Source organism: Maritalea mediterranea (assembly GCF_021568695.1).
Classification (GTDB): Bacteria; Pseudomonadota; Alphaproteobacteria; order Rhizobiales; family Devosiaceae; genus Maritalea; species Maritalea mediterranea.
Genome location: NZ_JAKGTI010000003.1, coordinates 150,043 through 264,947, shown reverse-complemented (window position 1 = coordinate 264,947; position 114,905 = coordinate 150,043). Strand labels below are relative to the sequence as shown.

Below are 114,905 nucleotides of genomic sequence, written 5' to 3'. Positions count from 1 at the left end.
CCACGCCAAGCGCAGCGGCAAACCCTTTATCGCGATCAACTGCTCCACAATGGACGCCGACGCGTTGGAAGCCCTTTTGTTTGGCGCGCCGGATCAGAAGGAAAAAACTGCCTTCGACAAGGCTCAGGGCGGCACGCTTTATCTCGACGAAATTGGGGCACTATCCATGGAACTGCAGGGCCGCTTGCTGGCACTGTTCACGGGTAAAAAGCTGAGCACATCGCCAAATGATACGGCTCCGTTGGATGTGCGCCTGATCTGCGCCACCTCTAAACGGCTTTTGAACCTCACCAAGCAAAAACAGTTCCGCGAAGATCTTTATTACCGTCTTAATATTTTCCCCATCTATATGCCACCACTGCGCGACCGCGCCGACGATATTGCCGAACTGGTCAGCCATTTCATCACTAAATTCTCGGTCGCTGAGGGACGCCGCATCGAGGGCTGCACGCCGCAAACCATGGAATTGCTGCGCCAATATGAATGGCCGGGCAATGTGCGCCAACTGGAAAACGCCATATACCGCGCTATTCTGCTCGCTGAAGACGGCATATTGACGCCAAACGAGTTCCCGCAAATCCAAACCTCATTGGCTGGGGCCGAACAATTGCGGGCCGCACTGAAATCTATGTCACCACAAGCTGCCCCTAGCCATATTGACGCTGCCCCTCAAGTCACCCCACTGAAATCCAAGACGAAACCGATTAAAGACCGCTTCCTCACCGAAGAGGGCCGCATCAATAATCTGGCGCAGGTGGAAAAAGAACTTATCGAATTTGCCCTTAAGAAACACAATGGCAAGATGAGCGCTGTCGCCCGGACCCTCGGGATAGGCCGCTCGACCCTTTATCGCAAATTGAAGGAATATGGCCTTGAGGACGCCCAATCCAGCGCGGCCTAACAATTATTTGCGCATTTTTGCAACAACAGCAGAAATTTGTAAGGTATTTGTGGTAACAATTTCGCGAAACGCTTGGTGAGCGGGCGATTGTTGGCTATAAACAAGGCGGCTTCGGACTCGTCTCATCGAGTTTGAAAGAGCCTTGCGACGAACTAAAGGGTAAAAAATGCGCGGACTTAAGCTTGGATTTTTGGCGGCAACAGCGTTTGCCTTACTCCCTCTGTCCGCTGCGCAGGCCCAACAAACCGTCCTGATAAATGGCACGGAAGCCACCCGTGTGGTGATCGGGCCGGCGACAACTCCGTTGGCCCAGACCATCAAAGCAGGTTTGAAAGAGAATTACTATAATGCAAGCGCTGGCACCAGCGCTTGGAAATCTGCCCAAAAGCTTTACTATTTTTACGGCGAACGGAACTTCGAACCGCTCTGGCTTGATCGCGACGGCGACAAAATCTCCTTCTCTGATAAGGCGCAAGCCATCATAGAACTGTTTAAAGATGCAGAACTGGAGGGTCTTCGCCCAAGCGATTACCTTACTGATGCACTTGATCTGACCAATATTGAGAATGAGCCGGAACGTTTGGCCGCGCTAGAAACCGAGTTTTCCCAAAGCGCGATACGATATGCCCAACATGCAGCAGGCGGCCGGATCGATCCGCGCAGCGTCTCCCGGTCCATATCCTTGAACCCGACCCGCATCGATGGCGCCAAAATGCTAATCGATCTGGTGCAGTCAAGCGATCCAGCGGCACTGCTCTATAGCCTGCACCCCACCCATCGCGAATTTGCGGCGCTGCGGGCAGAACTGGCGAAAAAACTCGACGGGGTCGAAGAAGAGCAGATCATCATCCCCAACGGCAAGCTGATCAAGTTGGGCTATACCGACAATCGGCTGCCGCTGTTGCGCAAACGACTTGAAGTACCTTCGCTCGATGCTGGCAATGAGTTGGTTTTCGATCAGGCCATGGTGGAGGCCGTTAAAGAGTTTCAGTCCAGTCTCGGGCTAGTGCCTGATGGCATTGTGGGTCCAGCAACCATCGCAGCGCTCAATGGCGCAAATGGGGCCAGCACCGAAGATATTATCGCCAATATGGAGCGTTGGCGTTGGATGCCAAAAGACCTTGGCGACTTTTACGTCTTCGTTAATGTGCCAGAATTCAGGTTGGAAGTGCGCTCGGGCGACACGGTACGCCATGCCACACGTGTGGTGGTGGGCAAGCCCAAACACGCCACCCCCATATTCTCAGACGAAATCGAGCATGTGGTGGTCAACCCCTATTGGAATGTGCCGCTCTCAATCGCTAAAAACGAATTGTTGCCCGCCTCCAATGGCAATCCTGGCTATTTCGCCGCGCGGAACTACGAACTGCTGTCCGGCGGTCGTGTGATCAACGCGTCAAATGTGGACTGGGCCAATGTGAATCCAGCCAATCCCCCGTTCCGTATCCGCCAACGACCAGGCCGTGGCAATGCGCTGGGCCAAATCAAGTTTTTGTTCCCCAACCAGCATGCCGTTTATTTGCATGATACCCCGTCCAAGAGCTTATTTTCCCGGAGCTATCGCGCCTTTTCCCATGGCTGCGTGCGGGTGCATAATCCGCTCGAATTTGCCGATGCCCTCCTGGCCTTTGAGCCAAATTTGAGCCTCGACAAGATCAAATCCATGTTTGGGTCGCGCGAACGCTGGAACAATCTGGAACGCCATGTGCCCGTCCATATCGCCTATTTTACTTTGCGGGTGAGCGGCGATGGCACCATTCGCTCTTATGGTGATGTTTATGGCCACCATCAGCGCCTGATCAGTCTGCTCAACAGCTAGGCGGTGGGGCTGTGTTCATCAGCCAACACTTAATCCTTCGTTTACTACGATGCGAGGTCAGCGACCAAATTGTCGCATAGCATTCGCTATGCCTTTTTCATGCCATTTTGCACCCTATATTAAAGTGAGGGCTGGTTGGCAGGGCAAAATGCACGATTTTGCTGTTGCTTGCTTAACGTTAATAAAGTCTAATTAAATTGGGTCTAATCTGAACCATTGAGTTTAAGTGTGGCTTGAGTATGGATCCGGCTGAAAGACTGATGACGGAAATAGGCATCAAAAACGTGTTGGTTAAAGCGGTTATGGGATGGTCAAAAGCGGTACAACGGCTCGCCGCCGCTATTTTGGTGGCCGCTTTGTTGGCGCCCTCTTTGGTCGTGCCCAGCTATGCTGCAGGCGATCGCACCCTTTACCTTTATTACACCCACACCCGCGAAACGGCCAAAATCACTTTTAAGCGCAATGGCCGCTATGACAAAAAAGGCTTGGCCGAGCTGAATTACTTCCTGCGCGACTGGCGGCGTAACGAACCCACCAAAATGGACCCGCGCCTGTTCGATCTGGTGTGGGAAGTTTACCAGGAAGTGGGGGCAAAAAAGCCCATTCATGTGGTTTCAGCCTACCGCGCGCCCAAAACCAACGCGATGCTGCGTGCCCGTTCTTCCGGTGTTGCGAAAAACTCCAACCACACCAGAGGTCTGGCGCTTGATTTCTATATCCCCGGCGTGCCGGTTTCCAAATTACGTCAGGTCGCGATGAAAAAACATGTGGGCGGCGTTGGCTATTACCCCAGCTCCGGCAGCCCTTTTGTGCATCTGGACACTGGCAGCGTGCGCGCCTGGCCACGCATGACCACAGCACAACTCAAGCGCATTTTCCCAGACGGCAAAACCATGCACATCCCCTCAAATGGCGTGCTGCTGTCCAAAAGTGGCTATGCCGCCGCCAAGTCCGAATGGTCGCGCTGCCGCCAATTGCCGTGCGGTGGAAACACCCGTGTGGCCAGCCGCTCCAGCAGCGATGCACAGGATGATGGCAACAAAACAACATTGATGGACATGCTGTTTGGCGGCGATGACCAGGAAAAGTCGACTTCAAACAGCCCCCGTCAAAACACGGTTAAATCACAACCGATCCGTGTCGCTGCGCTTTCAGGTTTACCTCCAGCACGCCCGAGTTCAGAGCCTGAAACACAAAGCCCAATTGAATTTGTTGAAGCGCCGGTTTCGCCGCCGAAAAAACCTGTTCGACTTGCTGCATTAACAGCGCCATCCCCCTCATCCGGTCAGGATGAGGAAGAAGCTGGCTCGCGTTTCGCTATTGCCGCCGCCAATGAAAGCACGGTCACCCCGCCTGCACCGCGCGCGCTGATGACAGAACCGGGGCGCGACCCGCTCGCCCCACTTAAGGTGGCCGCACTGGGCAACCAGACCACAACAGACGCCCCGCAGAATAGCAATGAGGGTGGACTGTTTACCGCCTATGCGCCATTGCCCGAGCAAACCGAGGACGCCCAAAAAGCGCTCGAAACAATTCTGGCCCGCAAGGCGGAACCACAAAAACCAGAACCCGCGCCTCAAACCACGGCCATCGACAAAACCGAAGATTTGCGCAAGGGCTTGGCTGTTGCCGCCCTCTCGCCCAATCTGGATGAGTTTGGCGCGATCCTGAAAAACGCCCAAAAGCCCAACACCAAGCCCAGTTTTGATCCACTGCGCTATAGCCTGACCCAGCGCCGCGGCGAACTTGTGGCACCTGATCTGGGGCATGTGGTTGAGATGTTTACCGGGCAAACAGAAATCAGCGCCCCGCAATATGCGGTGATGTTTGAACCGGATCAGGCCGATCTGGATCCGAGCGTGGTGATGGGCAACAAAAGCCAACTGGGCTTTGACCAAGACCTGATCCAGCTGGCCAGCTTCAACCAATTCGGCGGCTAATTGCCGCATTAATGCCGCATTACCGAATAAATTGGTCCAAATTCTGCTTGAGGGAGTTGCCTGCAAGCTGAACTCTGATAAACCAGTTTGACGCGCCAGACCTTTGCAGCAACAGCGGCGCGACCCTTGCACGAATTGTAAATGAGGTAGCGGTGACCAAGCGCCCAGAAACGCCCCTGTTAGACAGCATTTCCACCATTGATGACGTGCGCAAAATTCCGCGCAACCAGTTGGCCCAACTGGCCGATGAGGTGCGGGCGGAAATGATTGATGTGGTATCAGAAACCGGTGGTCATTTGGGTGCGGGTCTTGGGGTGGTCGAATTGTCCGTGGCGCTTCACCACGTGTTCAACACGCCTGACGACAAGATCATCTGGGATGTGGGGCACCAGGCCTATCCTCACAAAATTCTCACCGGCCGTCGCGACCAGATGCGCACTTTGCGCAAGGAAAACGGTCTGTCCGGCTTTACAAAGCGCAAGGAAAGTGAATTTGATCCCTTTGGCGCAGGCCATTCTTCCACCTCCATCTCTGCAGGGCTGGGCATGGCCGTGGCCGCCGAACTGAAGGGTGAACGGCGCAACATTATTTCGGTGATTGGCGATGGCGCCATGTCCGCCGGCATGGCCTATGAAGCCATGAACAATGCCGGTGCCATGGATGCGCGCTTGATCGTTATTCTGAACGATAATGACATGTCGATTGCGCCCCCAACCGGTGCCATGAGTGCCTATCTGGCGCGGCTCGTCTCGGGTAAAACTTATCGCTCCATTCGCGAGATTGCCAAGCAATTGTCAGAGCATTTGCCCCGTTTCTTCTCCGAAAAAGCACGGCGCACTGAAGAATATGCCCGCGGCTTCTGGACCGGTGGCACCCTGTTTGAAGAGCTGGGCTTTTTCTATATAGGCCCGGTTGATGGCCACAATCTCGATCATTTGCTGCCTATTCTCGACAATATTCGCGACACGGACACCGGCCCGATCCTGATCCATGCGGTCACCCAAAAAGGCAAGGGATATGGCCCGGCCGAAGACGCTGCTGACAAATATCACGGCGTGTCAAAATTCAATGTGATCACCGGCGCCCAATCCAAGGCCCCGGCCAACGCCCCCTCCTATACCGGCGTGTTCGCCGAAAGCCTGATCCAGGAAGCGCGCAAGGACGACAAGATTGTTGCCGTTACCGCCGCGATGCCGTCGGGCACCGGCCTGGATAAATTCGCCAAGGAATTTGCCGACCGCACCTTTGATGTGGGCATTGCCGAACAGCATGCGGTGACTTTTTGTGCCGGCCTTGCCGCTGAAGGGCTCTCGCCATTCTGCGCGATTTATTCTACCTTCTTGCAGCGCGGTTATGACCAGATTGTCCATGATGTGGCGATCCAAAACCTACCCGTGCGCTTTGCCATTGACCGGGCTGGCTTTGTTGGCGCTGATGGTCCCACACACGCGGGCGCGTTCGACACAGCCTATCTGGGCACCGTGCCCAACATGGTGCTGATGGCCCCGGGCGACGAGGCCGAGCTGCGTCATATGGTGACCACCGCCGCCCAATATGACGAGCACCCCATTGCCCTGCGCTATCCGCGCGGCGAGGGTGTGGGCGTTGATCTGCCTGCTGAAGGGAAAATGCTGGAAATCGGCAAAGGCCGTATCATCCGTGAAGGCAAGTCTGTCGCGTTGCTCTCCTTTGGCGGACGTTTGGCTGAAACCATGGCCGCCGCTGAAATTCTCATCGGGTTTGGCTTCAACCCTACCATTGCCGATGCCCGCTTTGCCAAGCCGATCGACACCGAACTGGTGGAAACGTTAGCGAAAAATCACGAAGTGCTGCTCACCATCGAAGAAGGATCTGTGGGCGGGTTCGGGTCATTTGTTCTGAGCCATTTGGCGCAAAACGGCCTGTTGGATAATGGCTTAAAAGTGCGACCGCTCTTTATTCCTGATCATCATTTTGATCAGGCCAGCCAGACCAATATGTACAAGGCCGCCGGGCTGGACCGCAACGCCATCGCCGCCACGGTGATGCGCGCACTCGGCAATGAAAAAGCCGCCAATCAGGTCATGACTGGCGGCGCATAATTTCAAGCTGATTTTGTTAAAGGGGAAGGGTTAGCCCTGCCCCTCACCCTCATCCGGTCCATCTTCATAATAGTCCGGCGCGGGGATCATGCCCAATGCATGTTTGTAAAGATCAAGAATGGCTTCTTGTTCTTGCCGTTCATGCGCTTCTTGCTTGCGCAATTTAACAACCTGACGCATGACCTTTACGTCATATCCATTGCCCTTGGCCTCGGCATAGACATCACGAATGTCGTCAGAAATCGACTTCTTCTCTTCTTCCAGTCGCTCAATGCGTTCGATATAGGCACGCAATTGTTCGCGGGCGACGCTTGTTTGTCCCATGACTCATTTATCCCGAGCAATTAAATTTGCCCTATGTGACGCAAATCACTGGTCGATGGCAACCGCCAATAAAAAATTTCCACCAATCTGATCGGACGGCTGCCGAACACCGAACCAAATTGTATAAAATTGACCAGCACTTTTGTAAAAACCGCCACAGAACCGTCCAATAGTCGGTATAGCGATTGACACATTTCCTGCAACAGCTACAACTCATGGGGTCGTGAACTTGTTTTTTGAAACCAAAAAAATGCCGGTGCGATTTGCGCTAATCGCTATGATCTGCCTGTCCCTTTTTGCCGTGCTGCCTGTTGGTTCGGCCAAAGCAGATTTGCGCGTTTGCAACCAAACCGACAATCCCGTCGCCATTGCCATCGGCTTTAAAGCCGAAAATGGCTGGCAGTCTGAAGGCTGGTGGATTGCCGAAAAGGAAGCCTGTGCGCTGGTTTTTAACGGCCCCTTGAATGAGCAACCCTCGCAATATTTTTATCTCCACGCGGTGGATGATGTGAGCGGCGGGGTGTGGGGCGGCCGTATTTATATGTGTACCCGTGATAAAGCATTCACAATTTTTGGCGAAAAAGACTGTCTAGCGCGCGGCTATGAACGGACAGGCTTTATGGAAGTCGATACCGAGAACAATACGGATTGGACGGTTCAGCTCACCGAGACTGATCTGCAACCCCTGGAGACACAATGAGACGCCAACGCAAAGTAAAAATTCTGGCCACCCTGGGCCCTGCTTCAAACAATGAAGACACCATCGAACAATTGGCCCGGGCCGGGGCGGATGTTTTTCGCATCAATATGAGCCATGCCAGCCATGACGTGCTGAACGAAACCATGGCCAGTATCCGGGCGGTGGAACACAAGGTGAAGCGCCCAATCGGCGTATTGGTGGACTTGCAGGGGCCAAAATTACGCGTGGGCAAATTTGCCGATGGCGCGGTGGTTCTAAATACCGGCGACATTATCACCTTCGACCGTTCAGACGCGCCGGGCAACAAGGACCGTGTAGAACTGCCTCACCCCGAGATTTTTGAGGCCATCAAGCCCAACCACACATTGTTGTTGGACGATGGCAAGCTCGAACTGGTCGCAAAGAAATGCTCAGCGGACACGATTGAATGCGAAGTGGTGCATGGCGGTAAATTGTCAGACCGCAAAGGCGTCAGCCTGCCCAACACATTGCTGGGCGTTGGCGCGCTCACCGATAAGGACCGGGCCGATCTGGTGGCCGGCCTTGATGCCGGAGCCGATTGGGTCGCCCTATCTTTTGTGCAGCGCCCTGAAGATATTATTGATGTACGCAAAACCGTGCAGGGCCGCGCTGGCGTGCTGGCCAAAATCGAGAAACCACAGGCTATTGAGCGGCTGGAAGAAATCATCAAATTGTCCGACGCCATTATGATCGCCCGGGGCGATCTGGGCGTGGAAATGCCGCTGGAAACGGTGCCCGGCCTGCAAAAGCGCATGATCCGCATGGCACGGCAACAGGGCAAGCCGGTGGTGGTGGCCACCCAGATGCTCGAATCCATGATCAATTCGCCCGTCCCTACACGGGCTGAAGTATCCGACGTGGCCACAGCCGTGTTTGAAGGGGCGGATGCAATCATGCTCTCTGCGGAATCCGCTGCGGGCGACTACCCCATTGAAGCGGTCACCACCATGAACAAGGTGGCGGTCGCCGTTGAGAACGACAATCTTTATCAAGGCATCATCCGCCGGCAAGAAATCACCCCGGATGCCACCGCGGCGGACGCGATTTCCGCCGCCACCCGGCAAGTGGCCGAAACTTTGGATCTGGCCGCCATCGTCTGCTATACCTCATCCGGCTCGACCGGCATTCGCGTATCGCGGGAACGCCCGGAAAAGCCCATCATCGCCCTCTCTCCAAAAGATGCCACTGTGCGCCGCATGTCCCTGATCTGGGGCCTGCATTGCGTACGCACGGAAGATGCGGTGAATTTGGACGATGTGGTGGACCGCGCCTGCTCCATCGCCTATCGCGAAGGCTTTGCCCGTCCGGGCGACCGTGTGGCCATCACCGCTGGTGTACCTTTGGGCACCCCCGGCGCCACCAACATGCTGCGCATTGCCTTTGTGGGCCAGGATGGCATGGGCTCATCCTAAGCGAACGCGCCAAGCAAAAATCAAAATGCCCGCCAAAACATTGGCGGGCATTTTCGTTTGTAGGGCAAGAAGTGTTTAAGCCGCTATAGCGCCTCGTCGCCGGTTTCGCCGGTGCGCACCCGCACCGCCTGTTCCAGATCCAGCACAAAGATCTTGCCGTCACCGATTTTACCTTCGGTTGCCGCGTTGCGAATGGCCTCCATGGCGGGCTCTACCTTGTCCGCCGCCACGGCAATCTCCAATTTTAACTTCGGCACATAGGAGATTTCATATTCTGCGCCGCGATAAATCTCGGTGTGGCCGCGCTGGCGGCCATAGCCACGCACCTCAGTCACGGTCATGCCATGAATGTCCAATGCCCCCATCGCTTCACGTACTTCTTCCAGCTTATGCGGCTTAATCATCGCAATAATATATTTCATAATTCCCCCCTAGTGCCGATATCCGGTTTCGCCATGAACCATCAAATCAAGACCGGATGTTTCTGCATCTTGATCGACCCGCAGACCAACCAGCTTTTTAGTCAACCACACCAATATAAGAGTGACAAGCAGCGACCAGATGGCTGTGGCTGCAACCCCGACAAACTGAACGCCGAGCTGACCAAAGGCGCTTTGCCCTTCAGCGTAGCCAACCGCGCCTGGCCCGAACGCCAGCAACAGCGCCACCAGTAGGGTGCCGGTGGCCCCGCCAATGCCATGCACGGCCAACACGTCCAAAGAATCGTCGATTTTGAACCGGTGTTTGACCAAGTCCACCGCATAAAAACACACGGCACCGCCCACAAAACCCAGCACAATACCGCCAACCGGCCCCACAGAGCCGGAGGCTGGGGTAATGGTTGCAAGGCCCGCAATCGTGCCAGTGACAATGCCGACAATGCTGGGTTTGCCAAAGCGCACCCACTCAATGACCATCCAGACCAATGAAGCGGTGGCGGCGGAAAGGTGCGTGACCAAAATCGCCATGCTGGCATTGCCATCAGCGGCAACAGCACTGCCACCGTTAAAGCCGAACCAGCCAACCCACAGCAGACACGCCCCCACCATCACCATCCATGGTGCATGCGGCGGTCGTACATTTTTGGGAAAGCCATCTCGTGGCCCCAACGCCACGGCAATGACAGCTGCGGAAACACCCGCTGTGACGTGGACCACGATGCCGCCCGCAAAATCAATCACACCCATCTGGGCCAGCCAGCCGCCACCCCAGACCCAATGGGTCACCGGCACATAAACCAGCATCAGCCAGGCGCCGGATATAATCAACACAGCGGAAAATTTGATGCGCTCCACAAAGGCGCCCACCATCAAAGCCGGGGTGATCACCGCAAAGGTCATCTGAAACATGATCCAAAGACTTTCAGGGATGGTGCCGCTGAGGCCATCGCGTTCAAGCCCGGCCAAACCAAAGCGACTGAAGTCGCCCAGCCACGCATTGCCTGGCGTAAAGGCCAGCGAATAGCCCGCCACGACCCACAAAATAGAGGCGACACATGCGATCGCCATACAGTGCATGAGCACCGACAATATGTTTTTTGCCTGCACCAACCCCGCATAAAACAAGGCCAGCCCCGGCAAGGTCATCAACAACACCAGTGCTGATGCCACAAGAATCCAACTCGTATCTGCTGCTACCATCATTCTCCCCCCAATGGCTCCTGCCTAATAATTAGGCAACCAGAGAATAATGCCGTATTCCGCGTAAGATTAAAAGCCTGTTAACTATTTTGCAGTTCGGTTGAAGTCAACTAATCCGGCGCTTTTAGCGCAATTGCCTAAAATATAGGCAAACGAACAACTTCCGCTGCACCCTAATCTAACAAAAAGCCAGCAATGATCGCCGCGACATTGCGGCCCAGATCGCCAACCGCATAGCCACCTTCCATCACAAACAGGGTGGGCCTGTTGGTGCGCAACAGGGCGCCCACCTTGGTCATATCTGGATGGGTCAACTTGAATTGGGAAATCGGGTCACCTTCAAAGAAATCCACGCCCAGCGAGATCACCAAATAGTCAGGATCATATCGATCGATCTCCGTAAGCCCTTGCTGAATTTGGTGCAAAAACGTCGGCGCTTCAGTGCCCAGCGGCAAAGGATAGTTGAAATTAAACCCTTCGCCCATGCCGGTGCCGCGCTCGTCCGCATGGCCGAGGAAATAAGGATACTCCTCAAGCGGGTCAGCATGAACCGAGAGGAATTGCACATCGTTGCGGTGATAAAAGATAGATTGCGTGCCGTTGCCATGGTGATAGTCGACATCAAAAATAGACACGCGCGCGGCGCCCTGATCGCGAAAATATTGCGCCGCGATGGCTGCATTGTTGAAAAAGCAATAGCCACCATAATAATCCTTGCCCGCATGATGACCAGGTGGTCGACACAGTGAAAAGGCCGCACCATCGCCCCTGAGCAGCGCGTCAGCGCCATTCAATGCGCTTTGGGCTGAGGCATAGGCCGCGCCATAGGTTTTGCCTGTGAGCGGTGTGCCCGCATCAAAGCTATAATGCCCCAGCTTACCATCAAGATGATGCGGCACCTTATCGGTGCGAAAGTCACGCCCGGGCCAGACGAAAGGAAACCCCTCGCCCTCCCGTCCCGCTTCAACCCAGAGGTCGCCAAAGGCGTGCAAGAAGTCGATATAGCCTGTGTCATGGACTTGTTCGATCGGTTTACGACCAAAATCCTGCATGTCGGCATGGGTCACCCCGGCAACATCCTTCAATGCCTCGAACACCATTTGGGCGCGCTGGGGCGTTTCAACCGCATCCACCAACTTCCCATCTGAAATTTCTTTTTGCGGATTGTGGGCCATTTGGTCTGGCGAGAAAAACAGCTTCAAGGGGCACTCCATTATCGCTTGGACAAAGAAAAAGGTCGGTGACAAGCACCGACCTTAAACTTTTGCAACATTGTGTAAAGCGCTTAGCCCTGACGAGCTTTGAACCGCTTGTTCACCTTGTTAATGATATAGATGCGACCGCGACGGCGAACGACCTTATTGTCGCGATGCCGGGTGCGCAACGCCTTGATGGAATTTTTGATTTTCATTCCGGTCACCCTTTACATTCATAAAAAGAGGCGCCACCGGCGCCGCATAAGTTGGCTGGAAACTATGAAGAATTTTCCCGCTTGTCAACGCCCAATTGCGCCAAAACACGCAAATCTGGCTCCCAATCTGCGCAAATTCGGCCCAAGCGGCCAAGGGCGCGGTCCACCGCGCCCCGCCATGTTTATACGATCAGCTTATCAAGCTCATCATGTTCGGCCACATAGTGTCCGGGTTTCACCTCATCCAGCCGCGGCACATAGTCGAGCTGATTAGCCTCAATCTTGGAGGGCAAAAAGCGCAGTTTCGCTGTGGGGTCCATAGGCGACGGCAATTCACCCGGCAACTTGATCCGCTCGCGCGCCCGTTCAATTTTCGGGTCGGGAATCGGCACCGCCGAAATCAATTGCTTGGTGTACGGATGGCGCGGATCTTTATAGATCTCGTGCCGGTCCGCCAGCTCCACAATGCGCCCGAGATAAAGCACCATGATCCGGTGCGAAATCTCACGCACCACAGACAAATCGTGGGAGATGAACAGCAAGGACAGATCAAAATCTTCCTGCAAATCCATCAACAACTCAATGATCTGCGCTTGAATGGACACATCCAGCGCCGACACCGCCTCATCACACACCACCAGCTTGGGCTCCATAATCATCGCCCGGGCAATGCCCACACGCTGGTTCTGGCCACCGGAAAGCTCATGCGGATAACGGTTGATCATGTGCTGGGGCAGGCCCACGCGTTCCATCATCTGCGCAACCTTGGCCTTCATGTCTTTACGTGACATGTCGGGGCGGAATGTTTGCAGCGGCTCCATGATGGAATCGGCAATGGTCATGCGCGGATCAAGGCTGGCCAAAGGATCCTGAAACACGATTTGCAAATCTTTGCGCTTCTTGTTCAATTCCTTGCGGTTGAGCCCGGAAAGCGGGCTACCAAGCCAGCTGACTGCCCCGGCGGTCGGCGGAATAAGCTGGAGCACCGCGCGGGCCAAGGTGGATTTACCACACCCGCTCTCGCCCACAATGCCCAGCGTTTCGCCGGGACGCAGGGTGAAGCTAACTCCGTCTACTGCTTTAAGTGGCATACGTTTGGGCCAAAGGCCCTCGTGCACTTTGATGTCGAACTCAACTCGCACATCATCAACTTTCAGGAAGTTCTGATCGCGCCCTTTTTCTTCATATTCTTTGAGCTTGCGATTGGTCGCCTTATCCGGCTGGTCAATGCGCGGCATCGCATCCAGCAGCATTTTTGTATAATCATGTTGCGGATTATAAAAAATGTCGTCGGCTGTGCCTTCTTCCACATAAACCCCGTCCTTCATCACCTGAATACGGTCACACATGCGGGCCACAACCCCCATATCGTGGGTAATCAGCGCGATGGCGGTGTTGCTGTGCTTTTTCAACTCGTCCATCAAGTCGAGGATTTCTGCCTGCACGGTCACGTCGAGGGCCGTGGTCGGCTCATCAGCAATCAGCAACTCAGGCTCACACAGCATGGACATGGCAATCATCACCCGTTGGCGCATGCCACCAGACAATTCATGCGGATATTGGTCCAGCCGCCGTTTGGCATCTGAAATATGCACCCGCTCCAGCCATTCAAGGCTCTTTTTGGTGGCGGCATCGCCGCGCACATCCGTATGCAGCTCCAGCACTTCTTTCATTTGTGCTGCCACCGTCATATGCGGCGTCAGGCTGGTGAGCGGATCCTGAAAGATCATGCTCATATAACGACCACGAATTTTGTTCAGTTGCTGCACCGGCATACCCAAAATGGATTTGCCGTGAAACAGAACATCGCCTGTGGCTTTACCATTATTGGCCAAAAGGCCCATAGCGGTCATAAAGGTTTGGCTTTTGCCAGACCCGGATTCCCCCACAATGCCCAGGCATTCGCCGCGGTTTATGTGCAGATTTACACCGCGCACCGCATCCACCTGACCATCAGGCGTGTCAAAAGACACATTCAGGTCTTTCACCTGCAATACTGTATTTTGATCAGCTTCACTCATGCTGTCATCTCCCGATTGGGCATTGTTTTAGTTTGTTTACTCATGGTGCCACTGCCATTCGAAGGCAGATGACAAAGTTTGAATAATGTCATCACCCCTCCTAGCGGTCTTTTGGGTCAAGCGCGTCGCGCAACCCATCACCAATGAAAAAGAAACAAAACAGACCCACAATGAAGAAACCCAAGGGGAAGGCCAGTTGCCAGATCACCCCATATTGCATGGTTTTTGCGCCCTCATTAATCAGCGCGCCCCAAGAGGTCATCGGTTCTTGAACGCCCAGGCCCAGGAACGAGATAAAGCTTTCGGTCAAAATCAAGGCTGGAACCAACAAGGAAGCATAGACAATCACCACACCCAACAAATTGGGCACAATGTGGCGCATAATGATCGTGAAGCTGCCCACACCGGAAGCAATCGCCGCTTCGATGAATTCCTTATTCTTAATCGACAAGGTCTGGCCACGCACAATACGCGCCATATCCATCCAGGCGAATAGCCCGATCCCCACAAATAGCATTTCCAACGACCGGCCAAACACCACCAACAACAGGATCAACACGAACATGTAAGGCACAGACAACAACAGGTCGACAACCCGCATCATAAAGTTGTCCAGCGCGCCACCGACATAGCCGGAGATCGCGCCGTATAGCGTGCCCACAATCACCGCCACTGCGGCGCCCAGAAAGCCAACCGTCAGTGAGATTTGTGTGCCCTGCATTGTGCGGGCAAAAATATCGCGGCCCAAATCATCCGTGCCGAAATAATGTCCGGTTTCGATGGACGGATAGCCCATTGTCGCCGCATTACCCATGGTCGCCCAGTCAATCGTCTCATAATCCCAGGGCGAAAAGAGCGGCCCGACAAAGGACAAGAGCGTGATAAAGATCAGCACAAATACGCTGGTCACCGCGGCCTTGTTTTTGGAAAAGCGCGCCATCGCATCTTGCCACAGAGAGCGCCCTTTGATCGCCTGTTGCTCCACGATATTTTCCGCCAGAGCATCCATTTTTTCACTTTTTACAATCATGATCTGCTCTCCTATGACAACCGAATGCGTGGGTCGAGCCAGGCATAGATAATGTCAACCAAGGCGTTAAAGGTAATGGTCAGGACACCGATCAAGATGGTGATCCCCATCATCACGGAATAGTCGCGGTTAAAGGCAGAGTTCACGAAATACTGGCCCATACCACCGGTGCTGAAATACAAATCCACAACCACAGAACCGGTCGCCATACCCACAAAGGCAGGCCCAAGATAGGAAATGACCGGCATCAAAGCAGGCTTGAGCGCGTGCTTGAAAATGACTTCCCGCTCAGAAAGCCCCTTGGCTTTCGCCGTGCGAATAAAGTTGGAATTCAAAACTTCCAGCATGGAGGATCGCGCCAGACGCGCAATATTGGCCATATAGCTGGTCGACAGCGCAATCACCGGCATGATGATATATTCAATCTGACCGCCATTCCAGCCGCCGCCGGGCAGGTAATATTGCCCATTGGTCAGTCTGAAGAGCCCTAGTGTAAAGATCAACACCAGGATCGGCGCCATTACAAAGTTGGGCAGCACTTGCGCGCTGATTGAGATACCAACAGCAGTATAGTCAACTGCGGTATTGTGACGGATGGCCGCGACGATACCAAGAGACAAGCCTACGATCACTGCAAAAACAAATGACCAGAACCCGTAAGTCAATGTCACGGGGAACCCCTGCGCAATGATGTCGTTTACGGATTTATCGCGATATTTAAAGGACGGCCCAAAATCAAAATTGGTCACCACATTCCAAATATAATTCCAGATTTGCACTGGCAGCGGATCGTCCAACCCGTAGCGGGCTTGAATGTTTTTCAGCACTTCCGGCGGCAGCGCACGTTCGGTCGTGAACGGCCCGCCAGGCGCGGCGTACATCAACAAAAATGATGCGATAATCAAAATCAACAATGTGGGAATCGCATACCCCACACGTCGGACAATAAAACTGAACATTTTTTGTAAAACCCTGCTTCCCTAAATGTGGGCTCTTGTTGGGCAACTTGACCAATATATACCAAGCAGCGCGAGCCTTCACATCCTAATCTTTAGTCGACCAAAACGCCACATAACCCCCGATATGCAGCCAGCAAACTAAAGAGAAACACCGCGCGAGACTATTGGTCCCGCGCGGTGCGATAATTTGGTTATTCAGCGACCTTGTAAAGGTCACGGCTATACCAGTTTTGCTCAACGTTCTCGAAAGGCCAACCTTTCACGTTGTCTTTGAGCATCATAACGCCAGTATAGTGGTAAACCGGAATCACAGGCATTTCTTCTGCCAAAATCTGCTCCACACGAGTGTAGTTTTCTTGTGGGTTTTCTGCAGTTTTCGCATCAGCCATCAACTGATCGACTTCCTCATTTGAGTACTTGCCGTCATTGTAGCCTGAAGGCGTGGTCAAGAGATCCAGGAATGTGGATGCTTCGTTGTAGTCACCGCACCATGCACCACGGGCCAACTCAAAGTCTTGGTTGCCGCGTGTTTCAAGGAATGTCTTCCATTCCATGTTGCCAAGTGTGGCTTCTACACCCAACTTCTGCTTCCACATTTGCGAGATCGCAACAGCAATCCGCTTGTGGCCTTCAGAAGTGTTGTAAAGCATATCGAACTCGAGTGGATTATCTGGACCATAGCCAGCTTCTGCCAGAAGTTCTTTTGCCTTTTCGTCACGCTCTGCCTGGGTCATACCAGCGAAGTCAACATCAGGCACCTCGAAACCGGCTGTTGCAGCAGGTGTAAAGGTGTAAGCTTGGAACTGGCCACCTTGCAACACTTGGTCGGTGATCACTTTACGGTCAACCGCATAAGAAAGCGCCTTACGTACGCGCACATCTTTAAAGGCTTCCGGGCCGCTATCAGACAAGTTGAAGGTGTAATAGTAGTTACACAGACGTGGGAAAGAGTGAGCCTGATCTGGGAACTCCTCCTTCAATGCAGGATATTGACCTGCTGGAACTTCTGTTTTGTCCAACTCACCCGCACGCCAACGTGTCAACGCCACGTTATCATCGTTGATCACCAAGGTCACAACCTTATCCAAGATGGTCGCGTCGTTGTTCCAGTACATTTCGTTGCGTTCACGTGTGGTCCGCTCGTTCAGCACCCACTCGGTCAACACATATGCACCGTTTGACACCATATTCTCAGGACGGGTCCACGCGTCACCATGCTCTTCAATAGTTGCTTGGTGCGTTGGGAATGTAGTGGCGTGTGTCACCATTGATGGGAAGTATGGCAACGCAGAAGTCAATTTCACACGCAATGTGTGATCATCAACAGCTTCTACACCCAATTCTGATGGGTCTTTTTCGCCAGCAATAACTTCTTTGCCATTTTCAAGTGACATCAATTCCATATACCAAGCATATGGTGAAGCGGTTTCTGGATCTGCAGCGCGGCGCCATGCATAAACGAAATCACCTGCTGTTACAGGATCGCCGTTTGACCATTTGGCATTGTCGCGCAATTTAAATGTATAAACAGTATTGCCTTCGCTTGCTTCCCAGCTTTCAGCAACACCTGGAATCAAATTGCCCTCGGCATCTTGGTTCAACAAACCCTCGAACAAGTCGCGAATAACGTCTGAGCCAGACACGTCTTCGTTCAATTGTGGATCAAGTGTTGGAAGGCCATCGAGCAAACGATAGGTAAATGTTTGATCCGCCGCCAGCTTTTCGCCAGTCTCTGGATGCACATGATCGTCCGCATAGGCACCGCCAGTAAGCGCAGCTACAACTGCCAAGGCTGATGCCGTTTTGAACATTGTGGTAAACTTCATAAAACTACTCTCCCTAGTAGACGTTTCCCTGTCGGTCTTGCTGTTATTAGCTGCCGACTTAAATAAGACAGTTACAAATTGCCACTGTCAGACAATCACCGTAACGCTCTCTTAATCCGTTTGGCAAGGCAAGAATTCCGGCGGATTTAAAAAAAACTGAGGGAAAAACCCCGATTTTATCCAACTCGCCGGTTGCCATACCAATCAAGAATATAACTATGCGATACGATGAATTTTCATTTCATCCCATATTGAGATAAAAATAAACCCCTAATTTCGCTCAACAATCGCTGCGACCCCTTGACCACCTGCTGTACAAACGGAAATCAAGGCTCGCTCTTTCTTTTCCCGCTCCAACAAATTCACCGTGGCCCCCAATATGCGCGCGCCGGTGGCGGCGAAGGGGTGACCATAGGCCACGCTGGAGCCGGTAAGATTAATCTTGCGTTTATCGATCTTGCCCAGCGGCTTGTCCCGGCCAAGAACCTCTTTGTTGTAGGTCTTGTCTGCAAATGCTTTCACCGTGCACAACAGCACGGCGGCAAAGGCTTCGTGAATTTCAAACAGATCAATATCGGCAAAGCTCAACTCTTCCCGTGCCAACATGTCGGAAACCGCAATGGTCGGCGCCATCAGCAGCCCATCACCATGGGCAAAATCATTGGCGCTGACCGAGCCGGTACGCAAATAGCCCAGAATCGGCAAGCCCCGCTCTTTCGCCCACTCTTCGCTGGCCAACAATACGGAGGCGGCACCATCTGTCAGCGGTGTTGAGTTCGCTGCGGTCAAGGTGCCATGCCCGGACTTGCGGTCAAAGCTTGGCTTCAGGCTGGACAATTTTTCCATCGAGCTGTCGGCCCGCACATTATTGTCGCGCACGATGCCCGCGTGGGGCACGATCAGATCATCATGAAAGCCCTCTTCATAGGCTTTCGCCGCTTTGTGGTGCGAGCCAAGCGCCCATTCATCCTGCTCTTCCCGGCTGATCTCCCATTCACGCGCCATCAATTCGCAATGCTGGCCCATGGAGAGGCCCGTACGGGGCTCAGCTGTAGAGGGGGCATTTGGCACCACTTCACCAAAACTGAAGCCTTTAAACACGCCAAGCTTTTGGCCCAGCGTTTTTGCGCGACTTAGCTTGATCATGCGCTTGGAGAATTTCGGCCCGAACACAATCGGGCTGTCGCTCACACTGTCTGCACCGCAAGCAATGCCGCTCTCAATCTCACCGGTGGCGATTTTTGAGGCCACCATCAGCGCCGCCTGCAAGGACGTGCCGCAGGCAATCTGCACCGTGGTGCCCGGCGTGGTTGGGGCCAGCCCGGCATTGAGCGCCGCTTCGCGGGCAATATTAAAGTCGCGGCTATGATTGAGCACAACCCCGCCCATCACCTCGTCAATGTGGGTGTCTTTCAACTTATATTTGTCCACAAGGCCTTTGAGCGCCCCGGTCATCATCGACAAGTTCGTCTCGTCGCGATAGCCCGTATGCGCCCGGCAAAAAGGAATGCGGGCACTGCCAACAATTGCGACACGTTTGAGTGTTTTTGTCATAATCCCTATATCCCTATTTATGCTTTGCCATCACGACGCGCTTTAAGCGGCCCGCCAAGGAACGGCGCAAACCCTGTGCCAAAGATCACACCAATATCAGCCATGTCTTCATCGGCCGCGATGCCCTCTTTCACGCACACTTCGCATTCGTCCACCAAAGGCTGCACGAGATCGCGGCCCAGCCCTTCATAATTGGCGTGCGGCGCTGGTTCACCCTTTTGGGCTTTGCCATTTTCCCATTTGTAAAAGCCCTGACCCGTTTTGCGGCCCAAATGGCCTTGTGAAAGCAGCGTGGCAAACTTGCCCCCCTCTTTCACCTCTTCGCCCAGCTCTTCGGCTACAGACTTGGCCACATCCAGACCCACCACATCCATCAGCTCAATCGGGCCCATGGGCATGCCAAATGCCACCGCGGCCTTGTCAATCTGCTCGGCATTCTCGCCATTCTCGACCCGCATGACGGCTTGCAGCATATAGGGCATCAACACGCGATTGACCAAAAAGCCCTTCTCGCTTTTCACAATCACCGGGCTTTTGCCAATGGCGGTGCAAAAACTTGCGCCCATACGCACCTGCGCATCGGTGTTTTTCGCCTGCTTAATCACTTCCACCAGCGGCAACTGGGCTACCGGGTTAAAGAAATGCAAACCGATCAGCCGCTTGGGCTGCTTCAACGCTGTCGCAATTTCTTCCAGCGGAATAGAAGATGTATTGGTTGCCATAATGGCGTCCTTTTTCATCTTCGGCTCCAAATCCGCAAACAGCTTTTGCTTGATCTCAAGATTCTCAACAATCGCCTCAATCACCACTTCGGCACGGGCCACTCCTTTGCCCTCGGGGTCAGCCACCAGGCGTGACATTGCGGCCTCTACAGCCTGTGGCTTTTTCAAGCGCTTCTGGAACAGTTTTTTCGCCCGTTTCAACGCAGGCTCAATCCGCTCCATATCCAGATCTTGCAAGCTGACTTCCATGCCGCGATAGGCACACCAGGCGGCAATATCGCCCCCCATTACACCAGCGCCCACAACATGAACGCGGCGGAACACAGGCTTTTCGCCCTTCACGCCCTGCGCCTTCAGCCCTTCGGACAGGAAGAACACCCGGCGCAAATTTTCCGCCGTGTCGCTGGCCATCAGTTCAGGAAAATGCTCAATCTCGGACTTGATAAAGGCCTTGGGATCATTGCCGTGCTTTTCATATAAATCGATCAGCTTGTGCGGCGCCGGATAATGCTTGGGGTTGGCCTTCTTTTTGGTTTGCTCCCGCATCTTGTTGGCTGTGTAGCCGCGCAGCGGCCCCATCGCCATGACCCGTTTGGTGAAGGGCGCGGGCTTGGATTGCTGCCGTTGCATCACCGCCTTGCGGCCCGCCCAGCGCAACTGGTCGCGATGGGTCACCAACCGGTCCACCAACCCCATGCCTTTAGCTTGGCTGGCACGATAATTCTTGCCCGTTAACATGGCTGTCATTGCGGCCAAAGGCCCCGCTTGGCGGATCGAACGGCCGGTGCCGCCAAAGCCGGGGAAAATCCCCAGCTTCACTTCCGGGAAGCCCAATTTGGTCGCATCATCATTCACCGCAATGCGATAATGGCAGGCCAGCGCCAGCTCCAGACCGCCGCCAAGACAAAAGCCGTGAATACCCGCCACCATAGGGATCGGCAATTTCTCAATTTTATTGAAAATCGCATGGGTGCGTTCCAGCGCGGCGGGCAGAATGGACGGGTCGCTCATCTCGTCGAACTCGCGCACGTCCGCCCCGGCAATGAAGCCATTGTCCTTGGCAGACAGCAAGACCACACCGGCCAGTTCGTTAGACGCGGCCAGATCTTCAAACCGCAGCACCAGCTTTTCCAGCTCTTCAATGCAATCACGACCTAAAACATTCACCGGCGACTTTGGCGTATCGATGGTGAGCCAGCCAATCTGCTCCACATCGATCTCAAAGTGCCAATATTTCAGCTTTGGCAATTTTGGTTGTGCCACTGTGTTCGCTCCCCTTTAATTATTGTGCAGCAACATTTTTGTCAGCATCCCGGTCGGCGCCCAATTCATCAAAATCGAAATCATCCACCCGGATCACTTTATCTGTTGCCTCATCGGCGGCACGCAAAATGCCTGCCTCATTATCATTCAAAATTCCCTTTTCCACCGCATCGTCGATGGCGTCACGGTCAAGGCGCCGCGCAATCTCGCCCTTTTTCAGAGCACGGATAAAGCGCTTTTCAATCTCTTCTGCTTCTTCGACCTTCTGCAACGTATCTTCCAACACGCCAGTACGGTCTTCGGGATCAAAGCTGACAAAGATGTCACGCGTCAACCGGTCACGCTGTTCTGAGTGACGCAGGATGGCCTTGGCCAAACGATAGTTTTCCCGGTCTGAAGACCCTTTGGCGCGCCGCCCCAGCGGGAACACCAAAAAGCGCATCAACACCCGCAAAACCGGATTTGGGAAATTGTTAAACACCTGATCAAAGCTATGTTCAATGGCGGCAAACCGGTCTTCAGCAATGGCTTGCACAATCGGCAGATCATCAGCGATCGCTCCATCATCTTCCCAACGCTTCAATGTCATCGACATCAAATAAAGGTCGGACAAAATGTCAGCCATACGACCAGAAATCCGCTGTTTTCGTTTCAGGTCTCCGCCAAGGAAGGCCACAACCCAATCGCCCACCAGTGCAAAGTTTTGCGCGTAGCGGTGCAAGCGCTGATAGTAAATCTTGGTCGGCCCGTTGCGAGGCGAGGACGCAAAGCGCGCAAAGGTGACGCTATGCAGAAAGCTCGCCAAAATATTGCGCAGCATAAAGCCGGTATGGCCCGCAAAGGCTTTATCAAAGGCTTTTTGCCCCTCGGCCTTATTCTCATTCTGCGCCGCAGAAATCTCCTTATAAAGGAAAGGGTGCGCCCGCAAAGCGCCCTGCGCAAACGTGATCAAGGTGCGAGTCAAGATGTTGGCCCCTTCCACCGTGATCGCCACGGGCACCGCCTGATAACCGGCAAACAAATAGTTAGATGGCCCGTCGCACACAGCACGCCCGCCATGCACATCCATGGCGTCATTGATGCGCTCACGCATCGCATCGGTGGTGCGATATTTCAGCAGCGCCGAAATCACAGAAGGCTTTTGGCCTTCGTCCACCATGGCGGCGGTTGTCGCTCGCGCGCCTTCAAACATATAAGAATCCTTGACCAAACGCGCCACGGGCTCGGCCACCCCTTCCATCATACCAATGGAGATGCCGAACTGACGACGGATGCGCGCATAGGCAGAGGTCACACGCAAAGCCTGTTTGATGGAAACGGTGCCAATGGCCGGCAATGAAATTGCCCGACCTGTGGACAGACACTCCATCAACATGCGCCAACCCTGGCCACAATATTCGGTGCCGCCAATAATCCAATCAAGCGGGATAAACACATCCTTGCCTGAGTTTGGACCATTCATAAAGGCCGAACGCGCCGGATAGTGGCGGCGACCAATATTCACGCCTTCATGATCCGTGGGGATCAGCGCCAAGGTGATGCCCACATCAGTGCCTTTGCCCAAACGGTTTTCAGGGTCATAAAGATTGAAGGCCAACCCCAACAAGGTCGCTACCGGCCCAAGCGTGATGTAGCGCTTTTCCCAGTTCAGCTTGACACCAAGTACTTTCTTGCCTTCATGCATGCCTTCGCACACCACGCCCACATCGCGCATCCCTGCCGCGTCAGACCCGGCATGGGGCGCGGTCAGGCCAAAGCATGGCACTTCTTTACCAGTGGCCAAGCGCTCCAGATATTTGTCCTTTTGTTCCGGCGTACCATATTTTTCCAGCAGCTCGCCCGGTCCCAAAGAGTTGGGCACCATCACGGTGATCCCGGCGGCAATAGACCGGCCAGCAATTTTCGATACGATCATGGATTGCGCCTGCGCAGAGAAACCCAAGCCGCCATGCTCTTTGGAAATCAACATGCCCAAAAAGCCATTGTCTTTCAGATATTGCCAAACCTCTTCAGGCATGTCCGCACGATTGTGACGCGTGTCCCAATCGTCGATCATTTTACACACCACTTCGGTAGGCCCGTCCAAAAAGGCTTGCTCCTCTTCAGTCAGGTGCGGCTTTTCAATATCCAGCAGCTTGTTCCATTTTGGCCGACCAGAAAACAATTCCGCATCCCAACCCACAGTGCCGGCGTCCAGCGCTTCCTGCTCGGTGCGCGAAACGCGCGGCAGAATCTTTTTCACGGCTTTGTAAATATGATTGGTGAGCACCAGCCGCCGGATCATTGGTACGCTTAACAGCAGGAAAACAACGCCGGGAATAAACGTCAATATAGCCACAATATTCAGCGACAGCGCACCACCAAGGGCCAAGGCAGCTGCTGCATAGACCAGCGCCGCCAGCCCCCAGAATACAAGCTTGGCTTCAGTCACCGCCAACGCAACAAATCCAACAATGAAAATGAGGAACATCATTAAGGTCATTTTACCCTCCCAAACGGGCCATTCGGCATAACAAACAGCCACGCCCTAGCCTGACCACAAGTTTTTGCCTTTTTTGCGACAAGCGCAACCACAATCAAAGGCCATAAGGCCACTTCAACGCAACACTGGCATATATTCACGTTAACGTCAATCAAATGACTTTATCGGAAACATATTGAAAAACGTTGGAAAATCATAAACCTAACGCGCAGGACAAGAAATTGTTCATTTTCCAACCATTTTAACGTCGCTCAATTGACGTTAACGTCAATATCTGAATATACTTCATTTCCCAGCGCATGAGGGGGCGCTCGCGGGAGTGAGGGAGCAAAACATGACCAGCAAGTCCGACAAGACAACCAAGTCTAGCAAGACAAACAAGTCGACCAAGACCAATAAGACCAAACATAAGCCATACCAGCCCTGGATCGACAAATATCCTGAGGGCATCGACTTTTTTGCCGAGATCGACACCACGCCCGTGCCTGAGCGGGTGGACAAAGCGGTAAAAGAACATGCCACACGCGTGGCGATGGACTTTTTGGGCGCGGAAACCACATATGCTGAAATGGGTGACCAGATTGAGCGCATGGCGGGTGCTCTGCAAAAAGAACTCGGCCTTAAAAAGGGCAACCGCGTGGCCCTACTGCTGCCCAACACGCCATTTTTCCCGGTAATTTATTACGCTGCCTTGAAAATTGGCGCGACGATCGTGAACTGCAATCCGCTCTACACCCACTCAGAGCTGATGCATATTTTGAAGAATTCAAACCCCGATATTCTGGTCACAACGGACCTTAAATTGACGCTGGAAAAAGCGGAAAAGCTGATGCAGGAAGGCGTGGCCAAAAAGCTATTGGTCTCCCATTTCCCAAATGCATTGCCCGGCATCAAAAAAGTCCTGTTCAAAATCTTCAAAGCCAAAGATCTTGCCAAGCTCAGTGATGAGAAGGTCAAAGCCAATTATCTGGATTGGCAGGCCCTGCTGGATAACAATCTGCAAGCAGACCCAGTCAAAATCGACAAAGACGACATGGCCGTGCTGCAATTCACCGGTGGCACCACCGGCACGCCAAAAGCGGCGGTTTTGACCCATGGCAATATCGCGGCCAATTTGAGCCAGATCGATTTGTGGGGGGTCGACCTGTTCCGTCCCGGCGCCACCCTTGCGGCAGTGATTCCGTTTTTCCATATTTTTGCGATGACCGTGTGCATGAACACCCCGCTCACCAGTGGCGTGAAAGTGGCGATGTTGCCACGCTATGAGCGCAAATCATTGCTGGAAATGATTCACCGCACCAAAGCGACCATTCTGCCGGCCGTGCCAACACTTTCGCACGCTTTGGCCACGGCTCCGGAGCGCAATAAATATGATCTGTCGAGCCTCAAAATCGGCATTTCCGGTGGGGCGGCGCTGCCCAACGAAACCAAACAGGCCTTTGCCAAGGCCACCGGCGGGCGCATCGCCGAAGGCTATGGCCTGACCGAAACCTCCCCCGTTTTGTGCTGCGCACCGCTTTATGCCCCAAACAAGGACAATTCGATCGGCATGCCTTTGCCCGGCACCGACATACAATTTGTTGATGTGGAAGACCCCACCAAATTTGTTGGCCCAGGCGAACGCGGCGAGCTGGTGGCCAAAGGGCCGCAAGTGATGCCCGGCTATTTGGACAATGACGACGCCAATAAGGAGTCCTTCATCGACGGCTATTTCCGCACGGGCGATGTGGGGTATGTCGATGAAGACGGGCATCTTTATATTGTCGACCGGATTAAGGATATCATCATCTGTTCCGGCTTTAACGTCTATCCCCGCGCCATAGAAGACGCGCTATACCACCATGATGAGGTGGATGAATGCAATGTGATCGGCGTAGAGGATGAATATCGCGGCGAGGCTCCCATAGCGTTTGTAAAGCGGGTTGAGGGGTCCAATCTGGGCGAAGAGGAGCTGCGCGAACACCTCAAGAAATATCTGTCGAAAATCGAAATGCCGCGTGAAATCATCTTCAAAAGCGAATTGCCCAAAACTTTGGTGGGTAAATTGTCCAAAAATGATTTGCGTGAAGAATATGCCAAATTGAAGAAAAGCTGATGGGTGAAAATCGCGAACAACACGAACTCTATGCCATTACCGAACTGGCAAAGGAGTTTGATATATCCACCCGTACAATTCGGTTTTACGAATCCAAGGGATTGTTGAAGCCGGATCGCGTGGGCACGACCCGCGTGTTCCGGCGGCGCGACCGCACGCGTCTCCTGCTGATCCTCAGGGGCAAACGGCTGGGATTTTCGTTAAAAGAGATCTCCGAATATCTGGAACTTTACGACGCGGACCGGACAAAAACCGCGCAAACTCAACATCTGCTCAATCGGGTGAATTCGCGCCTCGAACAGCTCAAGGCGCAAAAGCAGGATCTGGAAAATGCTATCGATGAGCTGGAGGGCATGCGAAAATATGCGCTGGGACAATTGAGCAAGCGCAGCGCATAGCTTAGCTTACTTGCTGCTCAACTTCTTGTAGCATTTTGTTTGTAATCATCTCTCCGTCACCTTCCTCAGCCTCGGCCTCGGCCCGATGTTCATAAATATCCAGCATTTTGACGCCCTTAAATGGGTTCCGCTGAAATAGATAGCGACGATAATCAGCCATCCCAGTGCGCTGTGCTGCGTGTTCACTTTCTCCTTTGGGCACATCATCAAAGGTGCGGCGGCGGTCCGGCCCGAGATAATCTTCCGTCTCAAAATATTTGACGGGTTGAAACATCTGGCGCTTGAGCCGGTCCGTCATAAATTTGAGCGAGCAGGGAAACTGCAAGATATCGTCAATGCCCATGGCGATATATTCGTAAATCTGTTGCCGGGGCAAATCGCGAGACAGCATCACCACCGGTGAGAACCGATGCCGCTCATGCCGATGCTCGCGAATGGCCTGCATTGCGGCACGCACTTCTTTATTGGAGCTGATCTGGGTTAAGAAACAAAATTGCAAAGGGCGCGAAAAGGGCACCACATTTAAGCTTTCCGCTTCAGCAAAGTGTTCGACCTGCGCAAACCCGATTTCTGTAAGAACAGAGTGGAAACTCTTCGCCCAGGCGCTGTCTTTGCAAACTATAAATGCACTTGATCGGTTAAACATCGCAAATTACTTAAATTCTCAAAACATGAAATAATAATACGGAATAATTTATTACCGAATTCCAAAGGCTTGCCGTCAAATGCAAGGAAATCGATATTTAATGAACCCCTACGGGCACTTACCTATTTTTCCAACTGGTCTAGATTTCGATCTGTGTTGAGACGTCATCAGCCGGTTCAGGCTCAAAAACCTGCACATCCATGATCCCCACCCCATGTTCGGGCGAACGGATAAAGGTTCGTCTTTCATAGCCGCGCGTGCCAAAGCGTGGTTTACGCCCGGCCTCCCCTTCAAAAAAGAGCCTCCGGTCGGGCCCGAAATAATTGCTGGTAATGAAGTAGGAGATTGGCGTCATAATTTGCGCGTGCATGCGACGGCGCAACATCCCCTTTGTGCAGGGAAATTGGATGACATCATCAAAACCCAATTCCACCATTTGTCGCAATTGGGTTTCAACGAGTTCGCGCGCCATTAAAATGGCGGGCGAATATTTTACATCGCCGCGCGGATACATGCGCAAAATGCGCAAGGCTTTCATCATATAGGGAAGCCCGACCGCCTGTTGGAAAAAGACATAATTGACCCGGTCGGGGTCAATTGCCCCTTCAAAGTGGTCAATGTTTGCCACCACCTCCACATGCCCAACGCCGAGACCGGTCAAATTGTCCCGAAATGCGTTTGGCCATGCCCCCGATTCAGCGCAAACAATGGCAACAGTCTTGTCCAGCATTTAACAGCCTAGCAAATTGACTGGCTCGAAATTTATTTAACTTTTTATAAAATACAACTTTAAATTAACCCAATCGCGGTTTTTCCTCAAATTCCGGCGCCAGAAAACCATTTGACCAATTTTGCACTTTCGGTCATATTGTCAAAAACCTTACCACCATTCTGGCGAAAGAGCACGCTTCATGACCACGCCGAACGATCTGATGCAACCTGATGTGTCCGAGCGCGAGCAGGATATTTTCGACGCAACGGAACGGCTGTTGGTCAAATTTGGCTATGACAAGACAACCGTGGCCGACATTGCCCGAGAGGCAGGCATCTCCAAAGGGGCGGTCTATCTACACTTCAGTTCAAAGGACGAGCTGATCGAAAAAATGCTTGTACGGGCCATGCTGGGCTTTTCCGCCAACTGGTTTGCAGCAATCGAAAAAGACCCGCAAGGTGGCCTGATCGGCAATATGTATCTCAATATGCTCAAAGTGATCGACCAGACGCCGCTGATGGCCGTGATCATGCGTCAGGATGGGGCCATCCTGGGCAATTACCTCAAGAAAAAAGACAATTTTTTTGCCAAACATCAGCGCCAGGGCATGCGCCATGAATTTGTGATGATGATGCAGCAAGCGGGGGCCATCCGGCCCGACCTTGACCCCAAGGTCGTGGCGCACATCATGGACATGATCAGCTTTGGCATGGTGACCATCGCCGAATTTGTACCCGCTGAACAAATCCCGCCCACCGATGATGTGGTCAAAGGCATCGCCGATTTTATGCACCGGGCGCTGACCCCCGAACAGGGCGCAGACAGCGAAACCGGCAAACGCATTTTGCGTCAGATTTATACCAAGGCCCAAAAAGATTTTGTTGCCGCGCAGCAAACTGATGCCGCGCACAAGGAGAATTGAAATGATCCGCGTTGAAAACCTGCAATTTGCCTATTCTGGCGCCAAAACCGACACGCTGCATGGTCTAGATTTCACCATAGACAAAGGCGAGATTTTTGGTTTTCTGGGCCCCTCAGGCTCGGGCAAGTCCACCACCCAGAAAATTCTGATTGGCTTGCTGAAAAACTATCGCGGCTCTATCGAGTTAATGGGCAAGCAGGTGCGCGATTGGGACAATTCTCTTTATGAACATATCGGCGTGTCTTTTGAATTGCCCAATCATTATCTCAAGCTCACGGCGCGCGAAAATCTGGAGCATTTTGCCGGATTTTATAAACATATCGAATTCTCCCCCGAAACGGTGCTGAAATGGGTGGATCTGCATGAAGATGCGGACAAACTCACCTCCGATTTTTCCAAAGGCATGAAAATCCGCCTCAATGTCGCCCGCGCCTTGATGCACAATCCGCAAATCCTGTTTTTGGACGAGCCGACATCAGGCCTCGACCCGGTGAATGCCAAGCGCATCAAGGATCTGGTGCTCGACTTGCGCTCAAAAGGCACCACCATTTTCACCACCACCCACAATATGAGCCTGGCCGACCAATTGTGCGACCGGGTGGCCTTTATCACCAATGGCAAGATCTCCACGATCGACGCCCCGGAAAAGCTGAAAGCCAAATATGGCAAGCGCAGTGTGCGAGTGGATTATATGGACAATACCCATCTGGCCAATCAGGAGTTTGAGCTGGACGGGTTGGGGCAGAACCAGGATTTTCTCCAACTCATCCAGTCGGACCGGCGGATTAAGCGTATCCACACCCAGGAGACCACCCTCGACAATATCTTTATCGAAGTCACCGGTAAGGAACTGGTGCAATGACCCGCTTCTGGCACGAACTCAAAACCGATGTGCGGGTGCAGTTCCGCAACAAACTATATCACATCGGCATCATCATCTCGCTGCTGGTGGCGATTGTGCTGTCGCAATTGGTCAATATGGAGCAACTCGGCTATGCCTTCCCCGCGCTGGTGGTCCTGATCATTGGCGGCACCACAATGCTCTATGTGGCCGGCATGGTCATTTTTGAAAAAGACGAAGGCACCATCGCGGCCGCTGTGGTCACCCCGCTGCTTGATGTTGAATATCTCGCCGCCAAAGTCGCATCATTGGTGTTGCTGGCCACCTTTGAAACCGTCCTCTCGCTCGCCGGGGCCATGGCGATTCTCGCACTGGGGGAACCCATCATCTGGCCCAACCCGCTCTGGCTGGTGCTCGGTATAATTGCCGTGGGCGTGGTTTATACCCTGATCGGTCTGGCCCTTGTGGTGCGCTATGATTCAATCACCGAGTTTTTGATCCCCATGGCCGTTGTGGCGGTTACATTGCAGTTGCCCTTTCTTTATTTCTTCGGGCTGGTTGAACATTGGAGCCTTCTGGTTATTCCCACCAGCGCCCCGACCATGGTGATCATGGGGGCATATCGCGACCTTGCCCTGTGGGAACAGATCTATGCCCTGAGCTACTCAACGCTACTGTTGCTCGGTCTGGGCATCTGGGCCAAAGCGGCCTTCGACAAACATATTATTGAAAATCTGGGATAGCGCCATGCTCTCGATGACCCATATGAAACAATTGGCCCGCCATGATCTCAAGCTGATCGCCCGAGATCGATTTTTGATGCTGATGTTCAGTTTCTTACTGGTGATCTCACTGGTTATACGGTTTGCGCTGCCTGCACTTGACGCCCATTTCCGCACCATTGGCTTCATGCCCGGCCCTGACATTGCAGAACCTTTATCAACCTATTTTCCTTTGCTGATCGGGTATCTGATCGTCTTTCAAGGTATGCTGCTGGCGGGGGCTGTCTACGGATTTATGCTGCTCGATGAAAAAGGGGACAAGACCCTGGTGGCCATGCAAGTGGTGCCCATCCATATGAGCCAGTTTATCGGGTTTCGTCTGGTGATGCCGGCGCTACTGAGCTTTATTGCTTTTTTTGGCATGATGCTGATTGTCGGCATGCATATGCCGCCCCTTCCCGCAGCGATCGTGATCGCCGCATCGGCCGCACTCACCTCCCCGATCACCGCTTTGTTTTATGCCATTTTTGCCCAAAACAAGCTGCAGGGCTTTGGCATGGCCAAATTTACCTCTGTCGCCGGCTGGGTCATCCTGATCGGCTGGTTCATCCCCCAACCTTTTGATTGGCTTGCCAGCATCTTTCCGCCCTTTTTCATCACCAAAGCCTATTGGATGGTGCTGGATGGTGATCCCTATTGGTGGGTTGCAATCATTCTCGGCGTCATCAGCCAGCTGGCCCTTATCGGGGTCATGCTCGCCATGTTGCGCAAAACCCTGCAGAAATTGGTCTAGGCTCTGAACATAGGGTCAGGACCTAGCTCACGCCATATACAGACAAGGCTTCGGCCACGCGCTTAAACCCAGCAATATTGGCCCCTTCAATATAGTCGGGCCGTTTATCGTCACGCGCACAGGCCACGCAATCCTTGTGAATTTGCTTCATGATCTTGCGTAATTTCTTATCAACCTTGGACGCCGACCAGGATAAATGCATCGCATTTTGGCTGCGCTCCAGCCCGGAAACCGCCACACCGCCGGCATTGGCCGCTTTGGCCGGGCCAATGGCAATGCCGCGCTCACGGGCCTTTTCCCGAGCCGGGGCCTGCAGCGGCATATTTGCTGCTTCGCAAATCATAGACATCTTGCCCGCAAGCATTTTGTCCATATCCGCGCCGCTCACTTCATTTTGCGTGGCCGCGGGAATGGCAATGTCAAAATCTTCACCCCAAGGCTTTTTTCCGTCGTGATAGGTGATCTCATCTGCTTCAAAATCGGCAAGTGCGCCACGCTGATTTTCCTTGAGATCAATGATGCGCTCAATGTCCTCGGCGCTAAAGCCGTCATTCTTGACCACATAGCCCTGACTATCCGAAAGGGTGACCACCTTGGCTTTGCGCTCCACCAGCTTCTTGGCGGTATAAAGCGCCACATTGCCCGCCCCGGACAAAGCGCACCGCTTGCCTTCGATCTCATCGTCCTGATGCGCCAGCATATTCATCAAAAAATAGACACAGCCAAACCCTGTGGCTTCTTTGCGGATACAACTCCCGCCAAAGCCGGGATTTTTGCCGGTCAACACCGCCTCATGCCGCCCGGTGAGTTGCTTATATGCGCCAAACAGAAAGCCGATCTCGCGGTTACCCACGCCAATATCTCCCGCTGGCACGTCGCGATCGGCCCCGATATGGCGATAAAGTTCCTGCATAAAGGCCTGACAAAAGCGCATGATCTCACTTTCACTTCTGCCCTTGGGGTTGAAATCTGACCCGCCTTTACCACCGCCCATCGGCAATCCTGTCAGCGCATTTTTCAAGGTTTGTTCAAAACCTAGAAATTTAAAGGTATCGAGACGAACATCCGGATGAAAGCGCAAGCCGCCCTTATAGGGGCCAAGCACATTGTTATATTGAACGCGCCAGCCGGTATTGATTTGGACATTTTGTTGATCATCCAACCAGTTCACCCGGAACTGAATGACGCGGTCCGGCACCAGCAGCCGCTCGAAAACCTTATTGTCGCGATATTTCTTTTGCTCGTCCAAAACGTGCTCAATATCCCCAGACACCTCGCTCACCGCCTGATAAAATTGCGGCTCTTCCGGCATTTGGTTCTTTAGATTTTTAAAAATGTCTTCAATATGAGCCAAAATGGACCTCCATCGCGTACAACAAGTGAATAGTAAATGTCAGTGATCAGACAACGTTCCACCACCGTATAAAGATCATAATGAACTTAAAGAGGTAGTATGTCCCAGTCGCCCAGCCAAATTGCGTATGACCTTTTGACCGCAGAAGACGACGGACGCGTCTGCCGGGATATCCCGGAGAAGGCCTGCAATGCCAAAGAGGCAAACTTCGCCATCCATGTGGCGTCGCTCAGCATGAGCAAAATGGCCGACGGCTTGGTGGATCCAAAACTGATCTTGAGCTGGCTGCTCACCACGGCCGGGGCGCCCGCCGCCATCATCGGCATGCTGGTGCCGGTGCGTGAGGCTGGGGCCCTGCTGCCGCAATTGTTCACGGCGGGTCACATCCGCAACATGGCACAACGCAAATTTGCCTGGGCCATCGGCGCATTTTTGCAAGGCGCGGCGGCCTCGGGCATGGCCCTCGCCGCATTTACGTTACAGGGTTGGGCTCTGGGCTTCTCCATCATCGCCCTGCTCACCCTTTTGGCCCTCGCGCGCTCCGTCTGCTCGGTGGCCTATAAAGATGTGCTGGGCAAAACCGTGGCCAAATCCGTGCGCGGTACCGCCACTGGCACCGCGTCCTCCATCGGGGCAGGCTTTGTGATCGGCTTTGCGCTTTTGCTCACTTTCGTGGGCGAACATAAACTGATGCTGGTTCAAGTCGGGCTGGCCAGTGCTGGCCTGTTTTGGATTTTTGGCAGTCTCAACTTTTTGCGACTGGCCGAAGAAAAGGGAGCGAATGAAGGCGGCGGCAATCCCTTTACGCTCGCATTGGAAAATGCCTCGGCACTTAAACAGGACAAGCAACTATTCTGGTTTATCCTCACCCGGGCCCTATTGACCGCCACCGCGCTCGCCCCACCCTTTATGATCGCCCTTGGTGGTGCCAATGATGTCAACACCCAAGCCTTTCAGGGCCTTGGGCTATTGCTTTTGGCCTCCGCCGGGGCGGGTCTGATCTCCAGCTATATATGGGGCCGATTGGCTGACCGCTCGAGCCGGAAAACTTTGGCCCTTTCCGGCCTGATGGGTGGGTTGGCATTGGCCCTCAGCGTTGTCGCCGATTTGCTGGGCTGGTTGAACAGCATCTACATGCTGCCCCTGCTGCTTTTCGGTCTTATGATTGCATATCAAGGCGTCCGTCTGGGGCGGTCCACTCATTTGGTGGATATGGCCGACAAAGACGATCGCGCGGTCTACACCGCTTTGAGCAACACCATCATCGGCGTGGTGTTGCTGGCTGGATCGATTTTCGGGGTGGTTGGCACGTTATTTGGCGCGCATAGCGTAATCGGTCTCTTTGCCCTGATGTGTTTTGCGGCCAGCGCCTGCGCCCTGCGCCTCAATGAGGAGCAGCACTAGAGTCTTGATCCTAGGCGACCGCCTCTTGCAGTGGATCGAGATTAAACAGGGTCACAATATCATCCAGCCGCTGCGACTGCCGCGCTGTGTGTTCAATATTTTCATTATTGCGCAACACCAATGCAGAACTTTCGCCGATCATATCGCCCAGGCTGGATATATCCTGACTGAGATAAGTGATGGTTTGGGCTTGCTGGTTGGTCGCTGCCGCCAATTGCGCCAGCGCCTGGTTATTGTCGCGCACCCCATCCACCATATCATTCAACATATGGGTGGATTGTGCCACCAGCTTGGTGCCCTGTGCCACTTCATTGTTGCTTTGCTCGATCAGGCTCTTCACTTCAGAGGACGCGGCGGCCGTGGATTGCGCCAATCGCCGCACCTCAACCGCAACAACGGCAAACCCCTTGCCCGCCTCACCGGCCCGCGCCGCCTCAACCGAAGCATTTAGCGCCAGCAAATTGGTCTGGAAGGCAATATCATCAATCATCCCGATAATGGTGGAAATGCGTGAAGCACTCTGGGTAATCCGTTCCATGGCCTGATTGGCCTCTGCCATAAGTTGCGCATTTTGGGTGGCGATATCGCCTACGGATTCGGATCGGGCCGCCACTGCCCCGGTTTCTGCTGCCGCACCGTTGATCAGTTCTGCAACTTCGTTCATCGCCCGACGGGTCTCTTGCACCAATTGACTTTGTTGCCCATTGCGCTCGGTCAAATTGCGGGCATTCAGATCCATATCATAGCTGGCCGTTTTCAAAGAAGAGGCCGCGCGCTTGAGTTTTGAGACAATATCGGCAAGCGAGCGCGCCACTTTATTGGTGTCGTGCCGCAAATGGGCAAAAGCCCCTTTCGCATCGCCTTTCATACGCGCCGTCAGATCTGCCTGCGCCAGGGCCGATAAAACCCGCGCCGTCTCTGAAACCCCATGATCAACATTTCGAACCAATGTGTTCACCGCCCGCGCCAAATGGGCCAGCTCCAGATCAGGCTGATCTTCGGGCAAACGTTGGGAGAAATCGCCATTGGCCGCGGCCTCCACCACATTTGACATGGTGCTTTGAAAAGCCGCCATCTGCGTTGCGCGACGTTCGCGCTCGGCCAGTCGGTTTTTCTCCTCGGCCGAAAGCGCCGCCACCTTGGCCGCATTTTCGCGAAACACATCCACTGTTGCCCGCATGTCGCCGATCTCATCTCGCCGTTGCATCGTCGGCAACGTCACATCATGCGCCCCATCGGCCAATTTCCGCATGGCACCGGTCAACAAGGCGATCGGCTTGGCAATGGATCGGGCATAGACCAACGCCAAGGTGGTGGACAGCACCATAATCATCGCCCCGACGGCCACCATGATCCACCCCAGCGTTTGCGTCGGGCTTGTCAACTCGTTGCGGCTCTGTGACACATCCATATACCAGTTTGCTTTATCAAACTGGATCGGCTCCACCACATGCGTGCGCAATTGTCCCGCTTGATCCTGCGCATCAAAAACCTGCGGCCCACGGAGCGCAGATATTTCTGTCACCAATGCATCATTTGAAACATCTGGTGAAGGGTTTGAACTGGCCAATAGACGTCCATCACCGTTCAACAAATGACTTTGCCCGCTCGCCCCCAACCCTTCAGCCAGCGACAAGATGGCGTTTAAACTGTCCAACTTGAGTTGAAACCCCATTACACCAAGCGGCTTGCCCGTCTCGTCCATCACCGGCGTGCCCAAGAACGCAACCATCTGCCCGGTTTCACCATAAGGGGCGAAATCCACAAAGGCGGTTTGCCCCTGCTCCAGCTCCACTGCAGTGCGAAACATTTCAGCCAACCCTGCGCCAAATTGCAGGTTTTCCGCCGCAAGCAGATTGGTGGCGAAGTCACCATGTTTGAACACCGAATAGATGACATTACCTTTTTTGTCGATCAGATAGATGTCGCCATAATTGTTGGTCAGCGCCAACTCAACCAATCCTTGATGTCGCCCGGCGTGATAACGATCGTAGGAATCGCCCAGGCTCGACCGGTCCAGCAAATAGCGCTCTTCAGCCGCGTGCGGGTTATTCAAAATGTAAGCATCCTGCAGCAATTTCGTCACATCGCCCATAAAGGCCAGCCCGCCATAGGCGCTCGCCATCAGCTCAATTCCGTCGCGAATATTGCGTTTATTGGCATTGAGCAGCAGTTCATGTTCGATCGCTGTCATTTTGTCGGCAATCAGACGCGATTTCAGCGATGCGATCGACCCCAGCCGAGTCGCACTTTCATGCGCCAATGATTGCGCGGAGAAAAAATAGCCAATTGCAGAGGTACAAATTACAGTGGCCAGCACCAGCCCGGCCAACAGGGCCGACATTTTCGTGGAAAGCTTTAAGTGATTCAGAAATTGAGCAAGGGACATAGCGGACACAACCTATCGTGCAACGGAGATATTTGTGCGCGATAGTGGTCTCGAATTCTCGCCAATTTCCTAACGTTTGATGAAAGTTTTGTGACAATAAATTTCTTATATAACAATAGCTTATGTCAACTCAATCATAGAGACGCTATGTAATTTTAAGGTAGGTGCTTGCGCAAAAATTACCCCATCAGAACAGATATGAAAAAGAAGGGGTAAGAATGGTGGGCGTGACTGGGATTGAACCAGTGACCCCTACGATGTCAACGTAGTGCTCTCCCGCTGAGCTACACGCCCATTCTTGGTGCGGACCGACCAATAAAATCGGTGCGTCGCTGATAGACCATAAAATCCATATGATGGTCAATAGGTCAATTGGTAAATATGACCTAATATCTAGAACTGGACAGACAATTCATAGACTTGCATACTGACGAACAGATGAAGGGTTTGGGTAATTCATGTCTGCCAACCATAGACAATTGGCGCGAGAGATTTTAAAGGCGCATCATGGCAAAGTCGCCTGGCCCACGCTGCTGGTCTCCCTGCTGGTGGTCTCCCTGTTTTTGGCCAATCTGGCCGCCACACTCTTTGGTCCCTGGCCCCTATGGGCCGCCACCCTGGTCAGCTTTTTATGTATTCATGTCAGTTTTGCCCTGGCGCATGAGGCGTCACACAAAACCATATCTGGTGGGGGGCGCCACCAATGGCTGGATCAGATGGTTGGCACGGCCCATTCGCTAATGCTGCTTTATGATTTTCCTACCTTCAAATTTTTGCATTTGCGCCACCACTCCAACACCAATAACCCGGCGCTCGATCCCGATTATTGGATGCAGCGCTTCTCCGTACCCACCGGTTTTTTGCTGGCGCTATTTGTGCCGCTGCATTATTTGCGCCTGTTTATCAAAGCGGCGCGCAATGGTGAACTGCACCCCAATTTCATTATCGGAGCTTATGCCCGGATCAGCGTGCAAATCATGGTGCTGATCAGCCTGCTGATCATTGCACCGGTGGAAACCTTTTTCCTCTGGCTTGGGCCGGCCTCGTTGGCCTCCGCCATTATTTCCACATCTCATCGCCTCTTGCATGATGCAGAACAGAGCCCGGACCGGGCCCGTACCACGCGCATTATCCATGGTGAACGTCTTTGGGAATGGGTCATTTGTCCCTTCTTTTGGATGAACAATCACCACTTCCTGCATCACGAATATCCGCGTCTGCCTTCATTTACCCACGAAACGCTTTTTAATGAGGCCCGTGAAAGCCTCAAGGCTGATGGCGTGAAAATCACCATTATTGATCCGTGGAGCAAAGAGCGATGAACCACCTCGCCAGCGATAAGGCATTGCTCCGACTGGCCGACCCGGCCAAACCGCTGCCGCGCAAATCGGTCTATCGCTCACACAAGGGACGCGCGCGCCTCTGGGCGTTATATCAAAAATCGATCGACGATCTCGCCTTCCCCGTGCGCCACAAAATGGTGCCCACCTCGTTTGGCCAGACCTTTTTGTCTATTGCAGGACACCCGGACGCACCCCCACTCTTTATTTTGCCCGGCATGTCCATTGCCGGACCGATGATGTTGGATTTTTTTGCCAATCTGCAAAAGACCCATTTACTGATCGCGCCCGACCTGATTGGCCAGCCCGGCCATTCTGAAGACCGGCCCTTTCCATCCAGAAGAGGCGCCTATGGCCGATGGGGATTTGAAGTATTGGATCAGTTGGGCATTGACAAAGCGGGCATGGCGTCCGCCAGTTTTGGTGGCTCCATCGCTTTGGAAATGACCGCACTGGCCCCGGAGCGCATTGGCAAGCAAGCACTGGTGGTGCCTGCGGGGTTAACCCCCAACTTGCCCTACCTCAAGCTCTATGTGGGACTGGCCGCCAACTGGCTCACCTATCGCTATTGGCCCTTTCACGATGATCAGCAAATCAGCACGGCATGGCTTAAACACATTGCCAGACCGCTTTCGCGCAGCCTGACGCCAGATAATCTTGACTATTTTGACGCCGTGATCCGCTACACTGAATTTTGGCGCCATCGGCCGGCCGGGCCCTTTAAACCGGGGGACTTTGAGGCAAATGTCACCCCCACTTTTGCCATCTTCGCCCAACAGGATTTTGTGTTTCCTCATAAGCCCACGCTGGCCAACGCCCAACAAGCACTGCCCATGGCCCACACTGAAATACTGGAACAAAGCGCACATATGCCATCAGAGACGGATATGGCCCCGATGCACCAGCGCATCAGCGCCTATTTTGAGGGTAAAATCTAAAGGTCAGGCAGCCAATAGCCGTTCAACTTCGTCGACCAGGTCTTTCAAGTGAAACGGCTTGGACAGCACAGACGCATCTTTCGGCGCTTCGCTGTCCGGGTTCAGCGCGACCGCGGCAAAACCGGTGATAAACATCACTTTCAAATCCGGGTCCAGCTCTGTGGCCCGACGGGCAAGCTCAATGCCGTCCATCTCAGGCATCACAATATCAGAGAGAAGCAGGGTAAAGGGCTCTTCGCGCAGCTTTTCATAAGCTGAACGACCATTGTCGAAAGCCACCACGTCATATCCTGCACTAGAAAGCGCACGCGTCAAAAACTTACGCATGTCATTGTCATCTTCGGCAAGCAAAATGCGACGCATTTGAGTGGTCCCCTAACCCGATTGCACTGATTCGCGATTTTGCCCCGATTTCCAGCCCCTATCAAGGCTTAAAAACAATTATGCCTGTTTCACAAAACGCTGCTATATCGTTTTCTTAAACAATAAGTTGCTCTGGATTTTTCATCTTATTTTGGGCACACTATGCAAACAATGTAACTATATCTGCTCACCTGTGCTGCTGGGCGGAGAAGGTTGATGCCATGAGCAACAAAGATCTGGCTTGTCGCCATGGCGTGTTTGGACATGAAGGGAGAATGGTTTGAACTCAGATTTTGCCGACCGGCCGGCATTTGAAACCATTCGGCCGCGCCTACAACGCATGCCCTTCGTTTTCAATTCGGCCCATTCTGGCCGCGACTATCCGCAACGTTTTTTGGACATGACCCGGCTCGACAATCTATCGATCCGCCAGTCCGAAGATGCTTATGTAGATGAATTATTCGAGCGCGCACCCCATATGGGAGCGCTGATGTTGCGGGCCCACTTTCCCCGCGCTTATCTGGATGTGAATCGGGAACCTTATGAGCTGGACCCGAAAATGTTTCGCGACCCGCTCAAACCCAACTACAACACGGCCTCCCCCCGCGTTGCCGCGGGCCTCGGCACAATCGCCAAAATTGTCGCGGAGCGCAAACCCATCTACCGCGACAAGCTGAGCCATGACGACGCTTTGATGCGCATCGAAGGCATTTACAAACCATATCACAACACGTTGCAGACCCTGTTGACCCAAACCCTGAACCGGTTCGGCATGGCTGTGCTGATCGATTGTCATTCCATGCCCAATCTGGACAAATCCGGCAATGCCAATGCACCAGACATTGTGTTGGGTGATCGCCATGGCAGCGCCTGTCATCCCATTCTGGTGGAATTGACCGACACCTTATTTACCACCGCCGGCTTGAAAGTGGCGCGTAACCGGCCATATGCAGGCGGCTTCATCACCAAAGCTTATGGCCAGCCCCACAACAATGTGCACGCATTACAGATTGAGATCGGCCGACATCTATATATGAACGAAGCCACCTTGGAAAAAACCAGTAATTTTTCGTCTATTCAGGCGATATTACAAAAGTTGATTGCGCTCTATGCGCGCCTTGATCTCACCGAATTGCTTGATCAACAGCTCGCCGCCGAATAAATCCAGCATAGATTCAAGTCTATCTCGAAAAAGGGGGCCGCCCTAAGCGGCCCAAAGTCAAGGGAGGAAACGTCAGCAGCTCGATGCTGTCAGATCAGGTGAGCCGCTAATGCATCATGCACTTACTGGAGTGAACTGAATACCCAGAACTGCAAGCGATCCAACAGGCATTGTTTAGAATACTAGACTAATACAAGTTGTCTCACAATCAAAGCTAAGTTCAAAAAGTGTACAATTTATTAACAATTGTATTTTTCTGAGACACGACCAAATAAAGGGCGATAAATTCTGATGAATTCAGACTGGAAAAATGAAATAAAGACAAGTGAAATCAATGATCTATTACGGGAGGCTGCGGGCGCCGCTGCCACGATCACCACAGCTTTTTTCCGCACCAGCATCGCCATTGAAAATAAACTCAACCAAGGCTTTGACCCCGTCACCGAAGCCGACAAACAGGCAGAGATGGCCATTCGCGCCATCATCAACAAATATTTTCCGAATCACGGCATTTCTGGCGAAGAACTCGCCAATCAGGAAAGCGATAGCCCGTTTAACTGGGTCATCGACCCGATTGACGGCACCCGCGCCTTCATTTCCGGCTTGCCCGTTTGGGGCACCTTGATCGCGCTAACCCACAAACAAGTGCCCATCGCCGGGTTAATGAGCCAGCCCCATATCGGCGAAAATTTTATCGCCATTCGCGGTGAGGGCGCGGTGGTCGAGCGCGGCACAGAATTGGCGGACCTGCAAACCAGCCAGGTGAGCGAATTGGGCGATGCCCGTATGTTCACCACCTCGCCGCGCATCTTTTTGTCTGAAACAACCGGTCAGGCCTATGATAAGCTGGAGGCTGATGTGAAACTGGCCCGTTATGGTCTGGATTGCTACGGCTATGCCATGCTCGCTGCAGGTCACGGTGAGCTGGTGGTGGAAGAAGGTCTGAAAGATGTTGATATCGCGGCCATGATCCCACTGATCGAAGAAGCTGGCGGCATTGTCACCACCTGGTCAGGAAAGTCGGCGGTGTCAGGCGGACAAGTCATCGCCGCCGCCAACAAACAAATTTACGACCAAGCGATCAAATATCTGGCGCCGCATGCCACCGACTAGAGTCGTTCAAACAAGTCGGGATAGTCGCGCACATAACCATTCTCGTCGACGTCAAATGCAGTTTTAAAACCGGTGGTCAGGCTTTCATAATCATAGTGTTGCGGGCCGGTGCAGGCATAGTTTTGCTGCACCATGGTGGGCGTTAGCTCCAAATCAGCTATATAGATCACTTCCGTTTGAGCTTTATCGCCCTCGGCCAGTTTCAGCCGATTGATCGGCAAGCTGTTGGTGAAGGGCGTGGCGAAAATATCAATATCCACCGCGCCATCCAGCGCTGGCATTTTCACCTCATGACCATTCAGCCAATGGCCCGCATCCGAGCGGCGCAGTGAAAGGCTGTGCCCATCAATCAGCCGCAAATCGGCACGCAGCAACTGCCAATCCACATCCAGTTCCAGTGCATAATCCAAGGCGAAATCTCTTTTGTCCGCCGTGCTGATCACCCGCCCGGTCACATCAATTAGCGAGGGGGTAATATCGACCCGCACCAGTTCCAGCCCCTCAGTTTCAAGATTACGCCAACGAATCTGGTGGTGATGGGTGCTCATTATCGTCCCTGTTCTGTTATAAAGGCATCGAAGGCGGCAAAGGCCTGAGCCCGAATGCCATCATTTTCCATAAAGATTTCGTGCCGCGCATTTGGCAACACCGCATGTCGCCCGGTGCGCATGCTCATGCCAAGATGTTCAATGGCCGATGTGGACACCACGCGGTCATCCGCCGCGGCCAACATCAACACGGGCAACTTGACCTTTTGGCCAAACTCAGGGGCCCCTGCCTCCTCCATGGCGGCCAAACTGGCCGCGGTCCACCCGACGGTCGGGGCACCGATCAACAAATCGGGTCTGTGATCCAATGTTTTGACCATGCGCATATAGCGTCCGTGATCTGAGGTCAGTTCGTTGCCAGGAAAGGTTTTTGCGCTTGGCCGCGGAAATTTCCAGGGCTGCATCGGCAAATGCCCGGCGCCCAAAAACTTCATCAATTGCACCAGGTTCTTGCCGGTTGAAATGCTTACCGCCAAATCCAATGCCACCATTGGCGCACTTAGAAACACCCGATCAAACATCAACCGATCGCGGGTGGCGGCGAACAGGGAGGCCAGCCCACCCATCGAATGCCCCACCAGATAATAAGGGGGCGGGCAGTCTGGCAATAAAATGTCGGCGTGAAAGCTGACCAAATCGGTGACAAAGTCATCGAAATCTTCCACATGCCCCAGTTGTGGATCAGTGATCAAACGGTCAGACCCGCCCTGCCCGCGCCAGTCAAATGTGGCCACCGCAAAGCCTCGCTGCTGGAAATCATAAATGGTCTCGAAATATTTCTCGATATATTCCGTGCGCCCCTGCACCAGGCAGATGGTGCCCTTGTTTTTGTTGCCCAGCCGCGGCCAAAGCGCATAGCGCAATTGCACCTTGTCCCGGGTTTTGAAAAAACCGGCCCGCGCGCCCGACGGAATGGGATTGCTTGGGATATTGGCCAGTTCTGGCCCCATCACTTTATTGGGCGCGTTCATCATTTCTCCTCGGCAACGCAGTCAACGGCTTTCTCATTTAGGAAGCATTGGGCACCAGTTGCAAGATGAAAACAATAAAGCCAGCAATTTAAAAAATTGCTGGCTTATTGGGGTGGAACATCATGCGGGGGGCGGATGATGATGTTCCGATTAAGGTTGTTGCAAGCCGTGATCAGACTGTTTAGCGGCTCACAAGTCTCAAGCTAAAGGAACGCAACTGAACCGTCTTATAATCAGGCATTCATTTTCGGTTCATCTTCTAATAATCTGAAAAATATACCAAAATTCATAGCTGGAAATTTTGATTGCCCCTCTTGAAATTCGGAACATCGATCCCAAATTATGAAATGTCAGCAGCCCAAAAGGGGGCTGACGGAAAAGCTAGAAAAGATGCCCATATTGGGATCTTGAACGTTCATATTGCTTCAAAAGGAGAATATGTCATGAACACATTGGATCTATCCCCATTCTATCGCTCAACCGTAGGCTTTGATCGCCTGTTCAACCTGCTTGACGATCTCTCACCACAAGAACCCAACGCTTTCCCGCCGTACAACATTGAGCGGACAGGCGAAGACACATACCGCATTTCCATGGCGGTGGCCGGGTTCTCAAAAGACGATCTGGTGATCGAGACCAAGGAAAATGCGATCATCGTCAAGGGCGCGAAGTCTCAAAGCGAATCTGAGCAGTCACGCGACTTCCTGCATCGCGGCATTGCCGAACGCTCCTTCGAACGTCGGTTTAAACTGGCCGATTATGTAGAGGTGCGCGGCGCCGATCTGGAAAACGGCCTGTTGCACATTGAACTGGCGCGCGAACTGCCAGAGAGCAAGCGTCCGCGCAAAATCGCCATTGGAACCGATAGCGGAACCGAACAAAAGAAAATTGAGGGCGAGTTGAAAAACTAGTCGTCAATTCGTCAATAAATTGACAGACAGCCGGGGCGCAACCACAACATGTTGTGCCCCGCTTTTATTTAACCTCAACTTGTGCTGCTCCTGCGACAAAAAAACTTTGTCGCCCCCCTTGCCCCTCCCCGCGATATCGAATAATCTCCGCCCAAAAATAGGACAGCAATACTGTCCATACCATATGACCGGAATGCCGAAGTTGCTTTTAATGCAACAGGCTTATATTTTTGTGTCATAAGCTGTGTATAGCACTCTGGGGGAGAGCCGAAACAAGGCTCGATTGGGCGCGACGACAAGATCAAAAAGATCGCGATCGCCCATTTTAGGAAAAATTGCGCTTGTCGCGGACGGCGCGTTGTGAATGCGGTTCATAACGCACGGCATATGTAAACCTGACCCAAATTTCGCTCCCACGGCGCGGAATGGCAGTGACTATTATGGAGGGGCTTATGGCCAAAAAGAATGACCAAGCTTTGCATGACGTGCAGGTAGCACCTGCCAAACCAGCAAATGGCCGCCCCAAACCGGTGGGCCTTTACGACCCGGTGAACGAGCATGATGCATGCGGCTTGGGACTGATCGCCAATATCGACAACACCGCCACCCATGACATTGTTGAATCCGGGCTGAAAATCCTGATTAACTTGACTCACCGGGGCGCGGTGGGCGCAGATCCGTTGATGGGTGACGGCGCTGGCATGCTGGTGCAAATTCCCCATGCCTTCTTCGCCAAATCGGTCGATTTCGAGCTGCCCGAAGCCGGCGAATATGCCGTGGCCATGCTGTTTTACCCCAATGATGCCAAACTGAAGGCAAAATGCGCGGAAAAACTGGCCAATTGCGCTCGCGCTGAAGGCCTGGAAATTCTGGGCACCCGAGAGGTTCCGACAGACAATTCTTCACTTTCCGAAGGCGTCATCGCCACACAGCCCATCATTGAACAAGTGTTTGTGGCCCGTCCCGAAGGGTTGAGCGACGAAGAGTTTGAAACCAAATTGCTGATCACCCGCAAGGTGATCTCCAACACCATCTATCGCGAGTTGCCCGAAGCCGACAGCGACAATGGTTTTTATGTGGTGTCCTTCTCTGCCCGCACCATTGTGTATAAAGGCATGTTCTTGGCCGAACAATTGGGGCCGTTTTATCTGGACCTTGTGGACGAAGATTTTAAATCCGCTCTTGCCGTGGTGCACCAACGCTTCTCCACAAACACCTTCCCGTCCTGGAAGTTGGCGCACCCCTATCGCTTTGTGGCACACAATGGTGAAATCAACACCATCCGCGGCAATGTGAACTGGATGGCGGCGCGCCAAGCGTCTGTGGCCTCTGACAAATTCGGTGATGACATCAGCAAAATCTGGCCGATTTCCTATGAAGGCCAGTCTGATACCGCCTGTTTCGATAACGCGCTCGAATTTCTGGTACGCGGGGGTTATAAGCTGCCCCACGCCGCCATGATGATGGTGCCGCAAGCCTGGGCCGGCAATCCGCTGATGGACGACGAGCGCCGGGCCTTTTATGAATATCACGCAGCATTGATGGAGCCATGGGATGGTCCTGCCGCCATGGTCATGACCGACGGGCGCTATATCACTGCCACGCTCGACCGCAACGGCCTGCGCCCGGCTCGCTATTGCGTCACCAAAAACAACCAGATCATCCTCGCTTCTGAAGCGGGTGTGCTGGATATTCCAGAAGAAGATATTGTTGAAAAGTGGCGCTTGCAGCCAGGTAAAATGCTGCTGGTCGACCTTGAAAACAACAAAATGATTTCCGACGACGAAGTCAAAACGGAACTGGCAAAGAAGAACCCCTATCAAAAATGGCTCTCCCGCACGCAGATTGTGTTGGAAGAAGCCCCAGGGGTAGACCGTCAGCCGGTGCAGCCGTTTGACAGCTTGTTGGACCGCCAGCAGGCCTTTGGTTACACGCAAGAAGACATCAAGTTCCTGCTGCCGCCCATGGCGACCACGGGGCAGGAAGGCGTTGGATCTATGGGCACCGACACGCCCATTTCCGCCCTCTCTTCAAAGTCAAAGCTGCTTTATTCCTATTTCAAGCAGAACTTTGCGCAGGTGACCAACCCGCCGATTGACCCGATCCGCGAAGAATCGGTAATGAGCCTGATTTCCTTCATCGGCCCACGCCCGAACCTGTTTGACCTTGAAGGTCTTTCAGAGCGCAAGCGGCTGGAAGTGCGTCAGCCCATCCTCACCAATGAGGATCTGGAAAAAGTGCGCACCATCGGCTCGATCGGTGACAACCAGTTCATCACCGAAACCATCGACATCACCTACGCCGCCGAAAAAGGCGCAGACTGGATGGAAGTGGCGCTTGAGGGCATTTGCGACCGCGCTGAAAGCGCTGTGCGCCTGGGCATGAACATCATCATTTTGTCTGACCGCTTGATCTCTCATGACCGGATCGCCATCCCGGCGCTTTTGGCCACTGCGGCAGTGCATCACCACTTGATCCGCAAGGGTCTGCGCACGTCCTGCGGCCTGGTTGTAGAAACCGGCGAAGCGCGTGAAGTGCACCATTTCGCGGTGCTGGCGGGCTATGGTGCGGAAGCCATCAACCCTTATCTGGCGTTTGAAACCATTTCCGCCATGCAGGCCGAGGGCCATTTCCCACCGGAAGTGGACGAGCAGGAATGTGTTACCCGCTATATCAAATCGATCGGCAAGGGTCTTTTGAAGATCATGTCCAAAATGGGCATTTCGACCTATCAATCCTATTGCGGCGCGCAAATCTTTGATGCGGTTGGTCTCAGCACAGAATTTGTCAAAAAATTCTTCTTTGGCACCGGCACTTCCATCGAAGGTGTGGGACTGAAAGAAGTTGCGCAGGAAACTGCTGAGCGACATATGCTGGCCTTTGGCAATGACGCCGTGTTGAAAAACAGCCTCGATGTCGGTGGCGAATATGCCTACCGCATCCGAGGCGAAAAACACTCATGGACACCCGACACCATTGCCGATCTTCAACATGCAGTTCGTATGGCGGAGCAATCGCCGCAAACGGCGCAAGCCAAATATGATGCCTTTGCCGCTGCGGTAAATGACGCCTCAGAACAGCTTTTGACCATCCGCTCTCTGTTTGAACTGGCCCCAGCGGGCGAGCCCATCGATATTGACCAGGTCGAACCGGCGGAAGAGATCGTCAAACGTTTCTCCACCGGCGCCATGTCATTTGGTTCTATCTCGCGGGAAGCGCACACGTCGTTGGCCATCGCCATGAACAGAATTGGTGGCAAATCCAACACCGGCGAAGGTGGTGAAGAGCCAGATCGCTACAACCCGCTGCCCGACGGCAGCCGCAACCCGGAACGCTCTGCCATCAAGCAGGTCGCCTCTGGCCGTTTCGGGGTGACCACCGATTATCTGGTCAACTCCGATATGATCCAGATTAAAGTGGCGCAGGGCGCCAAGCCCGGCGAAGGCGGGCAATTGCCCGGCCATAAGGTGGATGCCGTGATCGCGCAGACCCGGCATTCAACCCCTGGCGTTGGCCTGATTTCACCGCCGCCGCACCACGACATCTATTCGATCGAAGATTTGGCCCAGCTGATCTATGATTTGAAAAATGTGAACCCGGTGGCCGACATTTCGGTGAAGCTCGTGTCAGAGCTGGGCGTAGGCACGGTGGCCGCTGGTGTGGCCAAAGCACACGCCGACCACATCACCATTTCCGGCTATGATGGCGGCACCGGCGCGTCGCCGCTCACCTCCATCAAACACGCTGGGTCTCCTTGGGAAATCGGCATTGCTGAGACACACCAGACCTTGGTGATGAACCGTCTGCGTTCACGTGTAAAACTGCAAGTAGATGGCGGTTTCAAAACGGGGCGCGATGTGTTGATCGGTGCGATTTTGGGCGCAGACGAGTTTGGCTTTGCCACAGCGCCCCTGATTGCGGCAGGTTGCTTGATGATGCGCAAGTGCCACCTTAATACCTGCCCTGTCGGCATCGCCACACAGGATCCGGAACTGCGCAAGCGCTTCAAAGGCACACCGGACCATGTGGTGAACTACTTCTTCTATGTCGCAGAAGAACTGCGGCAATTGATGGCCGAGTTGGGCGTTAAAACCATCAATGATCTGGTGGGCCGCACCGAACTGCTGCGCCAGCGCAAAGATGTACCGCACGAAAAGGCTCAGGGCATCGACCTGTCTAAACTGCTCTACAAGCCAGAGCTGCACGAGGGTGATACTTACTATCACTCACAATTGCAGGATCACGGCCTGGATGACATTTTGGACAAGACGCTGATCGAAAAGTCCAAAAAAGCGTTGGAAAAGGGCGAACCGGTCAAGTTCGATATCGACATCAAGTCGAAAAATCGATCAGCCGGGGCCATGCTGTCCGGCGCTGTCGCCATGAAATATGGCTTGCAGGGCCTGCCTGAAGACACCATTGCGGTCAATCTGCATGGTATTGCCGGCCAAGCCTTTGGCGCCTTCCTCACCAATGGCATCAGCTTTGATTTGCAGGGTGAGGCCAATGACTATGTGGGCAAGGGCCTTTCTGGCGGTCGCATTGTGGTGCGCCCGGCGGAAAACGCTAATATCGTGCCGGAGAAATCCATCATTGTCGGCAACACCGTGCTTTATGGCGCCATTTCCGGTGAATGCTATTTCCGCGGCTTTGCCGGCGAACGTTTCGCTGTACGGAACTCAGGGGCCCTCGCGGTGGTTGAGGGCCTGGGCGACCATGGCTGCGAATATATGACCGGCGGCGTGGTGGTTGTGATCGGTGAGACCGGCCGCAACTTTGCCGCAGGCATGTCCGGCGGTGTGGCTTATGTGCTCGACGAGGATCAGACCTTCCGCTCCCGCTGCAACCTGGCGATGGTGGACCTCGAGCCGGTGCTTGAGGAAGAGGATCTGATGCGCGAACACCATCATCACGGGGGTGACATAGAATGGCATGGCCGTGTGGATATTTCCGGCGACATGACCAAGCATGATGACGAGCGCCTGTTCCAATTGATCTCCAACCATCTGCACTATACCGGCTCCTCCCGTGCCAAGCTGATATTGGACAATTGGGAAGACTATCGCGGCAAATTTGTAAAAGTTATGCCGGTGGAATATCGCCGCGCCATTTTGGAAATGGAAGCGGCACGTCGTGAAACTGAAGATCAAAGTCAAAGCGCGTAAGAAAGGCATCAAACATGGGTAAGCACACAGGTTTTCTCGAAGTCGATCGCCAGGAAGCGCGCTATGAGCCAGCTTCAGACCGCGTTCGCCACTATAATGAATTTGCCGTGCCGCTCACCGAAGGTGAGATTGTGCGGCAAGCATCACGCTGCATGGATTGCGGCATCCCCTATTGTCATGGCGATACGGGCTGCCCGGTCAACAACCAGATTCCGGATTGGAACGATCTGGTGTATCAGCGTGATTGGGAAGAAGCGTCTGAAAACCTTCATTCCACCAACAATTTCCCTGAATTCACCGGCCGCATTTGTCCAGCCCCATGTGAGGAGGCCTGCACGCTCAATCTGGAAGACCAGCCGGTCACCATCAAAAATATTGAGCAAACCATTGCTGACCGCGCCATTAAAAATGGATGGCTGAAGCCGCAGGTGCCAGAAACCAAAACCGGCAAAAAAATTGCCATTATCGGTTCCGGTCCGGCCGGCATGGCCGCCGCCCAGCAATTGGCACGGGTGGGTCACGAAGTGCATGTTTATGAACGCGAGGCCAAGGCAGGCGGTTTGCTGCGCTATGGCATTCCTGATTTCAAAATGGAAAAGCACCATATTGATTGGCGCGTTGAGCAGATGGAAGCTGAAGGCGTAATCTTCCATTACAACGAAAATATTGGGGTGACGCGCTCTTTTGCCAATCTGCAAAAGAACCACGATGCCGTCCTGCTGTCCGGTGGCGCGGAACATCCACGCGATCCGGGCGTCGAAGGCCAGGATCTCGGCGGCGTGCACTACGCCATGCCCTATTTGACTCAGCAAAACAAGCGCGTCAGCGGCGAAGAAATTGGCGATGAAGCGCCAATTTTGGCCAATGGCAAACGCGTCGTGGTGATTGGCGGTGGCGATACCGCATCAGACTGTGTGGGCACCGCCTTCCGTCAAGGAGCTGTGTCCGTCACCCAATTGGATATTCGCCCGCAGCCGCCTGAAAAAGAAGACAAGCTGACCAGCTGGCCACATTGGGCCATCAAAATGCGCACTTCTTCTTCTCAAGCGGAAGGGGCAAATCGTGAGTTTCAGGCCGCAACCGTGGAAATGATCGGCAATGATCTCGGCCACGTGACCGGGGTAAAATGTACCCGCGTCGACGAAAAGCGTGATCCCGTGGAAAATGGCGAATTTATCTTGCGGGCAGATCTGGTGCTGATGGCCATTGGTTTTGCCCATCCGTTGCAAGAAGGTCTGTTGGCCGAATTGGGCGCTGATCTCGACCCGCGCAAAAATCTGTTTGCCGACACGCTGTCTTACCGCACCTCAGTCGATGGTGTTTATGCGGCAGGTGATATGCGGCGGGGCCAGTCCCTGGTGGTCTGGGCCATTCGGGAGGGCCGTCAGGCGGCCCGTGCCATTGATATGGACCTGATGGGCGCAACCACCCTGCCACGCTAGCCCTTGCGAATTATCTCGGCAGCTGTGGTGCTTGCTCTTCAGCTGCCGGGTCAACCCCCACACCAAACGCATCTGCACGACCGATCGGCGCCGCCATCAATTGCTCCAGTTGCACAACAGGTGTTGTGGTCGCTGATTTCATCACAAGTCCGCCCGCGTCGGCGCGCGGCTTTTCGCCCAAGGGCCGCACAGCCCCGGCAACCTCCAGCATACGCACCTGGCTCAGCCCTTGAAAAGGCGGGCGTTGCAATTGCGCGGCATCACTGTTTTCCAATGGATCCGCCACCGCAATCGTCACACTGCCGCCGCGGTAAAAGGTCTTGATCGATTTATCTACAAAGAAGGCCAGCTTGTCATTCCCCCGCGCGGTGAAGTGAATGCCATCTCCTTTGCGCATCTGCGCATTTTGCCCGTTCAAATCCGGCCCATAGGCAGAATAATTGCCGTCCTCATCTACGAATCGCTCGTAAATGTCGACATATTCGGCCCCATATTCAAAAGCGACCAGCCGATGAATGGATGAAATCTGGCTCATGGCCGATGAATAGGAGCCTGAGCGCATTGGCGGCAATCCCAACCACACCACCGGCTTGTTCGCGGCTTTCAATTGTGCATGAAACTCAGACAGCCGCGCGCGATAGGCGGCACGCCACCCATCGGTCAAGGGATCGAAGCTCCCTTCCCCGGTCCGAATGACTTGGCGGTCATTGGTGCCTATCGCCACCACCACCATGTCAAAATCATCAGCGGCTATGCGTTCGCCAATCGCTTTGTTCCAATCGTAATAATCGTCCCGCACAAAGCCGGAAGAGCCAACGCCGGCCCCAATGATTTTCAATTGCGGATCTTCTGCATAAAACCGATCCAACCCCTTGGCCAGATCGATCGATAAACTGTCACCAATCACCAACAGGCGTGTGGCATCCGGGGCCTTTTCAATCGTATTCACCTTAACAGGCGCGGCCACACTGGGTGAACTCCGCTTTGGCGCTGGCTGTTGTTGCGGCTTGGGTTGCTCTTTTTTGCGACCAAACAAAATATCAAAAAGGGTGCGCCGGTCACCGCTATTGTTTTGCGCCACTTCAATGCGTTCTTCCGCTAAAGCGGTCAATGGCATGTTGAAGCTGGCCATAGGCAGAGCCAGGGCCAACAGAACCACCATCCAGATTGCGCGCATCTTCAAAAACATCATCGTTTTGATTTAGCACATCATTGGGCCATCAGCACATCAAAAACCTGTTTGGTGGCAAACCCATCCACCACCAGCCCAGCGTCGGCCTGCCAGGCCCGCAGCGCCTTTTGGCTGATTGGCCCAAACCTGCCATCCACATTGGCTTTATAATAGCCCAGTTGCTTCAGCTTTTGTTGTAGGGCAACCCGTTGATCACGATTGAGAAAGGCGGTATTGCGCGGCCAATCCTGTTCGAACGGCCCCACGCCTTTCAGGCGATCAGTCAGATGCGCCACAGTCAATGCATAGGAATCGGCAAAATTATAGCCTTTAAAAGCCAAATAGTTGCGGCCCATCAAAAATTTCGGCCCATTATGACCAGCGGGCACATAAAGAAACACCGGCTGGTCCAGATCGCCAAACTGGCGCCCCGCCACCCGGCGCACGCCGCGCTCAGCAAAAAAACGCACCGTACGCATCTGATCTCGTCCGGCCAATTGATAATCAAAGCCTTTGGGCAGGCTCACTTCCATGCCCCAATCTTCCCCCGGCACATAACCCAGAGCCAATAACCATCGCGCCGAAGAGGCCAGCGCATCGGCCAAGGAATTGTGAACATCAATCCGGCCATCCCGATCAAAATCCACCGCCAATTGGGCATAGGCAGTGGGCATAATCTGCAAATGCCCCATCGCCCCGGCCCAAGAGCCCTTCTGATCCATCGGCATCTTGCCCGCCTGCATCAGCTTCAGCACCAAAAGCAGCTCTTGTTTATCTGCTTCAACCCGACCGCGCCGCTGATGCACTAGAGAAAACAGTGAGCGCACCACCGGCTTGAAATAGATGTCCTGATCCATGATGGTGCCGTAATTGGTTTCAATCCCCCAGATGGCGGCCAGCACATAAGGATCCACCCCAATTTGCGCCGCCACCCGGTCAAACACGGCCTTGTTGGCGCGATATTTTTCTTGTCCCTGCCGAATTTTGGCAGCGCTGACCCGCTTGTCGATATAGTCCCAGATCGGACGCTCAAATTCGGGCTGGGTCGCCTGCGCCACCTTGATAGTCGGATCCGGCGAAAGGCCATTGGTAATGCGGCGATAAAATTCCCGCGATATCCCCGCTGCCACCGCTTCGCGTTCGAAACTTTTGACAAAATCAGAAAAACTCTGCTGTGGCGCCGCCACGCTGGCCATTGGCCACAGCACCAATGCGATAAAAATCAAAGCGCGCAAAAGCATGAAGGTCCCCTTTCACCCGCTTCAATTATGCCGGACTATTTAGGCAATTTCCGGGCGATCATTGCGGGTCAAAAGATATTTTTCCCACGCATAAGCATTGTTCACAATACCGTTCAGATCATCATATTGCGGTGTCCAGCCCAGCATGGAACGCACCCGGTCCGCCCCGGCCACCACGGCTGCGGGGTCACCGGCCCGTCGCTCCGTTTCCCGTGCGGTAAAATCGACGCCGGTCACCTTCTTTACCGTATCCACCACTTCGCGCACACTATAGCCGCGGCCATAACCACAATTGAGCGTGGTGGAAAGCCCGCCATCACGTAAATAATTGAGCAGCAAGCCGTGCGCCGCCACAAGGTCGCTCACATGGATATAGTCGCGCAAGGCCGTGCCGTCAGGCGTGTCATAGTCGGTGCCAAAAATCTGCATTTCGTCGCGCTGGCCCAGCGCTGCCTGACACGCCACTTTAATCAAGTGTGTGGCGCGCGGCGTGGATTGCCCCAACCGCCCCTTTGGGTCTGCCCCGGCCACATTGAAATAGCGCAATACACCATAACGTATCGGATGCGCCGCCGCCACATCCTGCAGCATCATTTCGCTCATCAGCTTCGAACGGCCATAGGGCGACATGGGGTTCAGCTGAGCATCTTCGAAAACCGGGTCATTCCCAGTCATACCGTAAACAGCCGCCGTGGAGGAAAAGATAAAATGCTCAACGCCGCCACGAGCCGCCGCCTCGATCAGGTTGCGCGTGGTCGTTGTGTTGTTTTGATAATATTTCAGCGGATTTTCCACCGATTCGGGCACCACAATCGAGCCAGCAAAGTGCAAAATGGATTTAATATTGTGAGTTTTAATCAATTCCAACACCAATTCGGTGTCGCCCGCATGGCCTTCCACAAACATGGCCCGATCATCAATGGCCCATTGAAAGCCGGTGATCAGATTGTCCAGCACCACCACTTTTTCGCCCTCATCTGCCAGATGAAGCACCATATGTCCGCCAATATAGCCGGCCCCGCCGGTCACCAACACGCTCATCAATTTGCCCCTTAACTGAATTCTAATCTGTTGCCATCTAACTGGCAAAGGGTTGCGATTAGCTTTAAACGCACCTAACTATGCGTATGATTTTTTGAATAGGGGATCAAATTGGCCAAAAAAGTTCGCACCGCAGTCTTTCCTGTCGCCGGCCTGGGCACCCGCTTCCTGCCCGCCACAAAAGCCATGCCAAAAGAAATGCTGCCGGTGGTCGACAAGCCCCTCATTCAATATGCGGTGGACGAAGCCCGCCAAGCGGGCATTGAACATTTTGTCTTCGTCACGGGCCGCAATAAGGGCGTGATCGAAGACCATTTCGACAAACAGGTGGAATTAGAGATCACCCTTCATCAACGCAACAAGCACGACATGCTCAAAATGCTGGATGAAGGGCTGCCCCGCCCCGGCCAAACCAGCTTTACGCGCCAACAGGAACCGTTGGGCCTGGGTCATGCGGTTTGGTGCGCGCGTGACATTGTGGGCAATGAGCCCTTTGCTCTGCTGTTGCCCGATATGCTGATGCGCGCAGAACCCGGCGTGTTAAGCCAGATGATGCAAAGCTACAACCAGAATGGCGGCAATGTGATTGCCGTGGAAGAAATCGACCCGGAAGAGGTCAGCTCCTATGGCATTGTCGGGCGGGGCGATGGTCCTGATGAAGGGTTTGACATCACCCAGATGGTCGAAAAGCCCGCCAAGGAGGATGCCCCATCCAACCTGATCATTTCCGGCAGATATATATTGCAGCCAGAAATTTTCGAATTGATTTCAACACAGGCCAAAGGCGCAGGGGGCGAAATTCAGATCACCGATGCGATGGTGGCGCTCATGAACAGCCAGAAATTTACCGGCGTAAAATATAAAGGCCAAAGCTTTGACTGCGGTTCAAAAATTGGCTTTTTGACCGCCAATGTGGCCTTTGCGCTTGACCGGCCCGACATTGCTGAGGGTTTTCAACGGGAATTGCTGGCACTCGACATTGCGGAGCTAAAGGGCCCGATCAAGGACGCGTAAATCGCAGCCCGGCTTCGATCGCGTTGGTGCGGCTGCCACCCTCAACACTGTCTTCGCTCAATTCATAGCGATAGCCGGCATAAGCAGAAGCGTAGCTGTTGATGATATAGATGGCTTCCAGCCCAAGCGCGAACTGCCCCGCATGGCGATCACTGCCCTGATAATGTTCGCGCCCAAAATCGGTGCTGAGCTCATACCCCCATCGGTCATTGACCTGTTGGCTGAAGCCAAGGCTCAAACCATCGGTTATTTTATCTGCCTCACCAGATTCAGTCGCCGGGCTGAGTGAGGTGTCTGCACTCACCGTTAGGACGGCGCTATTGCCCAGTTGATAAGTGATTGCTGCGCCATAAGACGTGGTGAGAACCGTATTGAGACCAGGGGCATCATAGGCGCGACGCAACTGCCCAACCGAAACTTCCCCGGTGACCCGATCCTTAAAATTCACGGCAACGCCCAGCCGATTGTCAAATGTCCAACCATCCCGCTTGGCCGAAAGCGTGGCAGATGCTGCATCATAAATCGTGCGCGTAACGTTGGTGTCATAAAACACATTCACGATTGGCGTCAGCTCGCGGCTCACGCGACCACCAACGCTCCAGGCCCAAGCATTCTGATCGCTATTGTCTTGCAGACTGTCATCGTCCAACCTTGTCGGCCCGGTCTGTGTCCGACGCAGCCCCAATCGCCCGTCCAGCGCGGTTTTATTGAATTGATGTGCCAATGATGCATTGGCCCCGAATGTCTGGTTGAGCGGCGCTTCCGAAACCGTGTCGGGCAGGTCGTCGCTGTTCAACCGGGGCAGATTCAACCCATAATCGATGCCGGCATCAACGGATGTGCGACGGGAAAGCTGATAGCTGACGGCGGCGTCTAGATTAAGCGTGCGTACACCGCCACCTTCCTTTTGATATTGATCCAATGTGGCAGAGGCACTGCCCGAAAGGACCCAGTCTTCATCCACCCGCGTTGCGCTGATTTGCGGCACCGCTTCCAGATAGCTTTGTCCAACGCCATCCTTCATCTCATAGCCGCCGCGCAAGCTGAGGCTGGTGGATAAATCAAACGGATAGAGCAAATCCTCCGCAAGTGCCGTCTGGTGGCTCGCCACCGCCCACACCAGCACACTGCCAGCGCATATCAAAAGGCGCCAGCCATCTGACCAACCGGATCTGTGATGTGCAGAACTGCCTGACAAGGCCGTCATGGAAAGGCTCAATCTTGTTCAAATGACATAAAACGCGCCCCTTGATCATGCCCTTTTATGGTTAATGAACGGTTGAAGCCCGAGCAAATCCACACCAAACACATGAATGTAACCTATTAATTTTTATACAAATTCTATCTCTAGCAAAATTTACGCTCCCTTTGGATACGCATTAACAGCTGATTAGCCTTAACGGGTTAGACTGACCGTTAAGTTTGAGACCTAGCGCCCGCATTGGGGTTGCAGTAAGGAGTAGGGTCGCATGGATTTAGCCACAATACTTGGCATCATTGCCGGTGCTGCATTTATCGCGCTGGCCATTTTTCTCGGTGGATCATTCAGCCAGTTTGTCAATGGTCCTTCTATGTTGATCGTTGTGGGCGGCGGTCTTGCCGCCACCTTAATTCGCTTTCCGCTCGGCGGTGTTTTGGGCGCCTTCTCCACAGGTGGCAAAGTCTCCTTCACCCATAAAAAGGTTGATCCGCGCGAGCTCATCGAAAAAATCGCAGAGATGGGCGACATCGTTCGGCGCTCCGGCCCGCTTGGGCTGGAAAATGTTGAGGTCGAGGAACCAAACCTCAAAAAGGGCGCGCAATATATTGCCGATGGCTATGACGCCGCCTTTATCCGCGAAGCGATGGAATTGGAACGCGATCATTATATCAGCCGTCTTTCGGAAGGGCAGCGCGTGTTCAAAAGTTTGGGCGACGCTGCACCAGCCTTTGGTATGATCGGCACCCTGGTCGGCCTGGTGCAAATGTTGGCCAACATGGAAGACCCCTCCGCCATTGGTCCGGCCATGGCGGTCGCACTTTTGACAACGCTATATGGAGCAGTTGTGGCCAACCTGATATGCCTACCAATCGCCGACAAACTGTCTGCCAAGCTGGAAATGGAAGAAATCAACCAGACCCTGATCATTGATGGCATTATGTCAATCCGCGACGGCAAGAGCCCGGCCTTGATCACACAGATGCTCACAGCCTACCTGCCTGAAACCCAGCGTGATCATCTGGAAGAAGCAGCGTAGCGTAATCATCAAAGGGTAAGCTATACCAATGGCGCGAAAGAAAAAAGCAGCAGGCGGGAGCGACATCCCAGAATGGTTGGTCACCTTTGCCGACCTCATGTCCATCCTTGTATGCTTTTTCGTCCTTATTGTGTCTTTTTCCATTCAGGACGAGCTAAAACTGCAAGTGGTGGCAGGCTCGCTTAAGGATGCTTTTGGGGTGATTAAGGTAGAGCGGCGCGCAGGTATTATTGAGCGCGATGGCAACCCCCAGCGTGACTTTATCAAAACGTTGACCCTAGAAGACGATGTCACCCAGACCGAATTTCAGGAACAAGATCATAATGAGCGCAAAAAGCAGGGGCCAGAAGCCAACACCCACGATATTGAGCGGTCAAAGGTAGAAAAACCACGCCAATTTGCATTGGCTACAACAACCTTGCGTCAGGCATGGCAGGAACTGCCGGAAATCACTTTTGTTGCGGACAATTTGTTGATCGAGGAAACTGAGGAAGGGCTCCACATTCAGATTGTGGACCAAGAAGGTCGTGCCATGTTCCCAGAAGGATCCAAATACCCCTATGAAGTCACGCGCAAAGCAATTGAGGTCATGACACCGATCCTGAAAAGCTTACCCAACCAAGTCAAGGTGACCGGCCACGTTGCCTCCGGTGGTATTTATCAAACCCAAACTTATGGCAAATGGGACCTGTCGACTGATCGCGCGAATATTGTGCGCCGCATCATGGAAGAATTTGGCATGCCATCCGAGCGTTTTTACGCAGTCGTCGGCAAAGGCGAAAGCCAACCGCTGTTTCCGAACGACCCTTACCTGTCAGCCAACCAGCGCATCTCGATTTTGCTGATGAAGGAAGAGCCGCCCGTACCCGTTGAGCTGCGCCCATAAATTCAAGAGCAGCTGCCAACGAAGGGCTAGCTGGTCGCCTCGCCAGCCTCAAGCGGCACCACATTCAGCACCACGCCTTGGGCCGAAACCACTTTTACACGGGTTTGGGCCGGCAGGTCGGGCCCTTCCACGCGCCACCAGCTTTCACCCACCTTCATGCGGCCCTTGCCGTTCACAATCGGCTCATCCAGCGTATAGGTATCACCGACAAATTTCTGGCTGCGCTTGTTCAAGAAGGGGCGGTCAGACTTGCCGCCCACACCTTTGAAATAGACGGTCCAGAACGCAACGCCCGCAATCGACAGTACGCCGAATAACAGCCATTGAAACTGCCAGCTCAAAATACCCAGAAAAGCCTGAATACCCACGGCAATCGCCGCCAGCCCAAACCAGACAATCACCCCGCCGGGCACCATCAATTCAACACCGAGCAGCAAAAAGCCACCTACAATCCAAGCCCAGGGACCCAAGTCAGTAAACCAGTTGATCAGATCCATCTAGCTCTCCTTCTTGCCGCCACTCGGCACACGAGAAGAACTGCGTTTTTGCGATGATCCTTCGCCAAACGCTTCTTTGGCAATCTCGGCCACCCCGCCAATTGCGCCAATCACATTGGCCGCCTCCAGTGGCATCATCAGCACTTTCTGGTTGGGCGATTTGGCAATCTGCTCCAGCGCCTTGATATAATTGTTGGCGACAAAATAATTGACCGCTTGCACATCACCGGCCGCGATGGCTTCAGATACCATTTGCGTTGCTTTGGCTTCCGCTTCAGCAGACCGTTCCCGCGCTTCGGCATCGCGGAACGCGGCTTCCTTGCGCCCTTCCGCTTCCAACACTTGTGATTGCTTTTCGCCTTCCGCTTCCAAAATCGCGCTCTGGCGACGGCCCTCACTTTCCAAAATCGTGGCGCGCTTTTCCCGCTCCGCCTTCATCTGTCGGCCCATGGCTTCTACAAGGTCAGCGGGCGGATCAATATCCTTGATCTCAATCCGGGTGGTTTTCACCCCCCAAGGCGACACAGCCTGATCCACCACATGCAACAACCGCGCATTGATTTCATCCCGGTTGGACAATAGCTCGTCCAGATCCATCGAGCCCATCACGGTCCGGATATTGGTCATGGTGAGGTTGAGAATCGCCGTTTCCAACTGGTTCACTTCATAGCTGGCCGCCGCCGCATCCATCACCTGGAAAAAATTCACGCCATTGACTTTGACCGTCGCATTGTCCCGGGTGATCACTTCTTGCGAAGGCACATCCAACACCCGCTCCATCATATTCATCTTGCGACCCACTGCATCAACAAAGGGCACGATGATGTTCAGCCCCGGTGTCAATGTGCGGGTATAGCGGCCAAAGCGCTCCACCGTATAATTATAGCCCTGCGGCACCACTTTCACCCCAGCAACCAGCACCAGAATGATCAGCACCACGGCTGCAATAATGGCTATTGAAAAACCGTCCATAACGCCCACCCTCACCTTTTCTTATTATTTAACAAGATATTTTAATAATGAATATGGGCATTATGCGGGGATTGGCAAGAGAATAAAAGCGATTTATCCGCGTGTGAGTGCAGGCCCTCTATAGCCAGCCTTGCAACTCACGACGCACCACACTTTCAATCACATCCATGCCCGGATCAGTGGCGTTGAGGCAAGGAATATAGGCATATTTTTCGCCACCTGCTTCCATGAACTCTTCTTCGCCTTCCATGGCGATTTCCTCAAGCGTTTCCAAACAATCAACGGAAAAGCCGGGGGTCAAGATTGCCACTTTTTTCACGCCCAGACTGGGGAGTTCTTCAAGCGTTTTGTCCGTATAGGGTTGCAACCACTCTTCCGGCCCGAAGCGCGACTGGAAGGTCACCATCATTTTATCTTCCGCCCAGCCCAGCTTCTCGCGCACCAGTCGCGTGGTTTTAAAACATTGACAGTGATAAGGATCGCCCTTCATCAAATAGCTTTTGGGCACCCCATGATAGGAGGTGATCACCAAATCAGGCTTAAAGTCGAGCTTTTCCAGCCCATCGGTAATCGAGTTGGCGATCGCTTCAATATAGGCAGGGTCTTCAAAATAGGCCGGGGCTGTGCGCACAGCTGGTTGCCAGCGCATGGTCTTGAGATGATCAAACGCCTTGTCATTGGCGGTGGCGGTGGTGCTGGCTGCATATTGCGGATATAACGGCACCAGCAAAATTTTTTCGCACCCCTGGGCTTTCAGCCGATCAATCGCGTCAGGCGTCGACGGATTGCCATAGCGCATGCCATAGTCCACCACGATATTATCTTGCCCTTTGAGGCGTTCACTCAGCTTCTCAACCTGCTCTTTTGCAATCACCCTCAACGGGCTGTCGTCATTTTCCATATCCCAGATCTTGTCATAGGCTGCGCCGGACTTTTTCGGCCGCGTGGTCAACACGATCAGATTGAGAATCGGCCACCAGATGGCACGTGGAATTTCGATCACCCGCCGATCAGACAAAAACTCTTTCAAATAGCGCCGCATGGACCAATAGTCTGTGGCGTCAGGGGTGCCGAGATTGAGCAGCAAAACGCCGATCTTTTTGGGTGGAATTTGTGGATGGTCGGGTGGAAGATGCGAAACCATAATGCCCCTTATGCGCTGAACTGGTGGAGAGCCACAGGGCATCGGGCGCAAAGATTGCGCCATACCTGCCTGATCGATCCCCTACTCAACAATAAGCATATAACGCGAACTGGGTGCAACCGGTTCATAAAAAAGGGCGGCATAAAGCCGCCCTTTCTATTTATTATAGGCCGAACTACTCGGCTTTGGAAATCCGGTCGTCGGTCATAGGTGTATATTCGCCACCCAGCTTGGCAATATAATCTGCCACAACAACCTCAAGGCCTGGGCCATAGTCATAAGCGTTCATGCCTTCGGTTTCGAACACTTTATAGCCGTCGCCACCTGCACGCATGTAATTGTTGGTGGCCACCATATAGGTAGCGCTCTCATCAAGCGGCGCGTAAGACCCGTCATCCTGCATAACTTCAACAGAAACAATGCGTGATCCGGGCTCTGCTTCTGGGTCCCAAGTATATTTCATGCCAGCCACTTGTGGGAACCGGCCAGCACCATCTTCCACTTGGCTCACGCCATTTTCCAACGCCTCGATCACATGTTCGCCTTTCAGCTCAAATGTGGCCAACGTGTTCTGGAACGGCAGCACGGTCAGCACTTCACCCATGGTGATTTCGCCCGCATCAATCGATGCACGCAAGCCACCGCCATTTTGGATGACGATCTGAACACCTTGATCTTTGGTGCGGTCCAACATGGCCTCGGTCACCAACACGCCCATAGAGCAAACTTCAGCACGACAGACATTGCGGTCACCCACAATTTCATCGGTGCTGGCGCCAACCACCTGTGCCTTGATGGCCTCAAGCGGCGCGGCCTTCTCTTCAATCACCGCGAGCATCTCTTTATCTTCAGGCACACGCGCATCCAGCAACCAAGGGGCACCTTCAGCTTCGGTTACATTGCCTTCATCATCCCAGGTCACGCTCAGTTCGCCGAGATATTTTGAATAGGCATAGGCCTGCACAATCGGCACATCCTGGCCGCTTGGGTTCTTGGCCATCGTTGGATATTCATCCAACAAGGTGTGAGAGTGACCACCGACAATCACGTCGATGCCGTCAACGGCCTGGGCAATCGCGATATCGCGATTGATACCGACATGCGAGAGCAATACAATTTTGTTCACGCCATCAGCTTCAAGCTGGGTGACCAGTTTCTTCAACACCTCTTCGGCCTGAATAAATTTGACATTATCACCCGGCGATGATGTTTCCGCTGTGTCTTCGGCCAAAACGCCGATAATCGCGACTTTCTCGCCATCAATTTCTTTCACGATGTGAGAAGGCACTTTGCCTTTGAGCAAAGGCTCATCTGCCAGATTGGCATTGGCAAACAGAACCGGGAAATCAACTGCATCAACAAATTCCGCCAGCTTTTCCGGGCCGTCATCAAACTCGTGGTTGCCCACGGCCATAGCATCAAAGCCGATCATGTTCATCAGCTGCGCGGCCAACGCACCCTTATAGGTGGTGTAGAACAAGGAGCCTTGGAATTGGTCGCCGGCATCCAGCGTCAACACATTAAAGCCCTGACCTTCCAACGCCGAACGACGTGTTTCGATGGCTGTGGCCACGCGCGCCATGCCGCCAAAACATTCGCCCGCAGCATTGTCTTCTGCACCACAATTTGAATCATATTTATTGATTGGCTGAATGCGTGAATGCACATCGTTGATGTGCAGGATTTTCAGCGAAAAGTCCGCAAATGCGGGCGCCGCTATACCGGCCATCGCCATGCCTAGCGTGAACGCCAAAGCCTGTTTTTTCATTTTGAGTACCCTCCAAAGTTTATGATGCCCCGGTTATACGCCAGTCTTCATTGCAGCTTTTTGACAATAGCTGTGCTGGTCGTCGCCGGGGTCCTCCGCATGGGCCGCAATTGCCCTGCCGCCTCATGATGGTGAAAACTCTATGACAGTTTTATGACAGTCGCAACTGAATTTGACCGATTGGAAAAATCAGCTCAATTATCCACCTACGACGACTCATGGCACCTCGGCGACATAGCGATGCTTTTCCTGCGTAAAATAGGCACCCAGATGCCGCATGATCGCGGCCACACGCTTGGCCTTGCGCAATTCGGGATGGGTCAGCACCCAAATCGGCATATAATTTTGCCACCCCAGCACCCTCACATGCTCCAAGCCTGGCTGCGCTTCACCCAGCGCTCGAGGCATCCGGGTGATCCCCACACCAGACCGCACCAATTGCAAAGCCACAATCATATCTTCGGCCCTTGCGGCTACGCGCACCTGCGGACATTTGCGTTGCAAAATTTGGGGCACCGGTTCAGGCCAGGAGTGAAAAGATATAAGCGGAACATCCGCACGCAAATCGCCTTCTGCGAACGGACTTTGTGCCAGCCATGCCGCCGAGGCGTAAAACCCCGCCACTTGATCTGTCAGTTTGCGGCCCCACAAGGTTTCAGGCGGCTCATGTGTCACACGAATAGCCACATCCGCCTCCCGCTGATGCAGATTGAGCAATTGATTATCGCCAACAAACTCAAGCAAAATATTGGGATGTTGCGCCCCGAACTGGGCCAAGCTTTCACTCAGCGCCGCATCAAGAATGGCGGGCGGAATGGTCAAACGGAGCGGCCCGCTCATGCCCTCTTCATGCACCACCAGATGCCGCTCCAGCGCATGAAACTCCGGCTCCACCCTTTTGGCATGGTCCAGTATAATCTGCCCGGCTGTTGTCAGCTTCAGCCCGGCGGGCAAACGCTCAAAAAAGGCGATCTGCGCCATGTCCTCCGCCCGCGCCAGCCGACGTGACACGGTGGCATGCGTCACCCCCAAATGCCGCGCCGCCCCCGCCACGCCGCCATAGCGATCAATCGCCAAGATCAATCGCAACACATCCCAATCTGCGATCAGACTATTATTTTCGTACATGAAATGTACTGAGATAGCGAATTCTGCACAAAGTCAAGCTCTGCTATTTCGGTGAAAACCAAATAAGGAGAGATGAAATGGCACATTACGCTTTGATCACACTGGTCATCAAAGATCAGGAAAAACTGGCGGCCTATTTAAAAGTGGGTGGTCCTGCTGTGGCCAAACATAACGGCAAAGCCATCGCCGGTGGACCTGATGCCCAGCCGCTGCAAACGCCCCATGGCGAAACCAAGGGGGTGGTGTTGCAATTCCCCAGCGCTGAGCATGTGACCGCGTGGCTGAATGATCCGGATCTGGCCGATATCCACGCCCTGCGCAACGAGGCGGCGGACACCACAATCCTCTCGCTGCCGCAATTGGCATAAACTGAAAAAGGGCAGTCCCAGACTGCCCTTCGCCCCATTCATATTCGCGTGATGCTAAACCTTTTCGCCCAGTTCGTCGCGCCATCCATGTCTCGGCGCAAAGCCGACCAATTTCTTTGCCTTGGCGATGGAGTAAAAGGTCTCATATTCACCCATCTCGGCAACAGGAACGCCTTCATAGAACCGGTCGATTAATTCCGGTGTGCTCTCGGCCACCGAATGGTCCTCATTCGCCACATTGAAAACCTCAAAGCCCAGCCCATCAGTTGCCAAACACCGGTCCACCATATGCCCGAGATCACGGGCATCAATATAGGCAAAAAAGTTACGTCGCCGCGTTGCCGGGTCCTTCATATATGCGGGAAAATTCTGCTTATATTCATGCGGCTCGATCACATTATTGATCCGTAGCCCATAAATATCCGCACCGCTGCGCAATTGAAAGCTGCGTGCCGTGACCTCATTCACCACTTTTGACATGGCATAGCTGTCCTCGGGCACCACCGGATGGTCCTCATCCACCGGCAGATAGTCCGGCTTGCGCTCACCATCGGCAAAACACACCCCGTAGGTCGTCTCAGAAGACGCAAAAATGATTTTCTTCACCCCGGCCTTAACCGCCGCATCAATCACATTATATGTGCCGATGGTGTTCACCCGATAACATTCATTGTCAGGGGTCAACAATATCCGCGGCACAGCCGCAAAATGCACCACCGCGTCAAATTTCGGCACGCCGGTGCCTGGGTCCAACTCATCAAAGCCAGCATAGCTTTGCATCACATCAAAAATCTGTCCGGCATCCGTGATGTCCGCCAGCCGGTTGTCCACCCCCGGATGTTCGAGCGGCACGCGATCTACATTCAGCACCCGATGCCCCTGCGCCAGCAAATAGGGCACCACATGTTTGCCCGCTTTACCCGAACCGCCTGTAAATAAAATCCGCATCACTTACCTCCGTTACGCGCGTCCAACCCACACTCTAAAGCGAGTCAACACCATGAAATCGATTGCAGCACCATAGGAGACCATGGCGCTAATGCCAATCCCTGCGCCCACGCTAAGGAGCCTTGCGCAATATTTTTTCCATTGCCTTGCCTTTGGCCAGCTCGTCGATAAGCTTATCCAAATAGCGAATTTCCCGCATGAGGGCGTCCTCGATCTCTTCCACCCGCACGCCACATACGACTCCTTTGATCAAATGCCGATCGGCGTTCAACGCAGGCGCTTCATCGAAAAACTCCTCAAAGTTCACCTCGGCATCAAGGGCATGGGCAAGACCGGTTTCGCTATATCCCGTCAGCCAGCAAATAATCTGATCGACTTCTGCCTTGCTGCGACCCTTGCGCTCTGCCTTTGCCACATAGTGCGGATAAACGCTTTTAAAGCTCATGGAAAAGATTTTGTGTTTGGCCATCTCTTGCCCTACCGCATCTGCTCTGCTTTGCGCGCCGCGGCCAGCAGCCCCTCGCTGATCGCATCGGACAGGTCAGACTCGATCATATTGGTCAGCCCGGCGGCGGTGGTGCCAGCATAATCCACCATCGCTTGCACCTGCTCGGCGGGCGTCGCGGTCTCATCGGCCAAAAACTGACCACTGGCCAAAAACAACTGCCGTACCGCCCGTTCAGCAATCTCCGGCGCAATGCCCTGCTTCACCGCATGATCCACCATGCATTGGGCAAAATAGGCCACAAAGCCTGGCACCGGCCCGGTCATCGCCGTGAAATGATTGAGATGCGATTCTTCTTCCAACTCATCAGTGATCCCCGCAGCACTGAAGATTTTGCGCACTGCTTCCCGATCCTTCGATGTCACCTTGGCGGTTGCCACCCAGGGCGAATAGGCAAGTCCCTTTGCCGCCGCGGGACTGCTCATCGCCCGTACAATGCGGGATGCCCCTGTCGCCTCGGCGATATCCTCTATGGTAATGCCCGCCATCACCGAAATCACCAGCCGGTCGCGTGCATCAATTTTCAATTTTTTAAACTGGGCTGGCGGCACGCTCAAAAAAACAATATCACACGCCGTGACCAGTTTCTGATTGTCGCTGGTCACATACACATTGTCATGGGATGCAAATTCGGGCGCCGCACCACTGCGGTTGGAGATCCACAAATCCAGATCCGCAAATGGCTCCTGCTGCAACAAGGCGGTCGCAAGCGCGCCGCCCAGCGCGCCCGAACCACCAATAAGGCCAATGGTCGTGGTCATCGTCATCTCCTCCCCGGTTTGGGCGATGAGGAACTTTAGCCCCAAAGCGCGCTCATCAGCAGAATGGTGCCAAAGCCAAATACTGTAAAGGCCCCCACCAGCTCAGCGGTGGTGAGCACTTCACCCCAGATTTTGCCGCCCTTTTGCTCTTGCGCGCGCACCAGATCCTTGAAGTAAACCGCAAGACTGGCCAGCACCGACACGGTGATCGCCGTGCCCAGCCCCATTAAGAAGGTGGCCGCAATGCCAGCGGGCAGCAAATCCTGGCTGAGGGCAAAAGCCAGCACCACCAACGCGCCGGAACAGGGCCGCAAGCCCACCGACATCACCAACCCAAGCTGTGCCTTCCAATCGCGCCCCTTAAAAGCGCTGGGCGCAGGCGCGTGGTTGCAATGATCGCAGGTTTCAGGGTCGTGGTCTGGATGACCATGATCATGATCGAGCGCATGTGCGTGATGATGATGGTGATCATGGGCCTTGCCACCAAAGCGCGGGGCCAGCTTGCGCCACACCAGATAAACACCCAGCAGCATCACCAGCGCATAAGAGCCAACCGCCATCCAATGCGCCGCATCAGACATGGCAAAACTGGTCAGCCGCAACAGCCCGGCCGCCACCAGCACAAAGGCCACCGCCACCACAGATTGCATCATCGCCGCCGCAAAGCTGATTACAATGCCTTGCCGCAATTCGCGCTCGCTCGCAACCATGTAAGAAGAAATCACCACCTTGCCGTGCCCCGGCCCGGCAGCGTGGAAAATACCATAGAGAAAGCTCAAACCGCCCAGCGCCCAAAAGCCATTCCAGTCTTCTTTCAAAAACTGCAGCGCTTCTGTCAGCGCCTGATAGAAGGCTTTTTGCTGTGTGTTGATCCAGCCCAGTATGCCTGTGGTCGATCCGCCCATATTCGGCTCTTGTGGCGGCGCTACAAACGGGCTGCCACCGCGGCGCCCGACGTTGGAGGCCGCAGGCGCCGCGTCAGCTTCCTCACCATCACAGCGCACCACCAGCACATTGGCCAAATTTTTCGCCGCTTCCGCCAAATGCGGCGGCAATTGCAGCACGTCTGGCCCAAGGGCAAACAATTCTTCTTCCAATTTCGGATCAATCGGACGCGGCCCATTCACTTCCAAACTGCACCCTTCTGGCGCGCCGACCAACTTTGCCGCATCTTCCTCGGCAAAAGTAAAGGCCACATAATATTCGGGGTCACCCACTTCAATTTCAAAGGCCTGGCGCACGGGCTGCGGCACCGTAAAATCCAGCGTAAAGGAAAGGATCAGATTGGTGCCATCAAACACCATGCGGGCATCGCGTCCGCGCGCAATTTCTGCCGTGCCGCGCCCCTCGCCTGCAAAAGTGTAGTAGCTATATTCGGCCAGCCCGATCATATTGTCGTCCGCCAGCGGCTGCAGCTCTTCAGGCGTCACTTCGCCATCGCCGTTCGTGTCGAGCCCTTGCACCGCCCAGGCGGAATAAAGCGCGTCAAAATTCCAACTTTGCCGCACCCCGGCAATCTCGCCCTGCTCATTGAACAACACATCCACTTGCGCATCGGCAAAAATATGCGGGTGGGCAAGAGCGCTATGCACCAGCACCAGCAAAACAAGGGCAAATGCGCAAAGGGCACGCATCAGGCCGCGCCACATTGATCGAAAATAAGTCATGGACCCCCAACAAATTGTTGCCCTGCTTTTGCCCGGCAAATGCGGCAGAATTCGGTAATAACATTACATATCGTGATTTGCCGTCCGCCGCCAAGGGATAAATCCGAGGCCGAATGCGAGCTAAACTTTTGAAAATATTAAGCCTTTTAAAATGACCTATTAACGATATTCGTGCTGTGCGGTTTCCAGCGGCCCGCCCATGCGCTAAAAATAATCCATGGCGCTAAAATTTGAAAAAACATTGAGCTATCAATTGATGCAGCTGGGGGCCATCGCCCGCCAGGAATCGCTGGCGCCATTGCGCGACAAGGGTCTGCAAATTGGTGATGATGCCGTGCTGTTTTGGCTGGCCGACAGGTCCCGCGTCACCCTGGAGGAGATGCGCGAAGGGCTCAACCTGCCGCCTGAACAATTCAACGCCCTGATCGATCGGCTTGATGGCACACAAATGCTGGAAAGCCAGACCGACGAGATCGACGGCACCATCCATTTATTCCTCTCTGTCACCGGGCTTGAGCTGCTCAGTCAGATCCACTCGCGGCTAAAGGCGCTCGATAAGGATTTCACTGCGGAGCTAAGTGACCACAAAGCCAAAAAGCTGAAAAAACTGCTCGCCAAAATCAACGATCTGTTTTGACAAGTGCCGTAACATTTGGTTCTCTCAAACTCCAATTGGAGAGCGCCTATGTTGTCTACGCCCCTTTACATTCTTGATTTGCTCGGCGTAGCGGTTTTTGCCACCACCGGTGCCCTCGTCGCCTCGCGCAAACAAATGGATCTGATCGGCTTTGCGCTGCTGGCCACCCTCACCGGCGTGGGCGGCGGCACCTTGCGGGACCTCATTTTGGGACGCACCGTCTTTTGGACCGTGGACCAAACCTATCTGGTCACCTGCTTTGCCATCGCCATCATCGCCTTTTTCGCCTCGCACCTGATCCAACGCCGCTATATCGCCTTGCTCTGGCTCGATGCGATGGGCTTGGCGGCCTATGGGGTGATGGGCGCCCATATCGCCACCCAAAATGGCGCCGGTTTTTTCGTGGCCGCCGCCATGGGCGTGATGACCGCCACCTTTGGCGGCATGATCCGCGATGTGGTGAGCGACGAAAATGTGCTGATCCTGCAAGAAGAGCTTTACGCCACTGCGGCCCTGATTGCCGCTTTCGCCTATCTGGGCCTCACCTATCTGGGCGTGCCGCCGCTCTATGCCGCCAGCGCCGGCACCGCCCTCGGCCTGATCGCCCGCGGCGGCGCCATCATCTGGCAGTGGCAATTGCCGCGCTATAAGCCACGCGAGGGGCGGGAATATTGAACTGGATCGAGCCAACTGCGCTCTACCATGCCAGCGAAACACCGCATATAGACTGCTTTCAGCCGCGCCCGGCCAATGATGGCACCGACAAAGTGTGGGCCATTCTGGGCAAAAGGCTGCAAAACTATTTGTTTCCACGCGACTGTCCGCGCATTTGCCTGTGGGCCAACAGCGCCACCACCGCGCAGGACAAGGCCTTGCTGGATGGCGCTGAAACCCACATCACCATTGAAGAGAAATGGCGCGACATTTGCGCCCGCACGCCGCTCTATATTTATCAGTTCGCGCCAAAGGATTTCAAAGTGCAAGATGAAAATGCGGGCTACATGACCAGCCGGACAGCACAGCGCCCCTTGCAGATGTATGAACTGAAACCAGACGAACTTGATTTTAACAGACTAAACACGAAGCTCAGCACCACATCTCAGCTTTTGCCCCTGCGCGATAAGGTACTGGGTACAAGTCTGGCCTATTCCATGATCCGGCTGCGCAACGCAGCTCCTATTCAATCGATGCCGCTTTGATAATCACATAAATATCTGTACCCGGCGCCAGCACCAAATCGGCCACGGTTTTGGCCATCACGCGCGCCCTTATTTGCGCCTCACCGACACGCACAAACACATCGGTGGTGGCAGGGTCAATCGCCTCGAGCCGCTGAATGGTGCCTGCCAATTGGTTACGGGCGCTGATCCCTTCAAGCCGGGTTTTGGCCAGCATCACGTCTCGCGCCCAGATATTGAGCTGCACCAGCCGACCGATGGTGAGGCCGCGATCAGCCACCTCTAGCATCTGGCCGCCAATATTGACTCGTGCCAACCTATAATGCTCATCCAGCGCCGCCACATGGCCCTTCACGCGGCTCAATAAATGCGCGTCGGTGCGCAGGGCCAGAATTTCCTGCGTCGGCCCGTGGGTCACAATGCGCCCCCGCTCGATGACCGCAATCTGATCGGCCAGTCGTGCCGCCTCCTCCATCGCGTGGGTAACGTAAAGGACCGGCACCTCAAGATCGGCAAACACATCCCGTAAGAAAATCATCATCGCTTCGCGCCGCTTCGGGTCCAGCGCCGACAGGGGCTCATCCAGCAGCAACGCCCGCGGTCGACCAAAAAGTGCGCGCGCGAGCATCACCCGTTGTTTTTCCCCGCCCGACAAGTCGCGCGGCGGCCGGGCCAGCAAATCAGCGATTCCCAATCGGTGCACCAGGGGCATATGCATGCCCTTGCGCCCCAGCCGAATGTTTTCTTCCACCGTTAAATGATCAAGCAGCCGCGGTTCCTGAAACACCATCGCCAAATGTCGTTTGTGCGGCGCATTGGCCTTGCCGCGTCCTGCAAAAATGTTACCGTCCAACTCAATCTGACCGCCGCTCGGTTCCAAACCGGCAATCGCCCGCAACAAAGAGGTCTTGCCCGCACCGGACGGCCCGACCAGCGCTGTCACTCCGCCCGCCATTTTGAATTGAAAATCGAATTGCCGCGCCCCACGCTCAAATTGCAAGTCAATCTTAAACATGGCGCACCGCCCGCCGCCCGGTCAGCCGTTTTTCAAGCCATGACAGCAAAAATTCTGAGCCCCAGATCGCCAACCCGGAAATGGCCAGCGAAGCCACGCACAGCCACACCACCAGATCGCCCTGATCAAAGGCCTGCAATGCCGCATGAATGGCCAGCGAAATGGTCTGGGTCTCGCCCGGAATATTGGCGACAAACGTGATGGTGGCGCCAAATTCGCCCATTGCTTTGGCAAAACCCAAAACGCCCCCGGCCACCACACCGGGCAGGGCGCTCGGTGCGTAAAGCATTTTAAAACGTTGCCAGGGCGTCAGGCCCGCGACCGCCAGTGCTTCGTCCAAGTCTCTTGACACATGTTCAAAACTCAACCGGATTGGCCGCACAATTAGCGGCAATGCCACCAACCCTGCGGCCAGCGCCGCCCCCGCGGCGTTAAAGGCAAAGCTGATGCCCAACGGCGCCAACAGACCGCCAATCATCCCCTTGGGCCCAAACAGATAGAGCAGCACCAGCCCGGTCACCACCGGCGGCATCACCAAAGGCATCATCACCACAACGGATAAAAGCCGACGCCCCCAAAAACACTTGGTGGCCAGCACATAGCCGAGCACAAAGCCAAGCGGCAGCGCCCACAACAGCGCGAAAAACGCCACTTTGAGCGATAAGCCGATAATGGTGAGAAAAGCAGTCACTGCGCGCGCTCAATCGGTTGAAACCCATAGTCACGCAGCAGCTTATGACCTTCGGCGCTATTCATAAAGGCCAAAAACGCCTCAACCGCAGGATCATTCTCGCGCAACCGCACCGCCCAATAGCGAACCGGCGGGTGCATGTCGGCGGGAAATTCATAAGCAATAGACATGTCCAATGCCTTCGCATCGGAGCCATAGATCACGCCATAGGGCGCCGCGCCGCTTTGCACAAACCGCGCTGCCCCACGCACATTCTGCGCCGCCGCTAAACGATTTGTCAGCGCTGCCCAAAGCCCCAGATGTTGCAAAGCGGCTTTGGCATAAAGCCCGGCAGGCACATGACGCGGATCTGCGAGCGCTAGCCTTTGATCCCCAAGCACTTGCGGCAGCGCCGCTATGTCAACTGGGCCGGGCTGATGCCCCACGAGCACCAACCTATTGCCGAATAAAGGCAACAGATCGCGCTGACCCGCGACCCGTTGCGCCCACTGTTCATTGGCCGAAATATACAGACTTGCCGGCGCCCCGGCACGAATTTGGCGGGCAAGGGTCGACGAGCCGCCCGCCACAATTTTCACATCAAGCTGCGCCGCTGCTTTCACCTCTTGCGCCAAATCCACCAGGCTGGAGGCGACAAAAATGCGGGTTTCAGCCCATGCCGATCCCGCATAAAACAGCGCGGCCAGCAAAAGAGCACAAAAGCGAATGGCGCGCCCGATCATGCAGTTTCGGTCAACCGCGCCGCTGTGGCGGCCAAATTTCGAATATGATCGAAATCACCCGCTTCAATCACATCGCCAGGCACCACCCAGGAGCCGCCGACACAAATTACATTTGGCAGGGCCAGATACTCCCGTGCATTTTGCACGCTCACACCACCTGTCGGACAGAATTTCAGATCCGGCAACGGGGAAGCGAAGCTCTTCAAAAGTTTCGCACCGCCCACGGCTTCAGCCGGGAACAATTTTAGCCGCTGATAGCCCATCTCTGCCGCCGCCATGGCTTCGGTCGCTGTGCTGATGCCAGGCAATAGCGGCACGTCAAAACTTTTTGCATCTTCAAGCAATTGGCGCGGCGCGCCGGGCGACACCATAAATTGGGCGCCCGCCTCGATGCTCTTTTCGATATCGGCCTTGGTGCGCACTGTACCTGTGCCCACAAAGGCGCCCTCAACGGTCGCCATTTTTTCAACGACTTTAAGGGCATTCGGTGTCCGCAAGGTCACCTCCAGCGCGGGCAGCCCACCCGCCACAAGCGCTTCCGCCAAAGGAATCGCCGCCTCCACATCATCCAGAATAATTACGGGAATAACCGGGGCTGCGCCCATAATTTCGTCGAGTTTTGCAATGTTTTGCGCCATATGATCGGGACCTCATCGGGCTAAGTAAAAAGGGACATGACGCGCCCTATGCGCGCACCCCCTTCGATTAGCACAAACCAAAGATTGAAATACACCTCAAAAATACCTAAGTTCCACCCAACTTTCCTTCTGAAAGGGCGAAAGATGGTACAATTGATCAACGCGTTGACCCCCATGGATGAAGCGCGTGCAATTTTAAGCAAAGAATATGATCTCAAATTCACCAAGGCGGTGGAAAAGGAAACGGCGGACATTTACGAACATGTCAAAGACCGTATCCCAGAGATCGAATGGCAGTTCTATGCGCCGCTGATCCGGGAGATTAACCGGCTGAAGCGCGAGAAAGATGCCGTGATTCTGGCGCACAATTATCAAACCCCGCAAATCTTCCATGGCGTAGCTGATTTTGTAGGCGACAGTTTGCAACTGGCCATCGAGGCAACAAAGGTTCAACAGCAAACCATCATTCAGTGCGGTGTGCACTTTATGGCGGAAACCTCAAAGCTGCTAAACCCGGAAAAAACCGTTCTGATTCCGGATAGCCGCGCCGGCTGTTCACTCGCTTCGTCCATTACACCGGAAGATGTGATGGCCATGCGTGCGCAATATCCAGGTGTGCCCGTCGTCACCTATGTGAACACCTCCGCTGCGGTGAAAGCTGTGACCGATATTTGCTGCACCTCCTCTAATGCGCTCGACATTGTTGAGGGGCTGGACAGCGACACGGTGATGATGATTCCCGATCAATATCTGGCGCAAAACACCGCCAAAAAGACCAAGAAGAAAATCATCACCTGGGCTGGCGCGTGCGAAGTGCACGAAACCTTCACCGCCAAAGACATCGAAGAGCTGCGTCAGGCCTATCCAACGGCCAAAATCATCGCGCACCCCGAGTGCCCGACCGAAGTGATCGACGCGTGCGATTTCTCCGGCTCCACATCCGGCATGATCAACTGGGTCAAAACCGAGCGCCCTGCCAATGTGGTGATGGTGACCGAATGCTCCATGTCGGACAATGTGGCCGCCGAAACCCCCGGCGTGCAGTTCCTTAAAGGCTGCAACATCTGCCCGCACATGAAGCGCATCAATCTGGAAAATGTGCTCTGGTCCTTGCACACCGGCACGGAAGAAGTGACCGTTGATCCCGAAATCGCGGAAAAAGCCCGCGGCGCGGTCGAGCGCATGATCAATTTTGGCAAAGACAAACAAGCCACCAAGAAATAGATCAGCACGGTCTGAGTTGAAAAGCCGGGGCATTGGACCCGGCTTTTTTCGTTGCGCCCCTTAACCTTTTGCATTTGGCTTTTCGCTAGGCTGGGCGAAATTTACAAAAGGACCGGCCATGATTGTAATTCGTCGCATCAAATCTCTTTTCCCAATCGGGGCACTTTTCCTGCTGCTTGCCGCCATGGTGCCCCAGCATAGCTTTGCCGGCACCGATTTCGAGGTGGAAGGCAATATTGTGCATATGGATTATGAGATCACCTCACGTACCTATAGCCAGTTTGTGCGCCTGCATCAGCAAAACCCGCAAGTGGACACGATCCTGATGCATGTCATCGATGGCTCGACTGACGATGATATGATGATCAAGCTGGGCTATTATTTGCGCAAGCACCGGTTTAAAACCATGCTGCATTCTGAATCCGAGATTTATTCGGGCGGTGTTGATCTGTTTCTGGCCGGGGTTGAACGCACCATGGAGCGCGGCGCGATTATTGGCGTGCATTCTTGGTCCGATGGGGAACGAGACGGCGCCGAATTTCCGCGCTCTTCAGGGGAGCACGCCAAATATACCAGATATGCGCACACCATGCTGGGGAGCGATCAGTTTTACTGGTTCACGCTGGAGGCTGCCCCGGCGGACGATATCCACATTATGTCTGAAAGTGAAATCCGCAAATATCGCCTGCTTACCAAGCCCATCGGATCACATTAGGCAAAAGTGCCCCGCATGATCGGCGGGGCACTGATTTGGTCCGCGATTACTCTGCCTTGGGCGGCCCATCGGGCCAGAATTCCGGGTCCCAGGTCACCTCAACCCCATAAAAAGGTACGGTAGAAATTGCCATTTTGGCGGAGCCATCGGTCACCTGCCGCGAGTGCGACAAATAGATCATGGTGTTGTTGGCCGCATCATACACCCGGTTCACCACAAGCTTCTTCCAAAGGAAGGAGCGCCCATGCTTGAACACTTCCTCACCGTCCTGATCCAGCTCGATATCACCGATCACTATCGGACCGGTAGCCCGGCATGCAATGGAAGAGTTTGAGGGGTCTTCAAACCAATTGCCCTTGGTCAACCGGTCAATCATGCCGCGATCAAAATAGGCCAAGTGGCAAGTGATCCCGTCCACTTCCAGATCGTGCACGGCCTCGACCACAATGTCATTGCCCACCCAGTCGACGCCAATTCGTCCCGCCTCTTCCGCCAGCGCAGATGTCGCCATCAGCCCCAAAGCGGCCACGACCGCCGCAAAAAATCGCTTCATGTCACACTCCATTCAATTCATACCCCTCATAAATGGGAATCATGGCCTATATTGCAACCCACGGCCTCAACTGGGCCGCCTTAGAACTCTATCCCCCACCGTCCTGATAAGACGAGGCAAAACCTCTTATGCCAGACTTTCCAAATGTCTAGGCGAGAGCATTTTTCCACCCTTTGCAACCCGAACCAATCAATGTATCTATATAGGCCGTTAAGTAAATGCGCGCCAGCGCGATAAGGTAGCCACTCGCCTATGACCATTTATGACAATGTATTAAATGCCGAAGGTGCCCTGATTGTGGGGGCGGGCCTTGCCGGATTGTTTTGTGCCCTCAAGCTGGCCCCGCGACCGGTCACCGTGCTGTCTCCCAAGCCATTGGGCCTGGGCGCATCCTCCAGCTGGGCGCAAGGGGGCGTGGCCGCCGCGGTGGGCTTAGGCGACAGTGCCGAAGCCCATGCGCGCGACACAGATATTGCCGGCGCCGGCATCGTTGATTTTGAGCTGGCCGAATCGGTGGCCGCCGAAGCGGCAGAACGAATTGAAGATCTGGCCAAATGGGGCACCCCGTTCGACCGTGATCCGGATGGCCGTTTTGTTCTGTCAAAAGAAGCGGCGCATTCGGTCAATCGGGTGGTGCGCGTCTCCGGTGACCGGGCAGGTCGCGAGATTATGCGTGCCTTGATCGAAGAAGTGCGCAACACCCCTTCTATTCGCATCGTCGAAGGGATCACCGCCGTAGACCTGGCCCGCGCCGATGGCCGTGTGATCGGCGTCTATGCCCGCAAACTGGGTGACCGTTATGCCGAACCGGTCCTGATCCGCGCCCGGGCCACCGTGTTGGCCGCTGGCGGCTTGGGTGGCCTGTATGCGGTCACCACCAACCCACCCGGCGTGCGCGGTCATGCCATGGGCATGGCCGCCCGCGCCGGGGCCATCATCGCCGACAGCGAATTTGTTCAATTTCACCCCACCGCTATGGCCGTGGGGCAGGACCCGGCGCCGCTGGCCACCGAAGCCCTGCGCGGCGAAGGCGCTATTCTGGTCAATGATAAGGGCGAGCGCTTTATGCTGGATGAGCATAAAGATGCGGAACTGGCCCCGCGCGACATTGTGGCCCGCGCCAATTTCCGGCAAATCCAGCAGGGCCGCAAAGTGTTTCTGGACACGCGCGATGCCTTGGGCGACCGGATATTCAATGCTTTCCCCACCGTCACCAACTATTGCAAAGAATCGGGCATCGACCCGTCAAAAGACATGATTCCTGTCACCCCCGCCGCCCACTTCCATATGGGCGGGGTGAAGGTGGATGATCGCGGCCGGTCGTCGCTGGCGGGCCTTTGGGTGTGCGGCGAAGCCTCGTGCACCGGCCTGCACGGGGCCAACCGTCTAGCATCAAACTCTTTGTTGGAGGCGGTGGTGTTCGGCGCCCGTATTGCCGAAGACATTTCCGGCCTGGAGCCAATCAATAAAAGCTTGCCACCCTATCTCGGCATCGAATGGGACGAGGAGAAGGGCCAGGAGGCCGAACAGCTCTTGCGCAATCTCACCGCGGTGCAACAATTGCGCCATATCATGACCGACTATGTCGGGGTGGAGCGATCAGAAGAGGGGTTGAAAACGGCGTTGCGCGAAATTCGAGAGCTGGAGCTCACGGCCCGCGATGTGACCCGCTCTTATCTCAATATGACCACCTCAGCCACCCTCGTTGCGGCGGCGGCCCTCGCGCGCACTGAAAGCCGCGGCGGACATTACAGGTCAGATTATCCGGACAAAAACCCGAAATTTAAAGACCACACCACGCTCACCATCACCGAAGCCCTCAAAATAAGGGACGCCTGCTAACGCTCTCCAACGCAACAAGCTGAGGGCGCGTAAGCGCGGCACAGCTCTGTCAGATGATCGCAAAGCGGCCCACTGAAGCTAGCGGTCCGAAAATGCAAGTTTGAGGCCGAGAAAACCAAATGTGCCCGCAAAGCCGCGCCGCAGCCAAACCAACACATTGGGTCGCGACAGAACAAAATCCCGCGCCAGCGCCGCACAGGCCCCATAGCCCACAAAGACCATAAAGGTCATTGCCATAAATATGCCGGCCAAGCTCAGCATTAATGGTGTGGGGTTGGTGAGCGATGTCGGCACGAATTGCGGTAAAAAGGCCAGAAAAAACAAAGACAATTTTGGGTTCAAAACATTCAACAATGCGCCGGCGCGCAACGTCTTTAATGCACTTTTCGCATCGGGTGCTTTTTCAACGTCCAACGCCCCGCCCTCGCGCAAAATGCCCCACGCCATATAGAATAAATAAGCCACGCCCGCATATTTGATCAGTTGAAACGCCAACGCGCTGGTGTGTAAAATGGCTGCCAGCCCCACAATGCTGGCTAGGGCAGCCGGAATGATCCCCAGCGTACAGCCAAATGCTGCCATCACGCTCATCTTAAACCCGCGCGACAGTCCGATCGCCAAAACATAAATAACGCCGGTGCCCGGCAGCAAAACCACCACCAGAGAGGTCAGAAAAAATTCCAATGTCACTTTGATCTCACTTTCGAAAAATCACTCGCCTTCAAGCAAATAGGTCACCAGCGCCTGAATATCCTGCTCTGTCCAATGCACCAGCGATTCATTGATCACTTCCCCCATCGAGCCCCCCAACGTGTCAAAATCAGGGGTAAAACCGCCCGTCAGCGCATCGGTCAGCGTGGCTTCATCCCAGCCATCGGCTTTCAAGCTTTCAGGGGTGATCGGCGGCACGAAGGATCCGCCGGTGCCACCACGCGCACCCATAAAATATTGGCTTGTGTCGGAGGCGCCCAGAATATTTCTTGGGGTGTGGCAGGCGCCACAATGGGCCGGGCCTTGCGCCAAATAAGCGCCCCTGTTCCAAAGGGCTGACTTTTCGGGATTGGGCTCAAACCGGCGGGGCTCAAAAAACAAATTTTTCCAGCCCAACATGGCCAGCCTGATGTTAAACGGAAAGCCGAGATTATGATCCGGTGCTTTCTCCGCCACCGGTGAGCTTGCCATCAACGCGGCATATAAATCAACAATGTCCTGATCACTCATCACGGTATAATTGTCGTAGGGAAAGGCGGGGTAATAATGCTTGCCTCCAGGCCCTTCGCCAACGCTCATGGCGCGCGCAAATTCCTCGACACTCCAATCGCCAATGCCCGCGTCAGGATGGGATGTAATGTTAGGCGCAATAAAGTCGCCAAAGGGGGTTTTCAGCGGTGGTCCACCGGCCAAAAGTGCCCCGTCATTTTTTAAGTCCGTATGGCAGGCCACGCAGCCACCAAGTCGCATCACATATTGACCGCGCTCGACATCTGCCGTCAGGCTCAAGTCGCGCACCGGACCTTCAATGGGCCGAAGAAAATAGATCGCGGCGGCACCGCCCAAAACAATGACCAGCGCCAGCAATATGATAAAAATTCGCCGCATATATCTCTCCCTCTTTTTGCCCGACCGGATCGAACTATTCCGATGCCCAATCAATATGTCAACAATGTCAAAGACCGCCCCGGAGGGGCGGCCTGTCAACTTCGTGTGAAATCATGCGTTGTGTTTAAGAAAACAGCGCATCCGGTAACCACGTCACCAAACTTGGGAACACCCACAACAGGGCCAACGCCAACACCTGGATAAAGATGAAGGGCAGGACCCCCGCATAAAGATCGCGGGTCTTGAAGTCCTTCGGTGCCACCCCGCGCAAATAGAACAGGGCGAACCCAAAGGGCGGCGTCAAAAAGCTGGTTTGCAGGTTGATGGCAATCATCACGCCGAGCCACAACGGGTCATAGCCCAAAGCAATCAGGATCGGGCCAACAATCGGCACCACCACATAGATGATCTCGATGAAATCCAGGAAGAAACCCAAAAGGAACATCAAAAGCATCACCAGCAGCAAGGCGGAGAAAGCGCCGCCCGGCAGATTGCGCAAGAAATCAGCAATCACATCATCCCCACCAAAGCCTTTAAACACGGTGGAGAACAAGCCCGCGCCGATGATGATCAGGAACACCATGGAAGAGACTTTCACCGTCTCCAGCCCGACATCCCGGAACAGGGTAAAGCTAAGCTTTTTCGATTGCCAGGCCAGAACCATCGCACCGATCGCCCCCACCGCGGCAGATTCCGTCGGCGTGGCAATACCCGCCAGAATGGACCCCAGCACCAGCACAATCAGAATAAGTGGTGGCAATACCGCTTTCAGCAAAGTGCCAAACGAAGGCGCATTGATGCTTTCATCCTTCATTGAAGGCACATCGTTGGGACGCACCAGAGTGAGAATAAACACCCAGCCAAGATAAAGCCCAACCAACATCAAACCTGGCACAAGCGCACCGGCAAACAAATCAATCGCTGTCACCGGATCGGGGGCCAAATTGCCTGTCAGCGCTGCCGCTTCCTCGTTCACGCCTTGCAAAATGCTGGCCAACAGCACAAGCACAATAGAAGGCGGAATAATCTGTCCCAACGTGCCCGAGGCACAAATAATACCCGAGGCTACTTTCGGATTGTACCCGGCTTTCAGCATTACCGGCAGGCTCATCAGGCCCATGGTGACCACAGTGGCACCCACAATGCCGGTCGAGGCCGCCAAAAGCGCGCCCACAATCACCACAGAATAGCCCAGGCCGCCGCGCATTTTGCCGAACAACTGACCCATTGATTCCAGCAATTGCCCGGCAATGTCCGATCGTTGCAGCACCACGCCCATATAAACAAACAGCGGCACAGCGACCAGCGGCTCGTTCTTCATGGTCGAGAAAATCCGCGTTGGCGACAGGTTCAAAAAGGCAAAGCGGAACAGATCAAGCTGATCACCGATAAAGGCAAAAAAGATGGCCGACCCGGCCAGCGTCAGCGCTACCGGAAACCCAAGAATAAGGACCACAATCGTGACCCCGAACATGATAAAGGCAAGAAGTTCTGGGGTCATGCCATCACCTCTTCATCATCATTGACCAACGACACGGTTTCACCTGTGATCAGCCGATCAATGGCCCGCAAACTCATCGAAATCAATTGCAGCCCCAATAAGAGTGCCATCGCCGGAATTACCCCTTTCAGGATAAACAGATTGGGCAAACCGCCCACTTCAGCACTGCCCTCCATCCGCGAGAAAGACCGATCGAAAAAATCAAACCCGCGCCAATAAATCAACCACAGCACCGGAAATCCAAAACAGACCGTGCCGGCGATATTGATGATGTCTTTATATTTGTTGCTCGCACCGGCATAGATCAAATCGATGCGCACATGCCCATTATGCAACATCGTGTAGCCCGCCCCCAGCATAAAGATAAAGGCGTGCATCCAGATATAGCTTTCCTGCATCCACACTTCGCCGATCGAAAAGACGTAGCGCAGCACCACCACCAAAAACACATTGAGCACCAGCAAAAGGGCGGTCCAGGCCATAATGTGGCCGATCACCATATTTACCCGATCAATGAAATTGGCCACTTTGCGCCGCACATCTGTGTCGGCCACAAAAACCAGTAGCGCCAGAATGCCTGCCACAATGGCATGAATTTTTGCATGGGTGCCCGCACGGTCCTGAAAGCCAAGCCCGACCGCAAAGCCTATGGCATAACATACCGCCAGCACCACAATTGTCCGCACATATACGTTAGATATGGCTCTACACACAGGGGCCCATCCCTTTTGTAGAGCACCAACAAGGCCAGCCATTAAGCGTCCCCCCGCTCCCAGATACAAAAAAGCCGCCGACTGATGCCGACGGCTCTTTTAGACATGTCGATTAAATGGCTTCAAACTTGGCTGAAGTCCGTGCATTCATGAATTTACCTTCAGAAATGCCTGACCATTCAACCATGGTGCGACGCCATTCGATCAATGAGTTGTAAAGCTCTGATGCTTCAGGTGAAACAGTAGCGCGGTCCCGCACAACTTCCGCTGTCCGCTCACCAATCGCTTGCAGCAATTCGTCAGAATAAGGCTGCAGGTTCACATTGTGCTCGTTGATCAGTTTTTGCAGTGACGCATTGTTCACCGCCTGGAAGCGCGACAGAATCCAAAGGTTGGTGGAAGCAGCTGCCCGTTCAACGACACCACGTGTCTGATCATCCAGCGCGTCCCATGCCTGCATATCAAAGAAGGCATCCAACACAGTGGCAGGCTCGTGCCAGCCAGGATAGTAGTAGTTGTTGACCACTTTAAAGAAGCCAGCGCCCAGGTCTGCCGCAGGGCCAATCCACTCGGTGCCGTCGATCGCGCCGGAAGTCAAAGCCGGCAGCACTTCGTTACCTGGCAGCAGAACAACGTTCACGCCGAATGTCTTCAGCACTTCGCCGCCCAGACCTGGCATACGGAACTTGAGGCCATCCAAATCATCAACAGTGTTGATTTCTTTGGCATACCAGCCGCCCATTTGGTTGCCGGTGTTGCCCATTGGCAGGAACTTCACGCCAAGTGGGTTGTAGCTCAAACGGTCGGCCATTTCGATGCCGCCGCCATAATAGAACCACGCGTTTTGCTCTTGCGCGTTCAAACCGTAAGGCATGGCCGCCACAAATGAGATGCTGTCAGACTTGCCTTCCCAATAGTAAGGCGCGCCAAAGCCCATTTGCGCGGTGCCGGACTGAACAGCGTCCAGCGCTTCCAAACCGCCCACAAGCTCGCCAGCATGATAGGTTTTGATGGACAATTTGCCGTCGGACATGGTGGCGACATCTTCAGCAAATTTGTCCAGCGCCGCGCCCAAAAGGCCGGCTTTACCGAATGCTGAAACGGCAATCCATTCCATATTGCCCTGTGAAAGCGCAGGCGTGGCCAATGTCGCGGCACCGGCTGCACCAACAGCGCTCACCCCAGCTTTTTTGAAAAACTCGCGTCTTTTCATTGAATTCCTCCCAAAAATGAACTCGGCGCTTTTAATGGCTGCCATCAAAAGTCACCGCGGAACTATAGACCGAACCAGCACAATGCGTAAACTGGCTGGAAACGTCCAGCCTCTTTGTACGCCAATCTTGGGCTTTGACCACGCGGAACTTGTGCTAAATTACCCATTATTACGTAGGCGGGTTAAATGACGCCTCGACAATTTGGCAAAGGTTACAAAATGCTGGCGACCATGAATTTCAGACAAAAGATCCTCGCCCTTGCCACCCTGCCGCTTATTCTGGCGATCCTCGCGATCACCAGTCTTGTGACCTGGCAATCCAGTGAATTGTCCAAACAGGGCATCACAGCTTTCGAGCAATCCATGCTGGAGGCGAAAGAGGAAGAGCTGAAAAACTATATTGAATTGGCCCTGACCGCCATTGCCCCCTATTACGGCCCGGCCGATATTGACGATCCAGAAGCCAAACAAAAAGTGATCCGTATTTTACAGACATTGGAATTTGGTGAAGATGGCTATTTCTATGTCTATCACTATGACGGCACCAATATTGTGCACCCGCGCCAGGAATTTCGTATCGGCGAAAACTGGGCCGACCACCCGGACGTCGCGGCGCTCATCGAGGCGGCTAAAAATGGCGGCGGCTTTCATCGCTATGTGTGGGAAAAACCCTCTTCCAGCGAACGGTCCGACAAGATCGGCTACGCTGTAGGGCTGGATAAATGGCAATGGATGCTGGGCACTGGCGCCTATATTGACGATATTCTGGCGCAAACTGCTGCGGCCAATCAAAGCCTGAGCGACCGGGTCAACCAGACCTTTTTCTGGGTTGCCTTGATCACAGTGCCCGCCGTTTTCGCCGTGTTCGGCACCGGTATCGTGCTCAATCTGCGCGAACGCAAAATGGCCGATACCAAGCTGAAAGAACTCACCCAGCGCATTGTCGATACGCAAGAAGAAGAGCGCACCCGTATCGCGCGCGAACTGCATGACGGTATTTCACAAAATATGATCGGGGTGCGTTATGTGCTGGATCTCGCCCAACGACAGGCGAAAAAAGGCACGGACCATGCCCTCGCCAGCATTGAACATGGCGCCGAAGCCCTCAATGCCGCGATCAAGGAAGTGCGCCGCATCTCCCACGATCTGCGCCCCGGCATCCTTGACGATTTAGGGCTGACCGCAGCGCTTGAGGCGCTGACTGGCAATTTCGCCGAACGCACCAATATTGAGGTGGAACTGAAAAGCGTCGCCTACAAAAATGTGCTCCCCACAGATGCCAAAACGGCCGTCTATCGCGTGGCGCAAGAGGCGCTCAACAATATTGAGCGCCATTCCGGCGCCAGCAAGATTCTGCTGCAGCTCAAAAGCACAAAGGCGGGGCTGGAAATGCACATTGTCGATAATGGCTGCGGCTTTTCCAATCTGCTGGAAGCCCGCCGCAAATCCATCCGTGCCAATAATCCAGCCCGTTCCGGACTGGGCTTGCGCAATATGCAGGAGCGCATGGAGCATTTTGGCGGCACATTGGAAATTAAAACCTCAAGCAATGGCACACATTTGATTGCCAAATTGCCTTCTTCCATTTATCTCACCCATGAGAAAGAGCCAGATAAGGACGCGGCGCAAGCCAACTTGAAAGAAGCAACAAGCGCATGAACAACGCCGATCCAATTAAAGTCGTTCTGATTGACGACCACCCATTGGTGCTGGAAGGCATAAGATCCGTGCTGGAAACCTATGCCCACATCGAAGTGCTCGGCGCCGCCTCTTCTGCCAAACAAGGTTTGAAAATCGCCGTGTCTGGCAAGCCCGATGTGGTGCTTATGGACATCAACATGCCGGAAATGAACGGCATCGATGCCATTGAAGTGTTCAAAGAGCAATTGCCCAACACAAGGCTTTTGATGCTGTCCATGCATGATAGTCGTGAATATATTTCCACATCAACCATGTATGGCGCGTCGGGCTATTTGCTCAAGGATGTGTCCACCGACGAGATTGTCCATGCTATTGAAACCGTAGCTTCTGGCGGCACTTATTTCTCCACCGGCGCCGCCCAGGCGCTGATGGCCGACAAGCCAAAATCTGATGTGGAAACGCCCCTTACCACGCGCGAACAGGCGGTCTTATTGCTGGTGGCCGAAGGTGTGTCGAACCGGGAAGTTGCCGAAAAGCTGGATATTTCTGTACGCACGGTGGAAACCCACCGCAAAAACATCAAGAAAAAGCTCGGCATCTCCTCCACCGCCGGCCTGACCAAATATGCCATTTCCAACGGCTTGATCAATTAGCACAAAAAAAGCGGGCCCGAGGGCCCGCCCAAGTTTCCTCTAGGGTCTAGGGAAATTAGTCTGCCAGATAAGTGGCATTGTTGGCGTCTTCGACGGCATCTTTGAACTTGTTCAACAGCTCAACGCCTTCTTCACCCAACTCTTCTTCCACATGCTTGAGCACAGCGGGTTGCGCAGCCGCTTTGAACTCTTCACGTGCTTCAGCAGAAAGGGCTGTCACTTCGATCTTGTCCATCAAGCCAGCCAGGCCGCGGTCAGACGCTTCGATGATCCGGCTCAGGCCACGGCTCGCGGTCACACAGCTTTCAGCTGCATAGTTCACCACGCGCTTTTCATGATCGGTCAGAGAATCCCAGAAGTCTTCTGACATCATGAAAGTGTAAGGTGAGAACAAGTGGTTGGTCAGGGTCATATAGTCCTGAACCTCAGAGAAGTTCGCGAACGAAATGATCGGCACAGGGTTCATTTGGCCGTCGATTACGCCGGTTTGCAGACCGGAATATACCTCACCCCAAGACAATGGATAGGCTTCGCCGCCCATCGCCTGAATGATTTTCTGGTGTGATGGCAACGTCATGGTGCGGACGCGAATACCTTCAAAGTCTTCCAATGTTTCAATTGGACGCTTCGAGTTGGTGATGGCAAAAAAGCCGCCAGTATCCGGGAAGCCCAGCACTTTGGTGTTTTCAATGCTGGCTTCAATATCTGCCGCCAGGGCCTGGCCGAATGGACCATCAAACACTTCATAGGTCGCCGCATTATGGTCAAACGCAAAAGCCAAGTTCAACACGTCAATACGCGGATAATATGATGAGATCGCGCCAGTAGACGTCAAGGTCGCCTGGATAACATTATCCTTGAGGAACTGCACATGCTCTGCCGCTGACCCCAATTGGTTGGAAGGATAAACCTCAACATCAATTGAGCCATTGGTGTCTGCTTCAACAATATTGGCAAATACAGCGGTGCACGCATGGGCCGGGTTCTCAAATGGATCAGTTTTGTTGTCATGCGCGAATTTCAGCAATTTTGTATCCGCAAATGCCGTGCTGGCTGCGCCCACAACGGCAACGCCCAAAGTCAACCCAAGTGCTAGTTTTTTCAGTGTCATAATTCACTCCCTTTTTGCGCGCCCCAGATGTTTGACGGTGGGGCGCAAACCGTTCGCTTTAGGCAGTCCCTGCCCTAAGCAAATCCAAGCAATCGCGGCATCAACAGCGCCAAATCTTCAAAGAAGGCGAACACAAACAGCACCGCCACTTCCGCCAACAAAAACGGCCAAAGCTTTGCGGTAATGCGTTCAAGCGGTTCCCCGGTGACCGAGGACAATACGAACAGGCAGGCGCCCACGGGTGGCGTCATCAATGAGATGTTGAGCGCCAGCACAAAGATGATGCCTGCATGAATAGGTTCCAGCCCAATCGCTGCGGTCAGCGGCACCAGAACAGGCGCCAGAATGATCAGGATCGCGGTGATGTCCATCACCATGCCGATCACCAGCAACAGCCCGATGATCAGCGCAATGACCACATAGCGATTGTCCGAAACGCCGAGAATAGAATTGGCCACCATTTGTGGAATTTGGTTGAAGCTGAGATACCACCCGACGATGGAGGCAAACGCAATGATCACAAAGATCACGCCCGTGACCCGCGCGGTGCGGATCAGCATCTTGACCATATCGTCCATATTGATCTTGCGATAAACAAACGTGCCGATGAACAGCGCATAGCCCACAGCAATGGAGGCCGCCTCTGTCGGGGTCACAATGCCCCCCAAAATACCGCCCAAAATGATGATCGGCATAAACAGCGCCAAAATAGATTCTTTAAAGGTCGCCCAAATTTGCGGCAGCCGGGCGCGTTCTTCGCTTTGCGGCAGATTGTTGGCACGTGCGCCAATCGCGATCACTGCCATACACACCGCACAGATAATGAGGCCCGGCAACAGACCAGCGGCAAACAGCCCACCAATCGACACGCCCATCAAAGAGCCATAAACCACCATCAAGCCAGAGGGCGGAATGGTCGGCCCGATGATGGAACCCGCCGCGGTAACGGCGCAGGCATAATCTCGCCGATAACCACGCTCCACCATGGAAGGCACCAGCGTTTTACCAAATGCTGCCGCGTCAGCGGTGGCCGAACCGGTCAGCCCGGCAAAGAACACAGAGGCCAGCATATTGGTGTGCGCCAGCCCGCCGCGGAAATGTCCAACAAGCACCTGCGCCAACATCACCAGACGCGAGGTGATGCCCGTATGGTTCATGATTTCGCCAGCGAGAATAAAGAAGGGCATGGCGAGAAACGGGAAAATATTCAGCCCGTTAAACATTTTACCCGGGCCGAGGGCGACAAAATTGTCGCCGCCAATTTGATAGAGCCCGATCACCCCGGCTGCGCCAAGCGCAAACCCAATCGGCAAACCCAATATAACCAGTCCAACAAAAGCAAGTGCGATAATCATTCCACCATCCCCTCTGAGTTAGGCACAATCAGCGCGCCTTGATCACGAATGGCCACAAGCAGCGTTTGAATGGCGCAAATGGCGGCGGAAACCGGAATGGCAGCAAACGGGACCAACAAGGTCATGCCAAAGATCATTGCTTGGCGATTGGCCCCGGTCTGGGCAAAGCCGATGCCATACCAGAACACATAGAAAAACAGCAAAAAGGTCACGAGATCGAGGCCGAGCAACACAAACCGGCGGAATTGATGCGGCACTTTTGAAATCAGCGCATGCAAGCCAATATGTTCACGCCGCGCGATCCCTGCGGAAATGGCCAACATGGCGGCCCAAATCATTAAGTAGCGCGCCACCACTTCCGGCCACGGCAATTGCCAATGGAAAATGTAGCGATCGACCACGCCGATCCACACATCCAGCACCAGCAGCGCCATCAACAGCGCCACAAAACGCTCTACGCCCCAGTTCAATCCTGTGCTTAACCGTGCTGCAATTGCCGACATGTGTCCTCCCTTGCAAAATGTAGCAAAACTACAAATATGAGATAAAAAACACATTGTAAAGCGTAATTTTTGTAGTTTAATGTCACAATTGACGATTATGTCCGACAGGTCAGACGAATCATGTTTTTTTAAGTCGGGAGGGAAAATGGACGCTGCGGCGTGCATTTAAAGCGATTTTATGGGCGATACAGCATTGGATATTATCTCACAGATTCGGCAAAGAGACGGCAGCTACAATGCCCGTGAACAACGGGTGGCCAGCTATGTATTGGACAATCTGGAACAGGTCAGCGACATGTCTGTGGCCAGCCTGGCCGCGGCCTGTGATGTGTCGGAGCCGACCGTGATCCGTTTTTGCCGCACATTGGGCTGCACTGGCTATCGTGATTTTAAAATCAGACTGGCGCAAAATGTCGCCGTATCGCTGCAATATCTGGTCTCGGGGAATGATCCCGAAAGCGATCAAAAAAATCTGATTGATCAGGTCTTTCAAACCTTCTATGTCACCGCAAATGTGGCCCGATCTCAACTCAACCAAGATATGATCAAGGCCGTTGCCAGCCACATCAACGCGGCCCATAAGATTATTTTTTGCGGCGTAGGCGGCGGCTCGACCACCGTTGCTTTTGACGCCGCAAATCGCTTTTTCCGCCTTGGTTTTGCGGCCAATGCGGTCTCAGATGCCTATCTGCAGCGCATGCACGCCGCCACACTGACCCCGCAAGATATGATGGTGTTTATTTCCGCCACCGGCTTGCCCCGCTCCAACATTGATAGTGCGAAAGTGGCCCGGCAATATGGCGCCAAAACTGTCGCGCTGACCAAGCCCGAGTCACCGCTGGCCCATGTGTGCGATTTCACCATCGGTTTAAGTCTGCCTGAAGATCCTGATATCTATAAGCCGACGGCATCGCGGCTGGTCTTTTTGGCAACCATCGACATTCTCGCCGCAACTGTTGCCCGGCAACGGCCAGAAACCACCAAAGAAAATCTACGGCGCATTCGCTCCAGCCTCACTGCGCTACATGGTAACACCGGCCCGCAACCGGTCGGCGATTGATCGATAGCTGCAAGCGCCTCAGGCCACGTGGCTATTTTGCCACTCCCCCGTAGATCCCTTGTCAAATCGCGCCATCGATTTGTGAGACGAGAAAATCATGTGCGCGGGATCCTGCGTGGGGTGGCCAAATAGGTAACCTTGGAAAAAGTCACAACCTGCCGCACGCAGCAATGTGGCCTGAGTTTCATTTTCCACGCCTTCTGCCGTTGTCGCAATGCCCAATGTTTTCGCCAGGCCCACCACACAGCTCACCACTGCATCATTGGCCTTGTCCTGCCCCAAACGAGCCACGAAGCTTTTGTCAATCTTGAGCTTGCTGATCGGCAAACGTGTCAGATAATTCAAGCTGGAATAACCGGTGCCAAAATCATCCATGGCCACCTGCACCCCCAAGGCGCGCAAAGCGGTCAAATGCTCGACAACCTGCTCGGTGTTATAAACAAACACACCCTCGGTGATTTCTATTTCCAGGCGATGGGCCGGCAAGCCGGTTCGCTCCAGAATATGGGCAATATTGTCGACAAAATTTTCATTGCGCAGCAACACCGGCGAGATATTGACCGCGACGATCATATGATCAGGCCAATGCAACGCGGCACGACAGGCTTGATAGAGCATTTGGTCGGTCAATACTTCGATCAGACCGGTACTTTCCGCAAGTGGAATGAACACGCCAGGGCTGACGGCACCCAATCTCTTATGCGGCCATCTGGCCAACGCCTCAAACCCCATCACACAGCGATTGGTGGAGCGCACCAGCGGTTGAAACGCCACCTCCAAACCATTTCCCTCCAGCGCCAATTCCAACTCAGTTTGCAACAAAAAGCGCTCATCCAACGCTGTTTGCAGCTCCGGACGGAACGCCACAAACTGGCCGGCGCCGTTGGCCTTGGCATCATAAAGCGCCAAATCTGCACATTTGATCAGCCCGTCCCGCGTTTTGCTGTCTTTGGGGCATTGCGCGCTGCCCACACTCATTGTGGCGGTAAACCGTGCGTGATCTGTGGTAATCGGGCGTTGCATCACCTGCAAAAACTGCGTCACCATATCGTCAGGCGTTGGCGTGCCATCGGCCCAGCAAATGGCAACAAACTCATCGCCGGACAGGCGATAGACCTGCCCCAATTGCCCCAACGTGTTGCTCAACCGTTTGGCCGCCACGACCAGCAACCGGTCGCCTGCCTCATGGCCATAATAGTCATTCACCTGTTTAAACGCATCTACATCCAGGCTGATCAGATTAAAGTTTCGGTCCTCCCACCGGGCTTGCTGTAGTGCTGCTTCCACATCCCGTTGAAACTTACGTCGATTGGGCAAACCGGTCAGTGAATCGTAATCGGCCAGATGTATCGCCTGCCGTTCGGCAATGCGCCGCTGCCGTCCCCAATAGGACAGGACCGCCAATACAAACAACGCCAACACCACCAGCACAAGCGAGGTTAAGTGTGACGAAAATTGCACCCCGCGCACCACAAGATGCCCCACCGGGTGGCGTTTAATTTCAATACTCACCAAACCGCGCGACATCCCCAACCGTTCAAGCGGAATCAACACTGCCACTGGCGCGCGTGCTTCCAGCTTTTCATATTGTGGCAGCTCAAATATGCGCGTGCGCCCGTCTCGCATTGCTGCCCGCACCTGCTCGGCAAAAGGGGCATAGCTCATATCCCGCATCAAAGGCTGTCCCCCGGCAATGGTGAGTTGCTCAAATCGGGTAAAGACGGCATATCCTGAAACCGTGCCGAAATGATCCGCTTGATCCACGATCAAAGGATTCCAAGGATCTTCTTGATCGGTGTCTGCACCTCTGGTTTCCATGACAAACTGATCGACCAAATATTCGATCGGATCCAAATGTTGGGGCGACAATTCTCCGGGCAGATCAAATTCAGTGCGTAGCGCCAAGGCTGACTTACGCGCCAATTGCTTGGCATCCAGATCACTGAGCTTTTGCACCAGCAAAGGCGCCATGGATGACGCAAAAAACACCAGCACGCAAAATGCGCTTACAATTGAAAAAATTGAAGCAACAAATCCCCACCGGCTCATCAGTTCATCCAAAATATACGCGAAACATAATGGCCGAACTGTGGGCTAGTTTTATTACATAATTATTTACATGAGAAAATTTGTGTTTTCTTTCAGTCATTTAACGAAAAACCTAAATAGCTGAACAAAAAAGGGCGCGCCCAAACGGACGCGCCCTACCCCTAGGCTCTCTATTGTCTTTATTCCGCGGCGGTCACGGATTCTTCAGCCTTTAAGACGCCACGTTCAATCTGCTCGCGCTCGATAGATTCAAACAAAGCGCGGAAGTTGCCTTCGCCAAAGCCTTCATCGCCTTTGCGTTGAATAAACTCAAAGAAGATTGGGCCGATCACAGTTTTGGAGAAGATTTGCAGCAAGATCTTGGTCATGCCGCCATCAATCACCCCTTCGCCGTCGATCAAGATGCCGTGCTTGGCCATCCGGTCGATTGGCTCATCATGTCCATTCACCCGGTCGTAAGACATGTCATAATATGTCTTTGGCGGGCCAGGCATGAACTTCAGTTCATTTTCCGCCAGCTTGTCGGTGCAGCTATAGATATCATCACACCCCACCGCGATATGCTGAATGCCTTCACCCTTATATTTTTTCAAATATTCTTCGATCTGGCTGGTATCGTCCTTGGACTCATTCAGCGGAATGCGGATCTTGCCACAAGGCGAGGTGATCGCCCGGCTGGTGAGACCGGTGATCCGACCATCAATATCGAAAAAGTGGATTTGCTCGAAATTAAACAGATCGCGGTAAAAATCCCACCATTTGTCCATATTGCCACGGAACACATTGTGGGTCAGGTGGTCGAGATAATAGAACCCCACGCCTTCCGGTTTCGGATCTTTTTCACCAATCCACTCATATTCAGCTTCATAAGCGGAGCCCTTCTCACCATATTTCTCGATGAAATAAAGCAGAGAACCGCCAATGCCCAAAATGGCCGGCGCATCGATGGACTTATCGTCGCCTTCATATGGCTCCGCACCATTTTTCACTGCATGGTCGAACGCATGTTGCGCATCAACCACCCGCCAGGCCATGGAAGGCGCGCAAGGGCCGTGCAGATCAACAAAACGACCGCCAAAGCTGTCTTTTTCGCCGTTCAGAATGTAGTTGATATCGCCCTGACGCCAAACGGTGATGTTTTTGCTCTTGTGCTTGGCCACAGGCGTATAGCCCATCTTGGTGAACAGCGCTTCAAGCTTTTCCGGCTCATCATGTGCGAATTCTACAAATTCAAAACCATCGGTACCGGCGGGGTTCTCGTCGGTAATCTTGGCTGGAGGTGCGTCGTGTGGAAACGGACCCATTTGTCTCTCCCTATCTAAATTGTCTGACGATTATTATGCCGCATATGAAGTGCAATGTGCTTGCGATTTCCACACCATCAGACTAGAATTTACACAACTCAAGCATATTTAAGCAAAAAGATGCACAAAATGAGCGAACTTGATAGCTATGATAAAAGAATCCTTGGGCTGTTGCAGCAGGATGCACGCCTCACCAACAATGAATTGTCTGAGCGGGTGAACCTCAGCGCCTCCCAATGCTCCCGCCGCCGCGCCCGCCTCGAAGAAGAAGGCATCATCTCCGGCTATCATGCGCATCTGGATCGAGATAATCTCAAGCTCGGCATCGTCACCATCATCAATGTGACCCTCGCCACACACAATCGCGGCAACGCCGAACGCTTCGCCGCCCTGATTTCCGACTTGCCAGAAGTATTAGAAGCCCACGCCCTAACGGGCGAAATGGATTATTTCATCAAAGTCGTCGCACCAGACCTGAACGGCCTTCGCCAATTCGTCAATGACGTACTGCTGCCGCACGAGTCGGTGCAACACGTGAAAACATCCATTGTGCTGGAAACGCTTAAGGAAACGAGCGCCCTGCCGGTTTGATCAAGCTGGACATTTACCAACCCCCTGATATAAAAATACTTTACATGTCGGGGAGGATTGAAGATGGGTCGTATTTTGGGATTAAGCCTGATGGTTTCGATGGTGATGCTGACCGCATTGCCCACATCAGCAATGGCGGCTTGCGCAAACGGATATTGCTGGGGTGCGGTCGGCATCGGGCCAGGCGGCGCATGGGGCAATGCCTATGATTACCCGTCTCAACGGGCCGCGGCGCAGGCGGTGCAAAATAGCTGCCAAGGCGACTGTACCACCATCAAAACCTTCTACAACACTTGTGGCGCCATCGCCAAAGGCGACAATGGCGGCTGGGGCTGGGCCTGGCATGGCAATCTAGAAGAAGCCCAAAGCCGCGCCATCGCCTATTGCGTGCCAAACGACCGCAATTGCCGCATCGCCACCTGGGCCTGCACGTCGCGATAAGTCCGCCGAAGCGGCGCACCGTCCACTTCTGTCATTCCCGCGGAGGCGGGAATCCAGACAGGACGTTCCAAAAATCTGAAGCCTCTCGGATCTATTGAGAGTCACATCTGGATCCCGGACTAAATCCGGGATGACCATTGTGGTGTGCAGGAAGGCTTTTGAACAGAGAGCAGCGCGAGCTAGCCTTGCGGCTTATGTTGGTCCGGATGCGCGGCCTGAAACGCGGTGTGGCGGTTGCAATTCTCTTCCACCGTCAAAATCCGCGGCATGTTGGAAAGGTCCACCTCCCAGCGCCGCGCATTGTAAAGCTGCGGCATCAGGCAGATATCGGCCATGGTCGGCGCATCGCCCAGCGAAAATGGGCTTGGTGATTGTTGGGCCAACATGCCCTCATAGGCTGCCAATCCCTCACCGATAAACTTGTGAAACCAGGCAACAGGCATGTCATCTGGCTTGGCGGCAATGGATTTGGCAAATTTGGCGACACTTAAATTACACACCGGATGAATATCCATGGCGATTGCATAAGAAAGCGCGCGAACCCGTTGTCGATCCAACGCGTCGCCTGGCAGCAATCCCGCATCAGGGTGAAGTTCAGCCAAATATTCAATAATGGCCAACGACTGAGTGAACAACAGACTGTCAATCTCAATTGTCGGCACGAACCCTTGTGGATTAAGCGCGCGATAGGATTCGCTTTTATGCTCGCCCTCCAGCAGATTGACCGGCACACTCTTATACTCAAGCCCGCACAGCCCCAAGGCAATGCGGACCCGATAGGCGGCGGAAGAGCGCCAATAATCATAAAGCGTAATATCAGTCATATTGGCGCTCCTTTGCTTAGCCGAACTTGACGATTTTTTGATCAATTGCGCCGAAGATGGAGGCGCCATCATCTTCCTTCATCTCGATGCGGACCTGATCGCCAAATTTCATAAAGGAGGTGCTGGGCTTGCCCTCATGAATGGTTTCAATCATACGAATTTCGGCAATGCAGCTATAGCCCAAACCGCCATCTTTCACCGGCTTGCCCGGTGTGCCGTCACTGTCTTTGTTCGAAACGGTACCAGAGCCGATAATCGCCCCGGCCGCCACATGGCGCGTTTTGGCGGCGTGCGACACCAATTTGGGGAAGTTGAAGGTCATATCAACGCCCGCATTGGCCTTGCCAAATGCCTCTCCATTATAATGCACCAGCATGTCGCGATGCACTTTGCCGTCTTGCCAGTGTTCACCCAACTCGTCCGGCGTAATCGCCACCGGCGCAAAGGCGGTTGCGCCCTTGGATTGGAAAAATCCGAAGCCTTTGGCCAATTCGCCGGGGATCAGCGCGCGATAGCTCACATCATTCAAAAGCACCAGCAATTTGATTTTTTCGGCAGCATCCTCCGGTGAAAGCCCCATCTCCAGATCGTCGCAAATCACGCCGATCTCGGCTTCCATGTCGATGCCCCAATCTTCGGAGCCAACTTCCACATCATCGTGGGCCCCCAGCATGGCGTCGGGCGCGCCCATATACATCAAGGGGTCTTCCCAAAAGCTGTCGGGCAGCTCGGCCCCGCGGGCTTTGCGCACCAGCTCCACATGGTTCACATAGGCCGAGCCATCGGCCCACTGGCTGGGGTTGGGCAAAGGCGCCATCGCCTGATGCGGGTCAAAATCCTTGCCGCTCACATCGCCACTGTTCAGCTGATCTGACAAGGCTTGAAGCTGCGGCGCATGCGGCGCCCAATTGTCCAGCGCCTCACGCATGGTGGCCACAATCGCATTGGCAGAAATATATTTTTTTAGGTCACGGCTGACCACCACCAGTTCGCCATAGCGGGTGTCGTTCTTTAATGTCGCAAGTTTCATTATTCGTCCCAATCTCCTTCTGGTGTGCCGTTAAAGCGTTTTTTCAGGCCCTTCCAGCAGTCAATATAATTATCCTGAATGGTCTCAAGGCTCGCGCCATATTCAGTAAGCAGCTGCGGAAACCGTGTTTCAAACATAAAGGCCATGGTGTTTTCAAGTTTGGTGGGTTTCAGCTCCGCATGGGTGGCTTTTTCAAACCCCATCGCATCCGGCCCGTGCGGCAGCATCATATTGTGCAGGCTCATCCCGCCCGGCACAAAGCCCTCTTCCTTCGCGTCATATTGCCCGTGAATCAGCCCCATAAATTCCGACATGATGTTGCGGTGATACCATGGCGGACGGAAGGTGTGTTCAGCCACCATCCAGCGCGGGGGGAAAATCACAAAATCAATATTGGCCGTGCCCTCTTCGCCTGATGGCGCGGTCAGCACCGTAAAGATCGACGGGTCGGGATGGTCAAACAGGATCGCGCCCACGGGGGAATAGGTGGAAAGGTCATATTTATACGGCGTGTAATTGCCGTGCCACGCCACCACATCCAGCGGCGAATGGCCGATTTCAGTGCGGTGGAACTGGCCACACCATTTCACCACCACGGTGCAATCACTCTCTTTGTCCTCATAAGCGGCCACCGGCGTTTTAAAGTCACGCGGGTTGGCCAAACAGTTGGCCCCAATCGGGCCCCGATCCGGCAGGGTGAATTTCGCGCCATAATTCTCGCAGATATAACCGCGGCTGGCCCCATCCACGCGGACTTTGAAAATCATCCCGCGCGGCAGCACGCAAATCTCGCCCGGCGCCACGTCCATTTTGCCCATTTCGGTGAAAATATGCAGCGTGCCCACTTCCGGCACCACCAGCAATTCCGCATCCGCATTGAAGAAATGCTCATCCTCCATGCTTTTATTGGCCACATAGACATGGCTGGCCATGCCCACTTGGGTGAACACATCGCCAGCGGTTGTGATGGTCCGCACGCCTTCAATAAACGTGGTCGGTTCTTCGGGCATCGGCACCGGGTCCCAACGCAACTGCCCCAGCGCCAATTCATGGTCCGGATTGTGCGGCGCCGACTTCCAATAGTCTAGCTTGATCGATTTAAACCGCGATGTATGCCGCACGCTGGGGCGAATCCGATAAAGCCAGGAGCGCTCATTTGTGCCCCGGGGCGCAGTAAATGGAGAGCCAGAAAGCTGCTCGGCATAAAGACCGTAAGCACACTTTTGCGGGCTGTTTTGCCCTTGCGGCAGAGCACCTGGCAATGACTCGGTTTCAAAGTCGTTGCCGAAACCAGGCATATAGCTTAGTTGATTAGACACACTGTTAACCCTATCATTCATGATTGACGGTCTCCATTTGAACTAAAAATTTGTTGCATATGTAACGATGGACTATGTAACTAACAATAAGGGGAGGGACAAAATGGACCAGAACAACGTTAATGAGGCGGTGTTACCGCTGGAAAAATTCATTGCCTACCGCCTTAATCAGGCGGCGGAAAAAGTATCACAGAAATTCGCGCTGGAATATAAGAAGCGCTATGGCATGACCCGCCCGGAATGGCGGACATTGGCGACTATCGGCCAATTTGGCAACATCACCGCCAAACAGATTTGCCAGCATTCATCCATGCACAAAACCAAAGTCTCACGCGCCATATTCACGCTGGAACAACGCCGCTGGCTTAAACGCACTGTTGATCAGAATGACCGCCGTGTCGAGCATTTGGAACTCACGCTTCAAGGCCAAAAAGCCTATTTGGAACTGTCCGACGTGGCCCGTAATTTTCAGGATCAGATTTACGCTGCTCTGGGCCCGGCCAACACCGCTGCGCTTGAAACCAGTTTAGACGCCATCGAAACACTGATCGATACACAGTAAATTGGTATAACGATTACCCCTGTTATCGTAAACTTTACACTGACAGGGGTAGGTTTTGTTGCAATAATTAATGCAAATTCCGTTATTATACTGTCATGCGCCAGACCATAATGGCGCCCAGTTCATCTCCCATTAAGATGCGCACGATAAGTCCAAAGCACCCGAAATAAAGAGGTCCCTATGTCCGGCATCAAAACCAAATATGGTTCACCCTTCAAAGCCTACGATGTGCGCGGCATGATCCCCACCCAGATCAATATGCCATTCGCTTATCGCTTCGGGCAGGCAGTGGCGGCCCATATCGCGCCCAAAAAAGTGGTGATCGGCCATGATATGCGCATGGATAGCGGCCCCTTGGCCGCCGCGTTGCAACAAGGATTGCAAGATAGCGGCGTGGATATCTATCCGGTAGGCAGATGCGGCACAGAAGAAGTTTATTTCCACACCGCCCAAATGAATGCCGATGTGGGGCTGATGGTCACCGCCAGCCACAACCCGGACAGCTACAATGGCATCAAGATCGTGCTCAAAGGCGCCACCGCCGCCACGCAAGAAGGCACACTGGGTCCGCTGGAAGAACTGGTGATGGGCGACGACGCCTTCGATGTGGTCGCTGAATATGCCGCCCGCGGCGCAGCCCAACCGGCACCCGACCGCCAGCTTTATATTGACCGCCTGCTCAAGCAGGTGGAGGGCATTGATCTCAAACCCCTCAAAATCGTCACCCATGGCGGCAATGGCTGCGCCGGGCCGGTCATTGATTTGCTCGAGCCACACCTGCCCTTTGAATTTATCAAAGTGGATAATGAGCCAGATGGCCGCCTGCCAAATGGCATTCCCAACCCGCTTTTGCCCGAAAAACGCCAGCGGGCGGCAGATGCGGTTAAAGCCCACGGCGCCGATCTCGGCATCGCCTGGGATGGCGACTTTGATCGCTGCTTTTTCTATGATCATGAAGGCACCTTCGTGGAAGGTTATTATCTCGTGGGCCTAATCGGTCAAACCCTAGTGCGCCAGCATGGGGGCGGCAAAGTGATCTATGATCCGCGCCTCACCTGGAACACGATTGACCAGATCGAAGCTGCTGGCGGCACGCCGATCGCTTGCCGCACCGGCCACACATTTTTCAAAAAAGTCATGCGCGACCACGATGCGATTTATGGCGGCGAGATGAGTGCCCACCATTATTTCAAGGATTTCGCCTATTGCGATACCGGCATGTTGCCCTGGCTCGCCATTGTTGCCGAAATCTGCCAATCCGGCATCAGCCTTAAAGACATGGTCGCCGCCCGCATTGAAAAATTCCCCTGTTCCGGAGAAATCAATTTCACGGTGGACAACGCCGCCGCCACCATCAAAAAAATTGAAGATGAGTTAGGCAGCAAAGCCAATCATGTCGAGGACATTGATGGGCTGGGACTGGTGTTTGATGAATGGCGTTGCAACATTCGCGCCTCCAACACCGAACCGCTTTTGCGGCTCAATTTGGAAACCCGGGGCGACAAAAAACTGCTCAAGGAAAAGACCGGGCTGCTTTCCGATCTGATTCGCAAATAGCCCCCCCAAACGAGCCGATCAGGCGGGGGGCAGCCGCCAATCTACTCCCGTCAATTTCTCGGAAATATCCCACAAACGGGCCGCTGCTTCTGCATCCCCTGCGGCGTGCGAGATCGGGGTGACACCAACCGGGCCGGAAAGCCCTTTCATTTTGGTCGGTCCATAAAACAACCCTGGCTTTGCTTCCGGGTCGGTGAGCGCCAAAACCTGAGATTTGGCACCATGAAAAGGCGAATGGGCGAACATCACATTCATTACTTCTAGCCCGACACGGGTGAAAAAGCCTGATCCGGTGCGCTGGGCATTCGTGCCCGCATAACCTGGGTGGCACAAATAACCGCTGGCCGGCATCTCTTTTGCCAAAAGCCGGCGGTTCAATTCCAACGTGAACATAATATTGGCCAGCTTGCTCTGGGCAAATGCGGCAAGCGGTGAATAGTTTTCTTCGAAATGCAAATTGTCGAAATCGATCCGCTCAGCACCCCAACGATATGCAACGGAAGACACGGTAACAATTCGACCATTCCCCTTCTTGATTAAATCAAACAAAAGTGCAGAAAACAGAAAATGGCCGAAATGATTGGCGCCCATTTGCAGCTCAAATCCTTCAGGTGTCTCCACCCGCTCCGGCACCATGACAATACTTGTATTGTTGATCAGCCCGTCCAGCTTTTCATGAAAGCCCACAAACCGTTCTGCCGCGTTGCGCACAGACTCCATATTGGCCAGATCCATCAACTCATATTCAATGCGCGCTTTGACACTGCGAAAATCAGAAAGCTCGTCCACAGCCTTTCGCGTGCGCTCCTCTGATCGGCAAAAGATCGTGACCCTGGCATTGCGCTGCAACAGCATCTTTGCCGTCTCGAATCCAATGCCGACATTACCGCCAGTGATGGCAAAGTGGCGGCCAGCCAGATCCGGCACCCTGCCATAATCCCAGCCTTTCTTGCCGAATGGCAAAAGCTGTGTGCTCATAAAATTTCCTTAAAATCAGGATCGCTGAGCCTCCGCCCACCGTTCCAAATCGTTTAAACCCACGCACATAGTTTTCACAATTTGGGGCCAGGATGCAATGGGGAACTGTTTTTAAGCAATTCGTCCAGTTTACAATGCCCGGAACACGGTAAATTGCATATTATTATTTAAATCTCGGAACACCGGGCGGGTTAGGAGCGTTTAAGTATTACGAAAGGACGGTGCTTATGACTGATAAAAACAACAAAAACAAGCGCACACAAAAAGAGGTTGATGACCAGCTGGATGACACATTTCCAGCGAGCGATCCCCCATCTTGGATGCCTGGCACCACCAAAGAGTCAGACGAAAAGGCTAAGCTGAAGCGCGACAAGGAAAAAGAAAGATAGGCTCTGGGCGGTCTCCCAACCATTAGGTGGGTCAGCATGTCGGTAATGTCGCTTACAAGGAATAAAATATCCCCTTTTAAGGCCGCAGTTGGCCGGTGGTGGGCGAACGACCCCTTCACCCAAAGCGCGGCGATCGCCTACTATACGATTTTCTCCTTTCCCGCGCTGATCATCCTTTATCTCGGCCTCGCCTCCTTTTTCATGGACGAGGCTGCGGTGCGGGATCAGGTGTTTGGGTTTTTGCGAGAAAATTTTGGCCGCGACGCCGCTGACACGTTCCGCACAATTGTCGCCAACACCGCCCCGTCGGAAGAAAGCTTCCTGCCCTTCATCGTGGCGGGTGTTGTGCTGATCTACGCGGCATTGCGCCTGTTTTTACAATTGCAAAAGGCGCTCAACTATATCTGGGACATTAACGACAGCGATGTCTCCAGCTTCCGTGCCTTGGTTGTGCGGCGGCTCATGTCTTTCGCGGTCATGATTGGCGTGTTATTCGTGCTGGCCATTTCGCTGGTCATCACATCGACCATCAGCACATTGACCGAATGGTTGATCCAACGCTTGCCCGACATGTTTGCCCTTTTGGCCCACGCGATAAATCTGGTTCTCTCCCTGCTCATCATCAGCCTTTTATTTGCGGTGATCCTGAAAATGCTGCCCGACAGAGATATAAGCTGGCCCCATGTGGCGCCCGGCGCGTTGGTGGCCGCCGCGCTCTTTATGTTGGGCGAATATGGCATGGGGGTCTATTTCGGCCTTGTGGAGCCGGGCTCCGCCTATGGCGTAACCGGCGCCATCATCTTGCTGATGATTTGGGTATTCTATTCCAGCGCTGTTTTTCTGCTGGGGGCTGAATATGCCAAAACTCTGCACCAGAAGTCTCTGGTGCGTAAGAAAGGCAGTTATCCATCTATATCCTCTAAAAAAGCGCTCACACACTCAAAATAGAGATCAGCTTCTTCAACCCAAGGCCGGTGGGCGCTGCGCTCAAAAATCTCCAATGTTACCGGCGCAACGGGCAATGCCTCTTTAATCTGAACGGCAATGGATGGCGGGGTGATGCGATCATAACGGCCGGAAACAATCAGTGTTGGCACATCAAAATCGGCCAATTGCGCAGTCGGGTTGAACCCCTTTAGCGTGCCCGTCACCTCCCATTCGGGATCATCGCCGACAAATGCCCGATAGACATCAAAATTGTCCGCCTCCTCCGCGCCTTCCGGTCTAAAAAGGCCCGGATGATCCCAGGGATCCACCCAGAACAACTCGCCCAATGCACGACCATAAAGCGCCTGAATACGCATATCGCTAGACAAAACTCCTTGATCGCGCAACGCCATAATCTCGGCCCATATCTCGGGAAACAGCTGGCGCACCTCATAATTCATATTGTCGATATTGCCTTGCTGCCAGGTTTGGGCGCTAAAATGTCCATTGCTGATCACCAGCGCGGCGATGTGTTGGCGAAAAGTGACGGCATAGGCCAGCGCCGGCAACGAGCCGAATGATAAGCCGATGAGACTGATTTTTTCAAAGCCCAATGCCTTGCGCAGAGCCTCGATCACCTCGGCATAATTGGCCAGATTATAATCAGTCGGGTCATCCATACGCACAGAACGCCCCGCCCCCAAATTGTCGAAATAGACAAGTTGATGACGGTCCGCCAGCGCTGAAAACCAGGGATGGTAATGGGCGTGACCGGTGCCGGGCCCGCCTGACACCAGAAAAACCGGTGGCCCCTCCCCCTCCGTCTCATAATAAATCTGTCCAAACCTGGTGTCGATAAAAGTCCCAGTACCATGCAGGTCGGTGCCCGTCTTTGTCATAGCGCGCCTCTCCTGAACGCAAACTCGCCACTTCTATGCAGCGATGCATAGCTGAATTCGACTTGCGCCCCTTTGAAAATTATCGGTAATGTTGCCTTCAGAAGCTATCGCGCCTCAGGCGACAATTCGATAGAAAACAATGCGAACGAGCTATTCATATTTGAATGATTAGGGATTGGGATCACCTCCGCATTTTTCTCGCCATCGCACGATGGGGCAACCTTTCCAGCGCGGCGCAGCACTTAGGCATCAGCCAACCCACAGTCACCCGTGCTCTTCAGGCGCTGGAACAAAGCCTGGGCACCAGTCTGGCGGTGCGCGGCGCACGCGGCCTGACATTGACGCCTGCCGGTGTCGAGCTGCAAAGACACGCCTTTGAAATGGAACAAAGGGCGCTGCGCATCGGAGAACCGCACCCGCAACAAGTTAGAATCAGCGCAGGCGGCTGGATGTCGCGTTTTCTGTCTCGCCACGCCGATCAATTAATCATGCCGCAAGTCCGCCTCACATTGCTCAACGACTATGCAGCAGCCGACCTTCACCGGGCCGAAGCAGAAATTGCCCTACGCAATCAATTGCCGAAAACCGGTTATTATCGTGTCAGAAAGCTGGCAAGCCCGGCCTATGCACTTTATGGACAGAGCGAAAAGTTCTCCGTCCAATCAGACCCGGGCGATTGCCCATGGATCAGCTTTAGTGACGATCAAAGCCATCATGCCACCGCCAAATGGCTTCACCGCAACCATCCCCATATTACCCCTCGATTGCGATGCAATCAGGCCATCAACATGTTGGATGCCCTCAAAGCCGGCATTGGTATCGGCATCTTACCGCGATTTGTGGGTGACCATGAACCAGATCTTTCCCGTCTCTCGGCAAATCTGGATCTGGACCATCAAGGCCTTTGGCTTCTGGTACATCAGGACATGCGGCAGCACCGCACCATTAAAACCATGATCGCGCACCTGCTTCGCTTGTTTGAGTGCCAATCTGCGGCGCTGTGCCCCGCCGCTTAATGGCGCGGGGCCAGAGCCAGAACGCCTGCGAGGCGTTCGCCCGCGGCAACCCGAATAAACAAAGTTCAGCTATATTTAAGCCATTGTGGCCACATAGAGCGCATAAAGCACGATGAAGCCGAGCCCGACCCAGCGTGAAAGCGACCGCCGCATAAGCGCGATGATCAACAGCAAGAAGCTTGCGGCCAACATCACCCAAATATCCACGACGACAATAGAAGCCGGAAAATCGATCGGCTTCACCAGCGCGGTCGCACCAAGAATAAACCAGATATTGTAAATATTGCTGCCAATCACATTGCCCAACGCAATATCTGACTTGCGTTTGAGCGCAGCAACCACAGAGGTCACCAGTTCAGGCAATGAGGTGCCGACGGCAACAATTGTGAGGCCGATCGTGGTTTCGGAAATGCCCCAAGCGCGCGACAATTCAATTGCCCCCGAGACCAAAAATTGAGCCCCAAAGATGGTCAGGGTGATCCCGACAATGGCCAAGAGCAGGCCAACCCACAACTTTTCCGTCCATGGCTCGGCGATTTTCACCTCTGCCCGATGCATCTCGGCCGAGGGCTGGCGGCTGCCGCGCTCATTGAGATAGGTATAGACAACATAAAGGCCCAACAGCACAATGAAGAGCAGGCCGACCCACCCATTCATATGGCCCAGCAAAGACACCACCACGCAGGTCAACGCTGAAAGAATCAGCACAACGCCATCCCGCCGAATCGCGGCAGGCTGACAGGCGATGGGATAGATCAGGGCCGCCGCGCCCAAGATCAACAAAATGTTCGCGATGTTACTGCCCACAACATTGCCCACGGCAATGCCAGGCGAGCCGGCCAGCGCCGCTTGTATGCTGGTCACCAATTCAGGCGTGGATGTGCCAAACCCGACCAGGGTCAAGCCAATCATCAATTCTGAAATGCCGATTTTGCGCGCCACGGCAACAGAGCCGCGCACAAGCGTATCGCCGCCAACCAGCAACAATATAAGACCGATTATGATTTCCATGAGACACTCTCTAGGGGTTCAGGCAAATTTCAGGTTCAGGCCGCGTGTTCTTGCACGTCTTGCCGAACCGATTTGCTGAACAGGGTAACTGCTTCGCCAGCCGAATTAAACCCATGCACCTGCAAGGGTCGTTCAGCGTATCACAATGTAAAAGAAATTGGTTGCGGGGGCAGGATTTGAACCTGCGACCTTCAGGTTATGAGCCTGACGAGCTACCGGGCTGCTCCACCCCGCGACAAATGTCATGGATTTTGACTGCATGCTGCGATCAGCATCGTCAATCAAAGACAGCGCCTATATAGGGGGGATTTATCTGTTTGTGAAGGGTTAATGACGAAATCTTTCAAAAAAAATTTTCCCAATTGGTTGCATGACGGCTTGCACTGGTTTTTTACCCTGGTTTAGGTTGGTCCGGTCCCTGCGAAACAAAGAGAAATCATATGAAATTCAATCAACTCGGGCGCACCGACATCAAGGTGAGCGAAATCTGCTTGGGCACCATGACATGGGGCCGGCAAAACACAGAGCAAGAAGCCCATGAGCAAATGGACTATGCGCTGGATCAGGAGATTAATTTCTTTGATACTGCTGAGCTTTATGCCGTGCCTACCAATAAAGAAACCCAAGGGCTGACCGAAGAATATATCGGCACCTGGTTTAAGAAGACCGGCAAGCGTGATGATGTCGTTCTAGCCACCAAAATCGCCGGTGAAGGCGTCTCATGGATTCGCGATGGCGAACCGATCACCGGCCCGGCCATACGCCGTGCGGTGGAAGGCAGCCTGAAGCGGTTGCAAACCGATTATATCGATCTTTATCAGTTGCACTGGCCCAACCGTGGCCATTATCACTTCAATACCGGCTTTGACTATGACCCGTCTGACCAGAACACAGACGAGATCAAAGCCAATATGCTGGAGGTGCTCGAAACCCTTGACGCCTTGGTGCGCGATGGCAAAATCCGCCATGTCGGCCTGTCAAACGAGACCGCCTGGGGCACCATGCAGTTTGTCAATCTGGCCGAGCAGCATGGCCTGCCGCGGATGGCCTCAATTCAAAATGAATATGGCCTGCTGCGCCGCTATTTTGATCATGATCTGGCCGAAGTCGCCCACCATGAGCAAGTGGGCCTGTTGGCCTATTCAGCGCTGGCTGCGGGCGCCCTGTCCGGCAAATATCTCGATGGCAACATCCCCAAAGGCACCCGGGGTGATTTGGTCAAAAGCACCATCTATCGCAACTCCACCCACTCCGAGCCTGCCATTCGCGCCTATATGGCGCTGGCGGAAAAACACGGGCTGGATGTGTGCCAGATGGCGCTGGCGTTTTGCCTCACCCGGCCCTTTATGACGTCAGTGATCATCGGCGCCACCTCTATGGAGCAGCTCAAAACCGACATCGCCGCCAAGGATGTGAAATTGTCTAAAGAGGTGATGGACGGGATTGCCGAAATCTATCGGCAATACCCGATGCCAATCTAATTTGCATCAAATTGGGCGGCGATGAAGCCATTCAGTGTCGCCCAATAATCGTCCACAAAGGCCGCACTGCCCCAAAGCATAATCTTGCCAATCAGCCACAACCCGTCCTCACCGCTCATTGGCTTACGCCGATCTACCGGCACCATGCTGTGTCCCGCTTTGTCAAACATATGCACCTCAAGCTGATCGGCAGGCAGCAATTCTTCAAAAACAACCCGGCTTTCTTGCGCATCCACCTGCCCATCACGGTCACCCAACAGCAACAGCACGGGTACCTCCGGCAATTGCCGCAGATCGTCACGCAAATCGGCGCTGGCATTGCGCACAACGAAGTCCCAGCGCGCCTCAGAGAAAGCTTCAGCATCAACTAATTCACTTTGGCTACTTAGGGCCAGAAACTCTTGATAGCTGCCGCCGGTTTCAATCAGCCTGTCCAGCTCGGCCTCCGCTGCCATCTTGGCGTCACTATCGGGCTCAAAGCTGCGGCGTAAATCGGTCATATAGGTCGATTGTTTCATCCAATTTATCGCGGGGGACACAAACACGATAAATTCAACATTGCTTGCCGCCACATCAATTTTAGGCATCACCCATCCAGCCTGCGAAAAGCCCAAGACCCCCACACGATCAACGGCCAGGCCAGAGTCAGCGCGCAAGGCCGCAATTGCCGCCTCCACCAACGCCGTGCGATCCGACATGTCATAGCCTAGCCAGTCACCGGATGACTGACCGACGCCCGGCTTATCCCATGAGAGGCTGCACCAGCCCTGTTCGGCGAACTGGCTGAAATAGGGGTCAAAATAGCCAAAAGCCTCTCTGTCCATCGCCCCATCGCCATGCACAAATACGATGCAGTTGGGCTGGTCACCAACCGGACTATTGGGCAGGGTAATCTGCCCCGCAATTTTTTGGTCCTCATAGGTAAAGCTGAACGGCTTGGTGGCATAGCCTGCATCAGGCACCCAAAACACAAAGGCGAGTACCACCAGCACCAATCCCAAAACCGCACTTGCCCCTAGGGCAACCCGTCGACCGATCATCTTCACATCCATTCTTAGAACAATTATTCGCTTAATATGCAAAACTTGCATTTGCCGCAAGCACAATTTACAGAATAATCATTCAAAGAAAGGTTGGTCATGGCCCGCAAAAAAGACGAAGCCCTGCATAAGCGGCGCAAAGCGGAGATATTGCAAGGCGCGCGTGCCTGCTTTATCGACAAGGGTATCCATCAAACCAGCATGCAAGACATCTGCCAACGCAGCCAGATCAGCCCGGGCGCACTCTATCGCTATTTCCCCTCAAAACAATCTATCATTGAAGCCATCGCCGCCGGCGAACAGCAATCCAATGCTGAACTGATCGATCATTTGCGCGCTGCTCGTGATCCAGTCGCCGCGCTCAGCGACGCCCTGCCCGATCTACTTGACCATATTCTCGACCATGATTTCGCTCGCCTGATGGTGGAAATCAGCTCTGAAGCCTCACGTAATCCTGCAGTGTACAAACCCTTTGCCGCCATCGATCAGCAATTTCGCACCGACCTGACCAACATTTTTGCCGCCCGCCATAAATTCGGCCCTTTCGGCAGCGCAGACCAAACGGCACAGCAAGTCTTTGTCCTGCTCAGCCTGATTGATGGGCTGGTGGCCCGCGCCGCCAACAATGATTTGCCTCCGCGCAAGCAACTCGATCCCCTCGTGTGGCACACTATTCGTCAACTCTTTGCGTAGATTTGTCTAAAAACGCCTCGCCATAAAATCCAATTTGGGTATGATCGATTGACCAAGTAAACACGGGGGCAAACCAGGCATGTCGCTACTATCAACATTGTTGCCGCTGATTTTCTGGCTGCTCTACGGCACCATCTCTCACCAGATCAGCCGGAAGCGCCCCTCCATCACCAATCTGATGATCCACCAGCGTTATCGCTGGGTCATGAATGCCGTCAGACGCGACACGCCGATGGACGCGATTCTCACCGGCAATATCATGAATTCCGTCGCCTTCTTCGCCTCCAGCTCGGTGCTGTTGATTTTGGCGATGTTTGCCATTTTCGGCCGATTAAACGAGTTGCTGCCCGCGCTGCGCACCGTGCAGGTCAATGGCAGCTACTCTATGGGCGAATATCAATTGCACCTGATCATCATGCTGGTGATGGTGGTTCTGGCTTTTTTGTCCTTCACGCTCTCTTTGCGGCAGTTCAATCATTTCTGCATTCTTTTGGGCGCGGCGGATCACAGCGAAACCGCTGACCCGGAAGAAACCAAAGCCATGGCCCAGCTCAATGCCCAGGGCGCCCGTTATTTCAACAATGGCATCCGCGCCTATTATTTTTCGATCGCCAATGTGGGCTGGTTTATCTCGGCCGAGATTGGCATCGCCCTAGCCATATTTACCTTCATTTTCATTGTGCACCGTGAGTTTTTGTCAAAATCCCACGCGGCAATTTCGCGGCTGCCGCAACCTAAGGACGAGTAATAATGTCATTATCTAAATGGATCGCCACCAGTCTGTTGGTCGCCGGATTGGCACAACCATCCGTTGCGCAGGACAATCAGTTCACCATGGAAGATGAAATGCATATGCAAAACTGCTGGGAAGCGGTGACCGATATGAATTTGCAGGGGGAAGAGCACACCTTGGACGAATGTATAGGCACCGCGGCCGAAGTGTGCATGGAAGAAGAGGAGGGCGGCATGACCACCATCGGCATGAGCTCTTGCATGATGCGCGAGCATTCTTGGTGGGACAGCATTTTGAACATCCAATATCAGAATCTGAAACAGGTGCTTGAGCCCGCCCTGTTTGAAGATCTGCGCGACGCCCAACGCAAATGGATTCCCTATCGCGATGCCTCTTGCAGCTTCCATTATAATTATTGGGGCGATGGCACCATGCGCAGCACCGCCTTTGCCAGCTGCATGCTGGACGCCACGGCCAACCGGGCCATTGAGTTGAGCAACATTCTTGATATGTCGATGATGTAGCCGCCCCTATGGTCGAACCGTTCAAGAACTTTTTTTCGATTGCGGTCATTGAAAAAATGGCCGCAAATTTGTCTGCCCAGTCACCTGCATTTCCTGCCGACCAATTTGTGCAAATCGCCAGCATCGATCATCAAAAGAATGAGCTGAAACAACGCAGCCAGCAAATCCAGAAAGCGCTGATCGCCACCCTGCCCCCTGATTTGGATCAGGTCGGGCCGATCATTCTCGGTGCCTTGGGGCCAGAGGCACCCATTGATGGCGGCACCACCAGCAATGATCGCCCGGGGCTGAACGGGTTTGTGATTATGCCCTTTTGCGACTTTGTTGCCGAGATTGGCATTGATGACTGGCCCAAGTCGGCAGCTTTATTCAAAGAAATGACCAAGCGCTTCAGCGCCGAATTTGCCGTGCGCCCCTTTATCGCGCAGGATCCGGATGAAACCATGCGCACCTTCGCCCAATGGGCCAAGGACGAAAATGCCCATGTGCGCCGCCTCGCCTCTGAAGGCTGCCGCCCGCTCCTGCCTTGGGGCATGCGCCTGCACCAATTTGTCAAAGACCCATCGCCCATCCTGCCCATTCTGGAGCAGCTTAAGGATGACCCCACTGAATATGTGCGCCGGTCTGTGGCCAACAATCTCAATGACATTGCCAAAAACCTGCCCGAACTGGTGGCCCAAATTGCCGCCAAATGGATGCAGGGCGCCAGCAAAAACCGCCAGCGCCTTGTGCGCCATGCCTGCCGCACGCTGATCAAAAACGGTCATCCCCCTACATTAAAGGCGCTAGGCTTCGCGCCAATTGAGCTGCAACACGCGTCGGTTATAATCGAAACACCGAAGGTTAAATTGGGCGGAGCTTTGACGTTTACCTATCGCCTGCTACCTAAGGACAATAAGGCCCATCCCTATATTTTGGACTTTGCAATCCACCTCAAAAAAGCCAATGGGAGCCTATCGCCCAAGGTTTTTAAACTGGGCACTGGCTTGATCGCAGGGGGCAAGGCCCTTGAGGGGGAAAAGAAGGTGCCGATCCGTCCCATCACCACCCGCCGCTACTATCCGGGTGAACACAAACTGGAGCTTTTTCTCAATGGGCAGTCACTAGGTGTAACAGCCTTTCAGCTGGAGATCGACCAAGCGTAACCATAGAGGCTGCTCGCCCAAGGATGGGGCGAGCTTTGAGAGTTGTCCGGACGCTGCTTTTGGAAAGGGAAGACTAAAAAGCCAGCCAAACCACAATTGAAAGCAACACAACTAGAACGATAGATTCACGCAATACAATATTCATAAAACCTAATATTTAACAATGGTGTTAATAATAGGTTTATGGGTAACGCAAATGATCCGTCTCTTCAACCAGACATTCCCTAATGCGGAATATTACCGATCCGTCTCACCCAGTTCAAACAAATCATGCACGCTCACCTTAAGAGCGGCCGCCAACTTTAACGCCAGCACGGTAGAGGGCACAAACACATGATTCTCCACCGTATTGATGGTTTTGCGCGACACACCTACCGTCTCGGCCAGCTGCGCCTGGGTGTATCCCGCCGCTTTGCGGATCTCGGCCAAATGTGAAATCAAGCTCATAGCCGTCCCTTTACATCTGCCCAAACAAATCTCAGCAGGAAGGCGGCTGCCGTCAACGTGCCCATGGCCGCATAGGCGGTGGGATAACTCACCCATCCTTGCCAAAGCGGCACGGCAAAAGCGGGATAAAGCAGAATCGCCACCCAAAAACCAAACCCTTCCGCATGGCGGCGATCGGCGACATAGCCTTCATCTGTGGCCCGACGCGCATTGTCGTCACCCGCCGCCAGGGCGGCAATTGAAATGAGGATAACGCTCGCAACCCCAAATAGACCTGGCAGCCAAAAAGCGAAAGGTTGCGGGGTTCCCATGGCCAAGGCGCCGCCCCCATAGACCAAGCAGACAAGGCCAGTCAGCCCCAGCACCGCAGTACGCACATTTGTGAAAAACTCAGATGTCATTGGTTGCTCCTATTTTGTAACCTACAGGTTACACATAGAGCCACAATAATGTAACGTCAAGGTTACATTTTAGTTTTAATCATCTATTCCGCAAGACTTAATGTTTGATCAGGTTGCGGCACCAGATGCGCTGGCACCTCATCAACCCAGGACTCCAACGCCAGTTCGGGCCAGAGCGCACACAGCCGCTCTCCCTTTTTGTAGTGGGTGTCTTTATTGGGCAGATTATAATTGGGCACCAACTTGAATGAAAAAATATCATTCAGCCCATAGGGCGCATAAAGCTCGAAACGATCCTGATCATTCAACCGCATGCCCACCGAGTGAGTGGTACAAGCAAACCGATCAATCGCCTCGCGAGAATGGTCCAATTTGGGATAATCAAAGCCGAAATGGGCCGGATACCATAGATGGACCCGCGCCTGATTGCGCACTTCTACGGGCACTTGCATCCCGGCGAAAACGGCCTCTGCCTCGCTGATGATTTTATCTTCCTCATCATAGGTGATGGCATCGGCATCATAGTAAAAAATGTCCACATCCTTCACCCCATGCATGGCCGGGCGGTCAGTAAGATAGTTCCAAATATTGTTGTAAATCGCGCCGGAAACGATCCACGCATCCGGTAAATCCATGTCGCGCAAACGCGCAAAATAATCATAAAGCGGCCCGAATTCGCGGCACATCTTATAGATCACTGCCGCCTGCTCAACCAATCCCGCATTTGCAAATCTTAAATAAGTCATGCGGAAAACCTACCCGATTCCTCAGCCACCAAAAAGAACAAAGTTGGTACAAAATTACGCTTGTTCCGGCGTGATCACCAGCCGGACCTTATCTGGCCAAAACGCCATAAAGCCCTGCAATATATTAGAAAAGACAAACGGGCTTTCATACGCCCAGCCTATTTCCTTGCCACGTAAAGCAAAATAGCTGGCGTCACCCTTAAGCGGACAATGAGTCTGCTTCTCGAGTTTTTGCAACGGCACGATAATCTCGTCCTGCGGGACATAGATCACAGGTGGATAAAGGGTTTTGCCCACTTCCTGCAGCCACACCGCATTGTCGGTGGAGATCAATTGGTCCTCACCCGCCATGACCTCCACATGGGCACCCACCGGCTGCACCCGCATAAAGTGCTGCGGCGCGTCCGGCCGCGCCGCCACGCCCTTCAATGTCAGCTCAACCGTCAAATCGTCCTGTGTTTCTGCCATTTCCGCCTCCTCCTGGTCAGAGCGTTGGCCGCGCCAGCGCAAAAATATCCTTCACGGCGGCATAATTGAAATAGCCAAGGCGACCAACAGCGGCGATTGCTGTTTCATCAATCATTCCATCAGCAATATATTGCTCTTGGATATGCGCGCGCACCACTTCACCGATAATAAGATAATTATTGAGTTTGGCGCCCTGATGATCCTCCAGCTGTTTGATCTCCACCAGCTTGCATTCAAAGGACGCTGGCGCATCCGCCAGCCGCGGCACATCCACCACATCGCCTGGCAAGGTCTTCAGGCCTATCGCCTCGATCTCGCTCACCTCTTCACCATAAGGCGCACTGCTGGCGTTCATTTGCTCCACCAGCGCGCGCCCCGCCACATTGTGCACAAAGACGCCAGCCGCCTCAATATTGCGCAAACTGTCTTTCCGCCCGGAAGAGGAAAAGCCCAACAAAGGCGGGCTCTCACTCAAGGCGTTGAAAAAGGAATAGGGCGCCAGATTACTCACCCCATGTGAGCTGCGCGAGGAAATCCACCCGATCGGCCGCGGCGAAATCAGCGCTTTAAAGGGATTATGTTTTAAACCATGCCCGTCTGCCGGACTATAAGAATGAAAGGCCACACGCATCTCCTGCTCAACTCACCAGAGCTGATATTCCTATGCAACATTAGCAATCAACGCCACACCCTGTCCCATCACATCTTTATGAGCATCTGCATCTGACAATCGCATCGGCACAGGCCATCCAGATATTTTCACAATAATGCTGCTTGCGCCCTTGGTCGCCAAAAGCCATATTTGGCGTTTCTGCTTTGCCCCATCCGCCGAGCGATCCTGCTGAAAGCACTTAAATGTTTGCCGCCCTTAAAGAATTCAACAAAACCATCTGGCTTTTGATTCTCGCCACCTTTGCCTCGCGTTTTTTCCTATTTATGGTCTGGCCCTTTCTGGCGTTGTTGCTGCACAACAAGTTTGGCCTCAACGAGTTTGAAATTGGCGCGTTTCTGTCCGGTTCCGCCACGGTGGGGGTCATTTTCGGCTTCTATGTCGGCTATCTGTCCGACATTATCGGACGGCGCAAAATCATTTTGTTTGGCCTATTTCTCAACATCATCGCCATGAGCATCATCGGCATTGCAGATAGCCTTCTTGTGCTGTTCTCTGGCACACTGCTGCAATCCTTTGGTCGCGGCATGGTGGAAAATCCGGGCAAGGCGCTGATGACCGATATGGTCAGCGATCGTAAGGTCAAGGATATGGCGCTGCATTTCCGCTATTTCATGCTCAATGTTGGCGCCGCCACCGGCCCGCTCTTGGGCACGTTCGCTGGCGCCACGGGCAAGCAATCCACATTTCTGTTTGTTGCCGGGCTATATGTGGTCTATTTCGCCGCCGCGGCCTTTATCTTCAATCTGGAAAAGCCCCTCAAACGCACCAAACAGGGCGATCCGCTCAAATTCTCGGCCGCCCTCGCGGTGCTGGGTAAAGACACCGCCTTTTTGCTGTTTGTTTTCGCGTCCTTTATCGGCTTTGTCGGCTATGGCCAGATCGATGCCGGCCTGGTGCAATATTTGCGGCAAATGCAAGTGCCTGAACTCACCGAGCTATATGCCTTGCTGATCCTCATTAATGGCACCACGATCATAATCCTGCAATTTGCTCTGCTCAAATTGATGGAAAACTGGTCGCCTTTTTTGCGCGCCATGTCTGGTGTGATTCTCTTCGCGGGTGGGTTTTTCGGCTTCGCCATTTCTCCGACCGACCCGTGGACATGGCTGATGGTCTCGATATTCGTGCTCAGCATCGGCGAAGCTATTCTCTTCCCCACCCTCAACATCATTGTGGACCGGCTGGCGCCAGACCATCTCAAAGGCTCCTATTTTGGTGCCTCATCTCTTTCCAGCTTTGGATTTGTATTTGCGCCGCTAATCGGCGGCTTTCTCCTACATCAATTTGGCGGCTTGGCCATGTGGCTCACCATGACCGGCCTCACCCTGTTCGTCGCCGTCCTCTATTTCAGCGCCAACCGATTGAAAGGCGGCATGTTGGAAAACTAGTCGGACTTCACTTTTTGTCTTTGATGATAGGTCAGCGCATTTGAAATCAACAGCCGCAGGCGTTCCTTGTCCAAAGGCGTGCCCACATTAAAATGAACCCCACGATTGCCCTCATAATAAAAGTTATCGGGTAACATATGCCGGAACTCATCTATCAGCGTCGTTTGGCAATGCACAAATATCGCATAGTCCTTGATCTTTGACGGCCCGATCCGCACCGTGGTGCCCACACACTTCTTCTTTGGCAGATAAGACGGCTCTCCCCATTTCAGGGTCTCAACCAGTCCGCCCGTTTGTGGCAAGTCTGCCGCCACATCAAAAATCAGCGCCCGCAATTGCTGCATGGTCTCGCATTTTGGAATTGGAATTACTTGAAAAAAGGCCAAACTATAACCGCCCCCCCCCCGGACGCAAAAACGCCCACCGAGCGGTTAGGCTTGGTGGGCGTTTTATTTGATTTACATCGTAGAGATAATTTTGCTTTTAGCGGACTTGGCGACGACCTACTCTTCCATGCCTTAAGACAAAGTACCATCGGCGCTGAGGTGTTTAACGTTCGAGTTCGGAATGGGATCGTGTTCTGAGCACCTCGCTATAGTCACCAAGTCGGCAAAAAGCAAAACGTGAAGTTAAATATGATTACTAGGCGAACCTAGTGATGATGTTCGTGTTTGGTATTGGTGTTTTACGGACATTGATTAATGAGAACAATCAAGCCAATCGAGCTATTAGTACCAGTAAGCTTCACACATTGCTGCGCTTCCACACCTGGCCTATCAACGTGGTGGTCTCCCACGGCTCTCAAGGGAATGCTAGTTTCGAAGGAGGCTTCCCGCTTAGATGCTTTCAGCGGTTATCCCGTCCAGATATAGCTACCCTGCTATGCGGCTGGCGCCACAACAGGTCCACCAGAGATCTGTTCACCCCGGTCCTCTCGTACTAGGGGCAACTCTTCTCAACATTCCTACACCCACGGCAGATAGGGACCGAACTGTCTCACGACGTTCTAAACCCAGCTCGCGTACCGCTTTAATTGGCGAACAGCCAAACCCTTGGGACCTGCTCCAGCCCCAGGATGCGATGAGCCGACATCGAGGTGCCAAACAATGCCGTCGATATGGACTCTTGGGCATCATCAGCCTGTTATCCCCGGCGTACCTTTTATCCGTTGAGCGATGGCCCTTCCACGCGGGACCACCGGATCACTATGACCGACTTTCGTCTCTGCTCGACTTGTCAGTCTCGCAGTCAGGCGGGCTTATGCCATTGCACTCAACGACCGATTTCCGACCGGTCTGAGCCCACCATCGCGCGCCTCCGTTACTCTTTGGGAGGCGACCGCCCCAGTCAAACTACCCACCACACACTGTCCCGGACGCTGTTACGCCGCGGTTAGACATACATGACGATAAGGGTGGTATCTCACATTGCGGCTCCATAGCAACTGGCGTCACTATTTCAAAGCCTACCACCTATTCTGCACATGCCGACACGAATGCCAGTGTGAAGCTATAGTAAAGGTGCACGGGGTCTTTCCGTCTAACCGCAGGAACCCCGCATCTTCACGGGGAATTCAATTTCGCTGAGTCTATGCTGGAGACAGTGGGGAAGTCGTTACGCCATTCGTGCAGGTCGGAACTTACCCGACAAGGAATTTCGCTACCTTAGGACCGTTATAGTTACGGCCGCCGTTTACTGGGGCTTCAATTCAATGCTCTCACATCTCCTTTTAACCTTCCAGCACCGGGCAGGCGTCAGACCCTATACGTCGTATTGCTACTTCGCAGAGCCCTATGTTTTTAGTAAACAGTCGCCACCCCCTGGTCTGTGCCACCCTCCCTGAGTTGCCTCAAAAAGGGTCACGCTTATCCCGAAGTTACGCGTGCAATTTGCCGAGTTCCTTCAGCATAGTTCTCTCAAGCGCCTTAGTATTCTCTACCTGTCCACCTGTGTTGGTTTAGAGTACGGTCTTAACGGTGGAGCTATTTCCTGGAACTTACTCACGGCCAGAACCAATCCGAT

General features: G+C 53.8%; 105 protein-coding genes, 2 tRNA genes, 2 rRNA genes and 1 pseudogene (2 of these 110 only partly in view). 46 read left to right on the top strand and 64 right to left on the bottom strand.

What is annotated here, in order from left to right; genetic code table 11:
• The 4 genes from L1I42_RS14120 to dxs form a co-directional block, all read left to right on the top strand.
• Positions 1-901, top strand: the 3' portion of a protein-coding gene (locus L1I42_RS14120; protein WP_236115313.1) for a sigma-54-dependent transcriptional regulator. Its footprint begins 554 nt before the window's first position; the window shows 901 of its 1,455 coding nt (coding positions 555-1,455); its start codon lies off the left edge, out of view; its stop codon occupies positions 899-901.
• Positions 902-1,067: 166 nt separating this feature from the next.
• Complete coding sequence (locus L1I42_RS14115) at positions 1,068-2,720, top strand: L,D-transpeptidase family protein (RefSeq protein ID WP_236115312.1); 1,653 nt, start codon at positions 1,068-1,070, stop codon at positions 2,718-2,720.
• Between the two features lie 260 nt (positions 2,721-2,980).
• The gene (mepK, locus tag L1I42_RS14110; RefSeq protein WP_236115311.1) at positions 2,981-4,660 is read left to right on the top strand and encodes a peptidoglycan L,D-endopeptidase MepK; all 1,680 of its coding nucleotides are present in this window, start codon (positions 2,981-2,983) and stop codon (positions 4,658-4,660) included.
• Positions 4,661-4,812: 152 nt separating this feature from the next.
• Complete coding sequence (gene dxs, locus L1I42_RS14105) at positions 4,813-6,741, top strand: 1-deoxy-D-xylulose-5-phosphate synthase (protein WP_236115310.1); 1,929 nt, start codon at positions 4,813-4,815, stop codon at positions 6,739-6,741.
• A gap of 30 nt (positions 6,742-6,771) precedes the next feature.
• Here the strand turns inward: dxs and L1I42_RS14100 are convergent, their stop codons facing one another.
• A complete protein-coding gene (locus L1I42_RS14100) occupies positions 6,772-7,065 on the bottom strand; it encodes a DUF2312 domain-containing protein (protein ID WP_236115309.1) in 294 nt (97 codons plus the stop codon).
• A gap of 223 nt (positions 7,066-7,288) precedes the next feature.
• Between L1I42_RS14100 and L1I42_RS14095 the strand changes: the two genes are divergently transcribed.
• Positions 7,289-7,765 carry a DUF1036 domain-containing protein gene (locus L1I42_RS14095; RefSeq protein ID WP_439651506.1) on the top strand — a complete coding sequence of 159 codons (477 nt, stop codon included), beginning with the start codon at positions 7,289-7,291 and terminating at the stop codon, positions 7,763-7,765.
• On the top strand, positions 7,762-9,198 hold the full coding sequence (gene pyk / locus L1I42_RS14090) for a pyruvate kinase (RefSeq protein ID WP_236115307.1): 1,437 nt from the start codon (positions 7,762-7,764) through the stop codon (positions 9,196-9,198). Before L1I42_RS14095 ends, pyk begins: the two co-directional genes overlap by 4 nt.
• Positions 9,199-9,281: 83 nt before the next feature.
• Here the strand turns inward: pyk and L1I42_RS14085 are convergent, their stop codons facing one another.
• From L1I42_RS14085 to L1I42_RS14035, 11 genes are all read right to left on the bottom strand, one after another.
• Positions 9,282-9,620: a P-II family nitrogen regulator gene (locus L1I42_RS14085; protein ID WP_236115306.1), complete on the bottom strand. Its 339-nt coding sequence runs from the start codon at positions 9,618-9,620 to the stop codon at positions 9,282-9,284.
• A gap of 9 nt (positions 9,621-9,629) precedes the next feature.
• The gene (locus tag L1I42_RS14080) at positions 9,630-10,841 is read right to left on the bottom strand and encodes an ammonium transporter (protein ID WP_236115305.1); all 1,212 of its coding nucleotides are present in this window, start codon (positions 10,839-10,841) and stop codon (positions 9,630-9,632) included.
• Between the two features lie 170 nt (positions 10,842-11,011).
• Complete coding sequence (locus L1I42_RS14075) at positions 11,012-12,040, bottom strand: histone deacetylase family protein (RefSeq protein ID WP_236115304.1); 1,029 nt, start codon at positions 12,038-12,040, stop codon at positions 11,012-11,014.
• 83 nt (positions 12,041-12,123) lie between these two features.
• Positions 12,124-12,249 (bottom strand): type B 50S ribosomal protein L36, encoded by a 126-nt coding sequence (gene ykgO / locus L1I42_RS14070; RefSeq protein WP_027835018.1) that lies wholly within the window; start codon positions 12,247-12,249, stop codon positions 12,124-12,126.
• A 182-nt stretch (positions 12,250-12,431) separates the two neighbouring features.
• On the bottom strand, positions 12,432-14,270 hold the full coding sequence (locus L1I42_RS14065; protein WP_236115303.1) for an ABC transporter ATP-binding protein: 1,839 nt from the start codon (positions 14,268-14,270) through the stop codon (positions 12,432-12,434).
• Positions 14,271-14,370: 100 nt separating this feature from the next.
• Positions 14,371-15,300 (bottom strand): ABC transporter permease subunit, encoded by a 930-nt coding sequence (locus L1I42_RS14060; protein WP_236115302.1) that lies wholly within the window; start codon positions 15,298-15,300, stop codon positions 14,371-14,373.
• An 11-nt stretch (positions 15,301-15,311) separates the two neighbouring features.
• Positions 15,312-16,259 carry an oligopeptide ABC transporter permease OppB gene (oppB, locus tag L1I42_RS14055; RefSeq protein ID WP_236115301.1) on the bottom strand — a complete coding sequence of 316 codons (948 nt, stop codon included), beginning with the start codon at positions 16,257-16,259 and terminating at the stop codon, positions 15,312-15,314.
• A gap of 191 nt (positions 16,260-16,450) precedes the next feature.
• Positions 16,451-18,085 carry a peptide ABC transporter substrate-binding protein gene (locus tag L1I42_RS14050; RefSeq protein ID WP_236115300.1) on the bottom strand — a complete coding sequence of 545 codons (1,635 nt, stop codon included), beginning with the start codon at positions 18,083-18,085 and terminating at the stop codon, positions 16,451-16,453.
• A gap of 270 nt (positions 18,086-18,355) precedes the next feature.
• Complete coding sequence (locus L1I42_RS14045) at positions 18,356-19,639, bottom strand: acetyl-CoA C-acetyltransferase (RefSeq protein ID WP_236115299.1); 1,284 nt, start codon at positions 19,637-19,639, stop codon at positions 18,356-18,358.
• A gap of 17 nt (positions 19,640-19,656) precedes the next feature.
• Positions 19,657-21,624, bottom strand: coding sequence for a 3-hydroxyacyl-CoA dehydrogenase NAD-binding domain-containing protein (locus L1I42_RS14040; protein WP_236115298.1), 1,968 nt, complete (start codon positions 21,622-21,624; stop codon positions 19,657-19,659).
• A 19-nt stretch (positions 21,625-21,643) separates the two neighbouring features.
• Positions 21,644-24,106, bottom strand: a complete 2,463-nt coding sequence (locus L1I42_RS14035) for an acyl-CoA dehydrogenase (RefSeq protein WP_236115297.1) — start codon at positions 24,104-24,106, stop codon at positions 21,644-21,646.
• 334 nt (positions 24,107-24,440) lie between these two features.
• Here L1I42_RS14035 and L1I42_RS14030 point away from each other — a divergent pair, with 334 nt between their 5' ends.
• Positions 24,441-26,201 (top strand): long-chain-fatty-acid--CoA ligase, encoded by a 1,761-nt coding sequence (locus L1I42_RS14030; RefSeq protein WP_236115296.1) that lies wholly within the window; start codon positions 24,441-24,443, stop codon positions 26,199-26,201.
• Entirely contained in the window at positions 26,201-26,599 is a 399-nt protein-coding gene (locus tag L1I42_RS14025; RefSeq protein WP_236115295.1) for a MerR family transcriptional regulator, read from the top strand. The genes L1I42_RS14030 and L1I42_RS14025 overlap by 1 nt, the downstream gene beginning before the upstream one ends.
• A 1-nt stretch (position 26,600) precedes the next feature.
• Here L1I42_RS14025 and L1I42_RS14020 read toward each other — a convergent pair whose 3' ends face one another.
• On the bottom strand, positions 26,601-27,245 hold the full coding sequence (locus L1I42_RS14020) for a hypothetical protein (protein WP_236115294.1): 645 nt from the start codon (positions 27,243-27,245) through the stop codon (positions 26,601-26,603).
• A gap of 139 nt (positions 27,246-27,384) precedes the next feature.
• Positions 27,385-27,975: a hypothetical protein gene (locus tag L1I42_RS14015; RefSeq protein WP_236115293.1), complete on the bottom strand. Its 591-nt coding sequence runs from the start codon at positions 27,973-27,975 to the stop codon at positions 27,385-27,387.
• 181 nt (positions 27,976-28,156) lie between these two features.
• Between L1I42_RS14015 and L1I42_RS14010 the strand changes: the two genes are divergently transcribed.
• From L1I42_RS14010 to L1I42_RS13995, 4 genes are read left to right on the top strand one after another with little or no spacing between them, the layout of a single operon-like run.
• Positions 28,157-28,879, top strand: coding sequence for a TetR/AcrR family transcriptional regulator (locus tag L1I42_RS14010; RefSeq protein ID WP_236115292.1), 723 nt, complete (start codon positions 28,157-28,159; stop codon positions 28,877-28,879).
• 1 nt (position 28,880) lies between these two features.
• A complete protein-coding gene (locus L1I42_RS14005) occupies positions 28,881-29,741 on the top strand; it encodes an ABC transporter ATP-binding protein (RefSeq protein ID WP_236115291.1) in 861 nt (286 codons plus the stop codon).
• On the top strand, positions 29,738-30,463 hold the full coding sequence (locus L1I42_RS14000) for a fluoroquinolone export ABC transporter permease subunit (protein WP_236115290.1): 726 nt from the start codon (positions 29,738-29,740) through the stop codon (positions 30,461-30,463). Before L1I42_RS14005 ends, L1I42_RS14000 begins: the two co-directional genes overlap by 4 nt.
• 4 nt (positions 30,464-30,467) lie before the next feature.
• A complete protein-coding gene (locus L1I42_RS13995) occupies positions 30,468-31,235 on the top strand; it encodes an Rv2686c family ABC transporter permease subunit (RefSeq protein ID WP_236115289.1) in 768 nt (255 codons plus the stop codon).
• Between the two features lie 22 nt (positions 31,236-31,257).
• Here L1I42_RS13995 and gdhA read toward each other — a convergent pair whose 3' ends face one another.
• The gene (gene gdhA / locus L1I42_RS13990) at positions 31,258-32,589 is read right to left on the bottom strand and encodes an NADP-specific glutamate dehydrogenase (RefSeq protein ID WP_236115288.1); all 1,332 of its coding nucleotides are present in this window, start codon (positions 32,587-32,589) and stop codon (positions 31,258-31,260) included.
• A 99-nt stretch (positions 32,590-32,688) separates the two neighbouring features.
• Between gdhA and L1I42_RS13985 the strand changes: the two genes are divergently transcribed.
• Positions 32,689-33,993, top strand: a complete 1,305-nt coding sequence (locus tag L1I42_RS13985) for an MFS transporter (RefSeq protein WP_236115287.1) — start codon at positions 32,689-32,691, stop codon at positions 33,991-33,993.
• Positions 33,994-34,003: 10 nt separating this feature from the next.
• Here L1I42_RS13985 and L1I42_RS13980 read toward each other — a convergent pair whose 3' ends face one another.
• Both L1I42_RS13980 and L1I42_RS13975 read right to left on the bottom strand, forming a co-directional pair.
• Complete coding sequence (locus L1I42_RS13980; RefSeq protein ID WP_236115286.1) at positions 34,004-36,382, bottom strand: methyl-accepting chemotaxis protein; 2,379 nt, start codon at positions 36,380-36,382, stop codon at positions 34,004-34,006.
• A gap of 219 nt (positions 36,383-36,601) precedes the next feature.
• Positions 36,602-36,676 (bottom strand) — tRNA-Val (locus L1I42_RS13975).
• Between the two features lie 164 nt (positions 36,677-36,840).
• Between L1I42_RS13975 and L1I42_RS13970 the strand changes: the two genes are divergently transcribed.
• Positions 36,841-37,704, top strand: coding sequence for a fatty acid desaturase family protein (locus L1I42_RS13970; RefSeq protein WP_236115285.1), 864 nt, complete (start codon positions 36,841-36,843; stop codon positions 37,702-37,704).
• The gene (locus tag L1I42_RS13965; RefSeq protein WP_236115284.1) at positions 37,701-38,660 is read left to right on the top strand and encodes an alpha/beta fold hydrolase; all 960 of its coding nucleotides are present in this window, start codon (positions 37,701-37,703) and stop codon (positions 38,658-38,660) included. Before L1I42_RS13970 ends, L1I42_RS13965 begins: the two co-directional genes overlap by 4 nt.
• A 3-nt stretch (positions 38,661-38,663) precedes the next feature.
• Here L1I42_RS13965 and cpdR read toward each other — a convergent pair whose 3' ends face one another.
• On the bottom strand, positions 38,664-39,023 hold the full coding sequence (cpdR, locus tag L1I42_RS13960; RefSeq protein WP_027835038.1) for a cell cycle two-component system response regulator CpdR: 360 nt from the start codon (positions 39,021-39,023) through the stop codon (positions 38,664-38,666).
• A gap of 340 nt (positions 39,024-39,363) precedes the next feature.
• Here cpdR and L1I42_RS13955 point away from each other — a divergent pair, with 340 nt between their 5' ends.
• Together L1I42_RS13955 and hisN are read left to right on the top strand one after the other, a co-directional pair.
• Positions 39,364-40,185, top strand: a complete 822-nt coding sequence (locus L1I42_RS13955; RefSeq protein WP_439651510.1) for an N-formylglutamate amidohydrolase — start codon at positions 39,364-39,366, stop codon at positions 40,183-40,185.
• Positions 40,186-40,476: 291 nt separating this feature from the next.
• Positions 40,477-41,298 (top strand): histidinol-phosphatase, encoded by an 822-nt coding sequence (hisN, locus tag L1I42_RS13950; RefSeq protein WP_236115282.1) that lies wholly within the window; start codon positions 40,477-40,479, stop codon positions 41,296-41,298.
• Here hisN and L1I42_RS13945 read toward each other — a convergent pair.
• The gene (locus tag L1I42_RS13945) at positions 41,295-41,846 is read right to left on the bottom strand and encodes a putative glycolipid-binding domain-containing protein (protein WP_236115281.1); all 552 of its coding nucleotides are present in this window, start codon (positions 41,844-41,846) and stop codon (positions 41,295-41,297) included. The two genes, hisN and L1I42_RS13945, sit on opposite strands and share 4 nt — an antisense overlap.
• Complete coding sequence (locus L1I42_RS13940) at positions 41,846-42,817, bottom strand: alpha/beta fold hydrolase (protein ID WP_236115280.1); 972 nt, start codon at positions 42,815-42,817, stop codon at positions 41,846-41,848. The genes L1I42_RS13945 and L1I42_RS13940 overlap by 1 nt, the downstream gene beginning before the upstream one ends.
• Before the next feature lie 443 nt (positions 42,818-43,260).
• Between L1I42_RS13940 and L1I42_RS13935 the strand changes: the two genes are divergently transcribed.
• The 3 genes from L1I42_RS13935 to L1I42_RS13925 all read left to right on the top strand — a co-directional run bounded on the left by L1I42_RS13935 (position 43,261) and on the right by L1I42_RS13925 (position 50,335).
• Positions 43,261-43,728: an Hsp20 family protein gene (locus tag L1I42_RS13935; RefSeq protein WP_236115279.1), complete on the top strand. Its 468-nt coding sequence runs from the start codon at positions 43,261-43,263 to the stop codon at positions 43,726-43,728.
• A 452-nt stretch (positions 43,729-44,180) separates the two neighbouring features.
• Positions 44,181-48,893 (top strand): glutamate synthase large subunit, encoded by a 4,713-nt coding sequence (gene gltB, locus L1I42_RS13930; RefSeq protein ID WP_236115278.1) that lies wholly within the window; start codon positions 44,181-44,183, stop codon positions 48,891-48,893.
• Between the two features lie 14 nt (positions 48,894-48,907).
• The gene (locus tag L1I42_RS13925; protein ID WP_236115277.1) at positions 48,908-50,335 is read left to right on the top strand and encodes a glutamate synthase subunit beta; all 1,428 of its coding nucleotides are present in this window, start codon (positions 48,908-48,910) and stop codon (positions 50,333-50,335) included.
• A gap of 10 nt (positions 50,336-50,345) precedes the next feature.
• On the opposite strand, the gene L1I42_RS13920 is transcribed toward L1I42_RS13925, so the two are convergent.
• Genes L1I42_RS13920 through galE form a run of 3 tightly spaced genes read right to left on the bottom strand, consistent with a single transcriptional unit; the run spans position 50,346 to position 53,788 of the window.
• Entirely contained in the window at positions 50,346-51,512 is a 1,167-nt protein-coding gene (locus L1I42_RS13920; RefSeq protein ID WP_236115276.1) for an SGNH/GDSL hydrolase family protein, read from the bottom strand.
• Positions 51,513-51,544: 32 nt separating this feature from the next.
• The gene (locus L1I42_RS13915) at positions 51,545-52,747 is read right to left on the bottom strand and encodes a lytic murein transglycosylase (protein WP_236115275.1); all 1,203 of its coding nucleotides are present in this window, start codon (positions 52,745-52,747) and stop codon (positions 51,545-51,547) included.
• A 39-nt stretch (positions 52,748-52,786) separates the two neighbouring features.
• The gene (gene galE / locus L1I42_RS13910) at positions 52,787-53,788 is read right to left on the bottom strand and encodes a UDP-glucose 4-epimerase GalE (RefSeq protein WP_236115274.1); all 1,002 of its coding nucleotides are present in this window, start codon (positions 53,786-53,788) and stop codon (positions 52,787-52,789) included.
• A 105-nt stretch (positions 53,789-53,893) separates the two neighbouring features.
• Here galE and galU point away from each other — a divergent pair, with 105 nt between their 5' ends.
• Positions 53,894-54,802, top strand: a complete 909-nt coding sequence (galU, locus tag L1I42_RS13905; RefSeq protein WP_236115512.1) for a UTP--glucose-1-phosphate uridylyltransferase GalU — start codon at positions 53,894-53,896, stop codon at positions 54,800-54,802.
• Here the strand turns inward: galU and L1I42_RS13900 are convergent.
• Entirely contained in the window at positions 54,789-56,009 is a 1,221-nt protein-coding gene (locus tag L1I42_RS13900) for an outer membrane beta-barrel protein (protein WP_236115273.1), read from the bottom strand. The genes galU and L1I42_RS13900 overlap by 14 nt on opposite strands.
• A gap of 262 nt (positions 56,010-56,271) precedes the next feature.
• On the opposite strand from L1I42_RS13900, the gene L1I42_RS13895 reads away from it, so the two are divergent.
• Positions 56,272-57,039, top strand: coding sequence for a motility protein A (locus L1I42_RS13895; RefSeq protein WP_236115272.1), 768 nt, complete (start codon positions 56,272-56,274; stop codon positions 57,037-57,039).
• Between the two features lie 28 nt (positions 57,040-57,067).
• A complete protein-coding gene (locus tag L1I42_RS13890) occupies positions 57,068-57,925 on the top strand; it encodes an OmpA/MotB family protein (protein ID WP_236115271.1) in 858 nt (285 codons plus the stop codon).
• Positions 57,926-57,951: 26 nt separating this feature from the next.
• On the opposite strand, the gene L1I42_RS13885 is transcribed toward L1I42_RS13890, so the two are convergent.
• From L1I42_RS13885 to L1I42_RS13865, 5 genes are all read right to left on the bottom strand, one after another.
• Positions 57,952-58,422: an NfeD family protein gene (locus L1I42_RS13885; protein WP_236115270.1), complete on the bottom strand. Its 471-nt coding sequence runs from the start codon at positions 58,420-58,422 to the stop codon at positions 57,952-57,954.
• Positions 58,423-59,394 (bottom strand): SPFH domain-containing protein, encoded by a 972-nt coding sequence (locus tag L1I42_RS13880; RefSeq protein ID WP_236115269.1) that lies wholly within the window; start codon positions 59,392-59,394, stop codon positions 58,423-58,425.
• A 118-nt stretch (positions 59,395-59,512) separates the two neighbouring features.
• Positions 59,513-60,538, bottom strand: a complete 1,026-nt coding sequence (gene hemH / locus L1I42_RS13875; protein WP_236115268.1) for a ferrochelatase — start codon at positions 60,536-60,538, stop codon at positions 59,513-59,515.
• A gap of 175 nt (positions 60,539-60,713) precedes the next feature.
• The gene (locus L1I42_RS13870) at positions 60,714-62,306 is read right to left on the bottom strand and encodes a bifunctional metallophosphatase/5'-nucleotidase (RefSeq protein ID WP_236115267.1); all 1,593 of its coding nucleotides are present in this window, start codon (positions 62,304-62,306) and stop codon (positions 60,714-60,716) included.
• 216 nt (positions 62,307-62,522) lie between these two features.
• On the bottom strand, positions 62,523-63,434 hold the full coding sequence (locus L1I42_RS13865) for a LysR family transcriptional regulator (RefSeq protein WP_236115266.1): 912 nt from the start codon (positions 63,432-63,434) through the stop codon (positions 62,523-62,525).
• 77 nt (positions 63,435-63,511) lie between these two features.
• Here L1I42_RS13865 and L1I42_RS13860 point away from each other — a divergent pair, with 77 nt between their 5' ends.
• Complete coding sequence (locus tag L1I42_RS13860) at positions 63,512-63,802, top strand: DUF1330 domain-containing protein (protein ID WP_236115265.1); 291 nt, start codon at positions 63,512-63,514, stop codon at positions 63,800-63,802.
• Between the two features lie 54 nt (positions 63,803-63,856).
• Here the strand turns inward: L1I42_RS13860 and L1I42_RS13855 are convergent, their stop codons facing one another.
• From L1I42_RS13855 to L1I42_RS13840, 4 genes are all read right to left on the bottom strand, one after another.
• Complete coding sequence (locus L1I42_RS13855) at positions 63,857-64,750, bottom strand: NAD-dependent epimerase/dehydratase family protein (RefSeq protein WP_236115264.1); 894 nt, start codon at positions 64,748-64,750, stop codon at positions 63,857-63,859.
• Between the two features lie 112 nt (positions 64,751-64,862).
• Positions 64,863-65,219 carry a DUF2200 domain-containing protein gene (locus tag L1I42_RS13850; protein WP_236115263.1) on the bottom strand — a complete coding sequence of 119 codons (357 nt, stop codon included), beginning with the start codon at positions 65,217-65,219 and terminating at the stop codon, positions 64,863-64,865.
• Between the two features lie 8 nt (positions 65,220-65,227).
• A complete protein-coding gene (locus L1I42_RS13845; protein ID WP_236115262.1) occupies positions 65,228-66,016 on the bottom strand; it encodes a pyrroline-5-carboxylate reductase family protein in 789 nt (262 codons plus the stop codon).
• A gap of 35 nt (positions 66,017-66,051) precedes the next feature.
• The gene (locus L1I42_RS13840; protein WP_236115261.1) at positions 66,052-67,683 is read right to left on the bottom strand and encodes a HoxN/HupN/NixA family nickel/cobalt transporter; all 1,632 of its coding nucleotides are present in this window, start codon (positions 67,681-67,683) and stop codon (positions 66,052-66,054) included.
• A gap of 217 nt (positions 67,684-67,900) precedes the next feature.
• Between L1I42_RS13840 and L1I42_RS13835 the strand changes: the two genes are divergently transcribed.
• From L1I42_RS13835 to L1I42_RS13825, 3 genes are read left to right on the top strand one after another with little or no spacing between them, the layout of a single operon-like run.
• Positions 67,901-68,320: a winged helix DNA-binding protein gene (locus tag L1I42_RS13835; RefSeq protein WP_236115260.1), complete on the top strand. Its 420-nt coding sequence runs from the start codon at positions 67,901-67,903 to the stop codon at positions 68,318-68,320.
• A gap of 48 nt (positions 68,321-68,368) precedes the next feature.
• Positions 68,369-68,995, top strand: a complete 627-nt coding sequence (locus L1I42_RS13830; protein ID WP_236115259.1) for a trimeric intracellular cation channel family protein — start codon at positions 68,369-68,371, stop codon at positions 68,993-68,995.
• Positions 68,992-69,519 carry a DUF6886 family protein gene (locus L1I42_RS13825; protein WP_236115258.1) on the top strand — a complete coding sequence of 176 codons (528 nt, stop codon included), beginning with the start codon at positions 68,992-68,994 and terminating at the stop codon, positions 69,517-69,519. Before L1I42_RS13830 ends, L1I42_RS13825 begins: the two co-directional genes overlap by 4 nt.
• On the opposite strand, the pseudogene L1I42_RS13820 reads toward L1I42_RS13825, so the two are convergent.
• The 4 genes and pseudogenes from L1I42_RS13820 to eda all read right to left on the bottom strand — a co-directional run.
• Positions 69,497-70,447, bottom strand: a pseudogene (locus L1I42_RS13820) (molybdenum ABC transporter ATP-binding protein); the annotation flags it as partial. The gene L1I42_RS13825 and the pseudogene L1I42_RS13820 overlap by 23 nt on opposite strands.
• Positions 70,448-70,505: 58 nt before the next feature.
• Positions 70,506-71,204 carry an ABC transporter permease subunit gene (locus L1I42_RS13815; RefSeq protein ID WP_236115256.1) on the bottom strand — a complete coding sequence of 233 codons (699 nt, stop codon included), beginning with the start codon at positions 71,202-71,204 and terminating at the stop codon, positions 70,506-70,508.
• Positions 71,201-71,926 (bottom strand): molybdate ABC transporter substrate-binding protein, encoded by a 726-nt coding sequence (gene modA, locus L1I42_RS13810; protein ID WP_236115255.1) that lies wholly within the window; start codon positions 71,924-71,926, stop codon positions 71,201-71,203. Before modA ends, L1I42_RS13815 begins: the two co-directional genes overlap by 4 nt.
• Positions 71,923-72,564, bottom strand: coding sequence for a bifunctional 4-hydroxy-2-oxoglutarate aldolase/2-dehydro-3-deoxy-phosphogluconate aldolase (gene eda, locus L1I42_RS13805; protein WP_236115254.1), 642 nt, complete (start codon positions 72,562-72,564; stop codon positions 71,923-71,925). The genes modA and eda overlap by 4 nt, the downstream gene beginning before the upstream one ends.
• Before the next feature lie 144 nt (positions 72,565-72,708).
• Between eda and nadA the strand changes: the two genes are divergently transcribed.
• Together nadA and L1I42_RS13795 are read left to right on the top strand one after the other, a co-directional pair.
• A complete protein-coding gene (gene nadA / locus L1I42_RS13800; protein WP_439651505.1) occupies positions 72,709-73,788 on the top strand; it encodes a quinolinate synthase NadA in 1,080 nt (359 codons plus the stop codon).
• A 118-nt stretch (positions 73,789-73,906) separates the two neighbouring features.
• Entirely contained in the window at positions 73,907-74,503 is a 597-nt protein-coding gene (locus L1I42_RS13795; RefSeq protein WP_236115253.1) for a COG3904 family protein, read from the top strand.
• A 46-nt stretch (positions 74,504-74,549) separates the two neighbouring features.
• Here the strand turns inward: L1I42_RS13795 and L1I42_RS13790 are convergent, their stop codons facing one another.
• A complete protein-coding gene (locus tag L1I42_RS13790; RefSeq protein ID WP_236115252.1) occupies positions 74,550-75,056 on the bottom strand; it encodes a CreA family protein in 507 nt (168 codons plus the stop codon).
• A 252-nt stretch (positions 75,057-75,308) separates the two neighbouring features.
• Here L1I42_RS13790 and L1I42_RS13785 point away from each other — a divergent pair, with 252 nt between their 5' ends.
• Positions 75,309-76,898, top strand: coding sequence for an L-aspartate oxidase (locus L1I42_RS13785; protein ID WP_236115251.1), 1,590 nt, complete (start codon positions 75,309-75,311; stop codon positions 76,896-76,898).
• Between the two features lie 78 nt (positions 76,899-76,976).
• On the opposite strand, the gene L1I42_RS13780 is transcribed toward L1I42_RS13785, so the two are convergent.
• From L1I42_RS13780 to L1I42_RS13760, 5 genes are all read right to left on the bottom strand, one after another.
• A complete protein-coding gene (locus tag L1I42_RS13780) occupies positions 76,977-77,588 on the bottom strand; it encodes a LysE family translocator (RefSeq protein WP_236115250.1) in 612 nt (203 codons plus the stop codon).
• A 21-nt stretch (positions 77,589-77,609) separates the two neighbouring features.
• Complete coding sequence (locus tag L1I42_RS13775; protein ID WP_236115249.1) at positions 77,610-78,497, bottom strand: c-type cytochrome; 888 nt, start codon at positions 78,495-78,497, stop codon at positions 77,610-77,612.
• 124 nt (positions 78,498-78,621) lie between these two features.
• Positions 78,622-79,998, bottom strand: a complete 1,377-nt coding sequence (locus tag L1I42_RS13770; RefSeq protein WP_236115248.1) for a TRAP transporter large permease — start codon at positions 79,996-79,998, stop codon at positions 78,622-78,624.
• Positions 79,995-80,711, bottom strand: coding sequence for a TRAP transporter small permease subunit (locus L1I42_RS13765; protein WP_236115247.1), 717 nt, complete (start codon positions 80,709-80,711; stop codon positions 79,995-79,997). The genes L1I42_RS13770 and L1I42_RS13765 overlap by 4 nt, the downstream gene beginning before the upstream one ends.
• A 112-nt stretch (positions 80,712-80,823) precedes the next feature.
• Positions 80,824-81,924 carry a TRAP transporter substrate-binding protein gene (locus L1I42_RS13760; RefSeq protein WP_236115246.1) on the bottom strand — a complete coding sequence of 367 codons (1,101 nt, stop codon included), beginning with the start codon at positions 81,922-81,924 and terminating at the stop codon, positions 80,824-80,826.
• A 231-nt stretch (positions 81,925-82,155) separates the two neighbouring features.
• Between L1I42_RS13760 and L1I42_RS13755 the strand changes: the two genes are divergently transcribed.
• The gene (locus tag L1I42_RS13755) at positions 82,156-83,583 is read left to right on the top strand and encodes a cache domain-containing protein (protein ID WP_236115509.1); all 1,428 of its coding nucleotides are present in this window, start codon (positions 82,156-82,158) and stop codon (positions 83,581-83,583) included.
• Positions 83,580-84,218, top strand: a complete 639-nt coding sequence (gene mctR / locus L1I42_RS13750) for a two-component system response regulator MctR (RefSeq protein ID WP_236115245.1) — start codon at positions 83,580-83,582, stop codon at positions 84,216-84,218. Before L1I42_RS13755 ends, mctR begins: the two co-directional genes overlap by 4 nt.
• Positions 84,219-84,273: 55 nt before the next feature.
• On the opposite strand, the gene L1I42_RS13745 is transcribed toward mctR, so the two are convergent.
• From L1I42_RS13745 to L1I42_RS13735, 3 genes are all read right to left on the bottom strand, one after another.
• Complete coding sequence (locus L1I42_RS13745) at positions 84,274-85,329, bottom strand: TRAP transporter substrate-binding protein (protein WP_236115244.1); 1,056 nt, start codon at positions 85,327-85,329, stop codon at positions 84,274-84,276.
• 74 nt (positions 85,330-85,403) lie between these two features.
• Positions 85,404-86,684, bottom strand: coding sequence for a TRAP transporter large permease (locus L1I42_RS13740; RefSeq protein WP_236115243.1), 1,281 nt, complete (start codon positions 86,682-86,684; stop codon positions 85,404-85,406).
• Positions 86,681-87,187: a TRAP transporter small permease gene (locus L1I42_RS13735; RefSeq protein WP_236115242.1), complete on the bottom strand. Its 507-nt coding sequence runs from the start codon at positions 87,185-87,187 to the stop codon at positions 86,681-86,683. Before L1I42_RS13735 ends, L1I42_RS13740 begins: the two co-directional genes overlap by 4 nt.
• Before the next feature lie 178 nt (positions 87,188-87,365).
• On the opposite strand from L1I42_RS13735, the gene L1I42_RS13730 reads away from it, so the two are divergent.
• Positions 87,366-88,247 carry a MurR/RpiR family transcriptional regulator gene (locus L1I42_RS13730; RefSeq protein ID WP_236115241.1) on the top strand — a complete coding sequence of 294 codons (882 nt, stop codon included), beginning with the start codon at positions 87,366-87,368 and terminating at the stop codon, positions 88,245-88,247.
• Between the two features lie 18 nt (positions 88,248-88,265).
• Here L1I42_RS13730 and L1I42_RS13725 read toward each other — a convergent pair whose 3' ends face one another.
• Positions 88,266-90,296 (bottom strand): putative bifunctional diguanylate cyclase/phosphodiesterase, encoded by a 2,031-nt coding sequence (locus L1I42_RS13725; RefSeq protein WP_236115240.1) that lies wholly within the window; start codon positions 90,294-90,296, stop codon positions 88,266-88,268.
• A gap of 179 nt (positions 90,297-90,475) precedes the next feature.
• On the bottom strand, positions 90,476-91,600 hold the full coding sequence (gene hppD, locus L1I42_RS13720) for a 4-hydroxyphenylpyruvate dioxygenase (protein WP_236115239.1): 1,125 nt from the start codon (positions 91,598-91,600) through the stop codon (positions 90,476-90,478).
• Positions 91,601-91,729: 129 nt separating this feature from the next.
• Here hppD and L1I42_RS13715 point away from each other — a divergent pair, with 129 nt between their 5' ends.
• Entirely contained in the window at positions 91,730-92,191 is a 462-nt protein-coding gene (locus L1I42_RS13715; RefSeq protein ID WP_236115238.1) for an Lrp/AsnC family transcriptional regulator, read from the top strand.
• A gap of 63 nt (positions 92,192-92,254) precedes the next feature.
• Complete coding sequence (locus L1I42_RS13710; protein WP_236115237.1) at positions 92,255-92,632, top strand: DUF4189 domain-containing protein; 378 nt, start codon at positions 92,255-92,257, stop codon at positions 92,630-92,632.
• A 179-nt stretch (positions 92,633-92,811) separates the two neighbouring features.
• Here L1I42_RS13710 and maiA read toward each other — a convergent pair whose 3' ends face one another.
• From maiA to hmgA, 3 genes are read right to left on the bottom strand one after another with little or no spacing between them, the layout of a single operon-like run.
• Positions 92,812-93,456: a maleylacetoacetate isomerase gene (gene maiA / locus L1I42_RS13705; RefSeq protein ID WP_236115236.1), complete on the bottom strand. Its 645-nt coding sequence runs from the start codon at positions 93,454-93,456 to the stop codon at positions 92,812-92,814.
• A 16-nt stretch (positions 93,457-93,472) separates the two neighbouring features.
• Positions 93,473-94,486: a fumarylacetoacetate hydrolase family protein gene (locus L1I42_RS13700; protein WP_236115235.1), complete on the bottom strand. Its 1,014-nt coding sequence runs from the start codon at positions 94,484-94,486 to the stop codon at positions 93,473-93,475.
• Positions 94,486-95,784, bottom strand: coding sequence for a homogentisate 1,2-dioxygenase (hmgA, locus tag L1I42_RS13695; RefSeq protein ID WP_236115508.1), 1,299 nt, complete (start codon positions 95,782-95,784; stop codon positions 94,486-94,488). Before hmgA ends, L1I42_RS13700 begins: the two co-directional genes overlap by 1 nt.
• A 124-nt stretch (positions 95,785-95,908) precedes the next feature.
• Between hmgA and L1I42_RS13690 the strand changes: the two genes are divergently transcribed.
• Together L1I42_RS13690 and L1I42_RS13685 are read left to right on the top strand one after the other, a co-directional pair.
• Complete coding sequence (locus L1I42_RS13690; RefSeq protein WP_236115234.1) at positions 95,909-96,367, top strand: MarR family winged helix-turn-helix transcriptional regulator; 459 nt, start codon at positions 95,909-95,911, stop codon at positions 96,365-96,367.
• Between the two features lie 180 nt (positions 96,368-96,547).
• On the top strand, positions 96,548-97,924 hold the full coding sequence (locus L1I42_RS13685; protein ID WP_236115233.1) for a phosphohexomutase domain-containing protein: 1,377 nt from the start codon (positions 96,548-96,550) through the stop codon (positions 97,922-97,924).
• Between the two features lie 18 nt (positions 97,925-97,942).
• Here L1I42_RS13685 and L1I42_RS13680 read toward each other — a convergent pair whose 3' ends face one another.
• Positions 97,943-98,902, bottom strand: coding sequence for an SDR family NAD(P)-dependent oxidoreductase (locus L1I42_RS13680; protein ID WP_236115232.1), 960 nt, complete (start codon positions 98,900-98,902; stop codon positions 97,943-97,945).
• A gap of 227 nt (positions 98,903-99,129) precedes the next feature.
• On the opposite strand from L1I42_RS13680, the gene L1I42_RS13675 reads away from it, so the two are divergent.
• Positions 99,130-99,291, top strand: a complete 162-nt coding sequence (locus L1I42_RS13675) for a hypothetical protein (RefSeq protein ID WP_236115231.1) — start codon at positions 99,130-99,132, stop codon at positions 99,289-99,291.
• 36 nt (positions 99,292-99,327) lie between these two features.
• Positions 99,328-100,239, top strand: a complete 912-nt coding sequence (locus L1I42_RS13670; RefSeq protein ID WP_236115230.1) for a YihY/virulence factor BrkB family protein — start codon at positions 99,328-99,330, stop codon at positions 100,237-100,239.
• Here L1I42_RS13670 and L1I42_RS13665 read toward each other — a convergent pair.
• A complete protein-coding gene (locus tag L1I42_RS13665) occupies positions 100,194-101,117 on the bottom strand; it encodes an alpha/beta fold hydrolase (protein ID WP_236115229.1) in 924 nt (307 codons plus the stop codon). The genes L1I42_RS13670 and L1I42_RS13665 overlap by 46 nt on opposite strands.
• Positions 101,118-101,281: 164 nt before the next feature.
• Here L1I42_RS13665 and L1I42_RS13660 point away from each other — a divergent pair, with 164 nt between their 5' ends.
• Positions 101,282-102,133: a LysR family transcriptional regulator gene (locus tag L1I42_RS13660; protein WP_236115228.1), complete on the top strand. Its 852-nt coding sequence runs from the start codon at positions 101,282-101,284 to the stop codon at positions 102,131-102,133.
• A 75-nt stretch (positions 102,134-102,208) separates the two neighbouring features.
• On the opposite strand, the gene L1I42_RS13655 is transcribed toward L1I42_RS13660, so the two are convergent.
• Together L1I42_RS13655 and L1I42_RS13650 are read right to left on the bottom strand one after the other, a co-directional pair.
• Positions 102,209-103,144 carry a calcium/sodium antiporter gene (locus L1I42_RS13655; RefSeq protein WP_236115227.1) on the bottom strand — a complete coding sequence of 312 codons (936 nt, stop codon included), beginning with the start codon at positions 103,142-103,144 and terminating at the stop codon, positions 102,209-102,211.
• Positions 103,145-103,302: 158 nt separating this feature from the next.
• Positions 103,303-103,379 (bottom strand) — tRNA-Met (locus L1I42_RS13650).
• Positions 103,380-103,584: 205 nt separating this feature from the next.
• Between L1I42_RS13650 and L1I42_RS13645 the strand changes: the two genes are divergently transcribed.
• Positions 103,585-104,625, top strand: coding sequence for an aldo/keto reductase (locus tag L1I42_RS13645; protein WP_236115226.1), 1,041 nt, complete (start codon positions 103,585-103,587; stop codon positions 104,623-104,625).
• Here the strand turns inward: L1I42_RS13645 and L1I42_RS13640 are convergent.
• Positions 104,622-105,665, bottom strand: coding sequence for an alpha/beta hydrolase family protein (locus L1I42_RS13640; protein ID WP_236115225.1), 1,044 nt, complete (start codon positions 105,663-105,665; stop codon positions 104,622-104,624). The two genes, L1I42_RS13645 and L1I42_RS13640, sit on opposite strands and share 4 nt — an antisense overlap.
• A gap of 99 nt (positions 105,666-105,764) precedes the next feature.
• Here L1I42_RS13640 and L1I42_RS13635 point away from each other — a divergent pair, with 99 nt between their 5' ends.
• From L1I42_RS13635 to L1I42_RS13620, 4 genes are all read left to right on the top strand, one after another.
• Positions 105,765-106,358 (top strand): TetR/AcrR family transcriptional regulator, encoded by a 594-nt coding sequence (locus tag L1I42_RS13635; protein WP_236115224.1) that lies wholly within the window; start codon positions 105,765-105,767, stop codon positions 106,356-106,358.
• Between the two features lie 79 nt (positions 106,359-106,437).
• Positions 106,438-107,106 (top strand): DUF599 domain-containing protein, encoded by a 669-nt coding sequence (locus L1I42_RS13630; RefSeq protein ID WP_236115223.1) that lies wholly within the window; start codon positions 106,438-106,440, stop codon positions 107,104-107,106.
• A gap of 2 nt (positions 107,107-107,108) precedes the next feature.
• Positions 107,109-107,615, top strand: coding sequence for a lysozyme inhibitor LprI family protein (locus tag L1I42_RS13625; protein WP_236115222.1), 507 nt, complete (start codon positions 107,109-107,111; stop codon positions 107,613-107,615).
• 56 nt (positions 107,616-107,671) lie between these two features.
• Positions 107,672-108,760, top strand: a complete 1,089-nt coding sequence (locus L1I42_RS13620) for a DNA alkylation repair protein (protein ID WP_236115221.1) — start codon at positions 107,672-107,674, stop codon at positions 108,758-108,760.
• 237 nt (positions 108,761-108,997) lie between these two features.
• Here L1I42_RS13620 and L1I42_RS13615 read toward each other — a convergent pair whose 3' ends face one another.
• The 5 genes from L1I42_RS13615 to L1I42_RS13595 all read right to left on the bottom strand — a co-directional run bounded on the left by L1I42_RS13615 (position 108,998) and on the right by L1I42_RS13595 (position 111,447).
• Positions 108,998-109,207 (bottom strand): helix-turn-helix transcriptional regulator, encoded by a 210-nt coding sequence (locus L1I42_RS13615; protein ID WP_236115220.1) that lies wholly within the window; start codon positions 109,205-109,207, stop codon positions 108,998-109,000.
• On the bottom strand, positions 109,204-109,608 hold the full coding sequence (locus L1I42_RS13610; protein WP_236115219.1) for a hypothetical protein: 405 nt from the start codon (positions 109,606-109,608) through the stop codon (positions 109,204-109,206). The genes L1I42_RS13615 and L1I42_RS13610 overlap by 4 nt, the downstream gene beginning before the upstream one ends.
• A gap of 83 nt (positions 109,609-109,691) precedes the next feature.
• Positions 109,692-110,354 (bottom strand): nucleotidyltransferase family protein, encoded by a 663-nt coding sequence (locus L1I42_RS13605; RefSeq protein WP_236115218.1) that lies wholly within the window; start codon positions 110,352-110,354, stop codon positions 109,692-109,694.
• 54 nt (positions 110,355-110,408) lie between these two features.
• A complete protein-coding gene (locus tag L1I42_RS13600) occupies positions 110,409-110,822 on the bottom strand; it encodes a DUF427 domain-containing protein (RefSeq protein WP_236115217.1) in 414 nt (137 codons plus the stop codon).
• 16 nt (positions 110,823-110,838) lie between these two features.
• Complete coding sequence (locus L1I42_RS13595) at positions 110,839-111,447, bottom strand: flavin reductase family protein (protein WP_236115216.1); 609 nt, start codon at positions 111,445-111,447, stop codon at positions 110,839-110,841.
• 230 nt (positions 111,448-111,677) lie between these two features.
• On the opposite strand from L1I42_RS13595, the gene L1I42_RS13590 reads away from it, so the two are divergent.
• Positions 111,678-112,883 (top strand): MDR family MFS transporter, encoded by a 1,206-nt coding sequence (locus L1I42_RS13590; protein ID WP_236115215.1) that lies wholly within the window; start codon positions 111,678-111,680, stop codon positions 112,881-112,883.
• On the opposite strand, the gene L1I42_RS13585 is transcribed toward L1I42_RS13590, so the two are convergent.
• From L1I42_RS13585 to L1I42_RS13575, 3 genes are all read right to left on the bottom strand, one after another.
• Positions 112,880-113,227, bottom strand: coding sequence for a DUF1801 domain-containing protein (locus tag L1I42_RS13585; protein WP_236115214.1), 348 nt, complete (start codon positions 113,225-113,227; stop codon positions 112,880-112,882). The genes L1I42_RS13590 and L1I42_RS13585 overlap by 4 nt on opposite strands.
• A gap of 146 nt (positions 113,228-113,373) precedes the next feature.
• A 5S ribosomal RNA gene (rrf, locus tag L1I42_RS13580) occupies positions 113,374-113,489 on the bottom strand.
• Positions 113,490-113,590: 101 nt separating this feature from the next.
• Positions 113,591-114,905 (bottom strand): 23S ribosomal RNA (locus tag L1I42_RS13575) (it continues 1,405 nt past the right edge of the window).

Excerpts from the sequence above, each read along its gene's own strand:
- L1I42_RS13665 (WP_236115229.1), bottom strand. The coding sequence starts at position 101,117 with ATGACAAAGACGGGCACCGACCTGCATGGTACTGGGACTTTTATCGAC.
- L1I42_RS14080 (WP_236115305.1), bottom strand. The coding sequence starts at position 10,841 with ATGATGGTAGCAGCAGATACGAGTTGGATTCTTGTGGCATCAGCACTG.
- L1I42_RS14085 (WP_236115306.1), bottom strand. The coding sequence starts at position 9,620 with ATGAAATATATTATTGCGATGATTAAGCCGCATAAGCTGGAAGAAGTA.
- L1I42_RS13745 (WP_236115244.1), bottom strand. The coding sequence starts at position 85,329 with ATGACACTGAAAAAACTAGCACTTGGGTTGACTTTGGGCGTTGCCGTT.
- L1I42_RS13635 (WP_236115224.1), top strand. The coding sequence starts at position 105,765 with ATGGCCCGCAAAAAAGACGAAGCCCTGCATAAGCGGCGCAAAGCGGAG.
- L1I42_RS13740 (WP_236115243.1), bottom strand. The coding sequence starts at position 86,684 with ATGATTATCGCACTTGCTTTTGTTGGACTGGTTATATTGGGTTTGCCG.
- L1I42_RS13670 (WP_236115230.1), top strand. The coding sequence starts at position 99,328 with ATGTCGGTAATGTCGCTTACAAGGAATAAAATATCCCCTTTTAAGGCC.
- hppD (WP_236115239.1), bottom strand. The coding sequence starts at position 91,600 with ATGGGTCCGTTTCCACACGACGCACCTCCAGCCAAGATTACCGACGAG.
- L1I42_RS13590 (WP_236115215.1), top strand. The coding sequence starts at position 111,678 with ATGTTTGCCGCCCTTAAAGAATTCAACAAAACCATCTGGCTTTTGATT.
- L1I42_RS13890 (WP_236115271.1), top strand. The coding sequence starts at position 57,068 with ATGGCGCGAAAGAAAAAAGCAGCAGGCGGGAGCGACATCCCAGAATGG.
- L1I42_RS13610 (WP_236115219.1), bottom strand. The coding sequence starts at position 109,608 with ATGACATCTGAGTTTTTCACAAATGTGCGTACTGCGGTGCTGGGGCTG.
- L1I42_RS14025 (WP_236115295.1), top strand. The coding sequence starts at position 26,201 with ATGGGTGAAAATCGCGAACAACACGAACTCTATGCCATTACCGAACTG.
- L1I42_RS13690 (WP_236115234.1), top strand. The coding sequence starts at position 95,909 with ATGGACCAGAACAACGTTAATGAGGCGGTGTTACCGCTGGAAAAATTC.
- L1I42_RS13955 (WP_439651510.1), top strand. The coding sequence starts at position 39,364 with ATGCCCTTCGTTTTCAATTCGGCCCATTCTGGCCGCGACTATCCGCAA.
- L1I42_RS13630 (WP_236115223.1), top strand. The coding sequence starts at position 106,438 with ATGTCGCTACTATCAACATTGTTGCCGCTGATTTTCTGGCTGCTCTAC.
- L1I42_RS13855 (WP_236115264.1), bottom strand. The coding sequence starts at position 64,750 with ATGCGGATTTTATTTACAGGCGGTTCGGGTAAAGCGGGCAAACATGTG.
- L1I42_RS13995 (WP_236115289.1), top strand. The coding sequence starts at position 30,468 with ATGCTCTCGATGACCCATATGAAACAATTGGCCCGCCATGATCTCAAG.
- L1I42_RS13915 (WP_236115275.1), bottom strand. The coding sequence starts at position 52,747 with ATGCTTTTGCGCGCTTTGATTTTTATCGCATTGGTGCTGTGGCCAATG.
- L1I42_RS14010 (WP_236115292.1), top strand. The coding sequence starts at position 28,157 with ATGACCACGCCGAACGATCTGATGCAACCTGATGTGTCCGAGCGCGAG.
- L1I42_RS13775 (WP_236115249.1), bottom strand. The coding sequence starts at position 78,497 with ATGCGGCGAATTTTTATCATATTGCTGGCGCTGGTCATTGTTTTGGGC.
- L1I42_RS13880 (WP_236115269.1), bottom strand. The coding sequence starts at position 59,394 with ATGGACGGTTTTTCAATAGCCATTATTGCAGCCGTGGTGCTGATCATT.
- L1I42_RS13845 (WP_236115262.1), bottom strand. The coding sequence starts at position 66,016 with ATGACCACGACCATTGGCCTTATTGGTGGTTCGGGCGCGCTGGGCGGC.
- pyk (WP_236115307.1), top strand. The coding sequence starts at position 7,762 with ATGAGACGCCAACGCAAAGTAAAAATTCTGGCCACCCTGGGCCCTGCT.
- mctR (WP_236115245.1), top strand. The coding sequence starts at position 83,580 with ATGAACAACGCCGATCCAATTAAAGTCGTTCTGATTGACGACCACCCA.
- modA (WP_236115255.1), bottom strand. The coding sequence starts at position 71,926 with ATGATCGGGCGCGCCATTCGCTTTTGTGCTCTTTTGCTGGCCGCGCTG.
- gltB (WP_236115278.1), top strand. The coding sequence starts at position 44,181 with ATGGCCAAAAAGAATGACCAAGCTTTGCATGACGTGCAGGTAGCACCT.
- L1I42_RS13985 (WP_236115287.1), top strand. The coding sequence starts at position 32,689 with ATGTCCCAGTCGCCCAGCCAAATTGCGTATGACCTTTTGACCGCAGAA.
- L1I42_RS13715 (WP_236115238.1), top strand. The coding sequence starts at position 91,730 with ATGAGCGAACTTGATAGCTATGATAAAAGAATCCTTGGGCTGTTGCAG.
- L1I42_RS13850 (WP_236115263.1), bottom strand. The coding sequence starts at position 65,219 with ATGGCCAAACACAAAATCTTTTCCATGAGCTTTAAAAGCGTTTATCCG.
- L1I42_RS13655 (WP_236115227.1), bottom strand. The coding sequence starts at position 103,144 with ATGGAAATCATAATCGGTCTTATATTGTTGCTGGTTGGCGGCGATACG.
- L1I42_RS13970 (WP_236115285.1), top strand. The coding sequence starts at position 36,841 with ATGTCTGCCAACCATAGACAATTGGCGCGAGAGATTTTAAAGGCGCAT.
- L1I42_RS13860 (WP_236115265.1), top strand. The coding sequence starts at position 63,512 with ATGGCACATTACGCTTTGATCACACTGGTCATCAAAGATCAGGAAAAA.
- L1I42_RS13640 (WP_236115225.1), bottom strand. The coding sequence starts at position 105,665 with ATGATCGGTCGACGGGTTGCCCTAGGGGCAAGTGCGGTTTTGGGATTG.
- L1I42_RS13760 (WP_236115246.1), bottom strand. The coding sequence starts at position 81,924 with ATGAAAAGACGCGAGTTTTTCAAAAAAGCTGGGGTGAGCGCTGTTGGT.
- L1I42_RS14005 (WP_236115291.1), top strand. The coding sequence starts at position 28,881 with ATGATCCGCGTTGAAAACCTGCAATTTGCCTATTCTGGCGCCAAAACC.
- L1I42_RS13605 (WP_236115218.1), bottom strand. The coding sequence starts at position 110,354 with ATGACTTATTTAAGATTTGCAAATGCGGGATTGGTTGAGCAGGCGGCA.
- L1I42_RS13620 (WP_236115221.1), top strand. The coding sequence starts at position 107,672 with ATGGCCGCAAATTTGTCTGCCCAGTCACCTGCATTTCCTGCCGACCAA.
- L1I42_RS13965 (WP_236115284.1), top strand. The coding sequence starts at position 37,701 with ATGAACCACCTCGCCAGCGATAAGGCATTGCTCCGACTGGCCGACCCG.
- L1I42_RS13945 (WP_236115281.1), bottom strand. The coding sequence starts at position 41,846 with ATGAGCACCCATCACCACCAGATTCGTTGGCGTAATCTTGAAACTGAG.
- L1I42_RS13700 (WP_236115235.1), bottom strand. The coding sequence starts at position 94,486 with ATGAAACTTGCGACATTAAAGAACGACACCCGCTATGGCGAACTGGTG.
- L1I42_RS13980 (WP_236115286.1), bottom strand. The coding sequence starts at position 36,382 with ATGTCCCTTGCTCAATTTCTGAATCACTTAAAGCTTTCCACGAAAATG.
- L1I42_RS14020 (WP_236115294.1), bottom strand. The coding sequence starts at position 27,245 with ATGTTTAACCGATCAAGTGCATTTATAGTTTGCAAAGACAGCGCCTGG.
- L1I42_RS14115 (WP_236115312.1), top strand. The coding sequence starts at position 1,068 with ATGCGCGGACTTAAGCTTGGATTTTTGGCGGCAACAGCGTTTGCCTTA.
- L1I42_RS13735 (WP_236115242.1), bottom strand. The coding sequence starts at position 87,187 with ATGTCGGCAATTGCAGCACGGTTAAGCACAGGATTGAACTGGGGCGTA.
- ykgO (WP_027835018.1), bottom strand. The coding sequence starts at position 12,249 with ATGAAAATCAAAAATTCCATCAAGGCGTTGCGCACCCGGCATCGCGAC.
- oppB (WP_236115301.1), bottom strand. The coding sequence starts at position 16,259 with ATGTTCAGTTTTATTGTCCGACGTGTGGGGTATGCGATTCCCACATTG.
- L1I42_RS14065 (WP_236115303.1), bottom strand. The coding sequence starts at position 14,270 with ATGAGTGAAGCTGATCAAAATACAGTATTGCAGGTGAAAGACCTGAAT.
- L1I42_RS13870 (WP_236115267.1), bottom strand. The coding sequence starts at position 62,306 with ATGAAAAAACAGGCTTTGGCGTTCACGCTAGGCATGGCGATGGCCGGT.
- L1I42_RS13755 (WP_236115509.1), top strand. The coding sequence starts at position 82,156 with ATGAATTTCAGACAAAAGATCCTCGCCCTTGCCACCCTGCCGCTTATT.
- L1I42_RS13940 (WP_236115280.1), bottom strand. The coding sequence starts at position 42,817 with ATGAACGCGCCCAATAAAGTGATGGGGCCAGAACTGGCCAATATCCCA.
- maiA (WP_236115236.1), bottom strand. The coding sequence starts at position 93,456 with ATGACTGATATTACGCTTTATGATTATTGGCGCTCTTCCGCCGCCTAT.
- L1I42_RS13660 (WP_236115228.1), top strand. The coding sequence starts at position 101,282 with ATGATTAGGGATTGGGATCACCTCCGCATTTTTCTCGCCATCGCACGA.
- L1I42_RS14030 (WP_236115296.1), top strand. The coding sequence starts at position 24,441 with ATGACCAGCAAGTCCGACAAGACAACCAAGTCTAGCAAGACAAACAAG.
- L1I42_RS14000 (WP_236115290.1), top strand. The coding sequence starts at position 29,738 with ATGACCCGCTTCTGGCACGAACTCAAAACCGATGTGCGGGTGCAGTTC.
- L1I42_RS14060 (WP_236115302.1), bottom strand. The coding sequence starts at position 15,300 with ATGATTGTAAAAAGTGAAAAAATGGATGCTCTGGCGGAAAATATCGTG.
- L1I42_RS13840 (WP_236115261.1), bottom strand. The coding sequence starts at position 67,683 with ATGACTTATTTTCGATCAATGTGGCGCGGCCTGATGCGTGCCCTTTGC.
- L1I42_RS13615 (WP_236115220.1), bottom strand. The coding sequence starts at position 109,207 with ATGAGCTTGATTTCACATTTGGCCGAGATCCGCAAAGCGGCGGGATAC.
- L1I42_RS13885 (WP_236115270.1), bottom strand. The coding sequence starts at position 58,422 with ATGGATCTGATCAACTGGTTTACTGACTTGGGTCCCTGGGCTTGGATT.
- hmgA (WP_236115508.1), bottom strand. The coding sequence starts at position 95,784 with ATGCCTGGTTTCGGCAACGACTTTGAAACCGAGTCATTGCCAGGTGCT.
- L1I42_RS14045 (WP_236115299.1), bottom strand. The coding sequence starts at position 19,639 with ATGACAAAAACACTCAAACGTGTCGCAATTGTTGGCAGTGCCCGCATT.
- galE (WP_236115274.1), bottom strand. The coding sequence starts at position 53,788 with ATGAGCGTGTTGGTGACCGGCGGGGCCGGCTATATTGGCGGACATATG.
- eda (WP_236115254.1), bottom strand. The coding sequence starts at position 72,564 with ATGGCGCAAAACATTGCAAAACTCGACGAAATTATGGGCGCAGCCCCG.
- L1I42_RS13785 (WP_236115251.1), top strand. The coding sequence starts at position 75,309 with ATGACCATTTATGACAATGTATTAAATGCCGAAGGTGCCCTGATTGTG.
- hisN (WP_236115282.1), top strand. The coding sequence starts at position 40,477 with ATGAATTCAGACTGGAAAAATGAAATAAAGACAAGTGAAATCAATGAT.
- L1I42_RS13770 (WP_236115248.1), bottom strand. The coding sequence starts at position 79,998 with ATGACCCCAGAACTTCTTGCCTTTATCATGTTCGGGGTCACGATTGTG.
- L1I42_RS13725 (WP_236115240.1), bottom strand. The coding sequence starts at position 90,296 with ATGAGCCGGTGGGGATTTGTTGCTTCAATTTTTTCAATTGTAAGCGCA.
- mepK (WP_236115311.1), top strand. The coding sequence starts at position 2,981 with ATGACGGAAATAGGCATCAAAAACGTGTTGGTTAAAGCGGTTATGGGA.
- L1I42_RS13730 (WP_236115241.1), top strand. The coding sequence starts at position 87,366 with ATGGGCGATACAGCATTGGATATTATCTCACAGATTCGGCAAAGAGAC.
- L1I42_RS14035 (WP_236115297.1), bottom strand. The coding sequence starts at position 24,106 with ATGACCTTAATGATGTTCCTCATTTTCATTGTTGGATTTGTTGCGTTG.
- L1I42_RS13835 (WP_236115260.1), top strand. The coding sequence starts at position 67,901 with ATGGCGCTAAAATTTGAAAAAACATTGAGCTATCAATTGATGCAGCTG.
- L1I42_RS13830 (WP_236115259.1), top strand. The coding sequence starts at position 68,369 with ATGTTGTCTACGCCCCTTTACATTCTTGATTTGCTCGGCGTAGCGGTT.
- hemH (WP_236115268.1), bottom strand. The coding sequence starts at position 60,538 with ATGGTTTCGCATCTTCCACCCGACCATCCACAAATTCCACCCAAAAAG.
- cpdR (WP_027835038.1), bottom strand. The coding sequence starts at position 39,023 with ATGCGTCGCATTTTGCTTGCCGAAGATGACAATGACATGCGTAAGTTT.
- L1I42_RS13925 (WP_236115277.1), top strand. The coding sequence starts at position 48,908 with ATGGGTAAGCACACAGGTTTTCTCGAAGTCGATCGCCAGGAAGCGCGC.
- L1I42_RS14015 (WP_236115293.1), bottom strand. The coding sequence starts at position 27,975 with ATGCTGGACAAGACTGTTGCCATTGTTTGCGCTGAATCGGGGGCATGG.
- L1I42_RS13790 (WP_236115252.1), bottom strand. The coding sequence starts at position 75,056 with ATGAAGCGATTTTTTGCGGCGGTCGTGGCCGCTTTGGGGCTGATGGCG.
- L1I42_RS13680 (WP_236115232.1), bottom strand. The coding sequence starts at position 98,902 with ATGAGCACACAGCTTTTGCCATTCGGCAAGAAAGGCTGGGATTATGGC.
- L1I42_RS13895 (WP_236115272.1), top strand. The coding sequence starts at position 56,272 with ATGGATTTAGCCACAATACTTGGCATCATTGCCGGTGCTGCATTTATC.
- L1I42_RS13900 (WP_236115273.1), bottom strand. The coding sequence starts at position 56,009 with ATGACGGCCTTGTCAGGCAGTTCTGCACATCACAGATCCGGTTGGTCA.
- L1I42_RS13645 (WP_236115226.1), top strand. The coding sequence starts at position 103,585 with ATGAAATTCAATCAACTCGGGCGCACCGACATCAAGGTGAGCGAAATC.
- L1I42_RS13625 (WP_236115222.1), top strand. The coding sequence starts at position 107,109 with ATGTCATTATCTAAATGGATCGCCACCAGTCTGTTGGTCGCCGGATTG.
- L1I42_RS13600 (WP_236115217.1), bottom strand. The coding sequence starts at position 110,822 with ATGGCAGAAACACAGGACGATTTGACGGTTGAGCTGACATTGAAGGGC.
- L1I42_RS13685 (WP_236115233.1), top strand. The coding sequence starts at position 96,548 with ATGTCCGGCATCAAAACCAAATATGGTTCACCCTTCAAAGCCTACGAT.
- L1I42_RS13675 (WP_236115231.1), top strand. The coding sequence starts at position 99,130 with ATGACTGATAAAAACAACAAAAACAAGCGCACACAAAAAGAGGTTGAT.
- L1I42_RS13710 (WP_236115237.1), top strand. The coding sequence starts at position 92,255 with ATGGGTCGTATTTTGGGATTAAGCCTGATGGTTTCGATGGTGATGCTG.
- L1I42_RS13585 (WP_236115214.1), bottom strand. The coding sequence starts at position 113,227 with ATGCAGCAATTGCGGGCGCTGATTTTTGATGTGGCGGCAGACTTGCCA.
- L1I42_RS13865 (WP_236115266.1), bottom strand. The coding sequence starts at position 63,434 with ATGTACGAAAATAATAGTCTGATCGCAGATTGGGATGTGTTGCGATTG.
- L1I42_RS13920 (WP_236115276.1), bottom strand. The coding sequence starts at position 51,512 with ATGCGCGCAATCTGGATGGTGGTTCTGTTGGCCCTGGCTCTGCCTATG.
- L1I42_RS14050 (WP_236115300.1), bottom strand. The coding sequence starts at position 18,085 with ATGAAGTTTACCACAATGTTCAAAACGGCATCAGCCTTGGCAGTTGTA.
- L1I42_RS14100 (WP_236115309.1), bottom strand. The coding sequence starts at position 7,065 with ATGGGACAAACAAGCGTCGCCCGCGAACAATTGCGTGCCTATATCGAA.
- nadA (WP_439651505.1), top strand. The coding sequence starts at position 72,709 with ATGGTACAATTGATCAACGCGTTGACCCCCATGGATGAAGCGCGTGCA.
- L1I42_RS13935 (WP_236115279.1), top strand. The coding sequence starts at position 43,261 with ATGAACACATTGGATCTATCCCCATTCTATCGCTCAACCGTAGGCTTT.
- L1I42_RS13795 (WP_236115253.1), top strand. The coding sequence starts at position 73,907 with ATGATTGTAATTCGTCGCATCAAATCTCTTTTCCCAATCGGGGCACTT.